106 protein-coding genes, 1 pseudogene and 1 riboswitch (2 of these 108 running past the window's edge) are annotated in these 112173 nt (G+C 67.1%); of the genes and pseudogenes, 26 read left to right on the top strand and 81 right to left on the bottom strand.

Annotated features, from left to right (window positions below; genetic code table 11):
* The 5 genes from QTH91_RS00810 to ahcY all read right to left on the bottom strand — a co-directional run.
* A protein-coding gene (locus QTH91_RS00810; RefSeq protein ID WP_286658136.1) for a porin crosses the window boundary here: on the bottom strand, nt 1–1043 show its 5' portion. The gene continues 19 nt to the left of window position 1, outside the view; only the first 1043 of its 1062 coding nucleotides appear in the window; the start codon lies at nt 1041–1043; the stop codon falls past the left edge of the window.
* A 243-nt stretch (nt 1044–1286) separates the two neighbouring features.
* Nucleotides 1287–1970: a septal ring lytic transglycosylase RlpA family protein gene (locus tag QTH91_RS00805; RefSeq protein WP_286658135.1), complete on the bottom strand. Its 684-nt coding sequence runs from the start codon at nt 1968–1970 to the stop codon at nt 1287–1289.
* Nucleotides 1967–2803 carry a methylenetetrahydrofolate reductase [NAD(P)H] gene (gene metF, locus QTH91_RS00800; protein ID WP_286658134.1) on the bottom strand — a complete coding sequence of 279 codons (837 nt, stop codon included), beginning with the start codon at nt 2801–2803 and terminating at the stop codon, nt 1967–1969. The genes QTH91_RS00805 and metF overlap by 4 nt, the downstream gene beginning before the upstream one ends.
* A 15-nt stretch (nt 2804–2818) precedes the next feature.
* Nucleotides 2819–3586: a TlyA family RNA methyltransferase gene (locus tag QTH91_RS00795; protein ID WP_286658133.1), complete on the bottom strand. Its 768-nt coding sequence runs from the start codon at nt 3584–3586 to the stop codon at nt 2819–2821.
* An 87-nt stretch (nt 3587–3673) separates the two neighbouring features.
* Entirely contained in the window at nt 3674–5107 is a 1434-nt protein-coding gene (gene ahcY, locus QTH91_RS00790; RefSeq protein WP_286658132.1) for an adenosylhomocysteinase, read from the bottom strand.
* 73 nt (nt 5108–5180) lie between these two features.
* A riboswitch (S-adenosyl-L-homocysteine riboswitch) is annotated at nt 5181–5250 on the bottom strand.
* Between the two features lie 196 nt (nt 5251–5446).
* Between ahcY and QTH91_RS00785 the strand changes: the two genes are divergently transcribed.
* Both QTH91_RS00785 and QTH91_RS00780 read left to right on the top strand, forming a co-directional pair.
* The gene (locus QTH91_RS00785; RefSeq protein WP_286658131.1) at nt 5447–7075 is read left to right on the top strand and encodes a peptide chain release factor 3; all 1629 of its coding nucleotides are present in this window, start codon (nt 5447–5449) and stop codon (nt 7073–7075) included.
* Nucleotides 7076–7098: 23 nt separating this feature from the next.
* The gene (locus QTH91_RS00780; protein WP_286658130.1) at nt 7099–7905 is read left to right on the top strand and encodes an HAD family hydrolase; all 807 of its coding nucleotides are present in this window, start codon (nt 7099–7101) and stop codon (nt 7903–7905) included.
* A gap of 22 nt (nt 7906–7927) precedes the next feature.
* Here the strand turns inward: QTH91_RS00780 and QTH91_RS00775 are convergent, their stop codons facing one another.
* The 5 genes from QTH91_RS00775 to uvrA all read right to left on the bottom strand — a co-directional run bounded on the left by QTH91_RS00775 (nt 7928) and on the right by uvrA (nt 18488).
* Nucleotides 7928–9412, bottom strand: coding sequence for an alanine/glycine:cation symporter family protein (locus tag QTH91_RS00775; protein WP_286658129.1), 1485 nt, complete (start codon nt 9410–9412; stop codon nt 7928–7930).
* Nucleotides 9413–9545: 133 nt separating this feature from the next.
* Complete coding sequence (locus QTH91_RS00770; RefSeq protein ID WP_286658128.1) at nt 9546–10451, bottom strand: DUF4399 domain-containing protein; 906 nt, start codon at nt 10449–10451, stop codon at nt 9546–9548.
* 85 nt (nt 10452–10536) lie between these two features.
* Nucleotides 10537–11502, bottom strand: a complete 966-nt coding sequence (locus QTH91_RS00765; protein ID WP_286658127.1) for a tripartite tricarboxylate transporter substrate binding protein — start codon at nt 11500–11502, stop codon at nt 10537–10539.
* Between the two features lie 145 nt (nt 11503–11647).
* Nucleotides 11648–12697, bottom strand: a complete 1050-nt coding sequence (locus tag QTH91_RS00760) for a histone deacetylase family protein (protein ID WP_286658126.1) — start codon at nt 12695–12697, stop codon at nt 11648–11650.
* A 13-nt stretch (nt 12698–12710) separates the two neighbouring features.
* Nucleotides 12711–18488, bottom strand: a complete 5778-nt coding sequence (uvrA, locus tag QTH91_RS00755) for an excinuclease ABC subunit UvrA (RefSeq protein WP_286658125.1) — start codon at nt 18486–18488, stop codon at nt 12711–12713.
* A 163-nt stretch (nt 18489–18651) separates the two neighbouring features.
* Between uvrA and QTH91_RS00750 the strand changes: the two genes are divergently transcribed.
* The gene (locus QTH91_RS00750; protein WP_286658124.1) at nt 18652–19764 is read left to right on the top strand and encodes an ABC transporter substrate-binding protein; all 1113 of its coding nucleotides are present in this window, start codon (nt 18652–18654) and stop codon (nt 19762–19764) included.
* A 97-nt stretch (nt 19765–19861) separates the two neighbouring features.
* Here the strand turns inward: QTH91_RS00750 and QTH91_RS00745 are convergent, their stop codons facing one another.
* The 5 genes from QTH91_RS00745 to QTH91_RS00725 form a co-directional block, all read right to left on the bottom strand.
* A complete protein-coding gene (locus QTH91_RS00745) occupies nt 19862–20002 on the bottom strand; it encodes a hypothetical protein (RefSeq protein WP_286658123.1) in 141 nt (46 codons plus the stop codon).
* 245 nt (nt 20003–20247) lie between these two features.
* Complete coding sequence (locus QTH91_RS00740) at nt 20248–21939, bottom strand: MFS transporter (RefSeq protein WP_286658122.1); 1692 nt, start codon at nt 21937–21939, stop codon at nt 20248–20250.
* Between the two features lie 167 nt (nt 21940–22106).
* The gene (locus QTH91_RS00735) at nt 22107–22754 is read right to left on the bottom strand and encodes a 2-hydroxychromene-2-carboxylate isomerase (RefSeq protein ID WP_286658121.1); all 648 of its coding nucleotides are present in this window, start codon (nt 22752–22754) and stop codon (nt 22107–22109) included.
* Entirely contained in the window at nt 22751–23020 is a 270-nt protein-coding gene (locus QTH91_RS00730) for a DUF1289 domain-containing protein (protein ID WP_286658120.1), read from the bottom strand. Before QTH91_RS00730 ends, QTH91_RS00735 begins: the two co-directional genes overlap by 4 nt.
* Nucleotides 23017–23517: a YbaK/EbsC family protein gene (locus QTH91_RS00725; RefSeq protein ID WP_286658119.1), complete on the bottom strand. Its 501-nt coding sequence runs from the start codon at nt 23515–23517 to the stop codon at nt 23017–23019. The genes QTH91_RS00730 and QTH91_RS00725 overlap by 4 nt, the downstream gene beginning before the upstream one ends.
* 101 nt (nt 23518–23618) lie before the next feature.
* Between QTH91_RS00725 and QTH91_RS23135 the strand changes: the two are divergent.
* A pseudogene (locus QTH91_RS23135) lies at nt 23619–24107 on the top strand (ArsR/SmtB family transcription factor); the annotation flags it as partial.
* Nucleotides 24108–24218: 111 nt separating this feature from the next.
* On the top strand, nt 24219–24692 hold the full coding sequence (locus QTH91_RS00715) for an SRPBCC family protein (RefSeq protein WP_286659575.1): 474 nt from the start codon (nt 24219–24221) through the stop codon (nt 24690–24692).
* A 4-nt stretch (nt 24693–24696) separates the two neighbouring features.
* Here QTH91_RS00715 and QTH91_RS00710 read toward each other — a convergent pair whose 3' ends face one another.
* From QTH91_RS00710 to fliE, 24 genes are all read right to left on the bottom strand, one after another.
* Nucleotides 24697–25428, bottom strand: a complete 732-nt coding sequence (locus QTH91_RS00710) for an RNA polymerase sigma factor FliA (RefSeq protein WP_286658118.1) — start codon at nt 25426–25428, stop codon at nt 24697–24699.
* Between the two features lie 43 nt (nt 25429–25471).
* On the bottom strand, nt 25472–26203 hold the full coding sequence (locus QTH91_RS00705; RefSeq protein WP_286658117.1) for a MinD/ParA family ATP-binding protein: 732 nt from the start codon (nt 26201–26203) through the stop codon (nt 25472–25474).
* A gap of 16 nt (nt 26204–26219) precedes the next feature.
* The gene (gene flhF / locus QTH91_RS00700) at nt 26220–28724 is read right to left on the bottom strand and encodes a flagellar biosynthesis GTPase FlhF (RefSeq protein WP_286658116.1); all 2505 of its coding nucleotides are present in this window, start codon (nt 28722–28724) and stop codon (nt 26220–26222) included.
* 2 nt (nt 28725–28726) lie between these two features.
* Nucleotides 28727–30826, bottom strand: a complete 2100-nt coding sequence (flhA, locus tag QTH91_RS00695) for a flagellar biosynthesis protein FlhA (protein WP_286658115.1) — start codon at nt 30824–30826, stop codon at nt 28727–28729.
* The gene (gene flhB, locus QTH91_RS00690) at nt 30823–31968 is read right to left on the bottom strand and encodes a flagellar biosynthesis protein FlhB (RefSeq protein WP_286658114.1); all 1146 of its coding nucleotides are present in this window, start codon (nt 31966–31968) and stop codon (nt 30823–30825) included. The genes flhA and flhB overlap by 4 nt, the downstream gene beginning before the upstream one ends.
* Nucleotides 31969–32078: 110 nt before the next feature.
* Entirely contained in the window at nt 32079–32726 is a 648-nt protein-coding gene (gene cheZ / locus QTH91_RS00685; RefSeq protein WP_286658113.1) for a protein phosphatase CheZ, read from the bottom strand.
* Nucleotide 32727: 1 nt separating this feature from the next.
* Nucleotides 32728–33126 carry a chemotaxis response regulator CheY gene (cheY, locus tag QTH91_RS00680; protein ID WP_286658112.1) on the bottom strand — a complete coding sequence of 133 codons (399 nt, stop codon included), beginning with the start codon at nt 33124–33126 and terminating at the stop codon, nt 32728–32730.
* A gap of 36 nt (nt 33127–33162) precedes the next feature.
* Nucleotides 33163–34242 carry a protein-glutamate methylesterase/protein-glutamine glutaminase gene (locus QTH91_RS00675; protein WP_286659574.1) on the bottom strand — a complete coding sequence of 360 codons (1080 nt, stop codon included), beginning with the start codon at nt 34240–34242 and terminating at the stop codon, nt 33163–33165.
* A gap of 2 nt (nt 34243–34244) precedes the next feature.
* Nucleotides 34245–34874: a chemoreceptor glutamine deamidase CheD gene (cheD, locus tag QTH91_RS00670; protein ID WP_286658111.1), complete on the bottom strand. Its 630-nt coding sequence runs from the start codon at nt 34872–34874 to the stop codon at nt 34245–34247.
* Complete coding sequence (locus QTH91_RS00665; RefSeq protein WP_286658110.1) at nt 34871–35701, bottom strand: CheR family methyltransferase; 831 nt, start codon at nt 35699–35701, stop codon at nt 34871–34873. The genes cheD and QTH91_RS00665 overlap by 4 nt, the downstream gene beginning before the upstream one ends.
* A 92-nt stretch (nt 35702–35793) precedes the next feature.
* Nucleotides 35794–37131, bottom strand: a complete 1338-nt coding sequence (locus QTH91_RS00660) for an EAL and HDOD domain-containing protein (protein WP_286658109.1) — start codon at nt 37129–37131, stop codon at nt 35794–35796.
* Between the two features lie 8 nt (nt 37132–37139).
* On the bottom strand, nt 37140–39197 hold the full coding sequence (gene cheA / locus QTH91_RS00655; RefSeq protein WP_286658108.1) for a chemotaxis protein CheA: 2058 nt from the start codon (nt 39195–39197) through the stop codon (nt 37140–37142).
* 14 nt (nt 39198–39211) lie between these two features.
* Nucleotides 39212–40135 carry a flagellar motor protein MotB gene (gene motB / locus QTH91_RS00650; RefSeq protein ID WP_286658107.1) on the bottom strand — a complete coding sequence of 308 codons (924 nt, stop codon included), beginning with the start codon at nt 40133–40135 and terminating at the stop codon, nt 39212–39214.
* A 24-nt stretch (nt 40136–40159) separates the two neighbouring features.
* The gene (gene motA / locus QTH91_RS00645; protein WP_286658106.1) at nt 40160–41020 is read right to left on the bottom strand and encodes a flagellar motor stator protein MotA; all 861 of its coding nucleotides are present in this window, start codon (nt 41018–41020) and stop codon (nt 40160–40162) included.
* 44 nt (nt 41021–41064) lie between these two features.
* Nucleotides 41065–41619 carry a flagellar transcriptional regulator FlhC gene (gene flhC, locus QTH91_RS00640; RefSeq protein ID WP_286658105.1) on the bottom strand — a complete coding sequence of 185 codons (555 nt, stop codon included), beginning with the start codon at nt 41617–41619 and terminating at the stop codon, nt 41065–41067.
* Nucleotides 41616–41969, bottom strand: a complete 354-nt coding sequence (flhD, locus tag QTH91_RS00635; protein ID WP_286658104.1) for a flagellar transcriptional regulator FlhD — start codon at nt 41967–41969, stop codon at nt 41616–41618. Before flhD ends, flhC begins: the two co-directional genes overlap by 4 nt.
* A gap of 251 nt (nt 41970–42220) precedes the next feature.
* Nucleotides 42221–42508, bottom strand: a complete 288-nt coding sequence (locus QTH91_RS00630) for an EscU/YscU/HrcU family type III secretion system export apparatus switch protein (RefSeq protein ID WP_286658103.1) — start codon at nt 42506–42508, stop codon at nt 42221–42223.
* Nucleotides 42505–43794: a flagellar hook-length control protein FliK gene (gene fliK / locus QTH91_RS00625; protein ID WP_286658102.1), complete on the bottom strand. Its 1290-nt coding sequence runs from the start codon at nt 43792–43794 to the stop codon at nt 42505–42507. Before fliK ends, QTH91_RS00630 begins: the two co-directional genes overlap by 4 nt.
* 22 nt (nt 43795–43816) lie before the next feature.
* Nucleotides 43817–44149 carry a flagellar protein FliT gene (locus QTH91_RS00620; protein WP_286658101.1) on the bottom strand — a complete coding sequence of 111 codons (333 nt, stop codon included), beginning with the start codon at nt 44147–44149 and terminating at the stop codon, nt 43817–43819.
* Between the two features lie 36 nt (nt 44150–44185).
* Entirely contained in the window at nt 44186–44608 is a 423-nt protein-coding gene (gene fliS / locus QTH91_RS00615; RefSeq protein WP_286658100.1) for a flagellar export chaperone FliS, read from the bottom strand.
* A gap of 32 nt (nt 44609–44640) precedes the next feature.
* Nucleotides 44641–46095: a flagellar filament capping protein FliD gene (gene fliD / locus QTH91_RS00610; protein WP_286658099.1), complete on the bottom strand. Its 1455-nt coding sequence runs from the start codon at nt 46093–46095 to the stop codon at nt 44641–44643.
* 41 nt (nt 46096–46136) lie between these two features.
* The gene (locus QTH91_RS00605) at nt 46137–46508 is read right to left on the bottom strand and encodes a flagellar protein FlaG (protein ID WP_286658098.1); all 372 of its coding nucleotides are present in this window, start codon (nt 46506–46508) and stop codon (nt 46137–46139) included.
* 161 nt (nt 46509–46669) lie between these two features.
* Nucleotides 46670–48217: a flagellin N-terminal helical domain-containing protein gene (locus QTH91_RS00600; protein ID WP_286658097.1), complete on the bottom strand. Its 1548-nt coding sequence runs from the start codon at nt 48215–48217 to the stop codon at nt 46670–46672.
* Nucleotides 48218–48369: 152 nt separating this feature from the next.
* Nucleotides 48370–48690, bottom strand: a complete 321-nt coding sequence (fliE, locus tag QTH91_RS00595) for a flagellar hook-basal body complex protein FliE (RefSeq protein ID WP_286658096.1) — start codon at nt 48688–48690, stop codon at nt 48370–48372.
* Nucleotides 48691–48936: 246 nt separating this feature from the next.
* Here fliE and fliF point away from each other — a divergent pair, with 246 nt between their 5' ends.
* The 13 genes from fliF (at nt 48937) to fliR (ending at nt 60417) form a co-directional block, all read left to right on the top strand.
* Nucleotides 48937–50709, top strand: coding sequence for a flagellar basal-body MS-ring/collar protein FliF (gene fliF / locus QTH91_RS00590; protein ID WP_286658095.1), 1773 nt, complete (start codon nt 48937–48939; stop codon nt 50707–50709).
* Complete coding sequence (gene fliG, locus QTH91_RS00585) at nt 50699–51697, top strand: flagellar motor switch protein FliG (RefSeq protein WP_286658094.1); 999 nt, start codon at nt 50699–50701, stop codon at nt 51695–51697. The genes fliF and fliG overlap by 11 nt, the downstream gene beginning before the upstream one ends.
* The gene (gene fliH, locus QTH91_RS00580) at nt 51690–52499 is read left to right on the top strand and encodes a flagellar assembly protein FliH (protein WP_286658093.1); all 810 of its coding nucleotides are present in this window, start codon (nt 51690–51692) and stop codon (nt 52497–52499) included. Before fliG ends, fliH begins: the two co-directional genes overlap by 8 nt.
* Nucleotides 52496–53905 (top strand): flagellar protein export ATPase FliI, encoded by a 1410-nt coding sequence (gene fliI, locus QTH91_RS00575; RefSeq protein WP_286658092.1) that lies wholly within the window; start codon nt 52496–52498, stop codon nt 53903–53905. Before fliH ends, fliI begins: the two co-directional genes overlap by 4 nt.
* Nucleotides 53906–53946: 41 nt before the next feature.
* The gene (fliJ, locus tag QTH91_RS00570; RefSeq protein ID WP_286658091.1) at nt 53947–54402 is read left to right on the top strand and encodes a flagellar export protein FliJ; all 456 of its coding nucleotides are present in this window, start codon (nt 53947–53949) and stop codon (nt 54400–54402) included.
* A 25-nt stretch (nt 54403–54427) separates the two neighbouring features.
* Nucleotides 54428–55858: a flagellar hook-length control protein FliK gene (locus QTH91_RS00565; protein ID WP_286658090.1), complete on the top strand. Its 1431-nt coding sequence runs from the start codon at nt 54428–54430 to the stop codon at nt 55856–55858.
* Between the two features lie 106 nt (nt 55859–55964).
* Nucleotides 55965–56459, top strand: coding sequence for a flagellar basal body-associated protein FliL (gene fliL, locus QTH91_RS00560; protein WP_286658089.1), 495 nt, complete (start codon nt 55965–55967; stop codon nt 56457–56459).
* Nucleotides 56460–56479: 20 nt separating this feature from the next.
* Nucleotides 56480–57481 carry a flagellar motor switch protein FliM gene (gene fliM, locus QTH91_RS00555; protein ID WP_286658088.1) on the top strand — a complete coding sequence of 334 codons (1002 nt, stop codon included), beginning with the start codon at nt 56480–56482 and terminating at the stop codon, nt 57479–57481.
* Nucleotides 57474–57920, top strand: coding sequence for a flagellar motor switch protein FliN (gene fliN, locus QTH91_RS00550; RefSeq protein ID WP_286658087.1), 447 nt, complete (start codon nt 57474–57476; stop codon nt 57918–57920). The genes fliM and fliN overlap by 8 nt, the downstream gene beginning before the upstream one ends.
* Nucleotides 57917–58561, top strand: a complete 645-nt coding sequence (gene fliO / locus QTH91_RS00545) for a flagellar biosynthetic protein FliO (RefSeq protein ID WP_286658086.1) — start codon at nt 57917–57919, stop codon at nt 58559–58561. Before fliN ends, fliO begins: the two co-directional genes overlap by 4 nt.
* Nucleotides 58558–59328: a flagellar type III secretion system pore protein FliP gene (fliP, locus tag QTH91_RS00540; RefSeq protein ID WP_286658085.1), complete on the top strand. Its 771-nt coding sequence runs from the start codon at nt 58558–58560 to the stop codon at nt 59326–59328. The genes fliO and fliP overlap by 4 nt, the downstream gene beginning before the upstream one ends.
* Nucleotides 59329–59353: 25 nt before the next feature.
* Nucleotides 59354–59623, top strand: a complete 270-nt coding sequence (gene fliQ, locus QTH91_RS00535; RefSeq protein WP_286658084.1) for a flagellar biosynthesis protein FliQ — start codon at nt 59354–59356, stop codon at nt 59621–59623.
* Complete coding sequence (gene fliR, locus QTH91_RS00530; protein ID WP_286658083.1) at nt 59623–60417, top strand: flagellar biosynthetic protein FliR; 795 nt, start codon at nt 59623–59625, stop codon at nt 60415–60417. Before fliQ ends, fliR begins: the two co-directional genes overlap by 1 nt.
* A 40-nt stretch (nt 60418–60457) precedes the next feature.
* Here fliR and QTH91_RS00525 read toward each other — a convergent pair whose 3' ends face one another.
* A complete protein-coding gene (locus QTH91_RS00525) occupies nt 60458–60652 on the bottom strand; it encodes a hypothetical protein (protein WP_286658082.1) in 195 nt (64 codons plus the stop codon).
* On the bottom strand, nt 60649–60996 hold the full coding sequence (locus tag QTH91_RS00520; RefSeq protein WP_286658081.1) for a hypothetical protein: 348 nt from the start codon (nt 60994–60996) through the stop codon (nt 60649–60651). Before QTH91_RS00520 ends, QTH91_RS00525 begins: the two co-directional genes overlap by 4 nt.
* Between QTH91_RS00520 and QTH91_RS00515 the strand changes: the two genes are divergently transcribed.
* Complete coding sequence (locus tag QTH91_RS00515; protein WP_286658080.1) at nt 60977–61768, top strand: hypothetical protein; 792 nt, start codon at nt 60977–60979, stop codon at nt 61766–61768. The genes QTH91_RS00520 and QTH91_RS00515 overlap by 20 nt on opposite strands.
* 45 nt (nt 61769–61813) lie before the next feature.
* Here QTH91_RS00515 and flgL read toward each other — a convergent pair whose 3' ends face one another.
* From flgL to flgB, 19 genes are all read right to left on the bottom strand, one after another.
* Complete coding sequence (gene flgL / locus QTH91_RS00510) at nt 61814–63025, bottom strand: flagellar hook-associated protein FlgL (protein ID WP_286658079.1); 1212 nt, start codon at nt 63023–63025, stop codon at nt 61814–61816.
* Nucleotides 63026–63068: 43 nt separating this feature from the next.
* Nucleotides 63069–65030: a flagellar hook-associated protein FlgK gene (gene flgK, locus QTH91_RS00505; protein ID WP_286658078.1), complete on the bottom strand. Its 1962-nt coding sequence runs from the start codon at nt 65028–65030 to the stop codon at nt 63069–63071.
* A gap of 133 nt (nt 65031–65163) precedes the next feature.
* On the bottom strand, nt 65164–66930 hold the full coding sequence (locus tag QTH91_RS00500; RefSeq protein ID WP_286658077.1) for a methyl-accepting chemotaxis protein: 1767 nt from the start codon (nt 66928–66930) through the stop codon (nt 65164–65166).
* A gap of 73 nt (nt 66931–67003) precedes the next feature.
* Nucleotides 67004–68569 (bottom strand): methyl-accepting chemotaxis protein, encoded by a 1566-nt coding sequence (locus QTH91_RS00495; protein ID WP_286658076.1) that lies wholly within the window; start codon nt 68567–68569, stop codon nt 67004–67006.
* A 38-nt stretch (nt 68570–68607) separates the two neighbouring features.
* Nucleotides 68608–69087 carry a chemotaxis protein CheW gene (locus tag QTH91_RS00490; RefSeq protein WP_286659573.1) on the bottom strand — a complete coding sequence of 160 codons (480 nt, stop codon included), beginning with the start codon at nt 69085–69087 and terminating at the stop codon, nt 68608–68610.
* A gap of 74 nt (nt 69088–69161) precedes the next feature.
* Entirely contained in the window at nt 69162–70745 is a 1584-nt protein-coding gene (locus QTH91_RS00485; protein ID WP_286658075.1) for a methyl-accepting chemotaxis protein, read from the bottom strand.
* Nucleotides 70746–70778: 33 nt separating this feature from the next.
* On the bottom strand, nt 70779–72764 hold the full coding sequence (locus tag QTH91_RS00480) for a methyl-accepting chemotaxis protein (RefSeq protein ID WP_286658074.1): 1986 nt from the start codon (nt 72762–72764) through the stop codon (nt 70779–70781).
* A 24-nt stretch (nt 72765–72788) separates the two neighbouring features.
* The gene (locus QTH91_RS00475; RefSeq protein WP_286658073.1) at nt 72789–74528 is read right to left on the bottom strand and encodes a methyl-accepting chemotaxis protein; all 1740 of its coding nucleotides are present in this window, start codon (nt 74526–74528) and stop codon (nt 72789–72791) included.
* 79 nt (nt 74529–74607) lie between these two features.
* The gene (locus tag QTH91_RS00470; protein WP_286658072.1) at nt 74608–76203 is read right to left on the bottom strand and encodes a methyl-accepting chemotaxis protein; all 1596 of its coding nucleotides are present in this window, start codon (nt 76201–76203) and stop codon (nt 74608–74610) included.
* Between the two features lie 47 nt (nt 76204–76250).
* Complete coding sequence (locus QTH91_RS00465) at nt 76251–76769, bottom strand: chemotaxis protein CheW (RefSeq protein ID WP_286658071.1); 519 nt, start codon at nt 76767–76769, stop codon at nt 76251–76253.
* A gap of 33 nt (nt 76770–76802) precedes the next feature.
* Entirely contained in the window at nt 76803–77798 is a 996-nt protein-coding gene (gene flgJ / locus QTH91_RS00460; protein WP_286658070.1) for a flagellar assembly peptidoglycan hydrolase FlgJ, read from the bottom strand.
* A 7-nt stretch (nt 77799–77805) separates the two neighbouring features.
* Nucleotides 77806–79086, bottom strand: coding sequence for a flagellar basal body P-ring protein FlgI (locus QTH91_RS00455; protein WP_286658069.1), 1281 nt, complete (start codon nt 79084–79086; stop codon nt 77806–77808).
* A gap of 174 nt (nt 79087–79260) precedes the next feature.
* Entirely contained in the window at nt 79261–79953 is a 693-nt protein-coding gene (locus QTH91_RS00450) for a flagellar basal body L-ring protein FlgH (protein WP_286658068.1), read from the bottom strand.
* Nucleotides 79950–80732 carry a flagellar basal-body rod protein FlgG gene (gene flgG / locus QTH91_RS00445; RefSeq protein WP_286658067.1) on the bottom strand — a complete coding sequence of 261 codons (783 nt, stop codon included), beginning with the start codon at nt 80730–80732 and terminating at the stop codon, nt 79950–79952. Before flgG ends, QTH91_RS00450 begins: the two co-directional genes overlap by 4 nt.
* Nucleotides 80733–80770: 38 nt before the next feature.
* Nucleotides 80771–81514, bottom strand: a complete 744-nt coding sequence (flgF, locus tag QTH91_RS00440; RefSeq protein ID WP_286658066.1) for a flagellar basal-body rod protein FlgF — start codon at nt 81512–81514, stop codon at nt 80771–80773.
* A gap of 46 nt (nt 81515–81560) precedes the next feature.
* Nucleotides 81561–82775: a flagellar hook protein FlgE gene (gene flgE, locus QTH91_RS00435; RefSeq protein ID WP_286658065.1), complete on the bottom strand. Its 1215-nt coding sequence runs from the start codon at nt 82773–82775 to the stop codon at nt 81561–81563.
* Nucleotides 82776–82830: 55 nt separating this feature from the next.
* Nucleotides 82831–83520: a flagellar hook assembly protein FlgD gene (locus QTH91_RS00430; protein ID WP_286658064.1), complete on the bottom strand. Its 690-nt coding sequence runs from the start codon at nt 83518–83520 to the stop codon at nt 82831–82833.
* Nucleotides 83521–83546: 26 nt separating this feature from the next.
* Nucleotides 83547–83942 carry a flagellar basal body rod protein FlgC gene (flgC, locus tag QTH91_RS00425; protein WP_286659572.1) on the bottom strand — a complete coding sequence of 132 codons (396 nt, stop codon included), beginning with the start codon at nt 83940–83942 and terminating at the stop codon, nt 83547–83549.
* Between the two features lie 39 nt (nt 83943–83981).
* Nucleotides 83982–84389: a flagellar basal body rod protein FlgB gene (gene flgB, locus QTH91_RS00420; protein ID WP_286658063.1), complete on the bottom strand. Its 408-nt coding sequence runs from the start codon at nt 84387–84389 to the stop codon at nt 83982–83984.
* 193 nt (nt 84390–84582) lie between these two features.
* Here flgB and flgA point away from each other — a divergent pair, with 193 nt between their 5' ends.
* The 4 genes from flgA (at nt 84583) to QTH91_RS00400 (ending at nt 86780) form a co-directional block, all read left to right on the top strand.
* On the top strand, nt 84583–85329 hold the full coding sequence (gene flgA, locus QTH91_RS00415) for a flagellar basal body P-ring formation chaperone FlgA (RefSeq protein WP_286658062.1): 747 nt from the start codon (nt 84583–84585) through the stop codon (nt 85327–85329).
* Between the two features lie 119 nt (nt 85330–85448).
* Nucleotides 85449–85754, top strand: a complete 306-nt coding sequence (gene flgM / locus QTH91_RS00410; protein WP_286658061.1) for a flagellar biosynthesis anti-sigma factor FlgM — start codon at nt 85449–85451, stop codon at nt 85752–85754.
* A complete protein-coding gene (locus tag QTH91_RS00405) occupies nt 85751–86215 on the top strand; it encodes a flagella synthesis protein FlgN (RefSeq protein ID WP_286658060.1) in 465 nt (154 codons plus the stop codon). The genes flgM and QTH91_RS00405 overlap by 4 nt, the downstream gene beginning before the upstream one ends.
* 31 nt (nt 86216–86246) lie before the next feature.
* Nucleotides 86247–86780: a hypothetical protein gene (locus tag QTH91_RS00400; protein ID WP_286658059.1), complete on the top strand. Its 534-nt coding sequence runs from the start codon at nt 86247–86249 to the stop codon at nt 86778–86780.
* 13 nt (nt 86781–86793) lie between these two features.
* Here QTH91_RS00400 and QTH91_RS00395 read toward each other — a convergent pair whose 3' ends face one another.
* The 8 genes from QTH91_RS00395 to QTH91_RS00360 form a co-directional block, all read right to left on the bottom strand.
* On the bottom strand, nt 86794–86958 hold the full coding sequence (locus QTH91_RS00395) for a hypothetical protein (RefSeq protein WP_286658058.1): 165 nt from the start codon (nt 86956–86958) through the stop codon (nt 86794–86796).
* An 18-nt stretch (nt 86959–86976) separates the two neighbouring features.
* Nucleotides 86977–87552, bottom strand: coding sequence for a cold shock domain-containing protein (locus tag QTH91_RS00390; RefSeq protein ID WP_286658057.1), 576 nt, complete (start codon nt 87550–87552; stop codon nt 86977–86979).
* 14 nt (nt 87553–87566) lie between these two features.
* Nucleotides 87567–88487 carry a hydroxymethylglutaryl-CoA lyase gene (locus QTH91_RS00385; protein ID WP_286658056.1) on the bottom strand — a complete coding sequence of 307 codons (921 nt, stop codon included), beginning with the start codon at nt 88485–88487 and terminating at the stop codon, nt 87567–87569.
* A gap of 56 nt (nt 88488–88543) precedes the next feature.
* Complete coding sequence (locus QTH91_RS00380) at nt 88544–89464, bottom strand: 2-hydroxyacid dehydrogenase (protein ID WP_286658055.1); 921 nt, start codon at nt 89462–89464, stop codon at nt 88544–88546.
* 73 nt (nt 89465–89537) lie between these two features.
* Nucleotides 89538–90500 carry a Bug family tripartite tricarboxylate transporter substrate binding protein gene (locus QTH91_RS00375; protein ID WP_286658054.1) on the bottom strand — a complete coding sequence of 321 codons (963 nt, stop codon included), beginning with the start codon at nt 90498–90500 and terminating at the stop codon, nt 89538–89540.
* Nucleotides 90501–90541: 41 nt separating this feature from the next.
* Complete coding sequence (locus tag QTH91_RS00370; protein ID WP_286658053.1) at nt 90542–91768, bottom strand: CaiB/BaiF CoA transferase family protein; 1227 nt, start codon at nt 91766–91768, stop codon at nt 90542–90544.
* A gap of 91 nt (nt 91769–91859) precedes the next feature.
* A complete protein-coding gene (locus QTH91_RS00365; protein WP_286658052.1) occupies nt 91860–92999 on the bottom strand; it encodes an FAS1-like dehydratase domain-containing protein in 1140 nt (379 codons plus the stop codon).
* A gap of 42 nt (nt 93000–93041) precedes the next feature.
* On the bottom strand, nt 93042–94601 hold the full coding sequence (locus QTH91_RS00360; protein ID WP_286658051.1) for an acetate--CoA ligase: 1560 nt from the start codon (nt 94599–94601) through the stop codon (nt 93042–93044).
* A gap of 187 nt (nt 94602–94788) precedes the next feature.
* Here QTH91_RS00360 and QTH91_RS00355 point away from each other — a divergent pair, with 187 nt between their 5' ends.
* Together QTH91_RS00355 and QTH91_RS00350 are read left to right on the top strand one after the other, a co-directional pair.
* Nucleotides 94789–95571, top strand: coding sequence for an IclR family transcriptional regulator (locus tag QTH91_RS00355; RefSeq protein WP_286658050.1), 783 nt, complete (start codon nt 94789–94791; stop codon nt 95569–95571).
* Between the two features lie 30 nt (nt 95572–95601).
* Nucleotides 95602–96036 (top strand): PaaI family thioesterase, encoded by a 435-nt coding sequence (locus QTH91_RS00350; RefSeq protein WP_286658049.1) that lies wholly within the window; start codon nt 95602–95604, stop codon nt 96034–96036.
* An 18-nt stretch (nt 96037–96054) separates the two neighbouring features.
* Here QTH91_RS00350 and QTH91_RS00345 read toward each other — a convergent pair whose 3' ends face one another.
* The 7 genes from QTH91_RS00345 to QTH91_RS00315 form a co-directional block, all read right to left on the bottom strand.
* Nucleotides 96055–98070, bottom strand: coding sequence for an acetyl/propionyl/methylcrotonyl-CoA carboxylase subunit alpha (locus QTH91_RS00345; protein ID WP_286658048.1), 2016 nt, complete (start codon nt 98068–98070; stop codon nt 96055–96057).
* A 5-nt stretch (nt 98071–98075) separates the two neighbouring features.
* Complete coding sequence (locus tag QTH91_RS00340; protein WP_286658047.1) at nt 98076–98747, bottom strand: DUF4126 domain-containing protein; 672 nt, start codon at nt 98745–98747, stop codon at nt 98076–98078.
* Nucleotides 98748–98766: 19 nt separating this feature from the next.
* A complete protein-coding gene (locus QTH91_RS00335) occupies nt 98767–99558 on the bottom strand; it encodes an enoyl-CoA hydratase/isomerase family protein (RefSeq protein ID WP_286658046.1) in 792 nt (263 codons plus the stop codon).
* Entirely contained in the window at nt 99555–100079 is a 525-nt protein-coding gene (locus QTH91_RS00330; RefSeq protein ID WP_286658045.1) for a DinB family protein, read from the bottom strand. The genes QTH91_RS00335 and QTH91_RS00330 overlap by 4 nt, the downstream gene beginning before the upstream one ends.
* Before the next feature lie 127 nt (nt 100080–100206).
* The gene (locus QTH91_RS00325) at nt 100207–101817 is read right to left on the bottom strand and encodes a carboxyl transferase domain-containing protein (RefSeq protein WP_286658044.1); all 1611 of its coding nucleotides are present in this window, start codon (nt 101815–101817) and stop codon (nt 100207–100209) included.
* A gap of 70 nt (nt 101818–101887) precedes the next feature.
* A complete protein-coding gene (locus QTH91_RS00320) occupies nt 101888–103594 on the bottom strand; it encodes an AMP-binding protein (protein ID WP_286658043.1) in 1707 nt (568 codons plus the stop codon).
* Nucleotides 103595–103769: 175 nt separating this feature from the next.
* Nucleotides 103770–104942, bottom strand: coding sequence for an isovaleryl-CoA dehydrogenase (locus tag QTH91_RS00315; protein WP_286658042.1), 1173 nt, complete (start codon nt 104940–104942; stop codon nt 103770–103772).
* A gap of 114 nt (nt 104943–105056) precedes the next feature.
* Between QTH91_RS00315 and QTH91_RS00310 the strand changes: the two genes are divergently transcribed.
* A complete protein-coding gene (locus QTH91_RS00310; RefSeq protein ID WP_286658041.1) occupies nt 105057–106088 on the top strand; it encodes an AraC family transcriptional regulator in 1032 nt (343 codons plus the stop codon).
* 24 nt (nt 106089–106112) lie between these two features.
* Here the strand turns inward: QTH91_RS00310 and QTH91_RS00305 are convergent, their stop codons facing one another.
* The 6 genes from QTH91_RS00305 to QTH91_RS00280 form a co-directional block, all read right to left on the bottom strand.
* The gene (locus QTH91_RS00305) at nt 106113–107024 is read right to left on the bottom strand and encodes an amino acid ABC transporter substrate-binding protein (protein ID WP_286658040.1); all 912 of its coding nucleotides are present in this window, start codon (nt 107022–107024) and stop codon (nt 106113–106115) included.
* Between the two features lie 106 nt (nt 107025–107130).
* On the bottom strand, nt 107131–108678 hold the full coding sequence (locus QTH91_RS00300; RefSeq protein ID WP_286658039.1) for a PepSY-associated TM helix domain-containing protein: 1548 nt from the start codon (nt 108676–108678) through the stop codon (nt 107131–107133).
* Between the two features lie 4 nt (nt 108679–108682).
* Nucleotides 108683–110845, bottom strand: coding sequence for a TonB-dependent receptor (locus QTH91_RS00295; RefSeq protein WP_390367227.1), 2163 nt, complete (start codon nt 110843–110845; stop codon nt 108683–108685).
* Between the two features lie 165 nt (nt 110846–111010).
* On the bottom strand, nt 111011–111367 hold the full coding sequence (locus QTH91_RS00290; RefSeq protein ID WP_286658038.1) for a DUF2946 domain-containing protein: 357 nt from the start codon (nt 111365–111367) through the stop codon (nt 111011–111013).
* Between the two features lie 94 nt (nt 111368–111461).
* A complete protein-coding gene (locus QTH91_RS00285; protein ID WP_286658037.1) occupies nt 111462–111911 on the bottom strand; it encodes a hypothetical protein in 450 nt (149 codons plus the stop codon).
* A gap of 107 nt (nt 111912–112018) precedes the next feature.
* A protein-coding gene (locus tag QTH91_RS00280) for an HAD family hydrolase (protein WP_286658036.1) crosses the window boundary here: on the bottom strand, nt 112019–112173 show its final stretch. Its footprint extends 538 nt past the window's final position; 155 of the gene's 693 nt are visible here — the last part of the coding sequence; its start codon lies beyond the right edge, outside the window — the gene reads right to left on this strand; it ends in the stop codon at nt 112019–112021.

Here is a 112173-nt window from a genome sequence, read left to right as displayed (position 1 = left end):
CCGACGCCGTAGCTGCTACCGTCGGTCGTGGCGGTGACCTTGTCGAACATGAACATCGCGTAGACGTCGGTACGCTTTGACAGGTTGTAGTCGTAGCCCACCGTTGCGGTCGTGCGCTTGCCGTTGTAGCTGCCCTCGACCTTGGTCTGCGCCACTGCGCCGCTGAGCGTGCCGGCGCCGATCGGGACGCCCACGCCGAGCGAGCCGGTTGTCGCGTCGTAATCGGCCACGTCGGCCTTAGATCCGCCGTAGGTGCCGTAGAGCTTCATCCACTTGAAATCCCAGCTGCCGCCGACCATCCAGTCGGACCGTGTCTCAGGCACCGAAACACCACCGGCAGTGGCGGTCAGAAGGCCGGCAAACGGGTTGCCGACCTCATCGCGCTCGTAGAAGCCGACCAGCGTCAACGGGCCGCCGAAATACAGCACGTTCACGCCGATGTTGCCGGCGCCCGAATTGCCCGTGGCGCTGTTCTGCTCGCCGAACTGGTATTGCACGTTCGCGCTCAAGCCGCCGAAACTGGGCGTCGAATAGATGACCTGGTTGGACCAGCCCGTGTCCGCAGGCGTGGTGCGACGCGGCCAACCAGCGGTGTTGACGTTGGCATGCAGCACCAATGGCGAGAAGGTGAACGAGTCGCCCAGGGGGTTGGCCAGGATGGTGGGCAGGAAGTTCGGCGCAGCCGCGCGGCCGAGCGTCACCTTGCCAAGCCCGCCTTTCAGATAGACGTTGGCGTCGCGCGAATAGATCGGATCGCCGTCGAACCGGCCGTACGCGCCGCTGTCGACGCGCAGAAAGGACGTGAGCGCGAAGCCAGCCTGCAAGCCACCGCCCAGGTCCTCGGTGCCCTTGAAGCCGATCCACGAAGTGGTCAAGCCGCCGCTGCCCAGCACGGAGGTGCGGCCGGGGTCGCCAGCGTTCTTCATCGAGCCGACATAGGCATCGATGGTGCCGGAGACCGTCACAGAAGACTGCGCGAAGGCGCCAAAGGAAAGGCCCGCTAGGGCAACGCTGGCCGCCAAGGCCTTGAATCTGAAAGTCATGTGCGAGTGAGTTCGGTCAAAAGGTTTCGATCACCCGCGGTCGCGCTCTGATTGTTGTGCTTCGCGCGGGCAACTGCTTCTCGCAATGGACGTGCCAAGTGTTAATCGGTCGTTACAAGCCGACAAGCCCGGATTCATGCGCAATCCGCTCCTTCGTTGCGCACAAGACTGTATGCAATCGGGTGCGCGCACCAAAAGAGGGCGGCTGCGGCAGTGCTTCAGCCTGCGCGAAGAAAGAGCCCACTAACGCTTCGGGCGCCGCTTGACAGTTGCCTTCCCGGAACTGCTGTTGCGCTTGGGCGCTGCCTTAGCGTTCGGCGTTGCACCGGCATCGTCGTCGGAACTCAGGTCCGAATCGGTCGCGGTCTTGGGGCCGACGGTCTTGCCGTCGCAACGCATGCCATCCTGGTCGATGACCATGAGCGCCACATGCTTGATGCCCAGGCCGATCATGTTCAACTCCTCCGCGGCGGCGCGGCTCAAGTCGATGATGCGGCCCGGCGCGAAAGGCCCACGGTCGTTCACCCGCACCAGCACCTCGCGCCCATTGACCAGGCTGCGGACACACACGCGCGTGTTGAATGGCAGTGTGCGATGGGCGGCCGTCATGCCGTACATGTTGAAGCGCTCGCCATTGGCCGTCTTGCGCTGGTGGAAGTCGATGCCGTACCAGGATGCGCCTCCGCGCTGGAACACCTCGCCGGGCACGCCGTCCTGGGGCCCTTCGTCGCCGCCCGGCGATGTCAGCCCGTAGTCCACAGGCGGCACGCGCGAACGAGGCGCCCCGGCAGGGGTCGGCGGCTGCGGCGAAAGCGGCCGCAGGCCTTCTGAGCCCTCCTGCACCCCAGGCAGGCCGCACGCCGCTAGGACACCGGCGACGATCAACGTCGCTGCGGCGCGAAAGGCGCGGCAGCAACCAGCCTTCATGCGCCTTTCCAGCCCAGGCGCTGCAGGATGCTCAGGGTCGCGGTCGCCTGGTTCATCGTATAGAAATGAAGTGCCGGCGCACCGCCGCTGACGAGGCGCTCGCACATCGCCGCCACCACATCCAGCCCAAAGGCCCGGATCGAGGCCGCGTCGTCGCCGAAGCTGGCCAGGCGCAAGCGGATCCACCGCGGGATCTCCGCGCCACAAGCATCGGAAAAGCGCATCAACTGCGTCGAATTGGTGATCGGCATGATGCCCGGAACGATCGGCAACGCGATGCCGGCCGCACGCGACTCGTCGACGAAGCGGAAGTACGCATCGGGACTGAAGAAGTACTGCGTGATGGCCGAATCGGCGCCGGCCTGCGCCTTGGCGGCAAGCGCCTGCAGGTCGGCCTGGGGCGATCGCGCCTGCGGATGGACCTCGGGATAGCAAGCCACCTCGACGTGAAAGTGCCGCCCGGTCTCTTCGCGGATGAAGCGCACCAGGTCGCTGGCGTAGACGAACTCCCCGCCAGCCCCATAGCCGCTGGGAAGATCGCCGCGTAAAGCAACCAGGCGCTTGACGCCCATCACCATGAGTTCTGCCAACTGCTTGCGCACGGTTTCGCGCGTGGCGCCGATGCACGAGAAGTGGCAGGCCGCATTGACGCCTTCTTCCAGAATCTCGCGCACCGCGCCGAAGGTGCCGTCATGCGTCGAGCCACCGGCGCCATAGGTGACGGAACAGAACTCCGGCGACATCACATACAACTGCTGCCGAACTCCCCGCAGCTTGACTGTGCCCTCGGCTGTCTTGGGCGGAAAGAATTCGAAGCTCAATGGAACTTGCACAAAAAACCTTTCGTCTCAGCGCCCGTCTTGGCGGGCGGCATGGATGAAGAACTCGCGATTGCCATCGCCACCCGCGATCGGGCTGTCATGCCAGCCGGCCACGCGCAGGCTAAGTGCTTCGCAGGCGGCGCGCAGCCTTGACTCGACATCGGCATACAGCGCCGGGTCGCGCACGATACCGCCTTTGCCGATCTGACCGGGTTGCAATTCGAACTGCGGCTTGACCAGCATGAGCAATTCGCCTTGCGGCGCCAGCAGCAATGCGAGCGCAGGAAGTACCAGGGTGAGCGAGATGAACGACAGGTCGCCCACGATCAGCTCGAAGGGCTCCCCGCTGTCGCCAGCGGCCCGCAAATCGGGCGCGCACAGCGCCCGCGCATTGACCTTCTCGACCGCCCTCACCCGCGCATCGGCGCGCAACCTGGCATGCAGCTGGCCGTGGCCGACGTCGATCCCGACCACCTCAGCCGCGCCGTGCTGCAACAGACAGTCTGTAAACCCACCGGTGGATTGACCGACGTCCAGGCAACGGCGGCCGGAAGCCTCGATGCCGCTGGCGCCGAGCGCACCTTCCAGCTTGAGGCCACCGCGCGAAACGAATCGCGCCTCGGCCGCATCGAGCACTTCCAAGTCGGCGTGCGCGGGAATGGCTTCGCCGCTCTTGCCGACGCGCCGCCAATCGGCGCCAGCGACCCGCCAGCGCACACCGGCCGCGACGAGCCTCGTCGCCTGCGAGCGCGAGACGGCCAGGCCGCGTTCGACGAGCAGTTGATCAGCGCGCATGGGCAATCGGACAGTCGACGACCCCGAGCAGGCTGGCAATTGCGCGCGAAGTCGCGATGCACCCGCGCTGCCCAGGGCCGGGCCCGATCAGTAGCGGTAGGTATCCGGCTTGTACGGGCCGCTCTTGTCCACACCGATGTAGGCAGCCTGTTCGTCCGTCAGCACGGTGAGCTGGGCGCCCAGCTTCGACAGTTGCAGGCGGGCCACCTTCTCGTCGAGGTGCTTGGGCAGCACGTACACCTTGCCGGCCTGGTAGGCGTCGGGCTTGGTGAACAGTTCGATCTGCGCGATGGTCTGGTTGGCGAAGGACGAGCTCATCACGTAGCTGGGGTGGCCCGTGCCGCAGCCCAGGTTCACCAGGCGGCCCTTGGCCAGCAGGATGATGCGCTTGCCGTCCGGGAAGATGACGTGGTCGACCTGCGGCTTGATCTCTTCCCACTCGTACTTCTCGAGCGACGCGACATCGATCTCGTTGTCGAAGTGGCCGATGTTGCAGACGATGGCCTGGCCCTTCATGGCGGCCATGTGCTCGTGGCGGATCACGTCCTTGTTGCCGGTGGTCGTCACGAAGATGTCGGCCTTGTCGGCGGCATATTCCATGGTCACCACGCGGTAGCCTTCCATGCACGCCTGCAGGGCGTTGATCGGATCGATCTCGGTCACCCACACCTGGGCCGACAGGGCTCGCAGCGCCTGCGCCGAACCCTTGCCCACGTCGCCATAGCCGGCCACGCAAGCCACCTTGCCGGCGATCATCACATCGGTCGCGCGCTTGATGCCGTCGACCAGCGATTCGCGGCAACCATACAGGTTGTCGAACTTGCTCTTGGTCACCGAGTCATTCACGTTGATGGCACGGAACTGCAGCGTGCCCTTGGCCGACATCTCGTTCAGGCGGTGCACGCCGGTGGTCGTTTCTTCTGTCACGCCGATGATGTGCGCGCTCTTGCGGGTGTACCAGGTGCCGTCTTCGGCGATCTTGGCCTTGATGGCGGCGAACAGCACGCGCTCTTCTTCACTGCCGGGATTGGCCAGGACGGATGCATCCTTCTCGGCGCGCTGGCCCAGATGCATCAGCAGCGTGGCGTCGCCGCCGTCGTCCAGGATCATGTTCGGGCCTTCGCCTTCGCTGCCCTTGGGTCCGAAGTCGAAGATGCGATGGGTGTAGTCCCAGTAGTCGGCCAGCGATTCGCCCTTGATGGCGAACACCGGCGTGCCGGCGGCGGCAATGGCGGCGGCCGCGTGGTCCTGCGTCGAGAAGATGTTGCACGAGGCCCAGCGCACCTGGGCGCCAAGGGCCTGCAGCGTTTCGATCAGCACGGCCGTCTGGATCGTCATGTGCAGCGAGCCGGTGATGCGCGCACCCTTCAGCGGCTGCGTCTTGGCGAACTCCTCGCGGATGGCCATGAGGCCGGGCATCTCGGTCTCGGCGATCTTGATCTCCTTGCGGCCCCACGCGGCCAGCGAGATGTCGGCGATCGCCTGATCGGCGGAAGAATTGGTCTTGAGTACAGCGCTCATGTCGGCTCCGGAACAGGTTGAACGGTCCGCTGCGCCATGGAGGGATGAAGACTCACCGCGACCACAGGAGAACAGCGGGTGAGCGTGGTTGCAATTGGGGTCCGAGCCTCACGCCTGATGGCGCTGCAACGCTCCTCGGAAGCCGGGCATTTTACCGGCAGCCGGGCCGGCTGGCGGAGCATGGCCCTTTTTCCCGGCCCGCCAGTAAAATTGCGGGCTTTGCTCTCGCGACCGAGCGCGCCCGCGAGCGCACACCAGATTCAGCGCGAGATGCCGCTCCGTTCGAGCGCCAAGCAGCATTCCCGCGCAATCCACCGAGTCAGCCTCCGCGTCCCCGACATGTCCTACGCCTCCGAAACCCGCCGCCGTCGCACCTTCGCGATCATCTCCCACCCTGACGCGGGCAAGACCACGCTGACCGAGAAGCTGCTGCTGTTCTCGGGCGCGATCCAGATCGCCGGCTCGGTCAAGGCGCGAAAGGCCTCGCGCCACGCCACGTCGGACTGGATGGAGATCGAGAAGCAGCGCGGCATCTCGGTGGCTTCCTCGGTGATGCAGATGGCGTACCGCGATCACGTCATCAACCTGCTCGACACCCCCGGCCACAAGGACTTCTCGGAAGACACCTACCGTGTTCTGACCGCCGTCGACTCGGCGCTGATGGTGATCGATGCCGCCAACGGCGTGGAAGCGCAGACGCGCCGCCTGATCGAGGTTTGCCGCCAGCGCGACACGCCCATCATCACCTTCGTGAACAAGATGGACCGCGAGGTGCGTGAGCCGCTGGAACTGCTCGACGAGATCGAGCGCGAGCTGGGCATGCCCTGCGTGCCCATGACGTGGCCGGTGGGTCAGGGCAAGCGTTTCGGCGGCATCATCAACCTGCGCACCCAAGCCATGACCGTTTTCGAGTCCGGCAGCGAGCGCCGCCCGCAGGACTTCGAGGCCATGCCGCTTTCGGACGAGGCCGCCCTTCGACAGCGCTTCGGCGCCGAGTTCGACACCGCGCTCGAAAGCATGGAACTGGCCGAGGGCGCCTCGCCCGCCTGGGACCATGCAGCCTTCCTCGCCGGCAAGCAGACGCCGGTGTTCTTTGGTTCCGGCGTCAACAACTTCGGGGTGATGGAAGTGCTCGACGCGCTGGTCGACCTGGCGCCCTCGCCGCAACCGCGCACGAGCACGACGACGGTCAACCGCCAGCCGGTCACGCAGGAGATCCTGCCCGAGGACAAGGCCTTTGCCGGCGTCGTCTTCAAGGTGCAGGCCAACATGGACCAGAACCACCGCGACCGCATCGCGTTCGTGCGCATGGCCTCGGGCAAGTATTCGCCGGGCATGAAGCTCAAGGTGCAGCGCACGGGCAAGGAGCTTCGCCCGACCAGTGTCGTCACCTTCATGAGCCAGCGCCGCGAGGCCGTGGAAGAAGCCTATGCCGGCGACATCGTGGGCTTTACCACCCACGGCGGCGTTCAGCTGGGCGACACCATCACCGACGGGGCCAATCTGCAGTTCACCGGCCTGCCCTTCTTCGCGCCCGAACTGTTCATGACGGTGGTGCTCAAGAACCCGCTGCGCACCAAGCAGCTTCAGCAGGGACTGGCCCAGTTGGGCGAGGAAGGGGCCATCCAGGTCTTCCGCCCCGAGGTCGGCGGCCCCATGTTGCTGGGTGCCGTGGGCCAGCTGCAGTTCGAAGTGGTTCAGCATCGCCTGAAGGCCGAATACGACTGCGACGTCCGCCTCGAAAGCTGCCAGTACACCGGCGCGCGCTGGATCACCGCCGACACGCCGGCCGAACTGCGCGAGTTCGTCAACGCCTATCCGCAGCGCATGTCGCTCGATGCCGCCGACACCCTGGCCTACCTGTGCACCTCGCCGTACGACGTGCGCCTCGCGCAGGAACGCTTTCCGAAGATCCACTTCCACCCCCTGCGCGAGCATGCGGGATTGAGCCTGCAGGCTTCTGCATGAGGCCGGGCGACGACGCACGGCCCATGGCCCCTTTGGCCGAATGGCCGGTCGACGATCGACGGGGTCTGCTCGGCGTCTTCACCGACATCGATGACACGCTCAGCACCGATGGCGAAGTGCCGGCGCCGGTGGTCGAGGCGCTGGGCGCCCTGAAGGCTGCCGGCTTGCATGTGGTGGCCATCACCGGGCGACCGGTGGGCTGGAGCGAGCCCTTTGCCGCGCGTTGGCCGATCGATGCCATCGTGCCCGAGAACGGTGCCATGGCCCTGGTGCCCGACGGCCCGCCCGATGCGCAGGGCCTGCGCCCGTTGCGCCGGCTCTACCAGCAGGACGCCACGACGCGCGCCGCCAACCATGCGCGCATGCAGCAGGTCCTGCAGGCCATCGAGCGCGACATTGCCGGCGCGCGCCGCGCCGAGGATTCGGCGGGCCGCGAATGCGACATCGCGGTAGATCACAGCGAATTCACCCGCCTGCCGGATGCGCAGATCGATCAGGTGGTGCTCGCCATGCGTCAGGCCGGTATGCATGCGACGGTGAGCAGCATCCACGTCAACGGCTGGTTCGGCGATCACAACAAGCTCGAAGGCGCCCGCTGGATCGTGCACCAGCTTTGGCAGCGCGACCTCGCCCTCGAGATGGACCGCTGGGCCTACGTGGGCGACTCGACCAACGACGCGCTGATGTTCCAGGCGTTTGCGCACAGCATCGGCGTGGCCAACATCGAGCGCTTCGTGCCGCTGCTGAGCCAGCTACCGCGCTACGTCACGCGCGGCGAACGCGGCGCCGGCTTCGTCGAGGTCGCCCAAGCGATCCTCGACGCGCGCTGAGAATCCGCGGCACAGCGGGCGATCAGGCCGTTCTGCCCGCTGGCGAACGCCGCGGCGGTGGAACCTGGCTACCGCTGCGCTTCACGCCGCCAGCGCCCGGCCACACATCCAGCGGCAGCTTCGCACCGCCGTCAGGCAGCACGTTGCAGTCGAACGTGGGCGTCTCCACCCCACGCTTCATCTGGCCGTGGAAATCGTGCCAGGCGGCCACCGCATGCCTGCGCAGCAGGAAGATCGCGCCCAGGTTGATCAACGCCATGAAGCCCATGCTGACGTCCGCCATGTCCCACACCAAGGGCACGCTGGCGACGCTGCCGAACATCACCATGCACAGCACCAGCACGCGAAACGCGTTGACCAGCGTCTTGTTCCGCTTGATGAATTCGACGTTGCCTTCGGCGTAAGCGTAGTTGCCGATGATCGACGTGAAGGCAAAGAAGAACACCGCGAACGACATGAAGGTGGTGCCCGCCCGCCCGATGTGCGCAGTGACGGCCGCTTGCGTCAGCGCTGCGCCCTTCAACTCACCGCCGGGCGTGAACACGCCCGACAGCAGGATGATGAACGCGGTGCAAGAACAGATGATGATGGTGTCGACGAACACGCCCAGCATCTGCAGCAGGCCTTGCGATACCGGGTGCGGCGTGGTCGCGGTGGCCGCCGCGTTGGGCGCGCTGCCCATGCCGGCTTCGTTGGAGAAGAGGCCACGCTTGACGCCGTATTGCAGCGCCTGCATCACGCCGTAGCCCACCACGCCACCCACGGCCGGCTCCAGGCCGAAGGCACTGCGGAAGATCAGCGAGATCACGCGCGGCACTTCGCCGATGTGCGACACGATGGCGTAGACGGCCACGCACAGATAGCCCAGCGCCATCAGCGGCACCATCCATTCAGCCACTGTGCCGATGCGCCTCAGCCCGCCGAAAATCACGCCGCCGGCCAGCACCACCAACACGGCGCCGATGGCCATCCTGTTCCAGCCGTAGGCCACGTTCAGCGTGTCGCTGATCGAGTTGGCCTGCACTGCGTTGAAGACTAGGCCAAAGGCCAGGATGAGCGACAGCGAAAAGGCGATGCCCCATCCGCGCGATCCCAGGCCGCGCTGGATGTAGTAGGCCGGCCCGCCGCGAAAGGATCCGTCCGGGTGGCGTTCCTTGTAGATCTGCGCGAGCGTCGATTCGGTGAACGCCGAGGCCATGCCCACCAGCGCAGTGACCCACATCCAGAAGATGGCGCCCGGCCCGCCCAGCGCGATGGCTGTGGCCACGCCAGCAATGTTGCCAGTGCCCACGCGACTGGCCAGGCCCGTGGCGAAAGCCTGCGTCGGAGAGATGCCGGAATCGTCGATCCGTTTGAATGACCGCAGACTGTATGGCAGCCCGCGCAACTGCACGAGGCCTGTGGCCAGCGTCAGGATGATGCCGACGCCGATCAGCACATAAATGAGGACGTGGCTCCACAACAAATTGTTGAGTGGATCGACCACCACGCGAATCAAGGCCTCCATGCTTACCCCTTCCTTTTGTTTGTTCAATGTTGGGCGCGTTGCGCGCCTGAGGCATTGTCGATCAGCGATCGAAGGAAACGAAGTAAGCGATTGTTCTCGGTGAAGGCGCGATGCCCTCACCGTGCGCGCCGCTTCAGGGCACGGTGAACTGCACCGGCTTGAGTCCGCGGGCCGTCGGCTTGCCGCTGACGTTGTCCACCAGTTCCACACGGGCGCTGTAGTCGCCGCGCGGCGGGTTCAGCCAGAACTCGGTCTGGCCTCCGGTCAGGTCGACGACTTCGGGCTTCTGGTTGGGCCGCTCCAGCGTCACGCGGAAGTGCCCGGTGCCGGCCAGCTTGGGCGCGGCATGGGAGATGTTGTAGCCGCTCGCGTGCAATTGCATGCGCATCGGCAACTGCACCGTGCTGCGGTCCGCCGGGCCGAGTATCTCCAGGCGTGGCGGTCCGAGGACGGTGGCGGCACTGGCGTCCTTGTTCTGCCCGGTCACGGTCACGCGCAAGGGCTTGCTATAGACGAAGTAGGGAATGTGGCCCTGGTCCGCGAGCACCAGACGCAGTGTGTACGTGCCGGGCGGAAGATCGATCAGCGCCTCCATCTGGCCCTTGCCGAAGTGGACGTACTGAGGAGTGAATGGCAGCGGCTTCTTGAAATCCAGCGGCAGGGGCTGGTCGATCAACAGGTGATGGTGGCCCGCATGGCCGGCCGTCTGTCCTGCCGGCACGATGCCGCGCATCGACAGGCCGAAACGCGCCACGAACGGCGACTGGCGGGCGGCGCCGTCTTCGAGGTTGGTGAAATAGGCTTCGGGCGACCAGCGCGGCGGCGCCGTCACCCAAGCATGATCCGGCAGTTCGAGACCGCTTTCACGGCCATCCTGATGCAGGTGCGCGGAGGCATCTGCAGCGACCTTGGGCGCATGGCCCGCATGCGCTGCGTCAGGCGCCTGGGCATGGACGGCAGAGCCGCCCAGCGCCAGGGCCAGCGACAACACGGCGGCTGCAACCGTCCCCGGCTGGGGCGCATACGAAAAAGCAAGCATCGATGACCTCGTTGGACACTACGGATGCCGGCTATTGTCACAAAAGATTACATGGGCACCCACCGGGTGGTACCCATGTGCCGCCTCAGTTGCCCTTGGCCAGGCCGAGCTTCTCGATCACCGCCTTTTCGCTCGACATCGTCTTCTGTGCGAAAGCGGTGTAGTCGGCGCTGCTCATGTAGATCGGCACCATGTCGTAGCGGCCCAGCGCGGCCACGTAGCTGGGCTCTTCCATCGCCTTCTTGAAGGCGTCGTGCAGTTTCTTCACCACCTCGGGCGACGTGCCCTTGGGCGCGCCGATGCCGAAGGGCGAGTTCTGCACGATGTCGTAGCCCAGTTCCTTGAGCGTGGGCGCGTCGGGGAATTTCTCAAGGCGCTTGTCGCCCCACGTGTTGAGCACGCGCAACTTGCCTGAATCGACGTACGGCGCCCACCCCGTGCTGTCGGAGGCGGCCATGATGTGTCCGCCGAGCAGTGCCTGCATCAGGTCGGCACTGCCCTTGAAGGGAACGTGCTGCAGCTGGATGTCGGCCTTCTGCGCCAGCACTTCGGTGGTCAGGTGGGGGCTGGTGAGGTTGCCGGTCGAACCGTAGTTCAGCTTGCCCGGATTGGCCTTGGCGTAGCTGACGAAGTCCTTCCAGGTCTTGAACGGGCTGTCGGCCGGCACCACCATGCCGAACGCATAGCCAGTGACGTTGATGACGTAGCTGATGTCTTTGATCGGATCCCAGTTGATCTTGGTGGTGTAGCCGATCCGAAAGACGCCCAGCGGAATCTGCGCGATGGTGTAGCCGTCGGACTGCGAGGTCTGCAGTGCCTGCGCGGGCAAGGTGCCGCCGGCACCGGGCTTGTTCTCGACGATGACGGGCTGACCCAGGATCTTGCCGGCGTTGTCGGCCAGCTGGCGCATGGTCACGTCGGTCGGGCCGCCAGCGGGAAAGGCAATGATCAGCTTGATCGGCTTGTCGGGAAAACTCTGCGCCGATGCGACGGCGGGAAGCGCGAAGACGGCGGCAAGGGCGGCAGCGCCGATGAGGGTGCGACGAAACATCTGGATGGATCTCCTGGCAATGGCGATTGAAAGCCTTTCAGTTGGCTTTCGAACAAAGTCGCCCATTGGGCAGGCATCTTCGGCTCGGGGCAATCGGGGTGTGCCCCGAGCGTGTCGCCTTGGTGGCAGCCCGCCCAGACAGCGCTCAGGCCGCCGCGCCGGCGAACCCGTCCAGCACGTTCGCCACATTGATCCCCAGCGCGTCGACCGCATAGCCGCCTTCGAAGACGAAGACGGTGGGCAGTCCGGCGCGTGCAATGTCTTCGCCGATGCGAAGGTAATCGTCGCTCACCAGCGTGAGGCCAGCCACCGGGTCGCCCTCGAAGGTGTCGGCGCCCAGCGAGACGACCAGCGCTTCGGCATTGGATGCCGCGATGCCGCCGAGGGCCTGCGCCAGCGCCTCGCGCCAGGTGTCGAAGTCCGTGCCCCGCGCCAGCGGCAGGTTGTGGTTGAAGCCCAGGCCTGCGCCGCTCCCGCGCTCGTCGGCGTGGCCGAGGTAGTAGGGGTAGTCGGTCAGCGGGTCGCCATGCAGGCTGGCCACATGCACGTCGGCTCGCTCGTAGAAGATGGCCTGCGTACCGTTGCCGTGGTGATAGTCCACATCGAGCACCGCCACACGCGCCGCGCCGGCATCGCGCAGCGCCTGGGCCGCCACGGCGGCGTTGTTCAGGAAGCAGTAGCCGCCGTAGAAATCGGCGCCGGCATGATGGCCGGGCGGGCGCGTGAGCGCGAAGGCCGCGCACTCGCCACCGGCCACGCGAAGGGCCGCCGTCCATGCGCACGCCGCGCCCTGGCGGGCCGCCTGCCACGTGCCGCCCATGAGCGGCGTTCCGGCATCGAAGGCGTAGTAGCCAACGCGCGCGGGAAAGCTGTGCGGCACCACGTCCCGGCGCATGCCCGGCGCCGGCCAGTACGAAGGCAGAACGTCGCGCTGCGCGTTGCCCGGATCGAGCGCCACCCACTCGTCCCAGGCGCCGGCCAGGAACTCGAGGTAGCGCGGCGCATGCACGGCATGCAGCATGGCCTCGTCGAACGATCCATCGGCCTCGCCGATGGCGTGGCCGCCGCGCCGCTGCAACTCCGCCAAAACGATGTCCACCCGATCGGGTCGTTCGAAGCATGGCACCAGTTCACCGCGGAACATCTCCATGCGGCCCTGGTGCAGCGCGTGTCGATGGTTGTGAATCACCTGCATGGCTCGGCTCCGGTCATGGCGCGACGGCTTCCACCCCCACGCTGCGCGCGAGCACGGGCGCCAGGGCGACGCCAGTGTGCGTGCCCAGGCGGACCACTTCTTCCGGCGGCGCGCTCGCCACCACCTGCCCGCCGCCATCGCCGCCTTCGGGCCCGAGGTCGACGATCCAGTCGGCTTCGGCGATGAGATCGAGGTCGTGCTCGATCACCAGCACGCTGTGGCCGCCCGCCACAAGCCGATGCAGCACGTGGATGAGTTTTTCGACATCGGCCATGTGCAGGCCGACCGTCGGCTCGTCCAGCACGTACAACGTGTGCGGTGCCTTGTTGCCTCGCCGCGTGACGTCGTCGCGCACCTTCGACAGCTCGGTCACCAGCTTGATGCGCTGCGCCTCGCCGCCCGACAGGGTGGGCGATGGCTGCCCCAGGGTCAGATATCCCAGGCCCACGTCCTGCAGCAGCTTCAGCGGGTGGCTGATGTTGGGCATGCTGGCGAAGAAGGCGACGGCCTCGTCCACCTCCATCTGCAGCACGTCGCCGATGCTCTTGCCGCGCCAGCTCACCGCCAGCGTCTCGGGGTTGAAGCGCGCGCCGTGGCAGCTTTCGCAGGGCACCTTCACATCCGGAAGGAAGTTCATCTCGATGGTGCGCACGCCGGCACCTTCGCACGCCGGGCAACGGCCCTCGCCGGTGTTGAACGAGAAGCGCCCCGGGCCATAGCCGCGCGCCTTGGCTTCGAGCGTGTCGGCAAAGAGCTTGCGAATGGTGTCCCAGAAGCCGATGTAGGTGGCCGGGCAGCTGCGCGGTGTCTTGCCGATGGGCGTCTGGTCCACTTCGAGCACGCGGTCGATGCCTTCGTAGCCTTGCACCTCGTCGCAGCCGGCCCAGGCCGGTCGCTTGCCGGCGGCGTCGGCATCGCGGCCCGCCTTGGTGCTGCGCTGCTGCACGATGGCCGCCACGTTGGCCAGCAGCACGTCGCGCGCCAGCGTCGACTTGCCGGAACCGCTGACGCCGGTGACGGCCACCAGCCTGCGCAGCGGCACGCTCGCGTCCACGGACTTGAGGTTGTGCAGCTTGGCACCGCGCACGGTGAGCCATGCGGCGGGCAAGGCCGCGTCTTCGCCGGCATCGCCCTCGGGTGCCGCGACTGCGCGCCTGGGATGCAGCGGATGCCGGATCGCATCGCGCAGGTAGCGCCCGGTGAGCGAGTCGCTGGACGCCTGGATGTCGGCCACCGTGCCCTCGGCCACAACGCGACCGCCACGCTTGCCCGCGCTGGGGCCGATGTCGATCACGTGATCGGCGCGGCGAATGGTGTCCTCGTCGTGCTCCACCACGACCAGCGTATTGCCCTTGTCGCCCAGCTTGTGGAGCGCGCCCAGCAGGATGCGGTTGTCGCGCGCGTGCAGGCCGATGGTCGGCTCGTCGAGCACATAGCACACGCCCTGCAGGTTGCTGCCGAGCTGCGCCGCGAGGCGGATGCGCTGCGCCTCGCCGCCCGACAGCGTCGGCGCGCCGCGATCCAGCGTGAGATAGCCCAGCCCCACCTCTTGCAGGAACTCCAGCCGGCTCTTGATCTCGGGCACCAAGTCGCGCGCGATCTCGGCTTCGCGGCCCACCAGGTTGAGCCCTTCGAACCAGGCACGCACCTCGGCCACGCTCATGCGCGCAATCTCGGTGATGGCAATGCCACCGGAGCCGTCCGGCAGCGAGCCCAGCCGCACGGCACGCGCCGTGGCATTCAGGCGCGTGCCCTCGCAGGTGGGGCAGACCGCATCGACCACGTCTTCCAGTTCCGGTTCGGCGAAGGTCTGCTCGCGGCCGCGGTTGTCGTCGCCGCGCTGCGAATCGTCGTACACCTTGCGTTGCTCGCGCGTGAGCTTGACGCCGGTGCCCACGCAATCGGGACACCAGCCGTGCTTGCTGTTGTAGCTGAACAGGCGCGGATCGAGCTCCGCATAGCTGGTGGCGCACACCGGGCAGGCGCGCAGCGTGGAATACACCTGCACCTTGCCGATGCCCGACGTGGGTGCGCCGGCGAGCATGGCACCGCGCAAGCCGTCGAGCTCGCTCAGCACATGCACGACGCCCTTGCCGTGTTCGAGCGCCGTGGTCAGCGCCTCGCGCAGCTTCGTCTCGTTGGCAGGCAGCACATCGACGCTCGCCACCGGCAGCTCGATGCTGTGTTCCTTGAAGCGGTCCAGGCGCGGAAAGCCGGTGGTCGGCAGAAAGGCTCCGTCCACACGCAGATGCGTATAGCCGCGCGGGCGCGCCCAGTCCGCCAGTTCGGTGTAGACACCCTTGCGGTTGCTGACCAACGGCGCCAGCAGGCCCACGTGCTGCCCCCTGAAGTTGCGCATCAACTGCGCGGCGATGCTGTCGGGCGTCTGCGGCTGCACGGGTGTGCCGTCGAACACGCAATGCTGCGTGCCCAGCTTGACGTACAGCAGGCGCAGGAAGTGCCAGACCTCTGTGGTGGTGCCCACCGTGCTCTTGCGTCCGCCGCGCGAAAGGCGCTGCTCGATCGCCACCGTGGGTGGGATGCCATACACCGCATCGACTTCGGGCCGACCGGCCGGCTGGACGATGGAGCGCGCGTAGGCATTGAGCGATTCGAGGTAGCGCCGCTGCCCTTCGTTGAACAGGATGTCGAAGGCCAGCGTCGACTTGCCCGAGCCGCTGACGCCGGTCACCACGCTGAACTTGCCACGCGGAATGCTCACCGACAGGTTCTTCAGGTTGTGCTCGCGCGCATGCACGATCTCGATCGCATCGGTGCCCGGTGCCGCGACGGCATGCGCGGCATATTGGCGAAGCGTCTTTTCGGCCGCCTTGTAGGCACCCGGTCCGATGGCCGATTCGTAGTCGGCCAGCGCGGCCCCGGTGAGCGACCCGGCGTGCTCGCGCACATGCTCGGGCGTGCCCTCGGCCACAATGCGCCCCCCGGCGTCTCCGCCTTCGGGGCCGAGGTCGATCAGCCAGTCGCTGGCCCGGATGACGTCGAGGTTGTGTTCGATCACCACCAGCGAATGCCCCGCATCGAGCAGCTTGCGCAGCGCGCGCATCAGCCGCGCGATGTCGTCGAAATGCAGCCCGGTGGTGGGCTCGTCGAACAGGAACAACGTGCCCTTGCGCGCCAGCGGCTGGCGTGAGGCACTGCTGGACTTGGCCGATTCCGCCAGGAAGCCCGCGAGCTTCAGGCGTTGCGCCTCGCCGCCGCTGAGCGTGGGCACGGGCTGGCCCAGCTTGACGTAGTCCAGGCCGACATCGACGATGGGCTGCAGCACGCGCTGCACCTCGCGGTCCGTCGAGAACGCGGCCAGCGCCTCGGCCACGGTGAGCTCCAGCACGTTCGACACATTGAGCACGCGGCCGCCGCGCTCCACCGTCACTTCGAGGATCTCGGCGCGGTAGCGCTTGCCGTCGCAGTCCGGGCAGCGCAGGTACACGTCCGACAGGAACTGCATCTCCACATGCTCGAAGCCGGAGCCGCCACAAGTGGGGCAGCGCCCATCGCCGCTGTTGAAGCTGAACTTGGCGGCGGTGTAGCCGCGTTGCTTGGCCAGCGGTGCCGTGGCGAAGATCTCGCGGATCGCATCCCACGCGCCCACATAGCTGGCCGGATTGGAACGCGCTGTCTTGCCGATGGGCGACTGGTCCACGAACACCACGTCGCTCAAATGATCGGCGCCCAGCAGGCGGTCGTGCGCGCCGGGCGTCTCGGTGGCCTTGCCAAAGTGGCGCATCAGCGCCGGCGCCAGCACGTCCTGGATGAGCGTGGACTTGCCCGAGCCGCTGACGCCGGTGACGCACACCATCCGCTGCAGCGGAATCTCGACCGAGATGTTCTTCAGGTTGTGTTCCCGCGCGCCTTCGAGCACCAGACGCGGCGTGGCATCGCCCACCGGCCGCTTGAAGCCCATGCCGATGGTCTTGCGGCCGCCCAGGTACGCGCCGGTAAGCGTGTCGGCCGAGCGCAGCGAGTGGGTGTCGCCGTCGAACACGATCTCGCCGCCACGCGCTCCCGGACCAGGCCCCATGTCGATGATGCGGTCCGCCGCCAGCATGACGGCCGGGTCGTGCTCCACCACGACCAGCGTGTTGCCGGCATCGCGCAGGCGCAGCATGGCCTGCGTGATGCGGTTCATGTCGCGCGGATGCAGGCCGATGCTCGGCTCGTCCAGCACGAACAGCGTGTTCACCAGCGACGTGCCGAGCGCGGTGGTGAGGTTGATGCGCTGAACCTCGCCCCCGCTGAGCGTGCGGCTCTGGCGGTCGAGCGTCAGGTAGCCGATGCCCACGTCGTGCAGGTAGCGCAGGCGCGTGGTGATCTCTTCATGCAGCAGCTTGAGCGCCTGGGCCTCTCCGCCAGCGGCGGCTGCCGGCGAAGCCAGCCGGTCGAAGAAGCGGCGCAACCGCTCGATGGGCAGCAACATCAGGTCGTGCAGGTTCAGGCCGGGCAGCGCCTCCAGTTGTTCGCGCGACCACTTGGCGCCCACCGGCATGAAGCGCTCGGCCGGCGCCATCACGGCATCGGCGTCGTCCTTGGTGCCGATGCGCCACAACAGGCTGTCGAGCTTCAGGCGCGCGCCGGCGCACGTCGGGCATGGCGTGTAGCTGCGGTATTTGGACAAGAGCACGCGGATGTGCATCTTGTAGGCCTTGCTCTCCAGATAGCCGAAGAAGCGGCGCACGCCATACCACTGCTGGTTCCACTTGCCCTTCCAGTTCGGAGATCCTTCGATCACCCAGTCCTTCTGCTCGGGGGTGAGCTTGAACCAGGGCGTGTCGCGCGGAATGCCCGCCGATTCGGCATGGCGCATGAGATCGTCCTGGCATTCCTTCCACGCCGGCGTCTGGATCGGGCGGATGGCGCCCGCACGCAGCGTGAGCTTGTCGTTGGGAATGACCAGGCCCATGTCCACGCCGATCACCCGCCCGAAGCCGCGGCACGTCTCGCAGGCGCCGACCGCCGAATTGAACGAGAACATGGAAGGCAGCGGCTCGGCGTACCGGATGTCGCTCTCGGGGCAATGCAGGCCGGTGGAGAACTTCCACAAGGCCGGGGTTTCCTCCTCCTGCGCCGGCAGCACGTAGACGGTCATGCGGCCGCTGCCGCGCTTGAGCGCGACCTCGATCGCCTCCACCGCACGCGCACGCTCGACGCCGCCCATGCGAAAGCGGTCCGCCACCACGTCCAGCACCTTGCGGGGGCCGGTGGGCGTGGCCACCTCGCGCTCGGCCTGAACCCGGGTGAAGCCGCTGGCGGAAAGCCACTGCGCCACCTCTTCCGCACTGGTCGTCGCCGGCAACTCGACCGGAAAGGTCAACGCCAGCCGCGGGTCGCCGGCGGCCGCCGCGCGGGCCTCCAACTGGGCATGGATGCTGTCTGGCGAATCGTGGCGCACCGGCAGCGCCGTCTCGCGGTCGAACAACTGGCCAGCCCGCGCAAACAGCAGCTTGAGGTGGTCGTTGAGCTCCGTCATCGTGCCCACGGTCGACCGGGACGAGCGGACCGGGTTGGTCTGGTCGATGGCGATGGCCGGCGGCACGCCTTCCACCTTGTCCACCGCCGGCTTGTCCATCCGGTCGAGAAACTGGCGGGCATAGGCCGAGAAGGTTTCGACGTAGCGCCGCTGCCCTTCGGCGAACAGGGTGTCGAACACCAGGCTGGATTTGCCGGAACCGCTGGGCCCCGTGACGACCGTCAGTTCGCCGGTGCGAATGTCCAGGTCGAGATTGCGAAGGTTGTGTTGGCGTGCGCCGCGAATCCGGATGAAGCCCTGTGTCATGCGTGCCTTGTGGGTAGGGCAAGCATTCTAGGGACGGCCCGCACGATGCGCCGACGGTGCTGTCGGCTTGGCACAGAAGTTCGCAGGGCTTTCCCCGATGGGCAACGCGTTGCGATTAGTAACAAATGCTGATCGGCTCAACAACACTTTTTCCGAGACAGCCATGATCGCTTTGCGCCCCATTTGCCTCGCGGCCGCCCTGGCCGTGTCCTCCTTTGGCGCGAGCGCGCAATTGCTGATCGGACAGACCGCCGGCATCAGCGGCCCCGTGGCTGCCAGCGTCAACGAGACCATCGGCGGGGCCAAGCTGGTGATCGACGCCGTCAACGCGCAGGGGGGCATCAACGGCGAGCAGATCGAGGTGATCCGCATGGACGACGGCTTCGACGTGAAGCGCGCCGGCGAGAACGCCCGTGTGCTGATCGAGGACCGCAAGGTGCTGGCCTTCTTCATGAGCCGCGGCACGCCGCACACGCAGGCGATCATTCCGCTGCTGGACAAGTACGGCGTGGCACTGGTCGGCCCCTCGACCGGCGCGATGGTGCTGCACAAGCCCCTGCAGAAGTACGTCTTCAATGTGCGCCCGACCTACCAGCGCGAGGCCGAAAAGGCCGTGCAGCATCTGACCACCGTGGGCATGACCCGCATCGCCGTGGTCCATGTGACGGATTCCTTCGGCGCCGACGCGCTCGAAGGCGCCATGACCGGATTCGAGAAGGCCAAGTCCAAGCCCGCCGTGGTGGTGCCCGCCGACCGCGCCAAGCCCGACTATGCGCAGATCATTCCGAAGATCACCGCGGCCGATGCGCAGGCCGTCGTCTGGATCGGCTCCGGCACGGCGGTGATCGAAGGCGTGCGCGCGCTGCGAAAGGCCGGCTCGGCCGCGCAGGTGGTGACCCTGTCGAACAATGCGTCGGGCGGCTTCATCAAGGACCTCGGCAAGGACGGGCGCGGCGTGATCGTGACCCAGGTGTTCCCCAGCGCGCGTTCGATCGCGCAGCCGATGGTGGCCGAGGCCATCGGCCTGGCCAAGGCCAAGGGCATGACCGAGCTGTCGCCGGCGGCGCTGGAAGGCTTTGCGTCTGCCAAGGTGCTCGTCGAGGCGCTCAAGCGCGCGGGGCCCAAGCCCACGCGGGCGCGCGTCGTCGCGGCGCTGGAAAGCATCAGCAACTTCGACCTGGGCGGCGGCATGGACGTCAGCTATTCGCCCCAGGACCACTCGGGACTGGACTTCGCGGATCTGTCCATCATCAGCGACGGCAAGTTCAGGCGCTAAGGACGCCCGGCCCGGCCTGAACCGGCGGGGCCTTCCGTACGCCACTGCAGCGGCGCACGCACGCTGGCGGCGCCCTGCCCCACCTGCCCCACCTGCCCTACTTGGCCGGCGCAGGCTCAGTGGCGTGCATGTCCCCGCTGTGCTTCTCCCCGCCCATGTCGATCTTGTCGCCCGCCTTCATGATCACGAACAGGCACAGCGCGACGAACGCCACGAAGCCAATACCAATCTTCCACATCGCTGGATTCCTCTCTGAGGTCACTTGAAAAAAGAAAAGGCCCCGCGCACCCGCACGGGGCCTTGTTGATGGACGCCGCTGCCTAGAACAGGGCGCCAGCCTTCAAACCCATCCGCTACGCCACCGTCATCCGGCAAGCGAAGCGAAGCCCCTTCGAGGCCATCGCGGAACTGGCTATGCCAGGCCGCAGATGGCGCCCCTCAAGGGGTAGGCCGACCTGCGAAGCAGGGCAGCCTGGGGTGGGCTCAGTCGTTGGCGTAGATGTTGACGTCCTTCGTCTCGCGGATGAACAGCGTGCCCACCACCAGCGTGATGCCGGCGATGATGATCGGATACCACAGGCCGTTGTACATGTTGCCGGTGCTGGCCACGATGGCGAAGGCGGTGGTGGGCAGCAGGCCGCCGAACCAGCCGTTGCCGATGTGATACGGCAGGCTCATCGAGGTGTAGCGGATGCGGGTCGGGAACAGTTCGACCAGCATGGCGGCGATCGGGCCGTAGACCATTGTCACCAGCAGAACCAGGTAGCTCAGGATGATGACCATCAGCACCTTGTTCATCTTGGCCGGGTCGGCCTTGGCGGGGTAGCCTGCAGCCTTCAGGTCATCGCCCACTTCCTTCTTGAACGCCGCGATCGACTTGACCGAAGCCTCGTCGAACTTGCTGCGTGCCACCACGCCTTCGGGCGCCGTGACCTGCTTGTCGCCGATCTTCACGATGGCCTTGCTGCCCGGTGCGCCGACGACGTTGTCGTAGCTCACCGAGTTCTGGACCAGGTAGCGCTTGGCGATGTCGCACGAGCTCTTGAAGTCGATTTCGCGAGCGACCGGGTTGCCCTGGAACGAGCAGGTGGCCGGATCGGCGGTCACGGTGACGGCGGCGGTCGCCTGGGCATGGGCCAGGTCGGGGTTGGCCGCGGCGGTCAGCATCTTGAAGACCGGGAAGTAGGTCAGCACGGCCAGCAGGCAACCGACCATGATGATGGGCTTGCGGCCGATCTTGTCCGACAGGGTGCCGAAGATGACGAAGAACGGCGTGCCGATGGCCAGTGCCGCCGCGATCAGCAGGTTGGCGGTGATCGGATCGACCTTGAGCTGGGCCGTCAGGAAGAACAGCGCATAGAACTGGCCCGTGTACCAGACCACGGCCTGGCCGGCGGTCAGGCCGACCAGCGCCAGGATCACGATCTTCAGGTTCTTCCACTGGCCGAACGACTCGGACAGCGGCGCCTTCGAGGTCTTGCCCTCGGCCTTCATCTTCTGGAAAGCGGGCGATTCGTTCAGGCTCAGGCGGATCCACACGGAGATGCCCAGCAGGGCGATGGACACCAGGAAGGGAATACGCCAGGCCCAGTCGGCGAAGGCTTCTTCACCGGTGATCGTGCGCACGCCCAGGATGACCAGCAGGCTCAGGAACAGGCCCAGCGTGGCGGTCGTCTGGATCCACGAGGTGTAGGCGCCGCGCTTGCCGTGCGGCGCATGCTCGGCCACGTAGGTGGCGGCACCGCCGTACTCGCCGCCCAGGGCGAGGCCCTGCAGCATGCGAAGCGCGATCAGGATGACCGGAGCGGCCACGCCGATGGTGGCGTAGGTGGGCAGCAGGCCGACGATGAAGGTCGACAGGCCCATGATCAGGATGGTGACCAGGAAGGTGTATTTGCGCCCGATCATGTCGCCCAGGCGGCCGAACACGATGGCGCCGAACGGACGAACCAGGAAGCCCGCCGCAAAGGCCAGCAGCGCGAAGATGAATGCGGCGCCTGCGTCCAGCCCGCTGAAGAACTGCTTGGCGATGATGGCTGCCAACGAGCCATACAGATAAAAGTCGTACCACTCGAAGACCGTGCCGAGCGACGAGGCGAAGATGACCTTCTTCTCTTCGTTCGTCATCGGTCGGGGCGTGGACGGAATCCCTCGGTGATCCAGTGCGGCTGTCATGCGTCGTCTCCAGTTGAAATGCTTGGCCCCAATGGGGGTGAAAGCCATTCTTCACTGGCAACTGACCGCGACCTTGCGCGAAACTGAACGGAATCTGACGAAATCAGGTCAAACCCAACACTGTCGTTTCGGAATGTAAAAACAAGGCCGAAAGCGACGGGACAGCCTTACTGGGACTTTCCCGGGGGCGTCCATGCCGGCCTGTTTCCGGCCGACTTCCAGGCGTCCTGCTCGAACCATGGATCGCCTTCCAGCCACGCGCGCAGAACGGGCAGGCTGTCGAGCCCCCAAAAGTGCTGGCCGTCCACTTCCATCGTCGGCGTGCCGAAGATCCCGGCGCGGACCGCCGCGTCGGTGTTGGCGCGCAACTGGGCCTTGACGGCATCGCCGTCGGGCTCACGCACCCGCGGCAAGCGGGCCGCCAGTGCGGCAACGCGTGCCGGATCGGATGGGTCGCCGCCGCCGCGCCAGATGTCGCGAAAGATGGTCTCGGTGACATACCGGTTGGTGTCGGCGCCGTCTGCCGATGCCAGCGCGAGCCGCAAGTACGGCAGCGGATTGAAGGGATGCTGCGCGGGCATGTCGATCGGAACGTCGTGCATGCGCCCTTGCCACAGCACCTGGCGGTAGGTCCAGTCGCGCTTGTGCGCCACTTCCGCCGGACCGAGCAATCCGTGCGCGCGCAGCAGCGCGCCCAGCAAGACCGGCCGGTAACGCACATGAACGCTCAGGCCCGCCAGCGCCTGCGGCAGATGCTCGAAGGCCAGGTACGCAAAGGGCGAGAGGAAGTCGTAGTGGAAGGTGATGGTCTTCATGGCAACTCCGATGGGCCGGTGGCTTCTTCGGTGGCCGGGGCCGTCGCGTTCGATGCGGCGCGCTCGGCGATGCACGTCCACACCGCCCGGCGCTCCCGGTCGTCCATCGCGCTCCATGCGGCGATCTCGTCCAGGCTGCGCAGACAGCCGATGCACAGGCCGCTGCCGGGATCCATGCGGCAGACCGAAACGCAGGGCGAGATCACCGGCTGGCCATCGGGCTGGGCCAGCACCGCATCGGCACGCGCGGCCAGCTTGGCATTCATGCGACGGTCTGCACCACGTCGGCCACCGGCGCGCCGGTCAGGCGCTCCAGGTCTTGCGGGCGCAGTTGCACCACCGCATGCGGGTGGCCGGCCGCGGCCCACACGGTGTCGAAGCGAAACAGTTCGCGATCGATCAGGACGACTGGTTTCGTCGCATGCGCGAAGGGCGACACGCCACCGATCGAGAAGCCCGTCCGGCTCTTGACGAATTCGGCATCGGCGCGACCGGTCTTGCCCACCAGCGCATCGACCTTCTTCTCGTCCACGCGCCGGTCGCCCGAGGTGACGACCAGCACGGCCACCTCATCCGACTTGCGCCTGAAGATGATGCTCTTGGCAATCTGCCCCACCTCGATGCCCAGGGCGTCGGCCGCCTGCTGGGCGGTTCGCGCGGCGTCGTCGAGCATGACGGGCGCATTCGGATGGCCGGCGTCCTGCAGCAGCCTCGCGACGCGCTGCACGGTTTCGGGAAGGGCGGTGAGTTCGGCGCCGCACATGGCTGCAGACCTTTCAGGAGGAAGGGGATGGAAGGTGCGCAGTTTAGGCGCGGAACAAACACTTCCCGGCACCGTTGGCGTCGGCCAAGCGCCCCGCTGCGATGGACATGAGATTGGTGCAATGGACGCCAGGACCGCTGGCCGGAGACCTCAACCAATTAACCAGGCATCAACTAGGCCTCGGCGATTGCGGCAATGGACACCTTCAGCCCCGGAACTCGTACCGGCAACTTCGCTCCTTGCCGCGCTGGAGGGTCCTCCCGAGGCCAAAGGCAAGGCCGCGCAGGAAAGCGCCACAGCGTGGCGGTATTGGCCACAGGGGCTTGCGCCAGCCCAGCACATCCCCTAAAGTTAGCCAAATGGCTAACCATCAACCCCAGCTCAACCAGATGTTCCTGGCCCTGGGCGACCCGACACGGCTTGCGATCGTCGATCAGTTGGCGAGTGGCGCCGCTTCGGTGAAGGCGTTGGCGGCGCCATTTCGCATGGCCCTGCCCTCCTTCATGAAGCACCTGGGCGTGCTGGAGCGGTGTGGCCTGGTGCGCTCGCGCAAGGAAGGCCGGGTGCGCATGTGCGAGCTTCAGCCCGCCGCGATGGAGCGGGCGCAGGACTGGCTGGAACAGCAGCGCCAGACCTGGGAAGCGCGCACCGATCGTTTGACCCAGTTCGTCGAAACCCTCTACGCAAAGGAACTGCTTGCCATGTCGTCGACACTCAATCCCGCGCTCGACCTCGAGATCGTCCGTGTGCTGCGCGCGCCGCGCGCCCTGGTCTGGAAGGCCTGGAGCGACCCCGACCACCTGAAGCAATGGTGGTGCCCCAAGCCCTGGACCACCGAGGTGCGCGCCTTCGACTTCCGCACCGGCGGCGCTTTTCACACCTTCATGCGGGGGCCGGACGGGGGCGAGAGCGACAACCCCGGCGTGTTTCTCGAAGTGACGCCCATGTCGCGCATCGTGACCACCAGTTCGCTGGGCGCGGGCTGGCGTCCGCAGGAATCCTGGCTGCCCATGACGGCCTTCATCACGATGGAAGACGAAGGCGGCAGCACCCGCTACACGGCACGCGTGCTGCACCGGGACGAAGCCTCGCGCAAGCGGCACGAGGAGATGGGCTTCTACGAAGGCTGGGGCACTTGCATGAGCCAGCTCGAGGCCTACGCCGCCGCGCTCTGAGCCCTCAGAGCAGATCGGCCAGCTTCGCCCGCAAGCGGCTGATGGCCTGGCTGTGCAGCTGGCAAACGCGGCTCTGGCTCACTTCCAGAATGGCGCCGATCTCGCGCAGGTTCAGTTCCTCGTCGTAGTAGAGGTTCAGCAGGAGCTGGTCGCGCTCCGGAAGCTCGGAGATGGCCTGAACCAGCTGCTCCCGAAAGCCGCTTTCCATCAGCTGTGCGAGCGGATCGTCGACCAGACGATCGCCGCGCGCGGCCCGGGCATGCTGGTCGATGAAGGGATTCTCGGAATCGCCCTGCGCGAAGTCCTCGACGTACAGCAACTGGCAGCCCTGGATCTCTTGCAGCAGCGACTGGTAGTCGTCCAGATCCATCTTCAGTTCGCGGGCGATCTCGCCTTCGCTGGGCGCGCGGCCCAGTCGATGCTCCAGCGCCTGGATGGCTTTCTCCACGCCACGGCCCGATTGCCGCAAGCCGCGCGAGCCCCAGTCGCTGGCCCGCAGCTCGTCGAGCATCGCGCCGCGGATGCGCTGGCTGGCGAAGGTCTCGAACTGGGCGCCCTTGTTGTCCTGGTAGCGGGTGGATGCATCCAGCAGGCCGATCATGCCGACCTGGATCAGATCGTCCAGCTCCACGCTGGCCGGCAGCTTGGCGAGCATCTGCAATGCAATTCGGCGCACCAATGGATAGTGCTGCTCCAGCAGATGCGATTTCTCGATGGTTCCCTGTGCGGTGTACACGTGTGCGGTTCTCGGTTGAGGAACGATGGTTTCCAGACGACCCTCAGGCGGCAGCCACGGCCCGAGGGGCCGGCGACTGACGGGGCCAGTGCAGCAGTGCGGATGCCACGCGCCGCAGGTCCAGCGCGGCCGGGCTGGCCGGGAAGGCCTCGACCACGGTTCGGCCCAGGCGGCGCGCATCCTCGAGGCGCGGGTCCGCATGCAGCCAGCCGGCCGGCGAAAGCGAAACCGCCAGATAGCGGCTGCCGGCGGCCGACAGGTTGGCCATGATCTGCAACGCGCCCCGCTCATCGGGCGCGGCGTTGACCAGGAAGCGCGCCTGTTGCAGCCCGTGCGCGTAATGCAGCCGCTTGACGCCGGCATAGGCGGCGGTGATGGATGCAGCGCGCGGCTGCAGCACCAGCAAAAGATCGTCGGCCGCTTCGGCGGTGGCCGACAGGCGGCCCTCGTCATCGAGTGCGGCGTCGATCACCACCACGCCGCCGGGACTCCAGCTGCGCGGATCGAAGTCGTGCGAGAGCAATTCGCCTTTGGCTGGCTTCACGTCGACGGCGCCATCGCCGCGCGCAAGAACAGCGGCGGAGCCGGCGCGTGGCGCATGTTCATCGAGCACCAGCACCTCCCTACCCTGCACGGCCAGCGCAGCGGCCAGGCCCATCGCCACCGTCGTGGTGCCCTCGCCACGGCTCATGCCGGCCACGGCCACCACGTGCGTCGATGGCGGCGCCAGAAGACGGCGCAGACCTTCGGCTTGATCGACAACCCGTTTGCTCATGCGCGAACACCTTTCCTCACGCCTCGTTCGCGACGGCCACCAACTGCCGGGTCGGCGCGGTCGATTCGGTGCCCAGGGCATCAAGCAGCAGGAACAGCTTGGTCACGCCCAGGTACAGCTGATTGCCGCTGGGCGCCTGGCCGCCGCGCAAGGTGCGTCCGGTGAGTTGGCCGAGCAGAGTGCGCGCGCGCGCCGCCCACTCGCCCTGCGCATGCATCAGGCGCCAGACGGTCGTGCCCACCTGGCCCGCGACCAGCAGGCGTTTGACCATGGCGGGATCGCCGGGCTCGCCCAGGCCGCCGGCGAGTTGCACGCCCTGGCGCATCAGGCGCAGGCAGGCTTCGGCGTCGGTGGCCCATCCGTGCCATTGCGCCAGTTGCGCCGCATCGACCTCGTGCTCCAAGTTCGAAAGCAGGTAGTGCTGCGCGAGGATCTTGTGAGTGCGCGCGTCCATGACGCGCACGGCCACGCAGCGCAGCGGCTTGAGTTCGGCGGCCTCTGGACCTGCGCGCAGCAGCACCTGCAGGTGGGCCTCGCGGCGCACGGCCGGCTTGCCGCGATGGGTGATGGCGACCGCGTCGCCGTAGTCGAACGGCAGGCGCGCCAGCGCGTACGACTGGCCGCCTTGCGCGTCGATCACGCCGGTGACGGCCGAAGCGCGCGCCAGCCAGCGCAGCCCCTGGGCCTGCCACTCCTGCAGCGCCTCCAGCGAGGGCAGGCGGCCCAGCAGATGAACCACCGGCTTGCCGTTGGCCTGCGCATCCAGCCACTGCACCTGGCGCGCCTCGGCGCGGCGGCGCTTGTCCATGCTGCCGCGCGTGCCGGCGGTGGACAGCCATTGATTCGGCGCGGCGATCGCCAGGCCACTGCGGTCGGACAGCAGCAGGCTGCTGTGGCAGGCATACGCATCGCCGCCCTCGCTGGTGCGAAGGCTGACGCGGCCGTACACCGCCAGCACATGCCGGCTGCAACCCGACGCGATCTCGCTCTGAGCCTGCGCGGCCAGCACCTGCAGCAGTGCCTGCTGCGTGATGTGCTCGTCGCCGGCGCGGCGCCACAAACGACGCGCGGTGTCGAATCCGATGCCCGCGCCGCTCAGCGATGCCGCCGTGCCGGCCAGCTCCTGCGCGTCGTGCGCCATCGCGCGGATCAGGTTCTGGTACTGATGGCGAAGCCGGTCCGCCTCGGCCTGCGCCTGCAGTTCGCCGGCGCTCGGGCCGGTGCCTTCGGGCGCCTCGCGCATCTCGGTCTCGGGCGGCACGAACAGCGGTTGGTGGCGGCGCGGCTGGAACACGCTATCCACCAGTTGCGCGGGGTCGGCCACCATGAGGTTCTCGGGCACCTTCTGGCCGCTGGACACGTAGTGCACCGGCAGGCGGTGGCGGATGGCCGTGTCGATCAGGGCACCGGGGTGCGTCGATTCGTCCACCTTGGTGAAGATGCAGCCCGCGAGATCGCTGCCCTGGCGGTACGCGTGCACCACCTCGTTGAGGGTGTCGCCGTGGCTGGTGGCATTGAGCAGCAACATGCGCTTGACCGGCCGACGGGCGTTGCACAGCATGGCGATCTGCTCCGACAGGGCACGGTCGCGCTGGCTCATGCCCACGGTATCGATGAGCACCATGTGCTTGCCCTGCAGGTCCTGCAAAACCAGATGCAGGTCGGCCGCATCTTTCACGGCGTAGACGGGCACGCCCAGGATCTGGCCATAGATGCGCAGCTGCTCGTAGGCGCCGATCCGGAAGCTGTCGGTCGTCACCAGCGCGAGCTTGTCGGCGCCGAAACGCATCACGCAGCGAGCCGCAAGCTTGGCGGTGGTGGTGGTCTTGCCGACGCCGGTCGGCCCCATCAGCGCATAGACGCCGCCCTGGCGCATCAGGGCTTCTTCGTCCTGCATGACCGGCATGGCGCGGATCAGTTCGGAGCGCGCAAAGGCCAGGCCTTGCGCATAAGTCTGTCCGGTGGGCAGCTTTTCGAGCATGGCGCGCGACAGCCGCGCGCTGAAGCCTGCGCCGAGCAAGGTGCGCAGCAGGCGGCCACGGGCAGGGTCCTGCCGCTGCTGGTCGTTCCACAGCGCGCCGGCCAGTTGCTCTTCGAGCATGCCGCGCATGGAGTGAAGCTCGTTCAGCACGGCGTCGGACGACGCAGTCGGGGCGACGGCCGGCACGGCAGCGCTTGGCGACTCGGCGACGGGCGCCGCAGGCCGCGCGGCGGGCTGAAGCGCGATGGGCGCAGCCGGTGCGGCTTGCGGCGCGGCTTGCATGGCCGGCGCAACCGGCGCACTCGCCGCTGGTGCGATCGGGGCGACAGACGCGGCCGGCTCCGCGGCGCGCTCGGCAACCGCCACGGCCTGCGCAACCTCGCCCTCGACCATCGCGACGATCTCCACGCCTTGCGCGCTCGCACGGTTGCTCAACACGATGGCCTCGTCGCCCAGCGCCTCGCGCACCAGGCGAAGGGCTTCGCGGCTGGTCGCCGCGAAGAATCGACGGGCCGATGCCCGCACGTCAGTGTTCGTCATGTTCAAACTCGTCCTCCAAGGGTGGCGGTGATCTTGATGTGGCGCGAATCAGGGATCTCGGCGTGCGAGAGCACCTTGAGCCGCGGAATGCTCCGGCGCAGGAATCGGGCAAGCAGCACGCGCAGCCCGTGCTGAACGACCAGCACCGGTGCGATGCCCAGTTGCTCCTGCCGCTCGACGGCAGCCTGCGCTTCGCGAAGAAGGTTGTCGGCCAGCCCCGGCTCGATGCCGCTGTTGCTGGTCAGCGCCTGCTGCAGCACGCGGTCGAGTGAGGCATCCAGGCCCATCACCTGCAGCTCGGAATCGCCAGGGAACAGCTGCTGCACGATGGCTCGGCTGAGCGCCAGGCGGGTGAGCGAAGTAAGCTCGGTCGCGTCCTTCACCGTCGGCGCGTGCTCGGCCATCACGTCGAGGATGGTGCGCATGTCGCGGATCGAGACTTCTTCTTCGAGCAGGTTCTGCAGCACCTTGTGCAGCGTGCTGAGCGACAGCACCTTGGGCACCAGCTCCTCGGTGAGCTTGGGCGCCGTCTTGGCGATCTGGTCGAGCAGTTGCTGCACTTCCTGGCGGCCGAGCAGTTCGGCGGCATGCGTCTGGATCAGGTGATTCAGGTGCGTGGCCATCACGGTGCAGGCATCGACCACGGTGTAGCCCTGGATCTGCGCCTGCTGGCGCAGGTTCGACTCGATCCACACGGCAGGCAGGCCGAAGGCCGGGTCCTGCGTGGGCGTGCCGGGCACTGTGCCGGTGACCTGTCCGGGGTTGATGGCCATCCACATGTTCGGGAAGGCTTCGCCCCGGCCGATCTCCACGCCCTTGAGGCTGATCACGTAGGTGTTGGGCCCGCGCTCCAGGTTGTCGCGGATGTGCACGACCGGCACCAGAAAGCCGATCTCCTGCGCGATGCGCTTGCGGATGCTCTTGATGCGGCCCAGCAGCTCGCCCTGCTGCGACTGATCGACCAGCGGGATCAGGCGATAGCCCACTTCCATGGCCAGCGGATCGATGAGCGCGACGTCGTCCCAGGTGGCCTCGGCGGCATCCACCGACGGCGCCGCCGTGGCCTGCGCCGCGGCCGCCGCTTCGGCCGCGCGCTGCTGCTGCGGCTTGCGCTGCGCCAGCCGATAGCCGTAGTAGCCCAGGCCGCCGGCAATGAGCAGGAACGCCAGGTTCGGCATGCCCGGGATCAGGCCCATCAGGCCGATGATGCCGGCCGTAAGGAACAGCACCTGCGGATTGGAGAAAAGCTGCCCGGTGAGCTGCCGGCCCACATCCTCGTCGGTTGTCACGCGCGAGACGATCACGCCGGCCGCGGTGGAGATCACCAGCGCCGGGATCTGCGCCACCAGGCCGTCGCCGATGGCCAGCAGCGTGTAGGTCTTGCCGGCAGCGGAAAAGTCCAGCCCGTGCTGCAGCATGCCCACCACCAGGCCGCCGATGATGTTGATGAACAGGATCAGGATGCCGGCGATCGCGTCGCCGCGCACGAACTTGCTGGCGCCATCCATCGAGCCGTAGAAGTCAGCCTCTTGAGCCACCTCGGTGCGGCGCTTGCGGGCCACATCCTCGCCGATCAGGCCGGCGTTGAGGTCCGCGTCGATGGCCATCTGCTTGCCGGGCATGGCGTCGAGCATGAAGCGCGCCCCCACCTCGGCGATGCGGCCCGCACCCTTGGTGATCACCATGAAGTTGATGATCACGAGGATGATGAACACCATCACGCCGACGGCAAAGTTGCCGCCCACGAGGAAGTGGCCGAAGGCCTCGATCACCTTGCCGGCCGCGTCCGGACCGGTGTGGCCGTGCATCAGCACCACGCGGGTCGATGCCACGTTGAGCGACAGGCGCAGCAGCGTTGAAAAGAGCAACACCGCCGGAAAGGCCGCAAAGTCCAGCGCCTTCATCGTGTACATGGCCACCAGCAGCACCATGACCGACATCGCGATGTTGAAGGTGAACAGCAGATCCAGCAGGAAGGCCGGCAACGGCAGCACCATCATGCTCAGAATCAGGATGATGAGCACCGGGCCGGCCAGGCCCTTGAACTGCTTGCCGCCCATGAACTGCTGCGGCAGGCGAATCAGGTTGGCCATCGCGCTCATGCAGCCTCCGCCGGGTTGTAGGCCAGCTCGTCGGGCACGGGCAGCGCCGTCGGCGTGCGCGGCGACTGGCCGCCTTCCTCATGCCAGCGCTTGAGCTGATAGACCCAGGCCAGCACTTCGGCCACGGCCGTGTACAGGCCGGCAGGAATCTCGTCGCCGAGGCGCGTGTGCTTGTACAGCGCCCGCGTGAGCGGTGGCGCCTCGAGCGTCGGCACCTTGTTCTCGGCGGCGATCTCGCGGATGCGCTGGGCGATCAGGTCGGTGCCCTTGGCCACGACGCGCGGCGCGCGCATGGCGCCATCCTCGTACTTCAGCGCCACGGCGAAGTGGGTCGGGTTGGTGACGACGATGTCCGCCTTGGGCACCTCGGACATCATCCGGCGCCGCGCGATGGCCTGCTGCTGGCGGCGGATCTGCGCCTTGATCTGCGGATCGCCTTCGCTTTCCTTGTGCTCCTGGCGCAGGTCTTCGCGCGACATGCGCAGCTTGCGGTGGTAGCTCCAGAGTTGCCACGGTGCGTCGATGGCGGCCACGAGCACCAGCGCGGCGGCGATGAGTGCGCAGTCGCGCGCCACCAGCATCACCGCCTGCGGCAGCGCCGCACTGGGCGCGAGCGCCATGAGCTGCATCATCTCCTCGATGTTTCGCGAGATGACCCACCACGCCACGCCGCCGATCAGCAGCGACTTGGCCAGGGCCTTGAGCAATTCCGCCAGTGACTGCGAGGAAAACATGCGGGCAATGCCCGACAGCGGATTGAGCTTGTTGAACTTGGGCGCGATGGCCTGGCCCGAGAACAGCCAGCCACCCAGCAGCATCGGAGCCACCAAGGCCGCGGCGGCCATGGCGAAGAAGAGCGGCGCCACCGCGATCAGCACCTGCATGATGCTGGCGCCAACCTGCGCGATCATCTGCATCGGATCGAGCGCGCTGTTGCGCTCGAAGGCCAGGCCCTTGCGCATGGCCCGCTCCAGCGTGCCGCCAACGGAGCCGGCCATGAACCACAGGCCGCCGATGGCCGTGCCCAGCATCACCAGCGTGCTCAGCTCCCGCGAGCGGGCAACGTTGCCTTCCTCACGCGCCTTCTCCAGGCGCCTTTCGGATGCTGGTTCGGTTTTTTCGAGATCGCTTTCCTCAGCCATTCGTGCTCCATCGAGCACGGTGGGGAAACGCCTGCTCGTGACTGATTATTCGATCCGAGGGGCCCGGGCAATCGGCCGATCAAGCAGCACTTCGCCCCTCATTTCCACGCTCAGAAGCCCAGGCTTTCGAGCAGGTCGTCGACCTGCGACTGATCGGTCACCGCATCGGGGTTGTTCGCCGAGATCTGCGGGCCGTTGAGCAGGCCGGCATTGGCCGCCTCGGGCCGGCGTTCGGCCGGCGAGTTGTCGATCAGCACCTGCAGCAGCTGCGTCTCGACCTCGTTGACGACTTCCATCATCTTCTTGATGACCTGGCCCGTGAGGTCCTGGAAGTCCTGCGCCATCAGGATCTCCATCAACTGCGCATTGATGGCGCCGGCGCGCTCCGGCACGTCCTTCAGATAGCCCCGGGTGTCCAGCACCAGCTCGCGCGCGTTGTTCAGCTCGATCGGGTTGGCGAACCATTCGTCCCAGCGCTTGTTCAGCGCCTTGGCGTCGGTGGCCAGCGCCTCCTGCAGCGGCTGCGCCACGTCGATGGCGTTGAGCGTGCGGTGGGCCGCGCGCTCGGTCGTCTCGGCCACGTAGTTGAGTCGCTCGCGCGTCGACGGAATCGCCTGCGCGGCGCGCTCGACCTGCTTGTCCAGCCCCAGTTCGCGCATGCCATCGCGCAACTGGCGCATGACCTGCGCGATGCGGCCCAGGAGGGCTTCGGCGCTGTCGCCCGCTTCGGGGCTTTGCGCGTGGGGTTGGGCGCTCATGTCATGCCACCTCTTTGGCCAGTCGCTCGAAGATCTTGCCGAGCTTTTCCTCGAGCGTGGCCGCCGTGAAGGGCTTGACCACATAGCCATTGGCGCCGGCCTGTGCAGCGGCGACGATGTTCTCCTTCTTCGCCTCGGCCGTGACCATCAGCACCGGCAGCTTGGCCAGCGCCGGATCGGCACGGATGTTCTGCAACATCGTCAGGCCGTCCATGTTGGGCATGTTCCAGTCGGAGACCACGAAGCCGAAGCTGCCGCCGCGCAGCTTCTCGAGCGCCGCCGCGCCGTCCTCGGCCTCGTCGACGTTCAGGAAGTCCAGTTCCTTCAGCAGGTTGCGCACGATGCGGCGCATGGTCGGGAAATCGTCCACGACCAGGATCTTGATGCTCTTGTCGATCACTTCTTCACTCTCTCTCGTTTCTGGGTGGGTGGATGGTTAGACGCGGTTGGTCCGTGCGCCGAAGGTGCGCAGGTGGGCCAGCACGCGGCGGCTCATTTCCGACAGAGGGGCGACCTCCTCGGCCGCGCCCAGCGCGATGGCTTCCTTGGGCATGCCGAAGACGACGCAGCTGGCCTCGTCCTGCGCCAGCGTGTAGGCGCCGGCGCGCTTCATGCGCAGCAGGCCCTCGGCGCCGTCGCGGCCCATGCCGGTCAGGATCACGCCGATGGCATTGCGCCCCGCATGCCGCGCGGCCGAGTCGAACAGCACGTCGATCGACGGGCGGTGCCGGTTGACCGGCGCCTCCTGGTCCAGGTGCGCCACGTAGTTGGCGCCATTGCGCGCCACGGACATGTGGAACGCGCCCGGCGCGATGTAGGCATGCCCGGGCAAGACGCGCTCGCCGTGCTGCGCTTCCTTGACGGTGATGCGGCAAAGGCCGTCCAGCCTCTGCGCGAAGGACTTGGTAAAGCCGGCCGGCATGTGCTGCGCGATCAGCACCGCCGGGCAGTCCGGGGGCAGCGGCTGGAGCACCTCGCGGATGGCCTCGGTGCCGCCGGTGGAGGCGCCGATGATGATCAGCTTCTCGGTGGAAAGCAGCGGACTGCGCAAGAGCGGCTCGCCCGCGGGGTCGGCCGCCGTCCGGTTGGCGGCCTGGCGCAACGCCGAGATGCGCGCACCGAATGCGGCGCGGATCTTGCCGGCGATCAGCTCGGTGTAGTTGAGCAGTCCGTCGCGAACGCCCAGCTTGGGCTTGGTGACGAAGTCGACGGCCCCCAGCTCCAGCGCACGCAGCGCGATCTCCGACCCACGCTCGGTGAGGGACGACACCATCACCACGGGCATGGGCCGCAGGCGCATCAGTCGCTCCAGGAACTCCAGCCCGTCCATGCGCGGCATCTCGACATCGAGCGTCAGCACGTCCGGGTTGGTGGCCTTGATGAGGTCGCGCGCCACCAGCGGGTCGGCCGCGGTGCCGACGACGGTCATGTCGGGCTGGCTGTTGATGATCTCGCTCATCACACTGCGGATGAGCGCCGAATCGTCGACGCAGAGCACCTTGATCTTGGGATTCACGCTCACGGGATTCCTCTGCTGGCGACCAGCGTTGGGGTGGACAGCCGGCTCAGCAATTCGCCCTCGTCGCGCTGCACGCGCTGCACCTCGGCCTGCCCACGCAACCGGCGCACGATGGCCTTGCCGCTGTCGGGCATGAAGCACACGCGCCGCGCATGCGGGCCGCGCAGGTCCTGGGCGGCCACCGGAATGCGCTGCGCAGCCAGGTAGCGCAGCACGAAGTCGGCATTGCGATCGCCGATGTTCAAGGTCGTCATGTTGGGCAGCACCGCGCCGCCGCCGAAGACCTTGGCGCGAAGGCGCTCGCGACGCGCACCGGCGCGCAGCATCTCGCGCAGCAGCACCTCCATCGCATAGGCGCCGTAGCGCATCGACTCGGCCGATTCACGCACCTGGCCTTCGCCTTCCTCGGCGAGCATGAAGTGGTTCATGCCGGCGATGCCGTTGTCCACGTCGATCAGGCAGGCGGCCACGCAGGAGCCCAACACGGTGGTCAGCACCGTGTCGGCGGTCGTCACGTAGTACTGCGAGGGCAGCAGCTTGACCGCCATGCGGCCCAGCTCGCGGTCCATGTAGTGCAGCGTGGCCAATGCGCCGGGCTCGGCCAGCGAGACGGGCGGCCTGACGCTCACCGCGCGGCTCCCGGGCTGCGCGCCAGTTCGTAGACGGTGTGGCCCAGCGGCTTGAAGACCGGATTGACCAGCGACGCATTTTCCGAATGGCCGGCGAACAGCAGGCCATCGGGCTGCAGCACCGGCACGAAGCGATCGAGCACACGCTTTTGCGTGGGCTTGTCGAAATAGATCATCACGTTGCGGCAGAAGATGGCGTCCACCGGCTCCTTGATCGGCCAGCCCGCGTCGAGCAGGTTGAGCCGCGAGAACTTGACCATGGCCGCCACCTCGGGCCGTATGCGCACCTTGCCGGCGTTGGCGCCCGTGCCCTTGCTGAAGAAGCGGCGCAGGCGATCGGCGGACAGGCGTGCCACCTGCTCGCTGGTGAAGACGCCGGCGGAGGCCTTCGACAAGACCGCCGTGTCGATGTCGGTGGCGATGACCTTTGCATTGCCCGCGCGCTCGCCCAGCGCCTCGATCAGCGTGATGGCGATGGAGTACGGCTCCTCGCCCGTCGACGCCGCCGCGCACCACACGGTGACGGGGTGCCGCGCCTTGCGCACATGTTCGGCCAGCACCGGGAAGTGGTGCGCCTCGCGGAAGAACGAGGTCAGGTTGGTCGTCAGCGAGTTGATGAAGTCCTGCCACTCGTCGCCGTCGGGGCGCGCTTCGAGCATGTCCAGGTAGTCGCAGAACTGGGACAGCCGCAGTTCGCGCAGTCGGCGCGAGAGGCGGCTGTAGACCATCTGGCGCTTCTGCTCGCCCAGGGCGATGCCGGCGCGGCGATGGATGAGCGAGCGCACGCGGGCGAAGTCGCTGTCGGTCAGGAGGTATTCGGTGTTCACGGCGTGCGGATGTTGGCTTGCCGGTCAATGTAGGGGCGAAGCGCGCGGGCCAATGCCTCGATCAAGGGGCGATTGGCCGCGCTGATCAGACCCTAGGCATTGCCCGCCTGGCTGATCTCGCGCGCCCAGGCAAGTGCCTGGAGATGCGCGGCATTGACCTGGTCCGCGCTGGCGAACAGCGCCTCGGCCCGCTTGGCCAATTGGCCCTCGTCGGCGACGCTCGCTTCGACCAGTTCGAGAAACGGTGCGTAGACACCCTGGCGCGACAGGATCGCCTGCTGCACCGCGTCGGTCAGCTGCACGTGCGCCAGCACCTCGCGCATGGGCATGCCCAGAAGCTGGTCCATGAGCGAGAACATGCCCACCACGAACAGGTTGTCGGCCTCGCCCGCCGCCAGCATGCCGCGACCCATCAGCTCGACGAAGCGTCCGCGCATGATGGCCCGCTTCATCATGAAGGGCGAGCTCACGCCGCTGGTGGTGGCCAGCAGCACCGACAGCCACCGGAACAACGGCGAGTAGCCCAGCATGGCCACCGCGTGCCGCATGGACGTGATCTCGACGCCGGCACCGATGGCCGGCGAATTGATGTGGCGCAGCAGCCGGTAGGTGAGCGCGGCGTCGCGCTTGAGCGCGGTCTCGATGACGGCGATTTTCTCGTTGCGCTGGAGCATCTGCATGAGCTGCACCAGTTGCATCGCGTCGGGGTGGAGCTCGTCGCTCTCCACCTTCACCTGCGGACCCGGATGGTGTTCGTCGACGAAGACCTCGACCTGCATCGCGGTGCAGCGGTCGAAATGCTCCCAGCCGAGCATTCGGGTGGCCACCAGCGGGCGCAACAGTTGCCCGGCCGGGGCGCTGGCACGCAAGGCATCGATCAACGCCTCGTCGCCATCGTCCACGTCCAGGTGCGTTGCCAGCATGAGCAGTTCCGGATCGGCCGCGATCGCCGACGGCAGTTTGTCGCCGCCCGAGAGCAGAAGGCCGAAGCCCTGCTCGCGCATGAAGGCGACCATCGTGCGGATGTCGGGGTCGAGCACTTCGTCCAGCGACATGCGCAGCACCACGTTTTCCGGCGGGAGCTCTTGCAGCTCGGGCAGGAACAGCGCATCGGCGTCGATGTCGACATGAACCGGCCGGTTGCCCAGGCGCCAGCCTTCTTCTTCGGGATTGAGGTGGCGCGCCAGGCAGGACAGCATCGCGCGCGTGCTTTCGACCGGGTCGACCTGGCCGCCCGGCACGCGCCAGCTCATCCGATAGCCCTGCACGCGCATCTGCGCGTCCAGCAGCAGCGCGCAGCCGAGGTAGCCATTGGCCGCATCGCCCTGCGTGCCTTGAAGCAGACCATCTGGCGCCGAACCGGGTGCTGCGGCGCTTCCGGACGCCGCATTGCCGGCAGCCGACCGCTTGAGGAATTCGAAATCGAACATGCCGTTCCTCAGGCGTTCAGGGGTGTCTTGCGGGCCGCGTCGGCAAGCGCCGCCGCACTGACCGCCTGCGCACGCTGGATCTTGGGCATGGCGCCCACGTCGATGATGAAGGCCACGCTGCCGTCGCCCAGGATGGTGGCCGCGGAGATGCCGGGCACCTTGCGGTAGTTGGTCTCCAGGTTCTTGACCACCACCTGGTGCTGCCCCAGAAGCTCGTCGACCAGCAACGCGAAGCGCGCGTCGTCGGCCTGCACGATCACCAGGATGCCTTGCGCCGGATCGGTCTGCGCACCGGCCACGTCGAACACGCGATGCAGCTCGATCAGCGGCAGGTATTCGCCGCGCACCTTGATCACCTGCCCGTCGCCGGTGACGGAATGCAGGTGCTCGGCCAGCGGCTGCTGCGACTCGATCACGTACGACAGCGGCAGGATGTAGGCCTCCTGCCCCACCTTGACCGACATGCCGTTGAGGATCGCCAGCGTCAAGGGCAGCACGATGCGGGTGGTCGTGCCATGTCCCTGGCGCGAGTGGATCTCCACATGGCCACCCATCTCCTGGATGTTGCGCTTGACCACGTCCATGCCGACACCGCGTCCGGAGATGTCGGTGACCTGCTCGGCGGTCGAGAAGCCGGGCGCGAAGATCAGTTGCCAGACCTCTTCGTCCGGCATCGTGTCGCTCACCGCCAGGCCCTGCTGCATGGCCTTGGCGAGGATCTTGTCGCGGTTCAGCCCGGCGCCGTCGTCGCTCACCTCGATGACGATGTTGCCGCCGTGGTGCTGCGCCGACAGCAGCAACTGGCCAGTCGCGTCCTTGCCCTTGGCGCGGCGCACGTCCGGCGTTTCAAGGCCGTGGTCCAGGCTGTTGCGCACCAGGTGCGTGAGCGGGTCGATGATGCGTTCGATCAGGCCCTTGTCGAGTTCGGTCTCCTTGCCGAAGGTGTCCAGGCGCACCTGCTTGCCCAGCTTGGCGCTCACATCGCGAATGACGCGCGGGAAGCGGCTGAAGACATAGTCCATCGGCATCATGCGGATGGACATGACCGATTCCTGCAGGTCGCGCGCATTGCGCTCCAGGTGGCCGAGTCCGCTCAGGAAGCGCTCGTAGGCCACGGGGTCGAGTCGGGTCGCCGCCTGCGTCAGCATCGATTGCGTGATGACCAGTTCTCCCACCAGGTTGATGAGCTGGTCGACCTTCTCCACGTCCACGCGGATCGAGCTGGACTCCTTGCCGCCCTGCGCGGCGGCTGCCGGCGCTGCAGCCTGGGCGCGTGCCGAGGCAGGCGCCGCCGAAGGCACGGCCGGTGCGCTTGGCGTCACGGGCGCGGCGGCAGGAGCGGCGGCTGCCACCGGTGCAGCCGCACCGGCCGGCGTGATCGTGATCTGCGATTCGTCGATCACGAAGCAGCACACGGCAATGATGTCGTCGCTGGTGCAGGTGGTCTCCAGCGTGACCGACAAGGTTTCGCCGCTGCCCGTGCGCTCGACGATGCGGCCGAGGTTGGCCAGCTCATCGGCCAGCAGGTCGCACTCGCCGGCGCCCAGGCCGCTGAGCCGCACCTGCAGCGCCCCTGCGGCGCCCGCAGGCGCGGCGGGCGTCGCAGCAGGCACCGGTGCCTTGGCGGGCGCCGGTGCCGCAGCCGCGACCGGTGCCGCTGCCGCACCGGCTGCGCCGGGCGCGGTCTCGAGCGCGAGTTGTTGCAACACGGCGCAGATGTGCGCCACCCGTTCAGGCTCGGGCTCCTGGCCCGCCTGGTATGCGGAGACTTGTTCTTGCAAGGCGTCCTTCGTTTCCAGGAATGCATCGATCATCGACGCGGACAAGTGAAGTTGTGCGTGCCGTGCCCGATCCAGAAGCGTTTCGAGCAGGTGGGTGGTTTCGGTCAACGCGCCAAAGCCGAAAGTGGCCGCGCCGCCCTTGATGGAATGGGCTGCGCGAAAGATCGCGTTGAGCTGTTCGGAGTCGGGCGCGTCGACGTCGAGCGTGAGGAGCAACTGCTCCATCTGCTCCAGCAACTCAACGGCTTCGACGAAGAATGCCTGGGAAAACTGACTGAGGTCCATCGGGAGTCTCGAAGCTAGGGATGAGGGGCGGGCGGTTGGAATGAAGCGGGCGACAGCACCTGCGTGGATGCCTTCGCCGCGACGACGGCTGGCCCCGGCTGGAAGGCCACCTCGGCGCTGTTCTCGTGTTCGATCTGCTGCTGCGTCTTGCGGTTGAGCAAGATGATGCTGATGCGGCGGTTGATGGGGTTGCGCGGGTCGGCCTTGTCCAGGTGCATGCTGTCGGCCAGGCCCACCACGCGCATCACCTTCTTCTCGTCCATGCCGCCGATCACCAGTTCGCGGCGCGAGGCGTTGGCACGGTCGGCCGACAGCTCCCAGTTGCCGTAGGAACGGTCGCCGTTGGTGTAGACGATGGCGTCGGTGTGGCCCGACAGCGTGATCTTGTTGGGCAGCTCGTTGAGCGCCGGCGCCAGGGCCCGCAGGATGGCCCGTGTGTAGGGCGCAAGGCGCGCGCTGGCCAGCTCGAACATCGGGCGCTTCTCGCTGTCCACGATCTGCAGGCGCAGGCCTTCGGTGGTCAGGTCGATCAGGATCTGCGACTGGAACTGGCGGAACACCGGGTGCTTCTCGATCAGCTCCTCGATCTGGCGCTTCACCTCGGCCAAGCGCGCGGCTTCCTCGTCGGCCTGGCGGTCTTCCTCGGTGACCTGCCGCTCGCCCTCGGACTTCATCGAGTCGGGGCCACCGCCGGGAATCACGCTGGAGCTCAGGCTGGCCTTGTCGCCTCCGGACAGCGCCACCTTCAGCGGCATCCGAAAGCGCTCGGCAATGCCCTCGCGCTGTTTGTCGGTGGAGATCGACAGCAGCCACATGACCAGGAAGAACGCCATCATGGCGGTCATGAAGTCGGCGTAGGCGATCTTCCAGCCGCCGCCGTGGTGACCATCGCGGCCCGCGGTGATCCGCTTGACGACGATGCGTTTTTCTTCGCTCATGCCATGTCCCCTGGGTTTCGGCCGTCAGCGCGCCTTGACTTCGCGCACGTGGCTGTCGAGCTCGGTGAACGTGGGCCGTTCGGTCGAGAACAGCACCTTGCGGCCGAACTCCACCGCCAGTTGCGGCGCGTAGCCGTTCAGGCTGGCAAGCAGCGTGACCTTGGCGCACTGGTAGACCTTCATGCCCTCTTCCACCTTCTGGTCGATCAGCGTGGCCAAGGGGGTGACGAAGCCGTAGGCCAGCAGCACGCCCAGGAAGGTGCCGACCATCGCGTGCGCGATGAGGGCGCCCATCTCGGAAGGCGGCAGGTCGGCCGATGCCAGCGCATGCACCACGCCCAGCACCGCAGCCACGATGCCCAGCGCCGGCAGCGCATCGGCCACGCGGGCCAGGCAATGCGAGGGCACTTCGGCCTCATGGCGGATGGTCTCGATCTCGTGATCCATGAGCGCCTCGATCTCGAAGGCATCGGTATTGCCGCTGATCACCAGGCGCAGGTAGTCGCACAGGAATTCCATGATCCCTGCGTCGCCCAGGATGCTGGGGTAGCGGTTGAAGATCTCGCTTTGCTGCGGGTTCTCGACGTCGCTTTCGAGCTTCATCATCCCGTCGCGACGCGCCTTGGCCAGCAGTTCGTACAGCAGCGCCAGCAGGTCCATGTAGAGCTGCCGGTTGTGCTTGGAAGAGCGCAGCAGGTGCGGCAGTTCCTTGAACGTGGCCTTGATGGCCTTGCCCTTGTTGCCGGCAATGAAAGCGCCGAGCGCCGAGCCGCCGATCATCAGCAACTCGATCGGCTGGAACAGAACGCCGAAGTGCCCGCCCATGAGTCCGTAGCCGCCGAAGACGGCGCCCAGGACGACCAGATAACCCACCATTACGAGCACGCTTGTTCCCCTTTTCGCCCGCAGGCGTTGAATGTCAAAGTCGCCTAGGCCGCGACCGGCTCCGGTTCCGGCTCGCTCGCGCGGGCGGTTCGTACTTTTCCGGCCCGTGAAGGCGGCTTGCACAGCACGCAGACGTAGCCGCGCTTGTTGTCGTGCGCATGCGCCACGAAGTGCCCGCCGCAGCGGCAGCAAGGGCTCAGCTGGAGCATGTCGCTGTCGAAGAAGCGGACCATCGTGTGGGCGCGGGTGAAGTCGAGCACCACCTCGCTGTCCGTCGCCAGCACCTGCTCGCGGTAGAGCCGATAGCTCTTGATCAGCGCCTGCAACGGATGCTCGTCCGCCTGCTCGCGCATGAATTGATAGATGTTGTAGAACATGGACGAATGGATATTCGCCCGCCAGGTGATGTACCAATCGGTGGAAAAAGGCAAAAGGCCTTTTGGTGGCGAAACGCCCTTCAATTCCTTGTAAAGCGAAATAAGCCGTTCCCGGCTCAATCCGACTTCGGATTCGAGAAATTGGAGGCGAGCGCCCAAGTCAATCAGCTCAATGGCCAATTGAATGCTTTTGACCTCGCCGAGGACGCTTTTCTTGGTCATGCCGCTTCACCGACTTTTTCGGAATTGATGCGGCGTGCCGCCATCAATATCGACATGTGCGCCTGTTGCATCAGCGATTCCTTTTCGTCGCCCATGGCTGAAAAGACCGGATGGTCGTGCAGGCGGAAGCTGCAAAGCAGGAATGTCGACGCGGCCAATTTCATGATCTGCGACAGGGACATGTTGGCCAGGAGGTCGGCCAGTTCGCGGCTGATGCCAAGACGGAACATGGCTTCGGCGCGGTCCTGCTTTACGAGTTTCTGCGCGAGCAACATATATGCAAGATTGATGTCCCCAATTTCCCGAGTAATTTGGGTGTCAATTTCGGCGACTTCTCTATCCAATTCCACTTCTGATCTCCACGACTTGTAGTCTCGGAATTTAGTGTACGGTAACGAACGTTACCAAGTGCAACATGTTCGGCAAGAAACGATTTCAAGCGGAACTAGTTGGCACTTCGCATGTTGTGTAAAAAAACACGTTTTGGAAGAAAGTACTACTCCAATCCCCTTGCCATCCAATGCGTTTTCATAGAAATGGATACTTAACGTTCCACTTTGGAATACGCCGTGATTTATTTCACGAATTGAATTCATGCAATTCACGGCGCCTTTGCCTCCAGTTCGTGAAGCCAGGCCATGACCTCGGCCACGGCCCGATAGAGTTGGGGCGGGATCTCCCGGTCGAGGTCGACCTGCATCAGCAGCGACACCAGTTCGGGCGAGCTGTGCACGAACAGGCCATTGGCCTTGGCTTCGCGCACGATCGACTCGGCCACCACGCCGTAACCCTTGGCCACCACCACGGGTGCCTTGCCGGCGTCGGCATGCGACAGCGCCACGGCACCGCCGCGCGGCTCGTCGTTGCGGGGGCTTGCGATCGGGGTCATGCCGCCTGCTCCGGGGTTTGCGCCTCGGCGGCGCGCACCTGGAATTCACGCAGGCGCAAGCCCGCCGCTTCCATGCGGCCGGCCAGCGACTCGCCACTGCTCGCGGCAAGCCGCACCGATGCGTCCTGCTCCGCGGTCAGGTTGGCCTGCACGGCATCGCCCGCAACGCCGAGCCGCACGTCGACCGTGCCCATGTGAGGCAGTTGCATCGACAAGGTGGTCAACCACACGCGTTCGGCGACGGGCGCTTGTTCATGGGCGCTGGCGGCGTCTTCATGCTCGCGCTCCTGCGACGGCGCCTGGATCGACCAGGCCATCGGCACGCCCGGCCACGCGAAACCGTTCCAGCGAAACACCGAGGTGGCGAGCAGGTCCAGTTGCTGATGGACCAGCGTGACCGCCTGCGGCGGCTGAAGGCCATCGCCGGACACGCGTGTCGATCTGTCGATCGCAGCAGCGCCTGAATCGTCCAGTTCCAACGTCGACGGCGCGCCACCTTCCGCTGCCGCGTGCGCCGCCGTCCAGCGATAGGCGGCCTGCATGCGGCTGGCCTCCTGCGTAAGCGCAGCGGGCGACGTGGCCGGCGCACCGGCTGCGGGGTCAGCGTCTGGCGAAGACGATGCGTGGTCCTGCTCGGACTGGCCCGCTGAACCTGGTGAATGAGGCGCCGGATGTTCAGCAGCGGCAGGCAACGGCACGGCGGCCATCACGCCCGCTTGCAGTGATCCGGCCGAAGGGATATCGGCGGGCTGCGGCGCAGCCTGCGCGGCAGATGCATCCGCCATCTTCGCGCCCAGCCAGCGCGCCTGCGGCTCGGCTTGCATCTGGGCAAGCGTGCGGGCACCTACGGCGAATTGCGCCAGGTGCGCTTCATAGAACAGGCCGCTGTGCTCGACGGCGCCAGCCAGCGATCCGGCCAGAGAAGAAGCAGCTGCGGAGGCGGTCCACAAGGCCGTCGTGCCACGCACCGGCCCCGCGTCGCCACGCTCCTGCGCAAGCACGGAACGAATGATGCGCGCGGCGGCCGACCATTCGAATTCGACCGAGGACTCCGGCGCGCCTGCGCCGTCCTTGCCGGATGGGTGCGGCGCATCCGCCACCGTGGACGGCAGCAGGCGTTCCATGGCCGCGCGAGAAGGCAGGCGCACTTCGTTCTCGGCACGCTGCACCAGCGGCACCTCGCCGGTCGCGCCGATCTCGGCCTCGGGCTTGATGGCGGCCACATCCACGCGCCGGCCAGCATTGGCCGCGAGCAGAGAGTCGATCAAGGTGGAGAGGCCGATCATGGTCATCACGCTGGTGGACGTCCTAGTGCCGAGGCCCGTAGGCTTTGTCCAGGCTGCGCTGCGCGCTGAGGCTGCCCATCCGCGTGAGCAGGTCGTTCAACTGCGGCTGCACCAGCCGGGCCACCGTCTCCTGATCGGCGCGGATGCGCTCGATCAACTGGCATGCCTGTTCGCGCAGCGAGGGCTCGAGCGACTCGGCCGAAGGCAGGTCCTTCAACCGTGCGATGAGGGCGGCGCACTCTGTCTCCAGCGCCGGCAATTGCGCCCACTCTCTGGCCGCAGCCAGTTGGGCCATGTGCTGGGCATGCTCGGCCAGGCGGCTGTAGCAATGCAGCACTTCGTTCGCGTGTGCCATGTTGTTCTCGTTGTCTTGCATCGGGTCTCGCCAGGCTCAGCCTTGCGCCGCTGCGGGATCGATCTCGCGCCAGGCCGAAGCGATGTTCTCGAGCAGGCTGTCGGCCTCGTCCAGCGCCGCAGCGTCGTTGCGCAGGTTGGCCAGCAACAGCCGTTGCACGATGTAGTCGTACAGGCCGGCGAGGTTGGCGACCAGTTGCGCGCCCGCCGGCCCCGCCGCGTCCGCATCCAGGCTGGCCTTCAGGCCGTTGTCCACGATGTTCACGGCCTTGGAGATCGACAGCCCCTTGGCCACCACGTCGCCGCTCGCGATGTGATGACGCGCCATGCCGATGGCGGTCTTGGCGCCATCGAACAGCATGCAGATGAGCTGGTGCGGCGACGCGCTCATCGCGCCGGACTCGACGCCGACACGCGCATAGGCGCCGGCGCCGGTCCTCAGATGGTGGGAGGTGTACATGTCTGCTCCAGGCTTGCTTGTTGGTTGGTGCGTCAGCTGCTGCTGGCGCCGCTCATGGCCTCGAACTGCTGCTTCAGGTAGGTCATGGTGTTGTTCATGCTGTTGACCAGCACGTCGAGTTGCGTGAACTGCGTGCGGTAGCGCTCCATCGTCGCGTCGATGCGGTCCTGCATCGCGTTGTACTGGTCGGTCAGGTCGTCCAGCGTGGCGTTGACGCCGTCGGTGGCCACGGCCAGTGCGCCGCCGCTGCCCGACAGCTCTGTGACCAGCGCGCTCATCTGCTTGCCATAGCCGGCGCTGCTGCCCGTGGCGCTGGAGAACAGCGCGGCCACGCCCGTCATGTCCTTGTCCACCACCGACTTGAGCTTGTCCGAATCGAGCGACAGCGTGCCGTCCTTCTGCAGGCTGACGCCGATCTCGGAGAGCACCTTCATCGAGTTGGCATCGCCGCCCTGCGGCGTTGCCAGCACCTGGCGCACGCGCGAGAGCACGCTGCGCAGCGTCTGGTCACCGGTCAGCGCGGCACCGGTGTTGGTGTCCGTGTCGTAGGCGCTCAGCGTCGTGGCGGTGCTCTGCAGCGTGTTGTAGGCGTTCACGAAAGCGGTGACCGCGGTGCTGACCACCGATGCGTCGGTCGTCAGCTTCAGGCTCGTGGCACCGGTGGAAAGCAGGTTCAGCGTCGTGCCCTGGATCGCCTCGGACACGGTGTTGCTCGCGCTCACCACGTCGATGCCGTTGACCTTGAGCTTGGCATCCTGCGCGACGGAGGTCTGGCGCATCGACTGCGTGCCGGCGGGATTGTTGGCCAGCAGGTTCTGCAGCGCGCTGTCGCCGCTCACGTCGATCTGCATGCTCGACGCTTCGCCGGTCTTGGTCGACGTGAGCACCAGGCGGTAGGGCGTGCCGCTGCCGTCGTTGATCACGCTGGCCGTCACGCCGGCGTTGGCCTTGTTGATCGAGTCGCGGATGCCTTCGAGCGTGTTGGTGCCTTCGCCGATGGTGATCGACAGTTCGCTGCGCTCGGTGTCGGGCGCGAAGCTGGCGCCGCTGTACTGGCCGGTGGCGGCATCGAGCGTGCCGCCCGAGATCGTGCCGAAGCGGATCGTGACCGTGCCGTTGCCGATGGCCGACTTGGCGCTGGCCTGCCCCACCGACACCAGCGACTGCGACTGGGCCAGCTGACTCACGTCGAGCGCATAGTTGCCGGCCACCGCAGTCGACGACGTGGTGGTCGAAAGAATGCTCGTGTCGCCCACGCCCGCCTTGACGGTGTTGAACAGCCCGGGGTCGGAAAGCTTCTCGCTGGTGGTCTTGAGCGTGTTGAGCGCGCTCTGGATCTGCGAGTAGGCGGACAGCTTGCTGGTGTAGCTGGTCGCCTGCGTCTGGATGCGCGTCAGCGGTGCGCTTTCGGCGGTCTCCAGCTGCGTCAGGAGCGTGGAAAGATCCAGGCCCGAACCGACGCCGAGGCTGCTGATGGAAGTGCTCATCGAAATATTCCTATGTGTTGGGTGTGCGCCTTGCCTTCGGCTCAGGCGCTTTCGCTCACCAGCACGCCGGCCGATTGACCCAGCACCTTGGCCAGGCGCAGCACCTCTTCGGTGGGGATCTGGCGGATCAGCTCGCCGCTGTTGCGGTCGACCACCTTGACCACCATCCGGTCGGCATCGGCGTCGAGCTCGAATCGCACGCCCACCGAACGCTCGGCCAGCGATGCATTGAGGTTGCGCACCGCTTCTTCCAGCGCGCTGGGCGCCGCCGCCTTGGCCGCGTCCGACGCGCGCCGCGCTTCGGCCTGGCCCGGGGCATGGGCTGCCTGGGCATTCACTTCGTCGGCACGCGCCGACGGAAGGTGAACCACCCGGGCGTCGCCACCTGCATTCGTGGCTGCTGGAATCGACATGCGATGCACTCCTTGTCGTTGTCTTCGCTTTTCCCTGCGTCCTGCGCGGCTTGCGCTCAAGCCGCAGGGAAAAGCGCAGGCACGCGCCGTTGGCCCATGCCTGCACCGCGCCGCACCCGCCTCGCGGCGGATGCATGGGGCGCTTTCTCTTACTCGACCGATCAGCGCAGCAGCGAGAGCACGCCTTGGGTCGTCTGGTTGGCCTGCGCCAGCACGGAGGTACCGGCTTGTTGCAGGATCTGGGCGCGGGTCATGTTCGACACTTCCACCGCGTAGTCGGCGTCCTCGATGCGCGAACGTGCAGCCGACAGGTTGTTGACGGTGTTGTTCAGGTTCGTGATCGTGGATTCGAAGCGGTTCTGCACGGCACCCAGTTGGCTGCGCATTTCGTCGACACCGGCCAGGGCTGCGTCGATCGAAGCCAGCGGATCGGGGTTGAGCTGTTCGCCCAGCGACACCGTGCCGTCCGTGGCCACTTCGGCCTTGTAGTACACGTCGCTGCCGTCCTTGCTGCCCTTGACCACGTAGCCGCCGTCGCTGCCGTCGGCATTGGTGACCTTGTGCAGGGTGGGCGATGCGCCCACGGAGTCGGCAGCCAGACCCGACAGGTCGGCGGTGACGGCGGGCGAAGCAACCGGCGGCACTTCGTAGGTCGTGATGGCGCTGGAGATGGCGGTCGTCGGTGCGGCGGCCGATGCGAAGTCGTCGCTGTCGTAGGTGACTTGGCCGGTGGCAGAGTCGAAGGAGGCCGAGATCACGGTCGCGCCGCTGTCGTCGGACACGAACCAGTCGCCGTTCTCGTCGACGAACATTTCGATGCTGGCAGAGGCGCTGGTGTCGACGGCCTTGACGTTGTCGACGTTCACCGTTCCGCCGGCGCCGGTGGAGATTTCCTGGCCGGCAGTGGTGGCGGTAGCGCCGGTGGGCGGCGTTGCGGCGCTCGAGCTGTCGAAGCTCAGCACGCCGGTGGCGCTGTCGTACGACGCGGCATAGAAAGTCGTGCCAGAGTCGTTCGACACGTACAGAACGTCGGCGTCGTCCTGGTCGACATAGACGTCGTAGGCACCGGCAACGTTGCTGTCCACGGCCGTCAGGTTCACGCTGACGGTCGCACCGGTGGAGGCCGGGGTGACAGTCGTCGTGGCGCTGGTGGAAACGGTCGACAGGTCGATCGACTTCTTGGTGACGTCCAGGTTGCCCAGGCCGAGCGTGCCGGAGGTGATCTTCTTCAGATCGATGTCGATGGTCTCGCCGTCGTTGGCACCGACCTGGATGGTCAGCTTGCTGTCGCCGGCCAGCACCTTCACGCCGTTGAATTGCGTCTGGGCCGACACGCGGTCGATTTCGTCCAGGCGCTGCTTGATTTCAGCCTGGATCGATTCCAGGTCGCTGGCGCTGTTGGTGCCGTTGGCAGCCTGCACCGACAGTTCGCGAACGCGCTGCAGGTTGTTGTTGATTTCGTTCAGCGAGCCTTCGGTCGTCTGAGCGATGGAGATGCCGTCGTTGGCGTTGCGGGCCGCTTGCGTCAGACCCTTCACGTTGGCCGTGAAGCGGTTGGCGATGGCCTGGCCGGCGGCATCGTCCTTGGCGCTGTTGATGCGCATGCCGGACGACAGGCGCTCGATCGCCGAGTTCAGCGAGCTCTGCGACTTGTTCAGGTTGTTTTGAGCAACCAGCGAGAGGTAGTTGGTGTTGATGACTTGCGCCATTCTCGACTCCTAGTTAAGGAAGGGTTGAAGCACTTGGACCGTAACGCTGGACCCGGTCAAAAATGGGTTTCGAATCCACCGTTGCTTGGGTTATCGACCGGTGCCGTCAAACCTTTAGGGCGCGAGTACAAAAATGTTCAGGAAGCCGAAACTCAGGCGGGCAGCGCCATCACTTCCTGGTAGGCGGCCACCAGGCGATTGCGCACCTGCAGGCCGGTCTGGAAGGCGACGTTGGCCTTCTGCAGGTCGACCATCACGTCGTTGAGCGCGACGCCGGGCTTGCCCATTTCAAACGCCTCTGCCTGCCCATAGGCGCGCGTCTGCGAATCGCTGATGCCGTCGAGCGAGCGGCGCAGCTCGGCGGCAAAGCCGCCCGATCCTGCGGCCGGCTGGGCAACGTCGGCCTGGAATCCCGCGCGCACGGCGGTCGTTCGCATCTGCTGCAGGACGGATTCGATGGCGGCAATGGACATGGGCGAAAGCTCCTTCGGATGTGGACTTTGGTGTTGCTGCGAAATGCGCGAATGCATTCCGTCGTCTTTTCAGCGTATCAAGGGAAGACCCCCATTCAAGATGCCAACAGACGGCAAAAGCCCCCGCTGTTCAACGCATCGATGCGCGCCACGCTGCCGAACAATCGATCGCGACACGACAAGCCCGTCGACCTCTGTTTGTCGGCGGACCTTTGGCATGAACACTCTTCAACATCCACACGGCTCATGAGCGCTGCAGCATCAGCGGGCGTCGCACCCAACGCGACACCCGCGCTTCCTCCCCTGCTCGAGCGTCTGCGTGCCCAGCCACGCCTGCCGCTGATCGTCGGCTCGGCCGCGCTGGTCGCCGCGCTGGCGGCTTTCGCGCTGTGGGGCCACGGCCCCGACTACAAGGTGCTCTACACCAATGTGTCGGACCGCGACGGCGGCGCGATCATCGCGTCGCTCCAGCAGATGAACGTGCCCTACAAGTTCGCCGAGGGCGGCGGCGCGATCCTGGTCGCATCCGACAAGGTGCCCGAGGTGCGCATGCAGCTCGCCGCGCAAGGTCTGCCCAAGGCCGGCGGCGTGGGCTTCGAACTGATGGACAACCAGAAGTTCGGCACCAGCCAGTTCGCCGAGCAGGTGAACTACCAGCGCGCCTTGGAAGGCGAGTTGGCCCGCTCGATCGAATCGGTGGGCACGGTGGAATCGGCACGCGTGCATCTGGCGCTGCCCAAGCCGTCGCTGTTCGTGCGCGAGCAGAAGAAGCCTTCGGCCTCGGTGGTGCTGACACTGCATCGCGGCCGCAGCATCGACGAAGGCCAGGTGAGCGCCATCGTCCACATGATCTCCAGCAGCGTGCCCGAGCTGGACGCCAAGAGCGTCACGGTGGTGGACCAGCGCGGCAACCTGCTTTCCGCGGCCAACAGCAACGGTCGCGGTCTGGATGTCAGTCAATTGCGCTACACACAGGAGATCGAGCAGGGCTACATCCGCCGCATCGAGGCGATCCTGCAGCCGATCCTGGGCGCGAGCAACGTGCGTGCGCAGGTGGCGGCCGACATCGACTTCTCGGTCAGCGAGCACACCGACGAAAGCTACAAGCCCAACCAGCAGCCCGGCACCGCCGCCGTGCGCAGCCAGCAAAGCAGCGAATCGAGCCAGCATGGCGCGGTGCCGCCAGGCGGCGTGCCCGGCGCGCTGTCGAACCAGCCGCCGGTCAACCCCAATGCACCGATCGTCAATGCGCCGGCCGGTGCGCAGGCCAACACGCCGGCGGGAGCGCCGGGCGGGGCCAACAACAACGCACGCGGCCAGCAACCCGCGGCGGCGGCCAATGCCGCATCGACCACCACCACCAGCGCGCCCGCCGGTCCCGGCAGTGCACGCAAGGACGTCACCACCAACTACGAGCTCGACCGCTCGATCCGCCACGTGCAGCAAAGCGCCGGCGCGGTGCGCCGCCTGTCGGTGGCGGTGGTCGTCAACTACCGCGACGACGCGCAAGGCGGCAAGTCCGCCGCCCGCGCGCTGACGCCGGCCGAGCTGGATCAGGTGCGCAACCTGGTGAAGGAAGCGATGGGCTTCAGCCAGGACCGCGGCGATTCGCTCAACGTGGTCAACAGCCCCTTCGCCGGAGATGGCCGCGATGCCGCCGAGCCCGACCTGCCGTTCTGGAAGGACCCGGCCAACCTGCCGCTGGCGATGCAGCTCGGACGCTACCTGCTCATCGGTCTGGGCCTGATGTTCCTGTGGTTCGCGGTGCTGCGTCCGCTGCTGCGCAAGCACCTGGGCCCGCCCCCGGCACCCGCCGTGGCCGAGCCCCTGGAAAGCGAGGCCGACGCCGCACCCGCGCCGGTGGACGAAGAGCCGCAGATCTCGCCCTCCGAGGCGCTGCGGGCCCGCGAAGCCGAGCGCCAGCGCGCCGACATGGACTACGCCCGCGAGCTGGCCAACAAGGACCCCAAGCTGGTCGCCACCCTGATCCAACACTGGATGAACGCCAATGACGAGTGAAGCCGGAACCCGCAAGAGCGCCATCCTGCTGATGGCTTTGGGCGAAGACCATGCCGCCGCCGCCCTCAAGCATCTGTCGACCAACGACGTGCAAGCCCTGGGATCGGCCATGGCCAAGGTCAACTCCGTGTCGCGCGACGAACTGGCGGCGGTGCTGTCGGAGTTCCGCCAGGAGACCGAACAGCTCTCGGCCTTGAACCTGGGTTCGAGCAGCTACATCCGCGCCGTGATGCGAAAGGCGCTGGGCGAGGATCGCGCCAGCAACCTGCTCGAAGACATCCTGCAGGCCGAGGAACCGCACAGCGGCATCGAGCGGCTCAACCAGCTCGACGCCGTCGAGGTGGCCGAGCTCATCCGCGACGAGCATCCGCAGATCCTTGCCACCGTGCTCATCCACCTCGATCGCCTCAAGGCTTCCGAGGTGCTGGAGAAGCTGCCCGCACGCCTGCGCCACGACGTGATCATGCGCATTGCCACTTTCGGTGGCATCCAGCCGTCGGCGCTCAACGAGCTGACCGAAGTGCTCACCGAGATGCTGTCGGGCCAGGGCCTCAAGCGCAGCCGCCTGGGCGGCGTGCGCACCGCGGCCGAGATCGTCAACCTCATGGCCAGCGCGCAGGAGGAAGAAGCCATTGCGCACGTGCGCACGGTGGACGACGCACTGGCCCAGCGCATCGTCGACGAGATGTTCGTCTTCGAGAACCTGCTGGGTCTGGAAGACCGCAGCATCCAGCGCCTGCTCAAGGACATCGAGGCCGAGTCGCTCATCATCGCGCTCAAGGGCTCGCCGCAGGAGCTGCGCGACAAGTTCCTCACCAACATGTCGCAGCGTGCCGCCGAGGCGCTGCGCGAGGACATGGACCTGCGCCCGCCGGTTCGGGTGTCGCAGGTGGAGGCCGAGCAGAAGGCGATCCTGCAGATCGCGCGTCGCCTGTCCGAGACCGGCGAGATCGTCATCACCGCGCCGGGCACCGACGACTATGTCTGACGCCCTGTTCGCACCCGACGCCCGCTCGCGCCTCGCTGCCGCTTACGCGCGGCCTCCGTCGCCGGTCGCGGCCGCAACGGCGCAAGACGATGCGGCGCGCCCTGGCCTGTCGGCTTGGGAGCGCTGGGAGATGGATTCGCTCAACGCGCCGGCCAGGAGCAAGACGCAAGCCGCGTCGCAGCGGACGCCGGAGCCCGCACCTTCGCCCGCGCTGCTGCATGCGGCGGAGCTGTCGAAGCTGCGCCGCGAGGCCAAGGCCGCCGGTGAAGCCGAAGGCCGCCGCGAAGGGCATGCCAAGGGCATGGAGCAAGGCCGCAAGGAAGGCCATGCGGAAGGCCTGGCCGTCGGCCTGATGGCCGCCAGCGCGCATGCCGAACAACTGCGCGCGCTGTGCGCCAGCCTGCCGGCGGCGCTGCGGCGTGCCGACGCCGACCTGGCCGACGCCATGCTGGCCCTGGCCATGGACATCGCCCGCCAAGTGGTGCATCGCACCTTGCAGGCCGAGCCGCAATGGGTGCTGACGCTGGTCCAGGAGCTGATGCAGTCCGAGCCCGCCTTGCAGGGCGAACCACGGCTGCTGCTGCATCCGGACGATGCCGCGCTGGTGCGCGGCAGCCTGGGCCGCGAACTCGAAGCCGCCGGCTGGCAGGTGCGCGCCGACGAAAGCCAGAGCCGTGGCGGATGCCGCGTGCTGACCGCTACTGGCGAGGTGGATGCCACGATCGACTCGCGCTGGCAGCGCGTGGGCGCCGCCCTGCGCCAACGCACCGACGCCGAAGCCGGCGACACCGCGCAGGCATGACGAACATGCAAGCCGCCACACCCAACCCGCACAGCGCCGCCTGGCTGGCCGCGCTCGCCAATGCGCGTGCCGATGTGCAGCGCTGTGCACCGTTCGCGCAATCGGGCCGGCTGACCCGTGCCGTCGGCCTGGTGCTCGAAGCCGTCGGCCTCCAGTTGCCGGTCGGCAGCGATTGCCTGGTGGAGTTGCCGCCCGGTCAGTCGCAACGCCATGCCGAAGCCGAAGTGGTCGGCTTTGCCGGCGACCGGCTCTTCCTCATGCCGCAAAGCGAAGTGGCGGGGCTGCTGCCCGGCGCACGCGTGATACCGCGCGAAGCCGCATCCAGCGGCGACGGCTCGCAGGCCAAGCGCCTGCCGGTCGGCGAAGGCATGCTCGGCCGCGTGGTCGATGCGGTCGGCCGCCCGCTCGACGGACTCGGCCCGCTCGACTTTTCACGCAAGGTGCCGTTGTCGTCGCCGCCGATCAATCCGCTCAACCGCGCGCCCATCGACTCGGTGCTCGACGTGGGCGTGCGCGCCATCAACGCCATGCTCACGGTCGGGCGAGGCCAGCGCCTGGGCCTGTTCGCCGGCTCGGGCGTGGGCAAGAGCGTGCTGCTGGGCATGATGGCCCGCTACACCAGTGCTGAAGTGATCGTGGTCGGCCTGATCGGCGAACGCGGCCGCGAGGTGAAGGACTTCATCGAGAACACGCTGGGCGAAGAAGGCCTGGCGCGCTCGGTGGTGGTGGCGGCGCCGGCCGACAACTCGCCCCTCCTGCGACTGCAGGGCGCGGCCTATGCGACCTGCCTGGCCGAGTACTTCCGCGACCAGGGCAAGGACGTGCTGCTCATCATGGATTCGCTCACCCGCTACGCCATGGCGCAGCGCGAGATCGCGCTGGCCGTGGGCGAGCCGCCGGCCACCAAGGGCTATCCGCCTTCGGTGTTCGCCAAGCTGCCCGCCCTGGTGGAGCGTGCCGGCAACGGCGCGCGCGATGCCAACGGGCGCGGCGGATCGATCACCGCCTTCTACACCGTGCTCTCGGAAGGCGACGACCAGCAGGACCCGATCGCCGATTCGGCCCGCGCCATCCTCGACGGGCACGTGGTGCTGTCGCGCACGCTGGCCGAGTCGGGGCATTACCCGGCGATCGACATCGAGGCGTCCATCAGCCGCGCAATGACCGCGCTGATTCCGCCCGCCCAGTTCGAGCATGTGCGCCGCTTCAAGCAGATGCTGTCGCGCTACCAGCGCAACCGCGACCTGATCAGCGTGGGCGCCTATGCGCCCGGCCACGACGCGCAACTCGACCAGGCGATCGCCATGCATCCGCGCCTGGAGGCCTTCCTGCAGCAGGCGATGGAAGAGCGCACCGGCTACGGCGAATCCATCGCCCGCATGCGTGCCCTGTTCGAACCGGCCTGACCGACGCACCGCCCCATCCAACTCCGAAGGAAAAGCCACCCATGGCCAAGCAGCTGCCCCTCGACACCCTGAGCGAACTGGCCCGAACCAAGACCGACGACGCGGCGCGCCGCCTCGGCGCCTTGCAGAACGCGCAACTGAGTGCCGCGCAGAAGCTCGAGATGCTGATCGACTACCGGCAGGACTACTTCGGCCAGTTGCAGGCGCAGATGGCCCACGGGCTTTCGAGCGCCAAGTACCACAACTACCAGGCCTTCCTGGCGACGCTCGACGGCGCGATCGACCAGCAGCGCGCCATCGTCGCGCAGGCCGAGACCCGGCTCGACCGGGGCCGCGACGACTGGCGCCAGAACAAGCGCCGGCTCAACTCGTTCGACACGTTGATCGAGCGCGCCCGGCGCCAGGAACAAGCCGTGCAGGCCAAGCGCGAACAGCGCGACAGTGACGAACGCGCGGCGCGCGGCTTTCTCGACCGCGCCGTCAACCCCACGTTCTGAAGAAACCGACAAGAAGGTACACGCCATGTCCATGCCCAACCTCGCGCTGCCCTCCGTGGTTGCTTCCGGTGCGCCGCGCACGCAGGCTTCGCCCGGCGCTCGCCAAACCGAGTCATCCGATGCGCGCGGCTTCGAGCAGGCGCTCGAGGCATCACGCGGTTCGCGCAAGGCGGCCGCGACCGAATCGACCGGTGCGGCAGACGCAAGCGCCACCAACGAAACCGGCGGCGTGTCTTCCCGCAAGGGTTCGCGCGGCGACGACCGCAAGGGCAGCACGCTGACCCCGGCCGAAGTGATGGCCATGCTGGCGCCCTTCCAGCCGCTGGCCCAGGCGCGCTCCGACAGCGCCGCGCTGGCGAACGGCCATGCCGCCGAAGCGCGTGGCGCCGCAGGCGCAGCGGTCGCAGGCGCTGCGGCGCCGGATCTGGCCGCGCAGGCCACACCAACCGCAGGCACCGACATCGCCGCCGACGCGGACAACGCAGCCACCGCGACCGATTCCTCCGGGCAAACGGCCGACAAGGCCGCAGGCGCCGACAAGGCTGCGCTGGCCGCAGCCGCTGACGCCGCCTCGACCAAAGCGAACGCCACGCCCGCCGACGATGCGACCACGCTCGCCGACGCTGCCGTCGCGCTGGCGGCTGCGAAGGCGGTGCCCGGCGTCGTGGCCGACGCGGCGCCCGGCTCGGCGCGCCCGACGGCCAAGGCGCGCGTCGGCGATGCCACCTCGGCCACGGCTTCGGCAGCACGCTCCGACGACGCCGACGGCACGTCCGCCGCATCCGGCGCGGGCAACGGGGCGGCCATCGAATTCGAAGCCGCTCTGGCCGCTGTCAATGCCGGTGCATCCAGCGCCGGAGACGGCGATGCCAGTGCCCGCGAGGGCGAAGATCCGCGGGCCGCGCAGCCGCTGCCGTTCCAGGCAGGCGTTGCGTCCACGAGCGGCGCCGCCGATCGCGCCGCAGCCATTGCGGCCGCGACGAGCACGCACACCGTCGCCCCCGAAGTCGGCCACGAAGCCTGGGCCGCCGCGCTCGCCCAGCAGATGCTGCGCATGAGCACCAGCGGCCAGCATGTCGCCCGGCTCAATCTCAATCCCGCCGAACTCGGTCCGCTGCAGGTCACGCTGTCGATGAACGATCAGCAGACGCAAGCCATGTTCATGTCGTCGCACGAGGGCGTTCGCAAGGCGCTCGAAGCCGCCTTGCCGCAGTTGCGCAGCACGCTGGCCGCGCAGGGCATCGAGCTGGGTCAGGCGTCGGTCCAGTCGGGGTCGTCGCAGCAGTTCGGCGGCCAGGGAGGCCAGGGCGGCTACTTTGCCGGCCAGGATTCGCCGCGCCCCCGCGCGCAAGCCGACTACCCCGGTGCCGCACCGCGCGCCGAAGCGCAGGCGGTGCAGACCACCGCACCGGCGCAGCGAAGCCGCGCCCAGACCGGGCTCGACACCTTTGCGTGAACTCCTTCCACCCATTCGCGGAGTTGAGCCGCTTTTCCGTTCCTGATCGGTCCATCGGCAAAGCCCCCCTTCGCCAAGAATCCATTGCAACGTTAACCAACGACCTATGGCCACTTCCAAAACTGCTGCCGCCGCCGATGCCGCTCCCGCGGGCGGCTCGTCCGCTTCCAAAATGCTCATTGGCGTGCTCCTCGGCGTCGTGCTGGTGGGCGCCGGTGGCGCCGGCGCCTGGTTCATGCTGGGCCGCCAGAGCGCGCCGGCACAGGCTGCCGCGCCGGTGCTCGAAAAGCCCATCTTCGTGACGGTGGAGCCCTTCACCGTCAATCTTCAGGATGAGGGCCGCCCCAAGTTCCTGCACCTGGGCATGACGCTGCGCGTGCGTGACGAGAAGTCGCGCGCCCAGGTGGCCGAGTTCATGCCCGAGCTGCGCAGCCGCGCGATGCTGATCCTGTCCAACCGCAAGCCCGACACGCTGGTGTCGACCGAGGACAAGAGCCGCGTGGCCGAGGAGATCCGCACCGAGATGAATCGCCCGCTGGCCGAGGACATGCCTTCGCAAGGCATTGCCGGCGTTTCTTTCAACACCTTCGTGGTGCAGTAGGCCAAGGGCAGAACGCACACATGGCCTACGAACAGGTCCTATCGCAAGACGAAGTCGATGCGCTGCTCAGCGGCGTCACCGGCGGCAGCGTCGACCAGTCCACTTCGGCGGCATCGCCCGCCGATGGCCTGCCGGCCTATGACCTCGGCGCGCCCGACCGCGTGGTGCGCAGCCGGATGCACACGCTGGAGGTCATCAACGACCGCTTCGCCCGTGCGCTGCGCGGCTCGCTGCTGAACTTCATGCGGCGCAGTCCCGACATCTCCGTGGGCCCGATGCAGATCCAGAAGTACGGCGAGTTCGTGCGCCATCTGCCGGTGCCCGCCAACATCAACATGCTGCACATGAAGCCGCTGCGCGGCACGGCCATCTTCGTGTTCGATCCGAAGCTGGTCTTCCTCGTGGTGGACAACCTCTTCGGCAGCGACGGCCGCTACCACGTGCGGGTGGAAGGACGCGACTTCACGCGCACCGAGCAGCGCATCATCCGCCGTCTGCTGGACCTGGCCCTGCAGTGCTACGGCGATGCATGGAAGCCGGTCTATCCGCTGGAGTTCGACTATGTGCGCGCCGAGATGCACGGCAAGCTGGCCAACATCGTCGCGCCCAACGAGGTGGTGGTGAACACCACGCTGCAGATCGAGTTCGGCCCCATTGGCGGCTTCCTGCACGTGTGCCTGCCCTATTCGATGATCGAGCCGATCCGCGACCTGCTGTCCAACCCGATCCAGGACGAAGTCGAGGTGGACAAGCGCTGGGTGCGCCAGATGTCCAGCCAGATGCAGGAGGCCGACGTCGAGCTGGTGGCCGACTTCGTGACCATTCCTTCCACCATCGGCGAGGTGTTGCGCCTGCGCGAGGGCGACGTGCTGCCGATCGAGCTGCCGACCACGGCCCTGGCCAAGGTCGATGGCGTGCCGGTGATGGAGTGCGGCTTCGGAACCTCCAACGGCCGCTACGCCCTGCGCGTGAACAAGATGATCAACCAAGACAACAGCGATTCGAAGTACGAGCATGACTGACGAAAGCAACCCATCCGGCGACGCCGCGGACGACTGGGCCGCGGCGCTGGCCGAACAGACCGCCTCCAGCGCGCCAGCAACCGCTGCCGCACCGGCGCCCGTGGCCGCACCGGCGACTTCGCAGGTGTTCCAGCAGATCCAGGAAACGGCTTCGGCCGCGGCCGGCGTCACGCCGTCCGACCTGGCCCGCGTGATGGACGTGCCGGTGCAGCTGACGGCCGAGATCGGCCGCACGCGCATCACCATCAAGAGCCTGCTTCAGCTGTCGCAAGGCTCGGTGGTCGAGCTCGACGGCCTGGCCGGCCAGCCGCTGGACGTGCTGATCAACGGCTACCTCATCGCACAGGGTGAAGTCGTGGTTGTCAACGACAAGTACGGCATCCGCCTGACCGACATCATCACTCCCTCCGAGCGCATGCAAAAGCTCGCAAGATCATGAAGAAGACCCTCCTCGAGCGCCTGCGTTCGGCGCGTGTTCCTGTCCTCATCGGCGCCCTGGGCGCAGTGCCCGTGCATGCCACCTTGCAGACCGTGGCGCCCGGTTCGACCGAAGTCGCCTCCAGCGGCATCGGCCAGGCCTTCCTGGGCATGGCGGCGGTACTGGCATCGATCTTCGCGCTGTCATGGCTGGCCAAGCGCTTCGGCCTGCAACGCCTCACCGGCAGCGGGCACCTCGTCAAGGTGGTGTCGAGCACCGCCGTCGGCCAGCGCGAGCGCGTGGTGGTCGTCGAAGTTGCCGACACCTGGGTGGTGCTGGGCGTCACGCCCACGCAGGTCCAGGCGCTCTACACGCTGCCTGCACAAGGCAGCGGCCAACTCGGCGGCGAAGGCGGCAGCGCCGTGACCGTCGCCGCGACCGCCGCGGCCCTGGCACCGAACGTCGCTTCGCAAGAAGCCAAGGCCTCTGTGGAGCCCGCACCGTCCGGCTCGGACAAGGCCCCACCGCTGCCTCCGCTGACCTACCCGCCGGTGATGGCGCATGCCGCCAGCCCGGCCTCCGATGGCATGGACCCGGTGATGGTCTTCGCCCGCAAGCTGCACGAATCGCTGGTTCGCAACACGCACCTCAGCACCCCATGATCCGCACGGGCCTGCGCCGCGGCCTGTGCGGCGCGTTGCTCCTGCTGACGGCGTCGCTGCCTGCGGCCGCAGCCACCGCCGCGGCGGCGACGGGACTGCCCGGCATCGTCGCCACGCCAGGGCCGGGCGGCAGCCAGACCTGGTCGCTCAGCGTGCAGACGCTGGTGCTGCTGACCTCGCTGTCGTTCCTGCCGGCGCTGCTGCTGTGCATGACGAGCTTCACCCGGATCCTGATCGTGCTCGGGCTTCTGCGCACGGCGCTGGGCACGATGTCGGCGCCACCCAACCAGATCCTGGTGGGGCTGTCGCTGTTTCTCACCTTCTTCGTCATGTCGCCGGTGTTCGACAAGGCCTACGACGAGGCCTACAAGCCCTTCTCAGAAAACAAGATCAGCGCCGACCAGGCGATGGCGCGCGGCATCGCGCCGTTCAAGACCTTCATGCTGCGCCAGACGCGCGAGAGCGACCTGGCCCTGTTCGCCAAGCTTGCCAACGAACCGCAGATGCAGGGACCCGAAGACGTCTCGCTGCGCATCCTGTTGCCGGCTTTCGTCATCAGCGAGCTGAAGACGGCCTTCCAGATCGGCTTCACCATCTTCATTCCGTTCCTGCTCATCGACCTGGTGGTGGCGAGCGTGCTGATGTCGATGGGGATGATGATGGTGCCGCCCGCCGGCATCGCCCTGCCCTTCAAGCTGATGCTGTTCGTGCTGGCCGATGGCTGGCAACTGCTGATCGGCGCGCTGGCGCAGAGCTTCTACAACTAGCAACACGCCGCAAAGGCGAAACGCCATGACTCCCGAAACCATCATGACGATGGGCAGCCGCGCGATGGAAGTGTCCCTCGTGCTGGGCGCGCCGCTGCTGCTCGTGGCCCTGGTCGTCGGCCTCATCGTCAGCATCTTCCAGGCTGCCACGCAGATCAACGAAGCCACGCTGTCCTTCATTCCCAAGCTGCTGGCCGTGTTCATCACGCTGGTGGTGGCCGGGCCCTGGATGCTGAGCACCACGGTCGACTACATCCGCACGCTGTTCTCGAGCATCCCGCAACTGGTGGGTTGATGACGCCGGTCTTCTCCGTCACGTCGGAGCAGCTCACGGCCTGGCTGGTTACCTTCCTCTGGCCCTTCGTGCGCATCCTGGCGCTGCTGAGCACCGCGCCCATCACCAGCGAAGCGACCGTGCCGCGCCAGGTACGCGTGGCGCTGGCCGCTGTGCTGACGCTGGTGATCGCTCCAACGCTGGGCGCCATGCCGCAGGTGCCGGTGGTGTCCGCCGCCGGTGCGTGGCTGGTCATCAAGCAGGTGCTGATCGGCATCGCGATGGGCTTCGCCATGCGCCTGGTGTTTGCTGCGGTGCTGGCAGCGGGCGAATACATCTCGCTGCAGATGGGCTTGTCGTTCGCGGCCTTCTTCGATGCGACGAGCGGCGGCCAGACCATGGTGGTGGGCCGCTTCCTGAACATGCTGGCGATGCTGCTTTTTCTGGCGGTGGATGGCCACCTGCTCGTGCTGGCGGCGCTGGGCGAGAGCTTTCACACGCTGCCGATCTCCGATGCGCCCTTTGCCGCGGGCGGCTGGATGCTGCTGGCCACGCAAGGCGGCCACGTCTTCGAAAGCGGGCTGATGCTGGCGCTGCCGCTCGTCACCGCGCTGCTCACGCTGAACCTGGCCATGGGCATTCTCAATCGCGCGTCGCCGCAGTTCAGCATCTTTGCCGTCGGCTTTCCGCTCACCTTGCTGGCCGGCATCGCGCTGCTGTCGGTGATGGTGCCGCACTTTCTGCAGATGCTGCAGCCACGCTTCGATGCGGCGCTGGAGGCGATGATGAGCGTGGTGCGGGCACTGGGCGGTTAGCCGCGCCTGCATCGCGAGCAGCCGGCCGCTGCACCAGCGCTCACGGATCGGCGCGGCTGGTGCTGGGCAGGTCTTGCTCGGGTTCTGGCTCGCGCGCGTGCGGTTCGCGCCGCGTCGACAGCAGCAGCGTCGCCAGGACGGCAGCCAGCAAGCCGAAGAGCACCCAGACCCCGAAGAAGTAACCCAGCGCGATGGCCACCAGCGCGCTGAGGAGGAACAGCAAGGCGCGGATCATGGCGTTCCGATGACTGGCTTGCGCAGGGGCATGCGGGCATTGTGGTGCGATTGCCCGCTGCCGACCATTCGGGCTTTCGCGTGCTTGCGGCCGGCGCACTGGACATCGACCGCACGGGCACTAGACTCGACACTTGTCGCCCGCGCGTGACAGTCCTCGCCGGCTTCAGGGTGGACACCGCGTCGGCCGGCCTGGGATTCGTCGACCATGGTGGTCGCTTTCGTGACGTTTTTTGTTTTCTCGATGGCCGCCCTGGCCGATTTCGCACCCAGCCCGGCCGAGTCTAGTAACAATGTGTTAATCATTCGAAACCACCACAGGACCATGGCCGTCAGACGCATCACGCCGCTTCTCGTTGCTGGGTACGCCGCCCTTGTGGCCGCGATGGTGTGCTTCGGCATGGGTCTGGTGCTCGAAGGCACGTGGGCCGCCGGCGCCGCGGTGGTCGGGCTGATGCTGGTCTGGTTCGCGCACCGGGTGGTCGACGCGCCGGCACGCGCCGCCAAGGCAGCGGAAAAGGCGGCCGCCAAGGCCGCGGCGGCCGCGGCACGCGGTCCTTCCCCCTTCAACTTCTCGACCCTGGCCGCCAATGGCGAAGTGGTGCAGGAGCGCGAGGAAGACCACCACGCGCTGGATGACGACGAGGAACAGGCGCGTCCGGCCAAGGTGGTCGCATCGCGACCCGCCGAGGTCCAAGCCCAACTCGTCGCACAGGCCGAGCCGGCGGCAGCGCCTGACGCGCAAGCCTTGCCGGCCGAGCACGCCGAAGAACAATCGCCCGCCCGCATCCTCAGCCTCGAAGAAGTGAAGGCCGACATGGCGCTGCTGCGTCAGGCCATGCTGGCATCCCGCCCGGCCACGACGCCATCCGCATCGCCAGCCGTCCCGGAGGCCGCAGGCCATCAGCCGTCCAGTGCAACAGGCACGCGACCGCCGGCTGCTGTGGCGGACCTTTTCGCGCGCACCGAAGTGGCGGGCCTGGAAGTGAGCTTCGACGAGCACGCACCGGGCTCCGACGAAGCCGCGGCCTTCCCGAAGACGGAGCTGTCCGGCATCGACGAGCGACGCGCCCGCGAAGACGACTTTCCCAAGACGCAATTCGAACGCCCCAACTGATGGCGTCCGATGCGGCCGGGGCGCGCAGCGTCCGTGCCGCATGGATCAAAGGTAGTTGAACAGCGCGATCGAGTTGAGCTTGGCGAAGGTCATCTGCGTGGCCTGCAGCGACGTCTGCCGCTGGTAGAACTCCGCGATCGCCGCGACCGGGTCCAGGTCGACCACATCCGACAGATAGCCCTGGTCCATCAGGTCGCGGGCCTCGCCGGCACTGTCGAGCGAGTCGAGCTCGTTCATGCGCGAACCCACCGACGACAGCACCGTCAGCACGTTGTCGTGCGCATTGGTGACCTTGACGTTGGCGGTGCTGAGCGCGTTCTGCAGCTTGGCCTGTGCCGCCGCGCCGCCGCCCGTGAGCGGCGTGCGCAGCGCGCTCACCAGTTCGCTGACCGCCGCGAAGACGTCGGTGCCGGCGTTCTTGGCGGTGGTGACGGCGAAGGTGTCGCCATCCGCCGGCGTGCCGGTGATGCTGATCTGCAGGCCGCCAAAGCTGATCGGCGAGCCGGCCGTGTAGGCGCCGGTGGCCGCCACCACGGGCGGCGTGTCGTTGGTCGTGACCGTGTAGTTGCCGGCCGCGAAGCTGATCTGGAAGTCCTTGCCGTAGTTGGGGTCGGTGGCGTCGGTCACGCCCACCGAGCCGAACACGCCGCTGCCGGTGTTGGCCGCCGGGCCGCTGGTGACGTAGCCGGCACCACCTTGCACCGACATGAACACGCTGCGTCCATCGTCGGAGGTGGACATCTGGCGCGCCACGTCGATCTGCATCATGCGTTGGCCCTGGTCGCCCAGGTACTGCACGCTGCCGTCGGCCTGCATGGCGAAGGGCGCGTTGGCGCTCTTGTAGCCGGCAAAGAGGAACTGGCCGTTGCCGTCGTCCGAGTTGGCCAGGCCCACCAGCTGCTCCAGGTTGCTCTGGATGGTGGTGGCCAGCGAAGCGCGATCGGCATCCGACAAGGCGCCGTTGCCGGCCTGCACCGTCAGCGTCTTGATGTTCTGGAGGATGGAGGTCGCGCTGTCCAACGCGGTTTCCTCCCGCGACAGGGCCAGCTTGGCGCGGTCGCGGCTGGTGGCGTATTGCGCCGACAGGGCCAGCGTCTCGCTGGTGCCCAGTGCGCGCGCCGCCGCCACCGGATCGTCGCCCGCCGTCAGGAACTTGGTGCCCGCGGCCAGTTGCTGCTGCACGCGAAACAGCTTCTGCTGCTGCAGGCCCATGGCGCTGACGTTCTGCTCGTAAAAGGAACTGGTGCTGATCCGCATCTCAAACTCTCCAATGACGCTTCATGCTTTGTTGGGGGATGGGCTACCGCAACCCGAGGATCGTGTCGAAGATCGTCGATGCCGTCTGGATCACCTTCGCGTTGGCCTGGTACATCTGCTGGAACATCAGCAGGTTCGCCGTTTCCTCGTCCTGGTTCACGCCCGAGATCGATTGCTGGCTGGCCTTGATCTGGCCCGTGACGCTGTCCTGCGCGACGCTGGCCACCTGGATTTCCATTGCGCGGTTGCCCACTTCGCTGACCAACTGGGTATAGGCACCGTTGAAGGTGGTGGCGCCGCCACCGACCAGCGACTGCCGCTGCAGGGCGCCGAGCAGCAGCGCATTGCTGCCGTCGGAAACACCGGCCACGTTGCGGCCGACCGTGAAGGTGTCGCCTTGCGCCGGTGCGCCGCTCATGCCGAAGCTGATGCCGTCGAAGCTGACCTTGGCGCCGGCCGTGAACGGCACCGGCGTACCGGCGGCGTAGGTGCTCGTGCTGCCATCGGCCAGCGTCACCGTCACGTCGGAGGTGGCCGGAAAGCCCGACAGCGTGCCGGTGGCCGCATCGAAGCTCAGCGTCACGTTGGCCGCCAGCGGCGTGCCCAGGTAGGCGGCGTCGACGCTGGCCGCGCCGATGGCGCCGGAGCCCTGGTTGCCCGCGGTGTTGCCGGTGATGATGGGCGATGCCGCCGCCACCTTGGCGGGGTCGGTGACCAGCACCTCCATGTCGCGGGCGCCGTTGCGCGTGGGTTGCACCAGGAAGGTGTCGCCATCCTGCGCGGTGCCGCTCGCCGCATCGATCGTCACGCCGTCGAAGCTGATCGGCATGCCGCTGTAGGTGCCCAGGCTCGTGTTGTCCGACAGGCGGGTGACCGAGTAGCTCAGCACGCCGGCCACGTCCTTCACCTGCACCGCGTAGTCGCTGGTGGTGAGCTGGCTGGCGTCGTCGATGCTGCCCGAAAGCACCAGGTCGCCCGAGTTCTTCGCGTTGGAAAAGATGGCGGGCGCCGCGTTGCCGAAGAAGTCGCCGCCCAGTGCGCCATTGAGGTCCACGCCCAGGTTGTGCTGGTTGTTGAAGGCGTCGGCCACGGCCAGCGACAGGCGGCCGATGGCGTTCTGCGTGGGGATCAGCGTGTCGCGCCGGAAGTTCATCAGCCCGCCCAGCGAGCCGCCGGTGATGGCCGAATCCTTCAGTTCGGAAACGTTGCCGGCAACGCCCGTCAACGCCACCGACATTCGGGTCGGGTCGGCGGCCGACGGCACGGCCTGCATCTTGGCGGCTTGGTCGCCCACCACCAGCGACTGGCCGGTGCCGATGAAGACGTTGTACTTGCCGTTGTCCTGCTGGAGCACCTTGACGTCGACGATCTGCGACAGCTCGCTCACGAGCTGGTCGCGCTGGTCCATCAGGTCGTTGGGCGGCTGGCCGCCGGCCATCGCCGTCAACATGCTGATCTTCTGGTTGAGGCCGGCGATCTGGCTCGAGTAGGTGTTGATCTGCTCGACGCTGCCGCTGATCTGGTCGTTCACCGAGTCGTTGAGGTCCGACAGGTACTGGTCGGTGGCGCGGAACTTGGTGGCCAGCGACTGGGCCGAGCTGATGAGCTGCTGCCGCGCGGCCGAGTCGGCCGGCGTGTTGGCCACGCCCTGCACGGCGGTGAAGAAGTTCTGCATCAACACGCTGATGCCCGAAGTGCGGTCGGCCAGCAGCGAATCGATGCGATCGACCTGCGCGCCGTTGGCCGTCAGCGCAGCCGAGTTCGATTGCGCCGTGGCGAGCTGGGCCGTGAGGTAGCGGTCGTAGCTGCGCGAGATGGTGGTCACGCCGGCGCCAGTGCCGATGTAGCCCGCGCCGGTAGCGATGGCACCGTTGGTGGCGACCTCGGCCACCTGGCGGGTATAGCCTGCGGTGTAAACGTTGGCCGTGTTGTGGGCCGTCGTCACGAGCGCCGTGCGCGCTACCGAGAGGCCGCTGAGACCGGTGAAGAACAAGTTTCCAGACATCGGGTGTGGACCTGTGGTTTCTTAATGTGTGTTGAATGAGTTATCGGCGCGGCAACCGGAAAGTTGAGCGCGCCGATGTTGTTTTTCTCAGTTCAATGCGTCACCGGTCTCGCGCCGGTCGTTGGGGAGACACTCAGAACTCCGTCCAGTCGCCCAAGGCCTCGGCCGGGGCCGCTGCGACCGCGCGCGGCCTGGGTGCGGTGGCGGTGCGCTTCGCGGCGGGTGCGGCCTGCGCATCGCGGCCGGGCGTCGAGGCACCGGACTTGGCCGCCGCCTTCGCCTTCCCGCCGCCCGGCGCCGCTGCCTTGCTCGCGCTGCGCGCATGGGCGATGGCCTGCGCCGCGGCGTCGTCGCTGCCGATCTTGAACACGCCCACCGACTGCACCAGCGAACCGGCCTGCTCCTGCAGCGAAGCTGCTGCCGCTGCCGCTTCTTCCACCAGCGCCGCGTTCTGCTGCGTCACCTGGTCCATCTGCGTGATCGCCTGGTTGATCTGCTCGATGCCCGAGGTCTGCTCCTGGCTCGCCGCCGTGATCTCGCCCATGATGTCCGTCACCCGCTTGACGCTCTCGACGATCTCTTCCATCGTGCGTCCCGCTTCGGCCACCTGCCGGCTGCCTTCTTCGACCTTGCCCACCGAGTCGTCGATGAGCTGCTTGATCTCCTTGGCTGCCGAGGCCGAGCGTTGCGCGAGGTTGCGCACTTCGCTGGCGACGACCGCAAAGCCTCGGCCTTGTTCGCCGGCCCGTGCCGCTTCCACGGCCGCATTGAGCGCCAGGATGTTGGTCTGGAAGGCGATGCCGTCGATCACGCCGATGATGTCCACGATCTTTCGGCTGCTGGCGTTGATCGAGCCCATGGTGTCCACCACCTGGCCGACCACGCCGCCGCCACGAACGGCCACTTCCGAGGCAGACACGGCCAGCTGATTGGCTTGGCGTGCGTTGTCCGCGTTCTGCTTGACGGTGCTGGTGAGCTCTTCCATGGAGGCGGCCGTCTGCTGCAGCGAGCTGGCTTGCTCCTCGGTGCGTGACGACAGGTCCTGGTTGCCCGAGGCGATCTGGCTCGATGCGGTGGCGATGGTGTCGGTGCCCGAGCGAACTTCGCCCACCACCTTGGCCAGGCTGTCGTTCATCTCGCGCAGCGCGCTCATCAACTGGCCCGTCTCGTCCCGCGAGTGCGCTTCGATGCGCGAGCTCAGGTCACCGGCAGCCACCTTCTGGGCCACGGAGACGGCGTTGCGGATCGGCCGCGTCACCGAACGCGTGATGAGGAAGGCCACCAGCGCCGCGAGCAGCACCGACACGCCCGCCAGCACATTCACCAACAGGCGCGAGCGCTGATAGGTCTGATCGGATTCGACGCGCACCTTCTCGGCGAGTCGGCTTTCATGATCGATGAATTCCTGCACCGCGTTGATGGTGGTCCGCACCGCCGGCTGGAAGCGGTCGAGCGAATAGTCGCGTGCCTCGTCGTTGCGATTGGCCAGCGCGAGCTTGATCAGCTCCTGGTTCATCGGCGTGCCCACCGCCAACGCTTTGTCGACGGCGGCAAGCAGATTCTTGCCTTCGCCGCTGACCACCAGCCCGTTCAGGCGTTCGCGGGCCTCGCGAAAGCGCACGCTGTGGTTCTCGACCAGCCGGACTTGCCCTTGCATGTCGGTCGGTTCGGTCAGCAGGATCAGGTTGCTGTCCAGCAGCGCAATGTCGCGAATGGCCGCCGACATGATGTTGGCGTTGGCCAGCTTGGCGTTGGTCTTGCTGACGACGGTCTCGAGGCTGGCCTGCGTCTGGCGCATCGCATGCAACGAGACGCCGGCAATCAGCATCAACAGCAGGAGCACCAGGCCGAAAGCCACGGACAGGCGGGTGCCGATACGGAAGTTGGAAAAGGATTTCATCTGGAATCTCGGACGAGTGAACCGTTGATGGGGCTGTGCATTCAATAAGTTGGACTGAAGGTTGGCGGATGGGTCAGGCAAAAGCCACGTCGTCGCCGCGTACCTTGAACACGCCCACCGACTGCACCAGCGATCCGGCCTGCTCCTGCAGCGAGGCCGCTGCCGCTGCCGCTTCTTCCACCAGCGCCGCGTTCTGCTGCGTCACCTGGTCCATCTGCGTGATCGCCTGGTTGATCTGCTCGATCCCAGAGGTCTGCTCCTGGCTCGCCGCGGTGATCTCACCCATGATGTCCGTCACCCGCTTGACGCTCTCGACGATCTCTTCCATCGTGCGTCCCGCTTCGGCCACCTGCCGGCTGCCTTCTTCGACCTTGCCCACCGAGTCGTCGATGAGTTGCTTGATCTCCTTGGCTGCCGAGGCCGAGCGTTGCGCGAGGTTGCGCACTTCGCTGGCGACGACCGCAAAGCCTCGGCCTTGTTCGCCGGCCCGTGCCGCTTCCACGGCCGCATTGAGCGCCAGGATGTTGGTCTGGAAGGCGATGCCGTCGATCACGCCGATGATGTCCACGATCTTTCGGCTGCTGGCGTTGATCGAGCCCATGGTGTCCACCACCTGGCCGACCACGCCGCCGCCGCGAACGGCCACTTCCGATGCCGACACGGCCAGCTGATTGGCCTGGCGGGCGTTGTCCGCGTTCTGCTTGACGGTGCTGGTGAGCTCTTCCATCGAAGCGGCCGTCTGCTGCAGCGAGCTGGCTTGCTCCTCGGTGCGCGAGGACAGGTCCTGGTTGCCCGAGGCGATCTGGCTCGATGCGGTGGCGATGGTGTCGGTGCCCGAGCGAACTTCGCCCACCACCTTGGCCAGGCTGTCGTTCATCTCGCGCAGCGCGCTCATCAACTGGCCCGTCTCGTCCCGCGAGTGCGCTTCGATGCGCGAGCTCAGGTCACCGGCAGCCACCTTCTGGGCCACCGAGACGGCCCCCGCGAGCGGTCGAACGATGCTGCGCGAGATCAGGAAAGCCAGCACGGCACCCAGCGCGACGGTCAGTGCGGTCAGCAACATGCGCAGGAAAGTCGCGTGCTCGTTGGCCGCGTCGATCGCCCGGCTCATGTCGTCGATGGCCTTGCGCTCCATCTGCAACAGGTCCAGAACGCGGCTCTCGTAGGCCTTGGCCGCCGGCAGGAAGACCTCGTTGAAGGTCTTCTCGGCCTGGCCCTCTCCGGACTCCTTGGCCTTGCTGACCGCCGTCTTGGCCGCCTGGTACTTGGCCCGAAGTTCGCCGATCTGCTTGAACATCTCCTTTTCCTCGTCGACCACCAGCAGCGCCTCCACCTTGGCCATGGTCTCGCTGCCGCGCTTGACGCTGTCGGCAATGATGTCGGCGAAGGTCACGGGCAGCGTGGTGTCGGTGGTCTTGGCGATCATCTGGGTGCGGGCGATGGCCGAGTAGGTCAGCACGTACCAGTCTGAGATGAGCCGCTCCTTGGCGAGCGGGCTTTGCATCATGTGCCGTGTGGCTTCGGCATTGCGCTTGGCCACGACGATGGCGTAGCCGGCAGACACGAGCGACAGTGCGAGCACGAGGCCGAAGCCGATCGCCAGGCGCGTGCCGATGCGGACGTTGGACAGGAGTTTCATGAGAGTTCCAGCAAGGGTGAGGAAGGGTTGGCCGCGCGTCAGGCCGTGGCCTCGACCAGGCCCATCTCGTCGCTGGACATCAGCTTCTCGATGTCCACCAGGATGAGCATGCGGTCGTTCACCGTGCCCAGGCCGACGAGGTAGTCGGTGTCGAGGGCGGCGCCCATCTCTGGTGCCGGGCGGATCTGCTCGGGCGCCAGCGTGATCACGTCCGAGACGCTGTCGACCACCATGCCCACCACGCGGCCGCCGATGTTGAGCACGATCACCACGGTGAACTGGTCGTAGCTCGGCGTGCCCAGCGAGAACTTCAACCGCATGTCGATGATCGGCACGATGATCCCGCGCAGGTTCACCACGCCCTTGATGAAGTCCGGCGCGTTGGCGATGCGGGTGACGGCCTCGTAGCCGCGCAGCTCCTGCACCTTCTGGATGTCGATGCCGTATTCCTCCTCGCCGAGCGTGAAGGAAAGGAATTCCTGGCGGCCGTCGGCGCCGGCGGTCATGCCGGGCGGCATGCCTGCGGCATGCGCCGCATCCTGGGTCATGAGGTCTTGCATGTGCTGGTCCTTGGTTGTGTGTCTTTGTTCTGTCAGGCAGGCGACGGCCGGAAGACGCTGACCGCGTCGGCCAGGCTGGCCGCCTGCTCCTGCAGCGCCATGGCGGAGGCCGTGGCCTGTTCCACCAGCGCGGCGTTCTGTTGCGTGATCTGGTCCATCTGCGAGACCGCCTGGTTGATCTGCTCGATGCCCGTGCTCTGTTCCAGGCTGGCGGTGGTGATCTCGCCCATGATGTCGGCCACACGGCGCACGCTGCCCACGATCTCGTCCATGGTGCGTCCCGCCTGCCCCACCAGCGCGGTGCCGGCGCCGACCTTGCCGACCGAGTCGTCGATCAGCCCCTTGATCTCCTTGGCGGCGGCGGCCGATCGCTGCGCCAGTGCGCGCACTTCGGCCGCGACCACGGCGAACCCTTTGCCCTGCTCGCCCGCCCTTGCGGCTTCCACCGCCGCGTTGAGCGCCAGGATGTTGGTCTGGAAGGCGATGCCGTCGATCACGCCGATGATGTCGGCGATGCGGCGCGACGACGCCTCGATGGCCGCCATCGTGTCGACCACCTGGCCGACCACGCTGCCGCCGCGCAGCGCCACGTCGGACGCGGTGCCGGCCAGGCCGTCGGCCTGGCGCGCGCTCTCGGCGTTCTGCTTGACGGTGCTGGTGAGCTCTTCCATCGACGCGGCCGTCTGCTGCAGCGAGCTGGCCTGCGATTCGGTCCGTGCCGCGAGGTCGCGGTTGCCGCTGGCGATCTGGCCGGAGGCACTGTTCACGCCGCTGACGTTCGCGCCCACGTCGGCCACCACGCCGCAGAGATTGGCGCTCATCTGGTTGAGGGCGCGCAGCAGGTCGCGCGTCTCGTCGCTGGCACGCACTTCGAAACGGGCGAGCCGGCCGCTGGCGATGTCGCGCGCCACGCCCAGTGCGCCGTCGAGCGGACGGAAGACGGTGCGGTCCAGGAACAGGCCCATGCCCAGCCAACCCACGGCGCTCGACAGCGTGCCGGCGATCAGCCAGAACGGCAGGGCCGGGGCGCCGGACGAAGCGGCACCGGGCCACCAGGACAGCGCCGCCATGCCCAGCGTCAGCAGCGCCGCGCCAGATGTGGCCGCCATGACGCGTCGGCGCACCGGAATCCGTCGCAGCGCGGCCAGCGGGTCGATCCAGGCCGGCCGGACCACGAGGCCCTGGCGAAGACGGATGCCGGGCGCCTGGCCCTCGCGCATCCGGCGATACAGGTCTTCGGCGTAGGCCGTCTCGGCGCGTTCGGGCCGCGTGCGCACCGACATGTAGCCGATGCTGGCGCCGGCGCGACGGATGGGCGTGACGTTGGCCTGCACCCAATAGAAATCGCCGTTCTTGCGCCGGTTCTTCACCAGGCCGGTCCAGGGCAGGCCCTGGCCCAGCGTTTGCCACATGTCCTCGAAGGCCTGTGGCGGCATGTCGGGATGGCGCACGATGTTGTGGGCCTTGCCCACGAGCTCTTCGCGCTCGAAGCCGCTGGCCTCGACGAATGCGGGATTGACATAGGTGATCCGACCCTTGAGGTCGGTGCGGGAGACCAGCGCCGTGTCTGGCGCCAGCGTGTATTCGATATGAGTGACGGGATGGTTGACGCGCATGATGAATCCGACTTCTTGTTGTTCTGCTTCCCTTCAGGACGGCCGGGCTTCGAGGGCCGGCTCGGCCGCGCCGATCCGAAACACGCCCACCGACTGCACCAGCGATCCGGCCTGCTCCTGCAGCGAGGCCGCTGCCGCTGCCGCTTCTTCCACCAGCGCCGCGTTCTGCTGCGTCACCTGGTCCATCTGCGTGATCGCCTGGTTGATCTGCTCGATCCCAGAGGTCTGCTCCTGGCTCGCCGCCGTGATCTCGCCCATGATGTCCGTCACCCGCTTGACGCTCTCGACGATCTCTTCCATCGTGCGTCCCGCTTCGGCCACCTGCCGGCTGCCCTCTTCGACCTTGCCCACCGAGTCGTCGATGAGTTGCTTGATTTCCTTGGCTGCCGAGGCCGAGCGTTGCGCGAGGTTGCGCACTTCGCTGGCGACGACCGCAAAGCCTCGGCCTTGTTCGCCGGCCCGTGCCGCTTCCACGGCCGCATTGAGCGCCAGGATGTTGGTCTGGAAGGCGATGCCGTCGATCACGCCGATGATGTCCACGATCTTTCGGCTGCTGGCGTTGATCGAGCCCATGGTGTCCACCACCTGGCCGACCACGCCGCCGCCGCGAACGGCCACTTCAGAGGCCGACACGGCCAGCTGATTGGCCTGGCGTGCGTTGTCCGCGTTCTGCTTGACGGTGCTGGTGAGCTCTTCCATCGAGGCGGCCGTCTGCTGCAGCGAGCTGGCTTGTTCCTCGGTACGAGACGAAAGATCCTGGTTGCCCGAGGCGATCTGGCTCGATGCGGTGGCGATGGTGTCGGTGCCCGAGCGAACTTCGCCCACCACCTTGGCCAGGTTCTGGCGCATGGCCTCCACGGCGCGAGTGATCACGCCCACTTCATCGCGCCGGCTGGACGACAGCGAACGCGAAAGGTCACCCTGCCCCAGCAAGGCCACATGTTGGCCGAGCTGGCCCAGTGGACGGACCGTGCGGCGGATGTACAGCATCAATGCAGCGCTCATCAGCAAGGCCACGACGATCACGCCGACGGCCAGCCAGCCGAGTTGACGAATGAGCCCGGCGAGCACCTCGCGCGTCGGCACTTCGGCCACCACCAGCCAGCCGGTGCCTGCGCTGCGCGCCACCGACGCATGGCGCTCCCCGGCCTGGCCGGGCGACAGCACGGTGGTTGCGTGGTCGATCCACAAGGCATCGTCGGCCGATGCGCGAGCGAGCCAGGCGCCTGCCGCCTCGGGCGACAACACCTGCGCCAGCTTCTTGCCGGCCGCGGCGGGATGGAACACCAGCGTGGCGGCTTCAGCACCACCGGCCGGGTTCACGACGTACAGGCCACCCGTCTCGAACAGCCGCGTCTTGCCCACCGCTTCGCCGAAGGCGGCCTGCTGCTGCGAGATGTCCAGGCCGATGTAGAGCGCGCCGACCACCTTGCCGGCGCCGTCGCGCACCGGGTCGTACACCGTCATGAAGGGGCGGCCGAACAAGGTCACGCGGCCGACGAAGCGCTGGCCCGCGCGCAGCGCCGGCCAGGCGGCACTCTTGCGGTCCAGCAGCGTCCCCACGGCACGTTCGCCGTTTTCCTTCTTGACCGAGGTGGTCACGCGCCGGAAGTCTTCGCCCTGCGCCATGAACACCGTGGCCGTGGCGCCCTGGAAGTTGCGTGCAAAGTTGTCGACCTCGGTCGTGCGGCTGCTGTCGACGGCATTGCCGCCGCTGCGCAAGACTTCGCCGTCGAGCGCAAAGCCCGAATCGAACTGCCGCTGGAACACGCCGAAGGCGTTCTCGGCATTCAGGCGCATGGTGTCGTCGAAAACGTCGAGCGAATCAGCCACGCCCTGCGCCTTGGCATGCGCATAGCGGGCGGCGCTGCTTTCCTGCAGGGACGATGCCAATGCATAGAAGGTCACGAGCACCAGGGCCGTCGCGGCGGCCATGGCCAGCCCGGCACCGATCGCGGTGGTGCGGGCCAGGGACACGAAGGTGCGCTCGCGACGCTGGCGTTCTGCAGTGGTTGACATGATTTCGACTCGAAGATCAGGCGTTCAGAATTCGGTCCAGTCGCCGCTCGTGTCGGCCATCGCGGCGCTCTGGCGCGGCGCGGGCTTGACGGCGTCCGCACCTGCCTTGTCACCCTTGGTGCCTGCGATGCCGGCGATACCTGACTTGGGTTCGACGCGTGCGGGCGATGCGGCCCCATGCAAGCGTGCCTTGGCGATGACGCTGGAACCTGCATGCGCGCCGCCGAGCGTGAACACGCCCACCGACTGCACCAGCGATCCGGCCTGCTCCTGCAGCGAGGCCGCTGCCGCTGCCGCTTCTTCCACCAGCGCCGCGTTCTGCTGCGTCACCTGGTCCATCTGCGTGATCGCCTGGTTGATCTGCTCGATCCCAGAGGTCTGCTCCTGGCTCGCCGCGGTGATCTCACCCATGATGTCCGTCACCCGCTTGACGCTCTCGACGATCTCTTCCATCGTGCGTCCCGCTTCGGCCACCTGCCGGCTGCCCTCTTCGACCTTGCCCACCGAGTCGTCGATGAGTTGCTTGATTTCCTTGGCTGCCGAGGCCGAGCGTTGCGCGAGGTTGCGCACTTCGCTGGCGACGACCGCAAAGCCTCGGCCTTGTTCGCCGGCCCGTGCCGCTTCCACGGCCGCATTGAGCGCCAGGATGTTGGTCTGGAAGGCGATGCCGTCGATCACGCCGATGATGTCCACGATCTTTCGGCTGCTGGCATTGATCGAGCCCATGGTGTCCACCACCTGGCCGACCACGCCGCCGCCGCGAACGGCCACTTCCGATGCCGACACGGCCAGCTGATTGGCCTGGCGGGCGTTGTCCGCGTTCTGCTTGACGGTGCTGGTGAGCTCTTCCATCGAAGCGGCCGTCTGCTGCAGCGAGCTGGCTTGCTCCTCGGTGCGCGAGGACAGGTCCTGGTTGCCCGAGGCGATCTGGCTCGATGCGGTGGCGATGGTGTCGGTGCCCGAGCGAACTTCGCCCACCACCTTGGCCAGGCTGTCGTTCATCTCGCGCAGCGCGCTCATCAACTGGCCCGTCTCGTCCCGCGAGTGCGCTTCGATGCGCGAGCTCAGGTCACCGGCAGCCACCTTCTGGGCCACGGAGACGGCGTTGCCCAACGGCCGCACGATGCCCAGCGCCAGGCGCCAGGCCGACAAGGCACCGATCAGCAGTGCGATCGCGCCCCACAGCATGAGCATGCGCGTGCCGGTGACGTTGTCCTGCGCAACACCCGCGGCCGCCACGTCGATCTGGGAGCGCTCGTAGTCGGACAGCGCATCGATCGCCTTCTCGTAGTTCTTGAGGGCGGCGGTGAACTCGTTGTCGGCCAGCTTGTTCATGCCGTCGTAGTCCATCGCCTCCTTGCGCTCGCTGAGCTGGGGCAGCAGGCTCAGCACCACGCGGCGAGCCTCGGCGATGTTGCCGTAGAGGCGCTTCTCCTCGTCGGTGCTCATCAGCGTCTCGAGGCGCTTCTGGAGCGGGCCGATGAGGGCCTGGCCGCCCTCCAGTTCGCGCTTGAAATGCGCCTCGGTGTCCACGTCGAGCGCCTTGACCATCGCGAAAGTACGCACGATGTTGGCGGACAACAGCCGCGCCCATTGGGCCACCATGCGCTCCTTGGCGAGCGGGCCTTCGAGCATCTCCTGCGTGGCATCGCCCACCTTGCCCAGCCGATAGATGCCGGTGGTGGCCATCAGCGCCATCAGCAGCAGCATGGCCGCAAAGGCGACGCCCAGGCGCGTGCCGATCTTCCAGTCCTTCAAACTCATTGCAATACTTCCTTGGCCGAATGTCTGATCACGCGGGCCGGAAACCTTCACCGGCCCTTCAGAACGGATATCGGCGTTGCTAGGCAAAAGTTGAGGCCTGAACGGGTGCGGGCAGCATGGCCGGGCCGTCGCTCTCGGATTCGAGCCGGAAGGAGCCCACCACCTGCGAGAGTCCGCCCGCCTGCTCCTGCAGCGAAGCCGCTGCTGCCGCCGCTTCTTCCACCAGCGCCGCGTTCTGCTGCGTCACCTGGTCCATCTGCGTGATCGCCTGGTTGATCTGCTCGATGCCCGAGGTCTGCTCCTGGCTCGCCGCGGTGATCTCGCCGATGATGTCGGTCACCCGTCGCACGCTGCTCACGATCTCGTTCATGGTCTGCCCGGCGACATTCACCAGCGCGCTGCCGGCGTCCACCTTGCCCACCGAGTCGTCGATGAGCTGCTTGATCTCCTTGGCTGCTGAGGCCGAGCGCTGCGCAAGGCTGCGAACCTCGCTGGCCACGACCGCAAAGCCTCGGCCCTGCTCTCCGGCACGGGCCGCTTCCACGGCAGCGTTGAGCGCCAGGATGTTGGTCTGGAAGGCGATGCCGTCGATCACGCCGATGATGTCCACGATCTTTCTGGACGAAGCGTTGATCGAGGCCATGGTGTCCACCACTTCGCTGACCACATCGCCGCCCCGCGTCGCCACTTCCGAAGCCGACACGGCCAGTTGATTGGCCTGGCGGGCGTTGTCCGCGTTCTGCTTGACGGTGCTGGTGAGCTCTTCCATCGAAGCGGCCGTCTGCTGCAGCGAGCTGGCTTGCTCCTCGGTGCGCGACGACAGGTCCTGGTTGCCGGTGGCGATCTCGCGGGAGGCGACGACGATCGAATCGGTGGCATTGCGGATGCGGCCCACCAGATCGGTGAGCGTGGTTTCCATCTCGCCCATGCCGCGCAGCAGACGACCGAAGTCACCGCCGCGGTTGGTCGAGAACTCCTGGCTCAGGTCGCCGGCCGCCACGGTCTCGGCGATCACCAGGGCCTCGTTGATCGGCTGCACGATGCTGCGCGTCAACATGAAGGCCAGCACGGCGCCGATCGCCAGCGCCAGTGCCGCCAGCACCAGCACCTGCACGCGGCCGGAATGGTATTGCGCATCGATGGCGGCGGCGCTGGCGTCGATCTGCTCGCGCTGGTGCGTGGCCATGGCCCGGATGCTGCCGTCGTAGCTGTCGAGCATGCCGATCAGCTTGTCGTTGGTCATGCGGGCAGCCTCTTCCGCCTTGCCCTCTTTCTTGAGCTTGAGGATCTCGTTGCGCGTCGAGATGTACTGGCCGCGGCGGTTCTTGATGTCCTCGGCCAGCGCCAGTTCCTCGGGCGACGCCAGCTTGGCTTCGAGCTGCTTCTGCGTTTCGTTGATCGCCGCGCTGGTCTTGGTCATTGCGGACTGCAGGAAGTTCTGCACCTGCTCGTCATCGCTCTTGACGAGGGAGAAGGTGCGGATGCTGTTGGTGCTGGTCAGCAGCAGCCAGTTGGCGGCCAGCCGCTCTTTCTGCAGCGCATGCTGCGTCATTTCCTTCGTGGCCTCGCCCACATGCTGCAGGCGCAGCACGCCGATGGCCGCGATCGCGGCCACCAGGGCCAGCACCAGCGCGAACCCGACGCCCAGGCGGGTGCCGATCTTCCAGTCTTTCATGTCTTCTCTCCAGCTTGTGTTGGTGTAGTCGTCGCCATGCCGGCGTGTCAGGCCGCCAGCTTTTCGATCTGGACCAGCTCCTCGCTGGTCATCAGTCGTTCGATGTCGACCAGGATCAGCATCCGGTCGTCCAGAGTGCCCAGGCCGATGAGGTAGTCGGTGTCGATGGCCGAGCCCATGGCGGGAGGCGGCTTGATCTGCTCGTCCGAAAGCGTGATGACGTCCGACACGCTGTCGACCACCATGCCCAGGATGCGATCGGCGATGTTGAGCACCAGCACCACCGTGAACTGGTCGTAGGTGGGATCGCCCAGGCCCAGCTTGATGCGCATGTCGATGATCGGCACGATGGTGCCGCGCAGGTTCACCACGCCCTTGATGTAGTCGGGCGTGTTGGCGATGCGGGTCACGGTGTCGTAGCCGCGCAGCTCCTGCACCTTCTGGATATCGATGCCGTATTCCTCGGTGCCGAGGGTGAAGCTGACCACTTCCAGGCGGCTCGTGCTCGCCACGTTGGCGGGCGCCGCGGCGCCGATGCGTGGGCGGAGGGTGGCGATGTCTGACATGGTGTTCCTTGCGTATGGGGTGGGTGTTGGCGATCAGCCGAGCTGCTGCATGATTCGCACGAGCTTGTGGCCGTAGTTCGGGTCGGTGGCATAGCCAGCGCGCTGCAGGCCGTGCGCAGCTTCTGCCGCGTCGTCGGTGTTGAGCACGTTGGCATAGCGCGGATTGCGCGTGAGAAAGCGCGCGTAGTCGGTAAAGGCTTCCTCGTAGGAGCCGTAAGCACGGAACTTGGCGCGCACGCGCTGCGGCTCGCCGTCGACGTACTCGGTCGTCCACACCTCCACCGACGGGCCGCGCCAGCTCTTGTCGGCCTTGATGCCGAAGAGGTTGAAGCTCTGCGTGCCGTCGTCGCCACGGATCTCGCGCTTGCCCCAGCCCGATTCGAGCGCAGCCTGCGCCAGGATCAGCGGTGCCGGCACGCCCGTGGCGTCGGCGGCGGACTCGGCCGACGCGCCCATGCGCTGCACGAAGCTGTCGACGTGGCTTTGCAGCGATGCGCGGGCGGAAGATTGGGCCTCGCCGTCGGCATTGGCCGCATAGACGCTCAGGTCAGCGCGTGCCATGCGCGATGCCGACGCCGTGCGCGGCACGCCATTCGACGTCGAAGACTGCAACGAAGAAGCGGCGGAAGACGGCGCCGCGCCGTCGCGCCCCAGGGGCGCGTAGGCGGTCGGCGTGGGGGCGTCCAGGTCCATGTCGGTGGAGCCCGACGCCACCTGGCGCTGCAGCTGCGCCATCATTGCCTCGGCCAGGCCCACGCCTCGGCCGGACAGGTTCTGCGCCAGCTGCTGGTCGAGCATGGAGGTGTACAGGCGCTGGCTCTGGCTGTCGAACAGGCCGCTTTGCGGCACCGATTCGCGCATGCTCTTGATGACCATGTTCATGAACATCGCCTCGAACTGGCGCGATGCCTGGCGCAGCCCTTCTTCGGGCGATGCGTGGACGGTGCGACGCAGGGCGTCCACACCCTGCATGTCGAGCGCAAAGCGCTGATCGAGGGCGCCGGCTCTGGAAGACTGCAGGGCTGTCATGCCGGCCTCAGATGATCTCGAGCTCGGCGCGCAAGGCGCCGGCGGTCTTCATGGCCTGCAGGATGGACACCAGGTCCTGCGGGTTGGCGCCCAGCGTGTTCAGCCCCTTGACCACGTCGGCCAGCGAGGCACCGCCGCGCACCATCTGCAGGGCGCCGCCGCCCTGGTTGACGGAGATCTGCGAGACCTGCGACTCGACCGTGCGGCCGCGCGAGAACGCCTCGGGCTGGCTCACCACCGGCTGGGTGTCGATCACCACCGACAGGTTGCCGTGGGCCACGGCGCAGTTGTCCACCCGCACCGCCTGGTTCATCACCACCGAGCCGGTGCGCGCGTTGATGACGACCTTGGCCACCTCCTGCGTGGGCGTGATGTCCAAGGCCTCCAGGCGCGCCAGGAAGCCGACGCGCTCCTGCGGCGCGGCGGGCGCGAACACGCGCAGCGCGCGGGCATCGACCGCCACCGCGGCGCCGGGGCCGAACTGGCGGTTGATGGCGTCCACCGCGCGCTGCACGGTGCCGAAGTCGGAACGCTGCATCTCGACCATCACCGCGCCGTCGGCGCCGAAGTCGGACTCCACCGCGCGCTCCACGCGTGCACCGGCGGGGATGCGGCCCGAGCTGAGCTGGTTGATCTGCACCTTGCTGCCGTTGGCCGATGCGCCGGCGCCGCCGACCACCATGTTGCCCTGCGCGATGGCATAGACCATGCCGTCCGCGCCCTTGAGCGGCGTCATCAGCAGCGTGCCGCCGCGCAGGCTCTTGGCATTGCCCATCGACGAGACGGTCACGTCGATGGTCTGGCCCGGGCGCGCGAAGGCGGGCAGCGTGCCCGTCACCATCACCGCCGCCACGTTCTTGAGCTGCATGTTCACGCCCTGGGGAATCGTCACGCCCAGTTGCTGCAGCATGTTGCTCAAGCTCTGCGTGGTGAAAGGCGTCTGCATGGTCTGGTCGCCGGTGCCGTCCAGGCCCACCATCAGGCCGTAGCCGATCAGCGCGTTCTCGCGCACGCCCTGGATGTTGGCCAGCGCCTTCAGCGGCTCGGCCCGTGCCGGACCGATGCCCAGCACGAACAGGCAGACCACCAGCAGGAAAAGCTGCACCGCCCAGAGCCACAGCTCACGCTGCGTGCGACCCAGCCGCTTGCGCTGCCGCGTGCGTGCGGGCGTTCCGCCCACCGGCCCATTCACCTGCCAGCCCCAAGGCTTGTCGGCATTCGCCTCCCGCCGTTGCTCCAGCGATGCCGCCAACTGCGCCGACACCCGAAAAGAAGAAAACTGCTTCATCTCAAATTCCCTTGTTGAACCGCGCAATCCCCTGTCCCTCCCGCACCGCTCCCGGCGAGCGAAGCGAAGCCAGTTCGAGGTGGTCGCGGAACCGGCTTTGCCGGGCCGCAGACCACGCCCCCTCGAGGGGGTTGGCGAAGCGACACGAAGTGCGCGAAGACTGGGGGGGAGCCATCAATACGGCATGACACTGAGGAAGATCCGCTGCAACCAACCCATCTGCTGCGCTTCGTCGATGTAGCCCTTGGCCGTGTATTCGATGCGCGCGTCGGCCACCTGGGTCGACAGCACGGTGTTGTTGCCCGTCACGGTGCGTGGATTGACCACGCCCGAGAAGCGGATGAACTCCGTGCCCTGGTTGATCCCCATCTGCTTCTCGCCGCTGACCAGCAGGTTGCCGTTGGGCAGCACGTCGGTCACGGTGACGGTGATCACGCCATTGAAGGTGTTCGCGGCGCTCGCACCGCCCTTGGCGTTGATGCCGGTCTTGCCCGACAGCTGCGCGTCCTGATCCTTGAGCAGCCCGCCGAGCAGCTTGGGGACCACCGAGAAGGCGGCCGCGGTGCTGGAATCGCGACTGGCGTTGGCGCCCGAGTTCTTGGTGGCGTTGATCTTCTCGCTGACCACGATCGTCAGGATGTCGCCCACGTTGCGCGGACGACGGTCCTCGAACAGCGCGATGCCGTGCCCGCCGCCCACATACAGCGAGCCGCCCGGATTGCGCACCCGCCCTTCGTTGAAAGGCTCCGCGCGCGCCGTCATCGGCTGATGCACCAGCGGCTCCTTCGGCACGAGCGCGCACCCGGAAAGCACCAGCGCGAGCGCCATGCCAGCCATGGCGCGTGGGGTGGGCAGCAGCCAGGTCATAGCTGTGCCAGGCGCTGCAGCATCTGGTCGGACGTCTGCACGGCCTTGCTGTTGATCTCGTAGGCGCGCTGCGTGGTGATCATGTTCACCAGCTCCTCGACCACGTTCACGTTCGACGCCTCGGTATAGCCCTGGCTCAGGATGCCGGCGCCGTCCAGCCCGGGGTTGACCAGGTTGGGCGGGCCGGAGGAGTCGGTCTCGGTGTAGAGGTTCTCGCCCTGGCTCTGCAGGCCGGCCGGGTTGAGGAAGGTGGCCAGCTGCAACTGACCGACCTGCACCGTCGCCGTGCTGCCCGCCTGCGTGACCGAGACGATGCCGTCGCGGCCGATGGTCAGGCTCGTGCTGTTCTGCGGAATGGTGATGGCCGGCTGGATCAGAAAGCCGCTGGCCGTGACCAATTGGCCTTCGCTGTCGGTCTGGAACGAGCCGTCGCGCGTGTACGAAGTGGTGCCGTCGGGCATCTGCACCTGGAAGAACCCGGCGCCGTTGATGGCCACGTCCTTCGGGTTGTCGGTCTTGGTCATGTTGCCCTGCGCATGCATGCGCTCGGTGGCAACGACGCGAACGCCGGTGCCCACCTGCAGGCCCGAGGGCAGACGCGTCTGGTCGGAGGTCTGCCCGCCGACCTGGCGCAGGTTCTGGTACATGAGGTCTTCGAACACCGCGCGGCTTTTCTTGAAGCCGGTGGTGCCGACGTTGGCGAGGTTGTTGGACACCACGTCCAGTTGCGTCTGCTGCGCTTCGAGGCCGGTCTTGGCCACGTAGAGGGAACGGATCATTGCTTAGGCTCCTGTTCGGAAATGAAAGTCGCCCGGCATCAGCCGTAGGCGAGCAGGCGGTTGGCCGATTGCGCGCCTTCGTCGGCGGTCTGGATCGACTTCATCTGCATCTCGAAGCTGCGGCCGCTGGCGATCATGGCGACCATGGCTTCGACGGAATTGACGTTGCTGCCCTCGACCACGCCCGACTTCACGGTCACGGTCGGATCGGCTTCGGCTGGCGGCACGCCCGCACGCATGCGGAACAGGCCGTCGTCGCCGCGCACCAGGTCGGCGTTGTCGGGGTTGACCAGCTTGAGCCTGCCGACCTGGGCGACGCCGGTCGTCGGATCGCCGGGGCCGCGCGCGGCGATGCCGCCATCGGCCGCCACGGTGACGGTGGAGCCCGGCGGAATGACCAGCGCGCCGCCATCGCCCACCACCGGGCGTCCGCCCATGGTGGTGACCTGGCCGTCGGGTCCGACCTGCAGGTTGCCCACGCGGGTATAGGCTTCGCCGCCGTCGGGCGTCTGCACGACGAGCCAGCCGTCACCGTCGACCGCGACGTCGAGCGCACGGCCGGTGTCGGTCAGCGGCCCGTGGCTGAAATCGGCGCCGGGCGTGGTGGCGACCACGAAGGCGCGCGTGGTCGGCTCCTCGCCCACCACGGGCACGGCGCGGAACGCATCGATCTGCGCGCGAAAGCCCGGTGTCGACGCGTTCGCCATGTTGTTGGCCACGGTGGCCTGCTGCTCCATGGCCTGCTTGGCGCCGCTCATGGCGACATACAGCATGCGGTCCATTGCTTGCTCCTTCGTGCGAAGTTGGAAATGCGCTCGGCAGGCCGCGTCAGCGGATGTTCATCAGGGTCTGCATGACCTGGTCCTGCGTCTTCACCGTCTGCGCATTGGCCTGGTAGTTGCGCTGCGCGACGATGAGGTTGACCAGCTCGGAGGTCAGGTCGACGTTGGAGGCTTCCAGCGCGCCGGAGGCGAGCGAACCCAGTCGCGTGCCTTCTCCGGGCGTGCCGGTCAGGGCCTGGCCCGAGGCCTGGGTCTCGGCCCACATGTTTTCGCCCTTGGGTTCCAGACCGTTGGGGTTGGCAAAGGATGACAGCACCACCTGGCCCAGCAGGCGCGTCTGTTCGTTCGAGAACTTGCCGGTGATGGTGCCGTCGGGGTTGATCGAGAAGGAGGTCAGCTCGCCCGAGGTGAAGCCGTCCTGGCTGAGCGCGCTCATGGTGTTGGCGCTGCCGAACTGCGTGGTGCCGCTCAGGTCCACCGTCACGTTCATGGCGGCCGATCCGTTCGGGAAGGTCATGGTCGGCAGCGTGATGGCGCCGCCGGCCGGTGCGGTGAGGTTGCCGTTGGCGTCGAAGGTCAGGCCCGACAGGGCGGCGCCGCCATTGAGCGCAGTGCCGTCGGCCGTGCCATAGGCGTCCCAGGTGCCGGCGCCGGTCTTGACGAAATACACCGCCACGTCGTGCGGGTTGCCCAGCGAGTCGTACACCGGGCCGATGGCGTTGGCGTAGTTGAAGGTGTCGGAGTCGGTCGCGTCGAACGGCGTCTTGGTGGGCGTCGTGCTGCGCGAGTCGAGGTTGAATTCAGCGTCGATCGACGTGGTGGCGTTGGGCGCCATGCCCGCGGTCGGGATCTGGATGGCGCTGGGCGTGCCGCCGCTGATGCCGCCGTTGGCGTTCACGCCGTAGCCGGTCAGGCGCAGGCCCGAGGAATTGACGAGGTAGCCGTCCTTGTCCTTGGTGAACTGGCCGTTGCGCGAGTACATGACCTCGCCCGTGCTGCTGGCCAGGCGGAAGAAGCCTTCGCCGTTGAGGATGGCCACGTCCAGCGGACGGCTGCTGGTCTGCGTCACGCCCTGGGTGAAGTTCTGCACCACGCCCGAGACCGAGGCGCCAAGGCCGATGCGCGAGCCGGCGTAAACGTCCTGGAAGGTGGCCGCCGCGGACTTAAAGCCCACGGTGCCCGAGTTGGCGATGTTGTTGCCGATGACGTCGAGGTTGGCGGCAGCGACGCTGAGCCCGCTGATGCCTTGGGAGAAGGCCATGTGTTTTTCCTTGGCTTGTTTGCGAGGGGTTGGATGGAATGCGCCGTCGAATCGGCTACAGGTACATGCGGACGTCCGACAGGCCGATGCTCTTGCCCGAGACCAGCTCCAGCGTCACGCCGCCGTCGGTTCCCTGCTTGACCGCCGCCACCTGGGCGAAGGTGAGCGCGGTGGCGCTGACGGCGCTGCTGCCGTTGGTGGCCGCGACGTTGAAGCTGTACTGGCCGGCCGGCACCGCCTGGCCCAGGTCGTCCTTGCCGTCCCAGGTGATGGCGTTGACGCCTTCGTTGAGCGTGCCGGCGTCGATGGTGCGGACGGTCTTGCCGCTGGCATCGACGATCTTGATCTGCACGTCCGACGCGGTCCCGGGCAACTGCACGGCAAAGGCCTGGGCCGCCGGCTCTTCGCCATCGGCGGTGGCCTGCGTGGTCAGCGTGCTGCCGGGCGATAGCACGTGGTAGCCGATGAGCGAGGCCGCCTGCAGCACCTGGTTGGAGCCCGTCTGGTTGACCAGCCCGGACAGCGTCTCGTTGAGCTTCTCGATGCCGCTCACGGTGCTCATCTGCGCCAGCTGCGAGGTGAGTTCCGCGTTTTCCATCGGATTGAGCGGGTCCTGGTTGTTCAGCTGCGTGACCAGCAGCTTGAGAAAGCGCTGCTCGTTGTCGCTGCTCGACACGCTGGTCGCGCTGGCAGCGGCGGACGCGGCATTGGCGCCGCTGATGGAAGAGGTGTCGGCGATGGCCATGACGTGTTCTTTTTGATTCGGGGGGGTTACTGGCCGACGGTGAGCGTCTTGAGCATCAGCGTCTTGGCGGTGTTGAGCACCTCGACGTTGGCCTGGTAGCTGCGCGAGGCGGAGATCATGTTGGTCATCTCCTCGACCACGTTCACGTTGGGCATGGCCACGTAGCCTTCGGCATTGGCCAGCGGGTTCTTCGGGTCGTAGAGCATCTTGGGTGGCGACGGGTCGTCCACCACGCGCGAGACCTGCACGCCGCCGATGTCCTGCTGCGCGCCGGGCGCGAGCTCGAAGACCACCTGCTTGGCGCGATAGGGCTGGCCGTCCGGGCCGGCCACGCTGTCGGCGTTGGCCAGGTTGCTGGCCGTGACGTTCATGCGCTGCGACTGCGCGGTCATGGCCGAGCCGGCCACGTTGAAGATGTTCATGGCGGGGCTGGAGATGGGCATGGCGTTGTGTTCCTCGCCTTACTGCTGAACCGCCGACAGGAGCGTCTTGATCTTGGCGCCGATGACGGTGAGGTTGGATTCGTAGCGCAGCGCGTTGTCCGCGAAGTTCACGCGCTCCACGTTCATGTCGACGGTGTTGCCGTCGATGCTCGACTGGGTCGGCACGCGGTAGAGCAGTTCCTCGTCGGACATCGCCGATGCCGCGCCGCCGAGATGGCGCGACGAGGTGGTCGCCATGTCCAGCGACTGGGCACTGCGCCCTTCTTCCACCACGCGGCCGAGCGTGCTGGCGAAATCGAAGTCGCGCGCCTTGTAGTTGGGGGTATCGGCGTTGGCAATGTTGGCTGCCAGCACCTCCTGTCGCCGGGCCCGCAGGTTCAGGGCCTCGCTGTTGAAGCGCAGCGCCGCATCCAGCTTGTCGATCATCGGTTCCATCCTTCATGCAGTGCCGGCGCCATGCAGTTGCAGGAGGCGCAGGCCGGTCAAGATGGAAAGCAAGTCTATGCACGAGTGCCGCGGGCAATGGGCCGAACAACAGCGGTTTTCGGCTGCAGTTCCAGGCTTCGGCGCGAGGGTTGGCTTCCTAGAATTTCCGGCAGACGCAAACCGGATGAACAAGATGCAACGAGATGACTTCGACGGCGACTGGGTTCGCCGCGACTGGTGCTGGATGCGCGCCCTGCGCGATTCGCTGCCGGTGTGGATCGTCAGCCTGGGCGTGCTGGCCTGGGCCCTGCCGGGCCGCGCCACGGCCTTGCCCGAGGCGGCCCGCGCCGCCGTCGAGCGGCTGGTGCAGGCGCAGACCGCCGGCCTGCCGGGCAAGGCGAGCGTCAGCTACCGCACCGGCGCCAACCTGCCCGACTGCGCGAGCGACTTCGAAGCCTTCATGCCCACCGGCCAGACGCCGTGGGGGCGGGTGTCGATCGGCCTGCGCTGCCGCGACGCCCAGCCATGGACGCGCTACGTGGCCGCCAACGTGGTCATCCAGGGCACCTATTACGTCGCCGCCCGCGCCATGTCGGCCGGCGAGGCCCTGCTGCCGGGTGACTATGTCAAGCGCACCGGCGACCTGAGCGCCCTGCCCCGCTCGATCGTCACCGATACGGCCGACCTGGAGGGCGTGACGGTTTCCCAGCGCATTGCCGCCGGCGCACCGCTGCGCAAGGATCTGATGCGCGGCGTGGTCGTGATCCAGCAGGGCCAGACGGTCCAGGTGGTGGCCCAGGGCGCCGGCTTTGCCATCAGCACCGAAGGCAAGGCCATGACCCAGGCCGAGGCGGGCGAAGCCGTGCGCGCCCGTACCCGCGACGGCCGCCTGGTGACCGGCGTGGCCGACGCCGATGGCCGGATCCATCTGGCACAGTGAATGCATCGCGCAGGGGCCAAAACCCGCCATGCCGGCTCCGGCTGGCCCCTTGTGCAGATGTGGCCTAAAGTTTTGACCTGGTGTGCCGATAAAGAGGGCAGCCCATTTGAGGAACCATCGTGAAGATCGACCCAACCGCGCCCTCGGCCTCGTCGGCCACCCGCCCTGCCAAGCAGGGCTCTGCCGCTGCCGCGGCAGCCGCCGATGCCGCGGGCCGCACCAAGGACAGCACCGTGCAGATCTCGGCCCAGGTCCATGCCATGCCCGCCGGCGCCACGGGCGGTGAATTCGACGCCGCCCGCGTCGCCGCGATCCGCGAGGACATCCGCGCCGGTCGCTATCAGGTCAACCCCGAACGCATCGCCAGCGGCCTGCTCGACAGCGTTCGCAGCCTGCTCGGCCCCGATCAGGAGAAGAAGGAATGAACGCGAACGCTTTCCTGGCCTGCCTGCAGGCCCAGCAAGCCTGTGTCGCCGCGCTGCGCGACCTGCTGGCGCAGGAGCAGGACGCGATGGCCGGCCGGCGCTTCACGGAGCTGCAGGCCATCGGCCTGCGCAAGGAAGCCCTGCTGGAGCAGCTTGGCGGCCTGGAGCGCGAGCGCGAGACCACCCAGAGAGCCGCCGGATTTTCCCCGGGACGTGCGGGCGCGGACGCCGTTGCCATCTTCTTCGGCCAGGCGACCCACCAGGCGTGGTGCGAACTGCTGGCCGCCGCCGCGCTGGCCCGCTCGGAAAACCTGCAGGCCGGCAGCGCCGTGTGGGCGCACCTCGATTTCACCCAGCGCGCGCTGAACTTCCTGCAGGCCAGCGCCCAACTCTTCTACGGACCCGACGGCGCAAGGCGCTCCACGGCCACCGGCATGGGCACGAGGCTGGCCGCGGGCTAGCCGGGCCCGAACCGCCGCACGTTCTTCTTCAATGGAACTCACTGCACACCTCGCCGCGCGCGGCGCCCCCCCTGGCGCCAGTGGCGCTGCCGCCACCGCGGCGGCCGACAAGCCCGGACTGCTGGACGGCCTGATCGCGCGCCGAACCGAACTGGCCGACGAAGTGAACCGGGCCGAGGCCCAGCTGCGCCGCCACTACGAAATGCTGCGCAACCTGGACCAGTTGATCCGCTTCGAGGATCCGGAAATCAAGCTGCCGCCCGTGCGCGGCGGCCTGGCGGTCGCGGCCAAGTCCAAGATCGCCTCGACCCTGGTGCGCGGCGACGTGAGCCAACTGGCGCTGGACGCGCTGTACGAGGCCGCCGGGCAGGTGCTGACCTCGCGCCAGGTCACCGACTACATCATGAATCGCCGCGACCTGACCTTTGCCTCCAAGCACGACCAGCACAACTTCGCCTCCAGCGTCACGATGGCCCTGACGCGCCACGCCCGCCGCGGCCTGATCGAGCAGGTCGAAACCGGCTCGCCGCGCGAACGCCACTGGCGCTGCCTGCCGGCCAGCTGAAGCAGCCGCTCGGTCAGGCGGCGTGGTCGGTCGAAGCGCAGACCGCGATGCCTTCGTGCTGCCTCAGGTAGCGCTTGGCCACGACAGCGCCATCGAAGGTGGCGAATGCGCGGCAGAAGTCGTCGAAGAAGCGTGCCACTTCTTCATGAGCCAGTGCGTGCAATCCAGGTGGGCTCATGGATGGCTCGGGAGTGATTCACTGCGCGAAGAAGCTCGTGCACCACTGCTGCTCGCAAGGCACGCCGTCGTGATTCCCGTCCATCTTGGTATCCGGGCAGTTCTTCAGAAAGTATTTGGCTTCGGCGCACGAAGTCATCTGCGAGCAATACGTTCGGCCATCGCATCGGAACGACGACGTGGTTGGAAGTGCTGATGCTTGGATCGAGTCGCCAGCCAGCGCCTCCGCCACTGCGCGGGGATGGTTGACTTCCCACATCCGCCATCCCACGAACCCCGCGACGCAGACCAGCGCCAGGACGATCAGCGCCAGGAGAGGAGCCCGGCTGCTGCCCGGCGCCTCATGAACGGGTCGGCCCGCTGACGAGCGTGAAGCGGGCGCCCCGATGGCTTGTCGATAGACGCGGACCGCCTGAGGCTTTCCGTCGCGGCCCACGCCCAACTCGTAAATGAGCGTTTCGCCTTCCGTCGGTCTGGAACCGTCGCGCGGAAACGCGCTGATGTGAACGAACAGTTCGCGCCCGCCGTCGCGCGGGGCAATGAAGCCGAATCCGCGGTCGTCGTGCCAGGTCCGCAGCTTGCCGCTGTGCGCCATGCTCGCCCGGCGCGTCAGCCCGCCCGCTTGGTGCGGATCGCCTTCGACGCGCGCGAGTTCGGCTCGCGGCCCAGTGCGTCGCTGATGTAGACGCCGGCGTCGATCAGCTTGTCGAGGTCGATGCCGGTCTCGATGCCCATGCCGTGGAGCATGTAGACGACGTCTTCGGTGGCGACATTGCCGGTCGCGCCCTTGGCATAGGGGCAGCCACCCAAGCCGGCGGCGGAGGTGTCGAACTGCCACACGCCCATCTCCAGGCTGGCCAGCGTGTTGCCCAGCGCCTGGCCGTAGGTGTCGTGGAAGTGGCCGGAAACATCGTCGATGGCGTAGTGCGCCAGCGTGGCTTCCATGGCGCGCTGCACCTTGACCGGCGTGCCCACGCCGATGGTGTCGGCCACGCCGATGTGCTGCACGCCGATGTCCTTCATCAGCCGGGCCAGGCGGCCCACCGCCTCGGGCGCGATCTCGCCTTCGTACGGACAGCCCACGGTGCAGGACATGGCGCCGCGCACATGGATGCCCTTGTCACGCGCCGCCGCCACCACCGGCGCGAAGCGCTCGATGCTCTCGGCGATGGAGCAGTTGATGTTCTTCTGGCTGAAAGCCTCGCTGGCGGCGCCGAAGACCACGATCTCGTCGGGCCACTCTTCGCGCGGCGCCGAGATGGCCGCCTCGAAACCCTTCATGTTCGGGATGAGCACCGAGTAGCGCACGCCCGGCTTGCGCTGGATGCCGTGCATCACCTGCGCGTTGTCGCCCATCTGCGGCACCCACTTGGGGCTGACGAAGCTGGTGACCTCGATCTCGGTCAGGCCGGCATCCTGCAGGCGGTGCACCAGGCCGATCTTGGTTTCGGCCGAGACGGGCAGCTTTTCGTTCTGGAGGCCGTCGCGCGGACCGACGTCGACGAGCTTGACCTTGGCGGGGAGTTTCATGGTGGTGTCTCTGGATGGATGTCGGATTGTCCTGCGATGGCGCTGCCGGCGGGCACTCAGTAGCCCTTGTCCCTGTCGACGACGCCGCTGATCGGCTGGCCCTGGGCCAGCGCGCGGATCTTGCCGGCGATCTGCGCCACCGATTCATCGCGCAGGGTGCGGGCCGAGGCGTGCGGCGTGACGGTGATTTTCGGATGGCGCCAGAAGGGATGGTCGGCGGGCAGCGGCTCGGTCTGGAACACGTCCAGTGTCGCGCCGGCCAGTTTGCCGGCGTCCAGCAGCGGGACGAGGTGTTCCTCGACCAGATGCCCGCCGCGCGCGATGCTGATGAGGTAGCCGCCGGGCAGCAGCCGGCCGAGCGTGTCGCGGTTGAGGATGCCGCGCGTCTCGTGCGTCAGCGGAAGCAGGTTGACGAGCACTCGTGTGGAAGCCAGGAACTCGTCGAACTGCGACTCGCCCGCGAAGGTGCGCACGCCGTCGAGTTGCCTGGGCGAGCGGCTCCAGCCCAGCACGGGGAACTCGAAGTGGGCCACGGCCCGGGCCACGCGTTCACCGAGCACGCCCAGCCCCATCACGCCCACCGGAAAGTCGCGCCGCTGCCGCGGCTTGCGAAAGCTCCAGCGGCCTTCGCGCGCCTCGGCCTCGTAGACGTCGAATTCACGGAAGTGGCGGATCAGCGTGTGGCAGACGTACTCGGCCATCTGGACCGACATGCCCGCGTCGTCCAGCCGCACGATCTTGGTCGTGGGCGGCACCCGCAGCTTGAGCAGCGCATCGACACCGGCGCCGATGTTGAACAAGCCCTTGAGCTGCGGCTGCTCGTCCAGCAGTTGCTGCGGCGGCACCCACACCACGGCATGGTCGGCCGGTGCGGCGCCGCTTTGCCAGACTTCGATCTCGGCGTCGGGCAGTTCGGCCTGGAGGCCCGCGATCCAGGCGTCGGGACGGTTGTCGGTCAGGGAGACGATGATGCGCATCGGGCGATCTTAGAACGACGCCGGCCCGGGCGAGGCGCAAGCTGGGCGGCACCGTCGCATGGTGCCGCTGGCCTCACTGGGCGCGCATGCCCGCAGCCTCGATGATCGGCTCCCACTTCTTGCGTTCGTCGCGAGCAAAGGCGGCCAGGTCTTCCGGCGTACCGCCGGCCACTTCGTGGCCCAGTTCGAGCAGCCGCTTCTGGGCTTCCGGACGCGCCAGGATCTTCGCGACCTCCGCATTGAGCTTGCGGACGATGGCCTGCGGCGTGCCATGCGGTGCGTAGAGGCCGTTGTAGGCAACCACCTGGAAGCCCTTCATGCCGGTCGCGGAGACCGGATCGACGCCGGGCAGCAATGCCGAGGCGCCTTCCGAAGTGACGGCCAGCGCCTTCATCTTGCCGCTGGCGATGAAGGGCCGCGCCGCGCTCGCGGTGTCCACCCCGACCGTGACCTGTCCGCCCATGAGGTCGGTCGTGAAGGTGCCGGAGCCCTTGTACGGAACCTCCTGGAACTTGGTGCCGGACTGCTTCTGCAACAGTTCCACGACCAGCCGGGCGGTCGTGCTCGGCAAGCCGACGCTCACGGCACCCGGCTTGGCCTTGGCCTCGGCCAGCAGGTCGGCGAGCGACTTGTAGCTGGTGCTGGTGTTGGCCACCACCACCATCGGGAAGGTGCTGACCAGCGCCACCGGCTCGAAGTCCTTGACCGGGTCGAACGGGATCGATGGGTAGAGGAATTGGTTGAGCACATGGGTGCCGTTGGTGCCCATGAGCAGCGTGTAGCCGTCGGGCGCTGCGCGCGCCACATCGGCCGCGCCGATGCTGCCGCCGGCGCCTGCCTTGTTGTCCACCACGATCGCCTGCCCGAGCGCCCTGCCGAGCTGCTCGGCCAGGAAGCGCGTCGCCACGTCGGTGCCCTGCCCCGCCTGATAGGGCACCACGATGCGTATGGGCTTGTGGGGATAGTCCTGCTGCGCCTGGGCGGGCAGGCCGGCGAAGAGTGCAAGAGAAAGGAAGAACCCGAGTACCGATTTCATGACTTGTCTCCTAGTTGTAGATGCAGATGACCTGCACTGATTCAATCTGTCGCACAGCCCAATGGCGCTGCCTTTTCCGTCGCGCATGCCGGCCCCGTGGGAGGATCAAGTCCCGCCTCTTGCAGGATGCGCTGCGCGTGCTGTCCGAACCGTGGCGGGTGTGCCCCGGGCCGGCCAGGCGTTCTCGAAAGCCGCACCGGAATACCGATGCCGCGATAGGCGCCGCTTTCCACCGTCATGCCGCGGTGCGTGGCGTGCGGCTGCGAGAACGCCTCGGGCACCGAATGCACCGGCCCCGCCGGCACGCCGCCCTGCATCAGCCGCGCACAGACATCGGCGCGGCTCCAGTCGGACAGGGCCGCCTCGATCTCCTGGCGCAGCGCATCGCGATGGCGCAGGCGCTGCGCGTTGTTGGCGAAGCGTGCGTCGGTCGCGAGCGCGGGCAGGCTCATCAAGCCGCAGAACTTCTCGAACTGCCGGTCGTTGACGATGCCCAGGAAGACCAGGCCGTCGCGGCACTGGAATTTGTCGTAGGGCGCGATGTTCGGATGCGCACTGCCGAGCAACTGAGGCGCCTGCCCCGAATACATCCAGTTGGCCGCATGAGGCACCAGCAGGCTCAACGCGGTGTCGAACAGCGTGGCCTCCACGCGCTGCCCCAGCCCCGATCGTTGCCGCTCGTGCAGCGCAAGCAGGATGCCGGTCAGTGCGGTATAGCCAGTCACGTGATCGACGATCGGCACGCCGATGCGCGTCGGGCCCGAATCATCGTCACCGTTGACGCTCATCAGGCCGCACATGGCCTGCAGAACGGCGTCGTAGCCAGGCAGGCCACCCAGCGGTCCGTCGCCCCCGAAGCCCGACACGGCGCAGTAGATCAGCCGCGGAAAGCGGGGACGCAGTTCGTCCTCGTAGTCCAGGCCCCAGCGCTGCATCGTTCCGGGAATGAAGTTCTCGATCAGGATGTCGGCATCGCCGAGCAGCGCCAGCAAGGTCTCTCGGCCTTCCGGCTGCGACAGGTCCAGGCTCATGGCCTGCTTGCCGCGGTTGACCGCGGTGAAGTAGGCCGCATCTCCGTCATCGTTGAACGGCGGCCCGAGGGTTCGCGTTTCGTCGCCGCGCGGCGGCTCGATCTTCACCACCTGCGCGCCGTGGTCCGACAGCATCTGCGTGCACAGAGGGCCGGCCAGGACGCGCGAGAGGTCGAGCACGCGCAGTCCGGCCAATGCCCCGTGGCCCGAGGCACTTCGCTTCGAGGTGTCTGCCATAGCCTTCTCGAGAGAGCACACGGCGAGCTTCGCTTGCAGGCCCGACCGTGCGTACTGACATCCGGAGCCGGGCCCCGAAGGGCCAGGCCGCTCAGCCGCGCGAAGGCAGCTCGACCACGCCCGAGCCGATCACCGACAGCTCGTCGTCCTGGTTGTGGGCTTCCTGCGAGATCTCCACCAGATGCCTGCCGTCCTCGACGAACTTGCGCGTGACGTGGCCCTTGATGAAGAGCATGTCCCCCTCGGGGTTGTGGCGGCGGATCTTGCAATGCGCCTTGCGCAGGAAGCCATCGTCGCCCATCCAGTTGGTCAGGTGGTGCGTGAGCCACGAGGTGCGCTCCGGACCGTAGTCGTACGCGCCGGGCGCGCCCACTTCGAGCGCGAAGTCTTCCTCCCAGTGCACGCGCTCGGGCACGTCCGGAATGCCGAAGCGGTTGGTGATGCCCACGCCGGGATGCGCGTCGATCAGCTTCCAGGCCAGCTTGTTGGCGCGGATGTACAGGCCGCCCCAGCCCTGTGCGTAGGCGATGAAGCCGGTGACCGTCATCGGCCCCTTGAACATGACGGGCAGCGATTCGCCTTCCTTCACGTCTTCCCAGTAGCGGGTGTTGCTGCCGCGGATCTCTTCCTGGGCATACAGCTTGTAGGCGGCCTGGATTTCCTCGGTCGAATACTTGCGCGGCTCGCGCTCGCGCACTTCCTTGTACTTGCTGCCCTGTTCGCGCGCATGGTCCCGCTCGGTGCGGAAGCACCAGCTGTCGCACTCGGCCACCTTGTCGCCGCTCTGGTTGAAGAAGTCGACGTGGTAGATCTGCTGGACTGCGCGGCCCGCGAACCGGGTCTGGTGCTCGATCAGGTCCTTGAGGTGGGCTTCGGTGCGGATGGTGTCGTTGCGCTGCACCGGCTTGTGCCAGGTCCAGTCCGCGCCCGACCACATGGCATGCACGCCCGGCAGGCCGCCGACGTAGCCCGACACGATGCGGCTGGTCGAGAAGAGAAAGCTCGGCAGCGCAATGATGCCGCCGTACTTGGTCTTGGCGGCGTAGTCGGGGTCGCACCACAGAGGGTTGTCGTCGCCGATGCCGTGCGCGTAGTGGCGGATGTTGTCGCGCGTCGCCTCGTAGCACCAGGGTTCGGCGGTGGCGCCGATCTTCAGGCCGATGCGTTGGCGAAGCTCATCCAGCCCTTCGTCGGTGATCTTGGGAAAGCTTCTTTCGATTTTGGTGGACATGCTGTCTCCTGGTGGTGGTCGATGCAGATGGAGGGGGGTGGATCAGGCGGCGACGGCCAGCGCGGCGGCTTCCTGCTCGCGCAGCTTCTTGCGATGGATCTTTCCGGCAGGCGTCTTGGGCAGTTCGGCAACGAAGGCCACCTGGCGCGGGTATTCGTGCTGGCTGAGGCGCGAACGAACGGCGTCCTGGATTTCCTGCGCGAACTGATCGCCGCCCGGGCGGTCGGAGACGACGAAGGCCTTGACGACGAGCCCGCGCAGCGCGTCGGGCACGCCGATGGCGGCGGCTTCCTTGACGTCCGGATGCTTGAGGATGGCGTCTTCCACCTCGACCGCGCCGATGGTCCAGCCGGCCGAGATGATCACGTCGTCGGCTCGCCCGCCGTGCCAGAAATAGCCGTCGGCATCGATGCGGCCCAGGTCCTTGGTGGCGACCCATTCGCCGCGCCGCCACAGCTTCAGCTCGCCGGTGACGCCCGGTGCGCAAGGCGCGCCATTCGCGTCCTGGACCTCGACGCGCAGGCCGGGAACCGGCTTGCCCAGCGAACCTGACTTGACCGGGAAGTCCGGTGCGCCGGGATAGGAAACCAGGCACACGCCGATCTCGGTCGTGCCGTACATGCTGCAGGCCTTGTGCCCGAAGGTCGCTTCGATGAAGCCAGCCGTCTCGCTGTCGATCGGCTCGCCGGTGAAGGACAGCTTGTCGAGGCCATAGCGGTGCTTCTGCGCCGCACCGGAGTTGCGCATCATCCGGTAGTGGGTGGCGGCCGCCGACAGGTTGTTGAAGCGATGCGCCTCCAGCGCCTGCAGCAGGCGTTCGCCGCTGAACTTGCCGGCATAGGCGCCGACCGTGACGCCCATGGCCAAAGGCGCCAGCGTGCCGTGCCAGAGGCCGTGTCCCCATGCGGGCGACGACGGGCACATGAACCGATCGCCCGGCCGCACACCGGTGCCGTACAGCGCCGCCAGCATCAACGTGACGATGGCGCGGTGCGTGTGCTTGACGGCGTCGGGCAGCTCCCGGGTGGTGCCCGAGGTGTATTGGAAGATGGCCAGGTCGTCGGCCTTGGTGTCCACTTCGAAGGTCGACGGGTACTTTTGGAGCCCGGCCAGGAAGGCTTCGTTGGCGACGACGAGCTTCAGGTCTTCCGAAGCCGGCACCACGCCCGCCTTTTCCTCGTTGGTCACCATCATGCGGGGCTTGCAGTCCTGAACGCGAAGGCGAATTCCGTCTGGCCCGAACAGTGTGAACAAAGGCACCGCGATCGCGCCCATCTTGATCGCGCCGAAGATCGCGACGTAGAAGGCCAGCGACGGCTCGAGCATCACGGCCACGCGATCGCCCGGGCGGATGCCTTCGTCCTTGAGAAAGTTGGCAAACCTGGCCGAGCCTTCGGAGATCTGGCGGAAGGTCAGCGATTCGTCCTGCCCGTTGGCGCGCACCAGGACGACGGCTTCGCGCTCGCCATCCACATGCCGGTCGATGCATTCATGCGCGATGTTCATCTTGCGTGCATCGCCGTCGAAGAGCTCCCAGAGCTTCTCGGAACTGCAGTACGCCTGCGCATCGGCGTAGCGGGTGTATTCGGTCAACCGGGTCATCGCCTTGTCTCTCATGTCGTTGCTCGATGAAACGTACTTTGCGCGCCGCGGCCACAATTGTCAATAGCGTCTATGAATTGTATATAGACAATTATGACAAGGGATGAAGTGAAGGCAGATGGCTCTGGGCATCGGTTCGTGGAATGGCTCAAAGCTCGTATGCTTGGCGCGTTACATGGAGTCCGCGTTGCCTGCTTCTTCCTCGACCAAGACTGCTGCCCAGCCGCCCGCGCGCCGTATTCGAGAGGTGCCCGCCGTTTCGCGCGCGCTGGCCATCCTGCGACTGCTCGCCGCACGCGGCGAACCGCTGACGCTCAAGGCCATCGCCGACGAACTCGAACTGGTGACCAGCACCTGCCTGCACATCCTGCGTGTGCTGGTCGACGAAGGCATGGTCAAGGTGGAGCCCTCCACCAAGCGCTACAGCCTCGATGTGGGCGTGTTGGCACTGGCGCGCAGCGTGGTCGAGGCCAACCCCTTCCCGGCTCGCGTGCAAGCCGCGCTCGACAGGCTGTCCGAGGCATGGAACGTGACGACCATCGGGGTCAAGGCCTCCGGCCTCGACGACCTGGTGGTGCTGGCTCTGGCGCGCTCACGCGGGCCGTTCCAGCTGTATGTGGAAGTGGGCAGCCGCGTGCCTCCGCTGACCAGCGCCACCGGACGATTGGTCGCGGCCTATGCGGCGCTTTCCGACGCCGAACTGGCCCGGCGCTTCAAGGGCCTGGTCTGGGAAAACGCACCCGACTTCGAAGCATGGAAGAAGGAGGTGCGTGCGGTCGAGCGCAAGGGCTACGCGATCGATCGCGGCAACTACATCAGCGGCGTCACGGTCATCGCGGCGCCGATCGTCGATGCACAGCGGCGCCTGACGCACGCGCTGGTCGCGCTCGCGGTAACGGACCAGCTCAGCGGCTCGCGCGCGCAAGCTGTGGCAGCCGACCTGATCCGCGAAGCCCAGGCCCTGAGCTGAACACCTCGCAACCAAGCACTGCAACCCAAGATGCAACCAGGACATCAAACGCGCGAATCGCTGAGCGAAGCGGGATGGCGCGAACGAACGCTTTCAGGCTTTGCCGACCGCATGGGTCCGCTTTGGACGCGAAAGGAAGAGGACGGTTGGGCCTACGGCATCCTGGCGGGCGCCGAACATCTCAATCCGGCGGGCTTCGTTCACGGCGGCGTGCTGTGCGCCCTGTTCGATCACATGATCAGCGCCGTGGCCTGGGAGGCCGCAGGCCGTCAACCGTGCGTGACGGTACAACTCGGCACGCAGTTTCTTGCCGCTGCGCGCGAAGGCCAGTTTCTGGAAGCCCGTGGGCGCGTGACACGCCTCGCGTCGACGCTGGTCTTTGCCGAGGGTGCGATCGCGACCGGCGAGGTCGAAGTCCTGCGCGGCACCAGCGTGCAGAAGATCATGCCCCGGCCCGCCGCCTAGACGACCGGGGCCAGAGCGTCAGGCAGCCACCGCCAGCCGCAGCAACTCCGCCCCTTCCGTCACCTGGTCTCCAGGGACGAACAACAGCTCTTCCACCTTGCCGTCCGCCGGCGCGGCAATGGTGTGCTCCATCTTCATCGCTTCCATGACGGCCAGCGGCTGGCCGCGCTTGACGCTGTCGCCCGCCTTCACCGCGAAGGACACCACCTTGCCCGGCATCGGCGCTGTCAGGCGTCCGCCTTCGGCCTGGGTATCGCCGGCGTGGGCCAGTTGGTCGACGGTGGCGATGCGCGTCGCGCCCTGCGGACCGAACACGTGCGCGACATCGCCGTGGCGGTAGACACGCAGCGTGTGCCGGCGGCCGTTGAACGCGACCTCGGCCTCGCCGTCGGGCAACCGGCCGATGACCAGCGGGCCGGCCACGTCGCCCACCTTGAGTTCCAGCGCGCTCCCGTTCAGATAGCGCAGTTCGGCACCGTGCGTCTCGCCGCGGAATTCAAAGCTGAAGGGGCGCACCGAGGTGCCCAGCGCACGCCAGCCATCGCGCCGGTCGAACGGATCGGCGCTTGCGGCCTGGGCCTCGTCGAGCAGCGTGTCGGCCACGGATGCAGCGGCCGCCAAGGGCAAGCCCAGCGGCTCCTGGTCGAACAGCACGGCGCGCTCGCGCTCGATGAGCGCCGTGTCGAGCCGCGCCTTGGCGAACGATTCGCTCGCCAGCACTCGGCGCAGGAACTGCACGTTGGTCGAAAGGCCCACGATGTGCGTCTGCGCCAGCGCCGCGTCGAGTCGCGCCAGCGCTTCGGCACGATTGGCGCCGTGCACGATCAGCTTGGCGATCATCGAGTCGTAGAAGGGCGAGATCTCGCCGCCCTCACGCACGCCGTCGTCGATGCGGACCCGGCTGCGTTGAAAGCTCGTGTGCTGCGCAGGCTTGCGATAGACATGCAGCGTGCCGGTGGCGGGCAGGAAGCCGTTGTCCGGGTTCTCGGCGCAGATGCGCGCCTCGATCGCATGGCCGTGGATCTGCAGGTCTTCCTGGCGCGCGGGCAGCGGCTCGCCAGCGGCCACGCGCAATTGCCACTCCACCAGGTCGAGCCCGGTGATGGCTTCGGTGACGGGATGCTCCACCTGCAGACGGGTGTTCATCTCCATGAAATAGAACTTCATGGCCTCGGGCTCGTCGTAGCCGCCGGTCTGCTCGACGATGAACTCCACAGTGCCTGCGCCGACGTAGTTCACGGCGCGTGCGGCGTTCACGGCCGCTTCGCCCATCTGCTTGCGCATGGCCTCGGTCATGCCGGGCGCGGGCGCTTCTTCCAGAACCTTCTGGTGGCGTCGCTGCACCGAGCAGTCGCGCTCGAACAGGTAGACGCATTGACCGTGCATGTCTCCGAACACCTGGATCTCGATGTGACGCGGACGCTGCACGTACTTCTCGATCAGCACCGCATCGCTGCCGAAGCTGTTGATGGCCTCGCGCTGGCACGAGGCGAGCGCCGCGGCAAAGTCCTCGGCTTTCTCGACGATGCGCATGCCCTTGCCGCCGCCGCCCGCGCTGGCCTTGATGAGCACCGGATAGCCGATGCGGTCGGCCTCGCGCTGCAGCAGTTCGCCGCCCTGCTCGGCGCCGTGGTAGCCGGGCACCAGCGGCACGCCGGCCTTTTCCATCAGGCGCTTCGATTCCGCCTTGAGGCCCATCGCCAGGATGGCCTCGGCCGGCGGGCCGATGAAGACCAGGCCGGCAGCCGCGCAGGCCTTGGCGAAATCCTCGTTCTCGGAAAGGAAGCCGTAGCCGGGGTGAATGGCCTGGGCCCCGGTGGCCTTCGCGGCCTCGATGATCTTCTCCCAGCGCAGGTAGCTGTCCTTGGGGGCGCTGCCGCCGAGGTAGACGGCCTCGTCGCAGGCGCGCACGTGGTTGGCATGCGCGTCGGCGTCCGAATACACGGCCACCGTCTGGATGGCCATGCGGCGCGCCGTGGCGGCCACGCGGCAGGCGATCTCGCCCCGGTTCGCAATGAGGATCTTCTTGAACATATGAGTCAATCTCCGTCGGGAGTCGTTCTTCGAGAGGTGAAAGCGGGCGTCACGCCCGGGTCGGGGCGGCCGCTGAAGATGCGCGCCATGCGTGTGAACAGCGCACGCAGAAAGCGCCAGCTCTTGCGGATGAGCCAAATGCTGAGCACCAGCAGCGCCAGCAGCACCACGCCGAAGAGCAGCGGGTGCGCCACCGCCAGCCAGAGCCCGGCGGGCACGGCCGTGTCCTCGACCAGCGAGGCACCGATGTTGCTGAAGGGCTCGGGCGATGTGTTGATGGCCGCACGCGTGGTGGCCTTGGCCGCGTGCGATGTGGCCGCCAGCCCGCCGCCGATGATGGCCGCCGCGACCGCAGTGGCCGCATGGTCGGCGCCGAACACGCCGGCCGCCAGTGCCGCACCGGCAGGCACGCGAATGACCGTGTGCACCACGTCCCACAGCGAATCCAGGCCGGGGATCTTGTCGGCGAAGAACTCGACGAACAGCATGAAGCCGCTGGCCGCCAGCACCACCGGGTTGGCCAGCAGGTGCAGGCCCTGCGGCAGCGCAATCCAGCCCAGGTAGCCGGCCAGCCCGGTGAGGAACACCACCAGGTACAGGCGCACGCCGCTGGCCCAGCCCAGCGCGGCGGCCAGGGCCAGAAGCTGGGGCGTGTCGAGTGCGGCGAGCGTGTCCATGCCGATCAGTCGGGCTTGCTCAGAGCAGCCAGCTCGGCTTGCGCTTTTCGAGGAAGGAGCGCACGCCTTCGCGGCCTTCTTCGCTGGCGCGGATGTCGGCAATGCCCTTGACGGTGCGGGCCACCAGCGCATCGTCGATGTCGCGACCGGCCACGTCTTCGATCAATTGCTTGCAGGCACGCACGGCGGCGGGACCGGCATTGCACAGCGACTTGACGATCTCTTCGAGCTTGGCGTCCAGCGCGTCGGCTGCGACGACCTCATGCACGAGGCCGATGCGCATCGCCTCGGCCGCCGAAAAACGCTCGGCGGTGAGGAAGTAGCGCTGCGCCGCCCGCGCGCCCATGGCACGGATCACGTACGGGCTGATGGTGGCGGGAATGAGGCCGATGCGCACCTCGCTCAGGCAGAAGTTGGCGTTGTCCGACGCGATGGCGATGTCGCAGGCGGCCACCAGGCCCATGCCGCCGGCATACACGTCGCCCTGGATGCGGGCGACCACCGGCATGGGCAGTTCGTGGATGGTCTGCAGCATGGCTGCGAGGCGCGCCGCGTCCTGCGTGTTCTGCTCGTGCGTGAAGTCGGCGGCACGGCGCATCCAGTTGAGATTGGCGCCGGCGCAGAAGGCCGGGCCACGTGCGCCCAGCACCACCGCACGAACATCGTCGCGGGCGCCGACCTGGGCAAAGGCCTGGCCCAGCTCGCCGATCACCTCGTCGTCGAAGGCATTGCGAAGATCGGGCCGGTTGAGCCAGATGCGGGCGACCGGGCCGTCGGCCTCGACCTGAAGGGCGTTGAAGTTCGTGCTCATGAGTTGCTGCGTGCCTCCTGCTGTAGCTGGTAGACCCAGTCCAGCTCGGGCCCCGGAAGGCCCATGGACGTGAGCGCGGCCGAGATCTGGCCGCGATGGTGGGTCGCGTGGTTGAACACATGGCCGAGCGCCGGCGCGAATGGAATGCGCACCGTCTCGCCGTTGTTGCGGGTGTAGCTCAGGTCGCCGTCGAGCCGGCCGGCGTCGGATTCGGACAGACCCTCCAGCCATGCCGGCCAGCGCTGCACCGCCTTGCGCAGCGCCGCCACCAGCGGATCGCGCTCGTGAAAGAGCTCGGTGTCGAGCGCCATGCGCGGCGAAACGCCCTGCGCGAAGCGCGCATGCCAGATGTTGTCGGTCACCAGCAGGTGGTTGACCGTGCGATGTACCGATCCGAAGAACAGCCCGCAGTCGCGATGCCATTGCTCATCGCCCAGGTGCTGCAGGCTCTTGTCGAGCAGCACCTGCGTCGCCCACACGTGGTAGCGGGCAAGACGGAGAAAGTAGGCGGTGAGCGTCATGTCGATGGCCTGCTTGCGATTTTCCGAGAACACCGCGGAACCGGCTCGGCCGGGCCGCAGGTGTTGCCCCCTCGAAGGGGGTTGGCGTAGCGACACGAAGTGCGCGAAGACTGGGGGTGAACCATGGCTACATGCGGAACACGCCGAACCTGGCGTCCGGCACCGGCGCATGACGCGTGGCCGCCAGGCCCAATGCCAGCACGCGGCGCGTGTCTGCCGGATCGATGATGCCGTCGTCCCACAAGCGCGCGCTGGCGTAGTAAGGATGACCCTGCACCTCGTATTGGTCGCGAATGGGCTTCTTGAAGGCTTCTTCCTCGTCGGCGCTCCATTGGCCGCCCTTGGCCTCGATGCCGTCGCGCTTGACGGTCGCCAGGACGCTGGCGGCCTGCTCTCCACCCATCACGCTGATGCGCGCGTTGGGCCACATCCACAGGAAGCGTGGCGAATAGGCACGGCCGCACATGCCGTAGTTGCCGGCGCCGAAGCTGCCGCCAATGATGATGGTGAACTTGGGCACGTTGGCCGTGGCCACCGCCGTCACCATCTTGGCGCCGTGGCGCGCGATGCCTTCGTTCTCGTACTTGCGCCCCACCATGAAGCCGGTGATGTTCTGCAGGAACACCAGCGGGATCTTGCGCTGGCAGCACAGCTCGATGAAGTGCGCGCCCTTCTGTGCCGATTCGCTGAACAGGATGCCGTTGTTGGCCACGATGCCGACCGGCATGCCTTCGATGGCGGCGAAGCCGCACACCAGCGTGGTGCCGAAGCGCGCCTTGAATTCGTGGAACTCGCTGCCATCCACCACGCGGGCGATGATCTCGCGCACGTCGAAGGGCTTGCGCGTGTCGGTGGGGATCACGCCGTAGAGCTCGGACGCGTCATAGGCCGGGGCACGAGGCGGCGTGTCGCCGGCTTCGGCCTGGGCACGCGTCACGTTGAGGTTGGCCACGGCCTCGCGCGCCAGCGCCAGGGCATGCAGGTCGTTGTGCGCCAGATGATCGGCCACGCCGGACAGCCGCGTGTGCACGTCGCCACCGCCCAGGTCTTCGGCCGAGACCACCTCGCCGGTGGCCGCCTTCACCAGGGGCGGACCGCCCAGGAAGATGGTGCCCTGGTTCTTCACGATGATGGATTCGTCGCTCATCGCCGGCACGTAGGCGCCGCCCGCCGTGCACGAGCCCATGACCACGGCGATCTGCGCGATGCCCTGCGCGCTCATGTTGGCCTGGTTGAAGAAGATTCGGCCGAAATGATCGCGGTCGGGGAACACGTCGTCCTGGTTGGGCAGGTTGGCCCCGCCGGAATCGACCAGGTAGACGCAGGGCAGCCGGTTCTGCTGCGCGATTTCCTGCGCCCGCAGGTGCTTCTTGACCGTCATCGGGTAGTAGGTGCCACCCTTCACGGTCGCGTCGTTGCACACGATCATGCAGTCGACGCCCTTGATGCGACCGATGCCGGCGATGATGCCCGCGCCCGGCGCGTCGCCGTTGTACATGCCGTGCGCCGCCAGCGGCGAAAGCTCCAGGAAGGGCGTGCCCGCATCGAGCAGTTGCGCCACGCGATCGCGCGGCAGCAACTTGCCGCGCGCCGTGTGCTTGGCACGAGCGGCTTCTCCCCCGCCGGCTTCCACGGCGGCGAACTGCGTGCGCAGGTCGTCGACCAGCGCGCGCATGGCCGCGGCATTGGCCTGGAAAGCCTCGGAACGGGAATTGAGTTGGGAGACGAGTTTGCTCATGAATGCTCTCTGTTCTGGGTAAGGCGCCGCATTCGGACTGCGCGCCCTGCTCGCTTTGCGTGGTGTGGGGTCAGGCGGTCTTGTCCGCGGTCAGGCCGAGGTCGGCCACCATCTGCTCGCGGATGCGGAACTTCTGGATCTTGCCGGTCACGGTCATGGGGAAGGCGTCGACGAAGCGGATGTAGCGCGGCACCTTGTAGTGCGCGATCTGGCCTTTGCAGAACGCGCGCACTTCGTCTTCGGTGAGCGACTGGCCTGGCTTGACGATGACCCAGGCGCACAGCTCTTCGCCGTACTTGCTGTCGGGCAGGCCAACCACTTGCACGTCCTGCACCTTGGGGTGGCGATACAAGAACTCCTCGATCTCGCGCGGATAGATGTTCTCGCCGCCGCGGATCACCATGTCCTTGATGCGCCCGACGATGTTCACGTAGCCCTCGTCGTCCATCGTGGCGAGGTCGCCGGTGTGCATCCAGCGGTCGGCGTCGATGGCCTCGGCGGTCTTTTCAGGGTCGTCCCAGTAGCCGTGCATCACCGAATAGCCGCGCGTGCAGAACTCGCCGCGCTGCCCGCGCGCAACCACGGCGCCCGTCTCCGGGTCGACGATCTTGATCTCCAGATGCGGCTGCACGGTGCCGACCGTGGCCACGCGCTTGTCCAGCGGCGTGTCGGTGCTGCTCTGGCAGCTCACCGGACTGGTTTCGGTCATGCCGTAAGCGATGGTGATCTGCGACAGGTGCATCTTGTCGACCACGCGCTTCATCACCTCGATCGGGCAAGGCGAGCCGGCCATGATGCCGGTGCGCAGCGTCGACAGATCGAACTCGGCAAAGCGGGGATGGTCGAGCTGCGCGATGAACATGGTGGGCACGCCATGCAGTCCGGTGCACTTCTCGGCCTGCACGGTCTCGAGCACCGTGAGCGGGTCGAAGCCGTCGTTGGGATAGACGATGGTCGAGCCGTGCGTCAGGCAGGCCAGGTTGCCCAGCACCATGCCGAAGCAGTGGTACAGCGGCACGGGAATGCACAGGCGGTCGTCGCTCGTGAGCTTCATGCACTCGCCGATGAACAGCCCGTTGTTGAGGATGTTGCGATGCGTGAGCGTGGCGCCTTTCGGGAAGCCGGTGGTGCCGCTGGTGAACTGGATGTTGATGGGATCGCCGGCAGCGAGCGTCTTCTGCACTTGCGCCACGCGCGCATCGTTGGCGTCGCCGCTGGCCAGCAGGTCGGAAAAGCGCTGCACGCCGGGCTCTTCGCCGCCCTGCCCCGCCACGTCGATCCATGCAATGCGCCGCAGGTGCGGCAGGCGTGCGGCGCGCAGTTCGCCCGGCTTCGAATCGGCCAGCTCCGGCGCCAGTTCGCGCAGCATGCCCAGGTAGTCGCTGGTCTTGAAGCTGCGCATGGTGACCAGCGCCTTGCAGCCCACCTTGTTGAGCGCGTATTCGACTTCCGCCGTGCGATAGGCGGGGTTGACGTTGACCAGGATCAGGCCCGCCTTGGCGGTGGCGATCTGCATCAGCACCCAGGCCACGTTGTTGTGCGACCAGATCCCCACCCGATCGCCGGGCTCCAGCCCCGAGCGAAGCAGCGCGCTGGCCAACTGGTTGGAAGCCGCCTGCAGCTCGCGATACGTGAAGCGCCGCCCCTCGTGCCGGCTGACCAGCGCCTCCCGGTCCGGCTGCCTGGCAACCATGTCGTCGAAGAAGTCGCCAATCGTCTGCTCGATCAGCGGCAGATCCGTCGCACCCTTGGCATAGCTGGCATTGGATTCGGCCATCGACTTGTCTCCGTAAATACGCTAGCACGCAAACGCAAACGCTAGCTCTTCAACCAGAAGGCCCGCGAAGCGTGGCCTATGTTCGGGGGCACAGCGGAACCGGCTTTGCCGGGCCGCCAGTGCCGCCCCTCAAAGGGGGTAGGCGAAGCGACACGAAGTGCGCGCAGCCTGGGGGTCAGCTCGTCTCCGCGAAGAGCTCGCGCCCAATCAGCATGCGCCGCACTTCGCTGGTGCCCGCTCCGATCTCGTAGAGCTTGGCGTCGCGCCACAGGCGCTCCACCGGAAATTCCTTCGTGTAGCCCACGCCGCCCAGCGCCTGGATCGCCTCGCCGGCCATCCAGGTGGCCTTTTCGGCCGAATAGAGGATGGCGCCGGCCGCGTCCTTGCGGAAGGTGCGCGCATGGTCCTGGCGGTCGCAGGCTTTGCCCACAGCGTACACATAGGCGCGGGTGGCCTGCCAGGTGCTGTACATGTCGGCGATCTTGCCCTGCATGAGCTGGAATTCGCCGATGCTCTGGCCGAACTGCTTGCGCTCGTGCACATAGGGCAGCACCGAATCCATGCAGGCGGCCATGATGCCCAGCGGCCCGCCGGACAGCACTGCGCGTTCGTAGTCCAGGCCGCTCATCAGCACCTTGGCGCCCATGCCTTCGCCGCCCAGCACGTTCTCCTCGGGCACCTCGCAGTTGTCGAAGAACAGCGGGAAGGTGTTCGATCCGCGCATGCCCAGCTTGTCGAGCTTGCTGCCCGCCGAGAAGCCCTTGAAGTCCTTCTGCACGATGAAGGCCGTCATGCCGCGCGCGCCCATCTCGGGCTCGGTCTTGGCGTAGATGACCAGCGTGTCGGCGTCGCCGCCGTTGGTGATCCACATCTTGGAGCCGTTGAGCACGTAGTAGCCGTCCTTCTTCTCGGCCTTGAGCTTCATGCTCACGACGTCGGAGCCGGCATTGGGCTCGCTCATGGCCAATGCACCCACGTGCTCGCCCGAAACCAGCTTGGGCAGGTATTTCTTCTTCTGCGCCTCGGTGCCGTTGCGGTGGATCTGGTTGACGCACAGGTTGGAGTGGGCGCCGTACGAAAGGCCCACCGAGGCGGAGGCGCGAGACACCTCTTCCATCGCGACGATGTGGGCCAGGTAGCCCAGCTCGGTGCCGCCGAATTCCTCCTTGACCGTCATGCCGTGCAGGCCCAGCTCGCCGAGCTTGCGCCACAGGTCGTGCGGGAAGAGGTTTTCCGAATCGATAGCGGCTGCGCGCGGGGCGATCTCGCTGGCGGCGAAGTCGCGGACCGCGTCGCGCAGGGCGTCGATGGTCTCGCCCAGGTCGAAGTTCAGGCCGGGATCGTGCATGGGTTTCGTCTCCTTCGGGGGCGCGTCGTGCGCGCAAAAGCGCAGCTTACGCCGCATGCTGGCGCAAATGGCGCCACAATGGTTGCAAATTGCGCCACTGTCTTCTCGTATTCAATGCCTGCCGCCACCCCCCGCCCGCCCCAGCGCGCCGCCACGCCGATGGCGTTCGTGCAGGCGATCGTGCGGGGTTACGAGCGGCACGGCCGCGATCCGTCCAAGGCGCTGGCGGCGGCACAGATTGCGCCGCAGGACCTGAAAAAAGCAGCCGCCCGCGTCACCGCCGCGCAGTTCGAATCACTCAACGAAGCGGCGATGCAGGAGCTGGACGATGAGGCGCTGGGCTGGTTCGATCGCCGCTTGCCATGGGGCAGCTACGGCATGCTGTGCCGCGCCTCGCTTTCATCGCCCAACCTGGGCGTGGCCATCAAGCGCTGGTGCCGGCACCACCTGCTGCTGACGGACAACGTGGTGCTGTCGCTGCGCGCGCACGGAGGCATCGCCACCGTCACGGTGCAGGAGCGGCGGCCGCTGCAGCCGCAGTTCCGCGAATTCGCGCTCGTCTCGCTGCTGCGCTTCCTGCATGGGTACGCAAGCTGGGCCATCGACTCGCGCGTGTCGCTGCGCGAGGCGCATTTTCCGTTTGCACAGCCCTCGCATGCGGACGCCTATCCGCTGATGTTCTGCGACACCGTGACCTTCGGGGCCGCGCATGCCGGCTACAGCTTCGACGAGCGTTACCTGCAACTGCCGCTGCAGCGCGACGAACGCGCCCTGCGCACGATGCTGCGGCGCGCGCTGCCGCTCACCGTGCTGCAGTACCGACGCGACCGGCTGCTGGGCCAGCGCATCCGCGAGCTGCTGCGTACCCGCGCCGGCGAGGTCGGCAACGCGAACGCCCTGGCCGGCCTGCTCAACATCTCCACCCGCACCCTGCATCGGCAATTGCGCGACGAAGGCGTCACGCTGCAGGCGCTGAAGGACGAAGTGCGGCGCGAGCGCGCCATGGAAGAACTGCGTCGCGACAAGAAGCCCATCAAGCAGGTCGCCCTGATGGTGGGCTTTCGCAACGAGAAGAGCTTTGCCCGCGCGTTCCGGCAATGGACCGGCAGCACGCCCGGCGAATTCCGCCGCGGACCGGGCGGCTGAAGACGCCGCTGTTGGTGCGCTGCCTCAGCGCGTCGACTCGAACGAGGCCTTGAGTTCGGACGACATCGGGATGCCCAGCGCTTTCTTGTTGCTGTAGAGCGGGATCGGCATGACAAACCATTTGTCGTACCAGGCGTTGGCCTTGCCGGAACTCACCGAGGCCGCGATCGCCTTGTTCACGACGGCCTCCATCCCCGCGTCGCCCTTGCGGAATGCGATGGCCACCGCTTCCTTCGAAAGCTCGCCGGGCAGGATGGCGTACTGGTCGCCATCCTTCAGGCTTGCCAGTTGCATCGCCAGCAGCACGCGGTCGCGGGCATAGCCTTGCACCCAGCCCAGTTGCAACTGGCTGAGCGCCGCATCGGCATTGAGTGCGGATTCCACCAGCACCCCCGTGGCGTGCTTCTTCTGATAGGCCTCGACGGCCTCGGCTGCGGTGGTCGTCTTGATCACCACCACCGCCTTGCCCTTGAAATCGTCGATGCTCGAAATGCCGTCCTTCTTGCGCACCATGACGGCCACGCCGTCGATGTAGATCGGCTTGGAGAAAGACACCTCTTCGCGGCGCTCAGGCGTGTCCGAGGTGCTCGAGCACAGGATGTCCACCACGCCGTCCTTGACGAATCGCATGACGCGGTCGACGGCGATCGGCGTCATCTTGACCCTCAGTTCGCTCAGGCCAAGCTGCTGCTTGATCTGCTCGACCACGGCGCCGCAGATGTCGATGCTGTAGCCCATCGGCTGCTTGCGGTCGTCCAGGTAGCTGAACGGCGCCGCGTCGCTGCGGTAGCCCACGTTGATCTGGCCGCTCGACTTGATCTTGTCGAGCACGGACTGAGCCTGGGCTGGCATGGCAGCCGCCAGAGCGGCAAGGCAGAGCGCCGTCGCAAGCGCGGCGTGGGGGCGGCGGCGCGGCGCTGCATTGAAGAACGACATCGATTCCCTCCAGTCAGGCGATCCTGCCTGTCGGGTCCGATTTAACGGTTTTTTACAAGTCAGCGCAATTCAGTCGTTGCGTTTCCAATGACTCTCCCCCGCTCGCTCAATGGCGCTGCGGGCGCAGCCGAGCCGTCTTGCGCTTGTGCCCGAGCTTGACGCCGACGCGCCGCCAGGCAATGACGATGCCGGTCAGGCTCAAGGCAACCCCGCCGATGCTCGCCACGAGGAGCACGAGATCCCATGCCGGGCGGCGGCTGAGCAGCGGCAGCCAGTCCCAGCTGTGCATCAGCGCAAAAAGCCAGCGCCCCGCACGCTCGTGGCGGTCGCTCTGGGTCACGACCGTCCCGGTGTGGGGGTCGATGTAGACCCGGTTCGCATTCGAGTCCGCGAAGTCCACCCGCAGCACGGGCAGGGGCCGGTCGTTGCCGCCGGTCATGGTGTGCGGCTCACGCGCGTAGTAGTAGAAGTCGTAGGCCGTCTGGCGCTCGATGTGCAGCACGTCCGCCGCCATCATCGAAGCCGCCGCCCGCCTGAGGGCCTGCTCGTCCACCGTCAGCGGCCCGCCGGTGCGGCTGTCCAGGATGCGCGGCCGACCCGCGGCGCCCCAGGCCTGCACCGTCAGGCGACCCAGCACCGGCACCCAACGCAGCTCGCGCACGTCGCCGCCGGACCCCAGGAGTTCGCGCGGCGCGGCGTCGTCGGCGGTCGGCAGCAAGGGTTGCGCCTGCTGCAGCGCGGACCGGCTCGGCTTGGGGCCGCCCGCGTCGAACACGCCCCACGGATTCATGGACATCAATCCACTGAAAATCCAGGTCAGCGTCACGCCGGCGAACAGCAAGCCGCTGATGTGATGCCAGCGCATCATGCGGCCCGGATACGGCGAGCGCGAGCCGCTGCGATAGGGCCGCGCAAAGCGCCAGCGCAGGATGCCCACCACCGTGCCGGTGGCGCACAGCACCACGCCAGCCAGCGAGAGCCAGATCACGATGTCCGACCAATGCCGGTCGAACACGTTGCCCCGGAAGGGGTAGAGCCAGTGGATCCATGCGCCCACGTAGTTCCAGTGCCGCTCGGTGGCGGATGCGTCGAGCACCACCTCGCCCGTCAGGCTGGACACGTAGACGATGGTGTCGTCGCGATCGGCCAGCCTGAGTTCGTGCAGCGGCCGATGTGCTCGCAGCGCACGCGAATGGGTGAAGGCATCTTCCTGCACCGCGCCGAGGTGCTGCACCCTGGCGGGATCGGCCAACGCGCCCTCGAAGGCCGCGGCACTGGCGATGGCGACCTTAGCGTCCGCGCGGCCCAGCGGGCTGCCGCTGCGCGCGTCAATCACGAAAGCGCGGTCAGGCACACCGCCGGTGCCGGCCAACATCGCCAGGTAGACAGGCTGGCCCGCACGCGCCGACGACAGCCGAAGCGACTTGAGCGCCCCGCGCACGCCGGCCAGATCCAGCGCCTGCCGGGCCCCCAGCAGGCCCGCCCCATCGCCCAGGCCCGGCAGATGGGCGAGCCGCTCCGATTCGGTGAGCTTGGGATAGCCCACGTACATCATCACCATGCCCGATAGGAACCACATGGCGAGAAAGGCACACAGCCCCACGCCCATCCAGCGATGGACGAGATAGAGCCAGCGCTTGAGGCGCATCCGCATGCGGTCAGAAGCGGTGGTTCAACACCACTTCGACCTTGCGTCCCTGACCGACGAACCACTGGGTGGGCGTGTAGTAGGCCGTGGTGTAGTAGAGCTTGTCGAAGATGTTGTAGCCGCGCACGGCGATGCTGGTGGCCGCCGTTGCGCGCCATTGCAGCGCCAGGTCGGCGGTGGTGTAGGCCGGCAGCTCCAGCGTGTTGGCGGCGTCCGCGTACCGCTTGCCGACGTAGCGAAGGCCGCCCGATAGCGTCCACTGCGGCTGGAAGCGCCAGCTCATCCACAGGTTGGCCGTCTGCTCGGGCACGTTGGTGGGCACGTTGCCGTTTCGCGAGACCAGGCCGGCGCTCGTGGGTTCGCTGAAGTCGTCATAGCGCGCCTGCAGCAGCGCCACGTTGGCGTCCAGCTGCACGGTCTGGGCCAGTTGCATCGACAACGTGCTCTCGATGCCCTTGGAAGAGCGCTGGCCCACCTGGATCTGTTGCGACGGGTTGGTGGGGTCGCGGGTGAGCAGGTTGTCCTTCTCGATGCTGTAGAGCGCCAGCGTCCACTCGCCGCGCTGATTCCAGAAGGTGTTCTTGGTGCCGATCTCCACCTGTCGGCCCGTGGCCATGCTGAAGGTGCTGTTGGCCGGCGAGAGCATCAGCAGCGCCGAGACCGGATCGGCCGCCTTCGAGTACTGCGCATAGAGCGACCAGTCCGGCCGCACCTGGTACACGGTGCCCAGGCGCCAGCCCGTCTCGGCGTAGGTGGTGTCGAACTGGCGCACGTTGTTCAACAGGTTGGTGCGATTGACCTTGGCGTGGTCATAGCGCAGGCCGCCGATCACCGACCACTGCGAGGTGAGCTCCAGCCGGTCTTCCGCAAACAGGGCGTACTGGTCGGCCTTGTTGCGGTAGCGCGCAATGAAGGGCACCGAACTCTGATACGTGCCCGCGACCGGGTTGTACAGGTCGACCGATGCGGGGTCGGGCACGCCGGTGTAGGTGTTGTTGGTGTGCTGGAACGACGCCGAATTCACGTCGAAGCCCACCGAGATCTGGTTGCCCAGCCCGAACAGGCGCCCCTTGAAGGTCGCGTCCGTGGTGTTCCCCGTTTGCGACTGGTCATGGCGGATCTGCGTGTCGTCGCCGCGGTCCACCAGGCCGGTGGCCGGGTTGTAGACATACGCTTCCGCATTGCGCCAGTCGCGCTGGCTGTCCACATGGTAGAGGCGGCTGCGCACCCGCACGCTGTCGTTGGGCGTCCATTGGGCATACAGCTCGGTCCAGCGATCGTCGAACTTGATCTGCGCGTCGTCGACGTTGTAGTTGTTGCCGCTGATGGCGCGCAGAGGCTGGTTGTTCACCAGCGGCGTGCCGAAGTACTGCATGGGCTTTTGCACGCCCTGCGCGTAGCTCAGGCGCAGGCTCAGGTCGGGCGTGGGGTCGAGCTGCAGCGCGCCGGAGAACGTGAAGTCGCTGGAATCACCGCGCGCCACCCAGCCGTCGGAGCGATTGCCGCTCACATCCAGCCGATACGACAGCATGTCGTTGATGGCGCCCGCGCTGTCGAACCCGAAGTTCAGAAGGCCGTCGGTGCCGGCGCCCAGCTGAATCTCCGACGCGATGGGACCGCGCACCGGCTTGCGCGGAACGACGTTGACCACGCCGCCGATCGCGCCGTCGCCATGGATGACGGACGAGGGCCCGCGCAGCACTTCGATGCGCTCGACCGACCAGGTGTCGAACGGGAAGCTCACCGCCACGCCGCCGTACTGGCGCATGCCGTCGTACAGGCGCATGACCGAAGTCGAGTCCGTGAAGCCCCGGGCCGACAGCGCGCTGAAACTGTTGCCCGGATGCGCCAGGCTGGTGATGCCGGTGGCACGTGTGATGGCGTCGTTGATCGAGGTGTCGCCGCGCTCGTCGAGCTGCTCGCGTGAGATCGCCTCCACGCTCGCGGGGGTCTGCATCGGCGTGAGGCCGAGGTTCGAGCCGGTGGTGGCGGGCACGCGCAGTTGCGCGGGCACATCCTGCTCCGTGACGGTGACCGTGGGCAGGGTGCCTGTGCCGGACTGCGCCAGGGCAGGATGAGCGACAGCCAGGATCGCCGCGCAGGGCAAGGCGGCGAAGGCTCGCCGGGCGCCGGCTGCAGCGGGCGTTGGAGATGCGGAATGGGTTCTTTTCATGGGAGCACGCGGTAGCGGTTTCGACTCGGCACGCCCGACGCAAGCGCCCGGGCGTACAGAACTTCTGATCTTGGAAAGAGGATGCGCGGGTGTTGCCGCGCAGCGCGTCGTACCGGCCCGAAGTCCGGCGGACGCGCCCTGGACCAGCCGAGGCTGGCGACAAGTTCAGATCGAAACGGGAGGACCGCGCGCCGGCAGCGGCGCACCCACCAAGCTGGCCAGTCTGGCGGACTCGATGGGGTGAAGTGCGTAGCCCAGCGGTTGGGCCTGGGGTAGCGAGAACGGTTCAGGCGAAGGCGCTGGACCTATGGCCGCCAGACAGGCCGGGCAATCCAGCGCGGTATGGAACGGGCTGGTCTTTTCCTGGCCGTCTTCGCCCATGAGCACGACCTTCGCTCCCGCACAAACCCACTGCAACTTCTGCGGGTGAATCAGGGGCGATGCCACCGCCACGCCCAATGTCAGGAAGAACCACGCCAGGACGAGGCGGGCCATCAACTGAAAGGAGCGAAGCTTGGACATGAGGCGCGATTATCACCAAGTCGCATGCAGGCTGCCGCGATCAAGTGACCGCGCTGCAAGCATCGAGCCCCGCGCGCGCCTGGGGCGCTCCCGGTCAGCGCTGACGCAGCGCCTCGTCCTGCTGCTTGCGCAGCAACTGCTGGCGCCGTTCCGCGTCCTGCCGCTCTCGTTGCTGCTGCTGCAGTTGCAACTGGCGATAGACCTGCTCTTCGTGCGCGGTCCGCGCGCGGCCGGCAGCGTCGTTCATCGCGCCTTGCCGGCGGTATTGCTCGCGGCGATATTCCTGCTGCCACAGCTGCTGGTTCTGCTGTTCGCGCTCCTGCGCCTGACGCCGCGAACGGTCCTGGATGTCCTGCTGGCGGCGGCGTTGCTCCAACTCCTGCTGCTGCGCCCGCTGAAGCTGCTGGGCTTCGAGCTGGCGTTGCTGCCTGAGCACTTCCTGCTGCTGTTGCGCGGTCGCGCCCTGCCCTGCCGTCGAGGCCAGCAGAAGACCCACCGCGCACAACGCGGACGCAAGGGGGCGCAAAGTGTTCCGATTCGCCATGCAACCAGCCTACTGCGTCCCGCAAGACCACGCTGCAAGCGCAGCTTGCAGTCGCTTGTCAGCGCAGACGCCGCCATGGCAGGCGCTCGGCCTGCCATGGCCCGGCGTCAGGCGCCTTGAGTGCGATGCGCCGCCAGCATCTGCGGCAACTGCGCCATGTCCACGAAGATGTTCGCCACGCCCAGTGCGCGCAGCGCATCCGCGCTGCTGTGGCCGAGGCCACCCGGGCTGTAGCCGAACACGGTGGCGCCAGCCGCGAGTC

Source organism: Variovorax dokdonensis, assembly GCF_030316895.1.
GTDB classification, from domain to species: Bacteria; Pseudomonadota; Gammaproteobacteria; order Burkholderiales; family Burkholderiaceae_C; genus Variovorax; species Variovorax dokdonensis.
The sequence above is the reverse complement of the archived record's forward strand: the minus strand, read 5'-3'. Positions and strand labels throughout refer to the sequence as shown.

Coding starts and splice junctions, on each gene's coding strand:
- QTH91_RS00765 (WP_286658127.1), bottom strand. CDS start 11,502: ATGTTTCGTCGCACCCTCATCGGCGCTGCCGCCCTTGCCGCCGTCTTC.
- fliN (WP_286658087.1), top strand. CDS start 57,474: ATGACTGACGAAAGCAACCCATCCGGCGACGCCGCGGACGACTGGGCC.
- fliI (WP_286658092.1), top strand. CDS start 52,496: ATGACGAACATGCAAGCCGCCACACCCAACCCGCACAGCGCCGCCTGG.
- QTH91_RS00775 (WP_286658129.1), bottom strand. CDS start 9,412: ATGGAGGCCTTGATTCGCGTGGTGGTCGATCCACTCAACAATTTGTTG.
- QTH91_RS00485 (WP_286658075.1), bottom strand. CDS start 70,745: ATGCGCGTCAACCATCCCGTCACTCATATCGAATACACGCTGGCGCCA.
- fliH (WP_286658093.1), top strand. CDS start 51,690: ATGTCTGACGCCCTGTTCGCACCCGACGCCCGCTCGCGCCTCGCTGCC.
- QTH91_RS00565 (WP_286658090.1), top strand. CDS start 54,428: ATGTCCATGCCCAACCTCGCGCTGCCCTCCGTGGTTGCTTCCGGTGCG.
- fliG (WP_286658094.1), top strand. CDS start 50,699: ATGACGAGTGAAGCCGGAACCCGCAAGAGCGCCATCCTGCTGATGGCT.
- QTH91_RS00430 (WP_286658064.1), bottom strand. CDS start 83,520: ATGGCCATCGCCGACACCTCTTCCATCAGCGGCGCCAATGCCGCGTCC.
- QTH91_RS00795 (WP_286658133.1), bottom strand. CDS start 3,586: ATGCGCGCTGATCAACTGCTCGTCGAACGCGGCCTGGCCGTCTCGCGC.
- QTH91_RS00735 (WP_286658121.1), bottom strand. CDS start 22,754: ATGAAGACCATCACCTTCCACTACGACTTCCTCTCGCCCTTTGCGTAC.
- QTH91_RS00620 (WP_286658101.1), bottom strand. CDS start 44,149: ATGGCACACGCGAACGAAGTGCTGCATTGCTACAGCCGCCTGGCCGAG.
- flgG (WP_286658067.1), bottom strand. CDS start 80,732: ATGATCCGTTCCCTCTACGTGGCCAAGACCGGCCTCGAAGCGCAGCAG.
- QTH91_RS00490 (WP_286659573.1), bottom strand. CDS start 69,087: ATGCCGCCCGGCATGACCGCCGGCGCCGACGGCCGCCAGGAATTCCTT.
- QTH91_RS00300 (WP_286658039.1), bottom strand. CDS start 108,678: ATGCGGATGCGCCTCAAGCGCTGGCTCTATCTCGTCCATCGCTGGATG.
- QTH91_RS00400 (WP_286658059.1), top strand. CDS start 86,247: ATGGAACTCACTGCACACCTCGCCGCGCGCGGCGCCCCCCCTGGCGCC.
- QTH91_RS00745 (WP_286658123.1), bottom strand. CDS start 20,002: ATGTGGAAGATTGGTATTGGCTTCGTGGCGTTCGTCGCGCTGTGCCTG.
- QTH91_RS00330 (WP_286658045.1), bottom strand. CDS start 100,079: ATGACGCTCACCGCCTACTTTCTCCGTCTTGCCCGCTACCACGTGTGG.
- QTH91_RS00320 (WP_286658043.1), bottom strand. CDS start 103,594: ATGGCCGAATCCAATGCCAGCTATGCCAAGGGTGCGACGGATCTGCCG.
- QTH91_RS00365 (WP_286658052.1), bottom strand. CDS start 92,999: ATGTCCACCAAAATCGAAAGAAGCTTTCCCAAGATCACCGACGAAGGG.
- flgL (WP_286658079.1), bottom strand. CDS start 63,025: ATGCGGATCAGCACCAGTTCCTTTTACGAGCAGAACGTCAGCGCCATG.
- QTH91_RS00470 (WP_286658072.1), bottom strand. CDS start 76,203: ATGAAAGACTGGAAGATCGGCACCCGCCTGGGCGTCGGGTTCGCGCTG.
- fliE (WP_286658096.1), bottom strand. CDS start 48,690: ATGTCCATTGCCGCCATCGAATCCGTCCTGCAGCAGATGCGAACGACC.
- QTH91_RS00630 (WP_286658103.1), bottom strand. CDS start 42,508: ATGACCCCGATCGCAAGCCCCCGCAACGACGAGCCGCGCGGCGGTGCC.
- fliO (WP_286658086.1), top strand. CDS start 57,917: ATGAAGAAGACCCTCCTCGAGCGCCTGCGTTCGGCGCGTGTTCCTGTC.
- QTH91_RS00360 (WP_286658051.1), bottom strand. CDS start 94,601: ATGACCCGGTTGACCGAATACACCCGCTACGCCGATGCGCAGGCGTAC.
- QTH91_RS00480 (WP_286658074.1), bottom strand. CDS start 72,764: ATGTCAACCACTGCAGAACGCCAGCGTCGCGAGCGCACCTTCGTGTCC.
- QTH91_RS00295 (WP_390367227.1), bottom strand. CDS start 110,845: ATGAAAAGAACCCATTCCGCATCTCCAACGCCCGCTGCAGCCGGCGCC.
- fliQ (WP_286658084.1), top strand. CDS start 59,354: ATGACTCCCGAAACCATCATGACGATGGGCAGCCGCGCGATGGAAGTG.
- fliL (WP_286658089.1), top strand. CDS start 55,965: ATGGCCACTTCCAAAACTGCTGCCGCCGCCGATGCCGCTCCCGCGGGC.
- flhC (WP_286658105.1), bottom strand. CDS start 41,619: ATGACCAAGAAAAGCGTCCTCGGCGAGGTCAAAAGCATTCAATTGGCC.
- QTH91_RS00725 (WP_286658119.1), bottom strand. CDS start 23,517: ATGTGCGGCGCCGAACTCACCGCCCTTCCCGAAACCGTGCAGCGCGTC.
- QTH91_RS00380 (WP_286658055.1), bottom strand. CDS start 89,464: ATGCGCATCATCGTCTCCCTGACCGACAACCGTCCCGACGCCTGGATC.
- QTH91_RS00290 (WP_286658038.1), bottom strand. CDS start 111,367: ATGTCCAAGCTTCGCTCCTTTCAGTTGATGGCCCGCCTCGTCCTGGCG.
- QTH91_RS00395 (WP_286658058.1), bottom strand. CDS start 86,958: ATGAGCCCACCTGGATTGCACGCACTGGCTCATGAAGAAGTGGCACGC.
- ahcY (WP_286658132.1), bottom strand. CDS start 5,107: ATGAGCGCTGTACTCAAGACCAATTCTTCCGCCGATCAGGCGATCGCC.
- QTH91_RS00310 (WP_286658041.1), top strand. CDS start 105,057: ATGCCTGCCGCCACCCCCCGCCCGCCCCAGCGCGCCGCCACGCCGATG.
- fliR (WP_286658083.1), top strand. CDS start 59,623: ATGACGCCGGTCTTCTCCGTCACGTCGGAGCAGCTCACGGCCTGGCTG.
- QTH91_RS00335 (WP_286658046.1), bottom strand. CDS start 99,558: ATGAGCACGAACTTCAACGCCCTTCAGGTCGAGGCCGACGGCCCGGTC.
- QTH91_RS00405 (WP_286658060.1), top strand. CDS start 85,751: ATGAACGCGAACGCTTTCCTGGCCTGCCTGCAGGCCCAGCAAGCCTGT.
- QTH91_RS00760 (WP_286658126.1), bottom strand. CDS start 12,697: ATGCAGGTGATTCACAACCATCGACACGCGCTGCACCAGGGCCGCATG.
- QTH91_RS00475 (WP_286658073.1), bottom strand. CDS start 74,528: ATGAGTTTGAAGGACTGGAAGATCGGCACGCGCCTGGGCGTCGCCTTT.
- QTH91_RS00495 (WP_286658076.1), bottom strand. CDS start 68,569: ATGAAACTCCTGTCCAACGTCCGCATCGGCACGCGCCTGGCGATCGGC.
- QTH91_RS00350 (WP_286658049.1), top strand. CDS start 95,602: ATGCAACCAGGACATCAAACGCGCGAATCGCTGAGCGAAGCGGGATGG.
- QTH91_RS00315 (WP_286658042.1), bottom strand. CDS start 104,942: ATGCACGATCCCGGCCTGAACTTCGACCTGGGCGAGACCATCGACGCC.
- QTH91_RS00370 (WP_286658053.1), bottom strand. CDS start 91,768: ATGGCAGACACCTCGAAGCGAAGTGCCTCGGGCCACGGGGCATTGGCC.
- QTH91_RS00780 (WP_286658130.1), top strand. CDS start 7,099: ATGGCCCCTTTGGCCGAATGGCCGGTCGACGATCGACGGGGTCTGCTC.
- QTH91_RS00455 (WP_286658069.1), bottom strand. CDS start 79,086: ATGAAGCAGTTTTCTTCTTTTCGGGTGTCGGCGCAGTTGGCGGCATCG.
- flgA (WP_286658062.1), top strand. CDS start 84,583: ATGCAACGAGATGACTTCGACGGCGACTGGGTTCGCCGCGACTGGTGC.
- QTH91_RS00730 (WP_286658120.1), bottom strand. CDS start 23,020: ATGAATGCCAAGCTGGCCGCGCGTGCCGATGCGGTGCTGGCCCAGCCC.
- flgJ (WP_286658070.1), bottom strand. CDS start 77,798: ATGACAGCCCTGCAGTCTTCCAGAGCCGGCGCCCTCGATCAGCGCTTT.
- QTH91_RS00605 (WP_286658098.1), bottom strand. CDS start 46,508: ATGTCGATTCCAGCAGCCACGAATGCAGGTGGCGACGCCCGGGTGGTT.
- QTH91_RS00660 (WP_286658109.1), bottom strand. CDS start 37,131: ATGTTCGATTTCGAATTCCTCAAGCGGTCGGCTGCCGGCAATGCGGCG.
- fliF (WP_286658095.1), top strand. CDS start 48,937: ATGAGCGCTGCAGCATCAGCGGGCGTCGCACCCAACGCGACACCCGCG.
- QTH91_RS00390 (WP_286658057.1), bottom strand. CDS start 87,552: ATGGCGCACAGCGGCAAGCTGCGGACCTGGCACGACGACCGCGGATTC.
- QTH91_RS00705 (WP_286658117.1), bottom strand. CDS start 26,203: ATGAGCAAACGGGTTGTCGATCAAGCCGAAGGTCTGCGCCGTCTTCTG.
- flgK (WP_286658078.1), bottom strand. CDS start 65,030: ATGTCTGGAAACTTGTTCTTCACCGGTCTCAGCGGCCTCTCGGTAGCG.
- QTH91_RS00465 (WP_286658071.1), bottom strand. CDS start 76,769: ATGTCAGACATCGCCACCCTCCGCCCACGCATCGGCGCCGCGGCGCCC.
- cheA (WP_286658108.1), bottom strand. CDS start 39,197: ATGGACCTCAGTCAGTTTTCCCAGGCATTCTTCGTCGAAGCCGTTGAG.
- fliP (WP_286658085.1), top strand. CDS start 58,558: ATGATCCGCACGGGCCTGCGCCGCGGCCTGTGCGGCGCGTTGCTCCTG.
- QTH91_RS00450 (WP_286658068.1), bottom strand. CDS start 79,953: ATGACCTGGCTGCTGCCCACCCCACGCGCCATGGCTGGCATGGCGCTC.
- QTH91_RS00740 (WP_286658122.1), bottom strand. CDS start 21,939: ATGACAGCCGCACTGGATCACCGAGGGATTCCGTCCACGCCCCGACCG.
- QTH91_RS00500 (WP_286658077.1), bottom strand. CDS start 66,930: ATGAAATCCTTTTCCAACTTCCGTATCGGCACCCGCCTGTCCGTGGCT.
- QTH91_RS00375 (WP_286658054.1), bottom strand. CDS start 90,500: ATGAAATCGGTACTCGGGTTCTTCCTTTCTCTTGCACTCTTCGCCGGC.
- fliM (WP_286658088.1), top strand. CDS start 56,480: ATGGCCTACGAACAGGTCCTATCGCAAGACGAAGTCGATGCGCTGCTC.
- QTH91_RS00340 (WP_286658047.1), bottom strand. CDS start 98,747: ATGGACACGCTCGCCGCACTCGACACGCCCCAGCTTCTGGCCCTGGCC.
- QTH91_RS00770 (WP_286658128.1), bottom strand. CDS start 10,451: ATGCTTGCTTTTTCGTATGCGCCCCAGCCGGGGACGGTTGCAGCCGCC.
- QTH91_RS00785 (WP_286658131.1), top strand. CDS start 5,447: ATGTCCTACGCCTCCGAAACCCGCCGCCGTCGCACCTTCGCGATCATC.
- motB (WP_286658107.1), bottom strand. CDS start 40,135: ATGAGCGAAGAAAAACGCATCGTCGTCAAGCGGATCACCGCGGGCCGC.
- flgC (WP_286659572.1), bottom strand. CDS start 83,942: ATGAACATCTTCAACGTGGCCGGCTCGGCCATGACCGCGCAGTCGCAG.
- QTH91_RS00305 (WP_286658040.1), bottom strand. CDS start 107,024: ATGTCGTTCTTCAATGCAGCGCCGCGCCGCCGCCCCCACGCCGCGCTT.
- flgB (WP_286658063.1), bottom strand. CDS start 84,389: ATGATCGACAAGCTGGATGCGGCGCTGCGCTTCAACAGCGAGGCCCTG.
- flhB (WP_286658114.1), bottom strand. CDS start 31,968: ATGGCTGAGGAAAGCGATCTCGAAAAAACCGAACCAGCATCCGAAAGG.
- QTH91_RS00525 (WP_286658082.1), bottom strand. CDS start 60,652: ATGATCCGCGCCTTGCTGTTCCTCCTCAGCGCGCTGGTGGCCATCGCG.
- QTH91_RS00750 (WP_286658124.1), top strand. CDS start 18,652: ATGATCGCTTTGCGCCCCATTTGCCTCGCGGCCGCCCTGGCCGTGTCC.
- fliJ (WP_286658091.1), top strand. CDS start 53,947: ATGGCCAAGCAGCTGCCCCTCGACACCCTGAGCGAACTGGCCCGAACC.
- QTH91_RS00385 (WP_286658056.1), bottom strand. CDS start 88,487: ATGAAACTCCCCGCCAAGGTCAAGCTCGTCGACGTCGGTCCGCGCGAC.
- QTH91_RS00325 (WP_286658044.1), bottom strand. CDS start 101,817: ATGAGCAAACTCGTCTCCCAACTCAATTCCCGTTCCGAGGCTTTCCAG.
- flgE (WP_286658065.1), bottom strand. CDS start 82,775: ATGGCCTTCTCCCAAGGCATCAGCGGGCTCAGCGTCGCTGCCGCCAAC.
- QTH91_RS00285 (WP_286658037.1), bottom strand. CDS start 111,911: ATGGCGAATCGGAACACTTTGCGCCCCCTTGCGTCCGCGTTGTGCGCG.
- QTH91_RS00600 (WP_286658097.1), bottom strand. CDS start 48,217: ATGGCGCAAGTCATCAACACCAACTACCTCTCGCTGGTTGCTCAAAAC.
- uvrA (WP_286658125.1), bottom strand. CDS start 18,488: ATGACACAGGGCTTCATCCGGATTCGCGGCGCACGCCAACACAACCTT.
- flhA (WP_286658115.1), bottom strand. CDS start 30,826: ATGAGCGCGATGGCCAACCTGATTCGCCTGCCGCAGCAGTTCATGGGC.
- fliK (WP_286658102.1), bottom strand. CDS start 43,794: ATGATCGGCCTCTCCACCTTGATCGACTCTCTGCTCGCGGCCAATGCT.
- QTH91_RS00515 (WP_286658080.1), top strand. CDS start 60,977: ATGGCCGTCAGACGCATCACGCCGCTTCTCGTTGCTGGGTACGCCGCC.
- QTH91_RS00715 (WP_286659575.1), top strand. CDS start 24,219: ATGTCGTCGACACTCAATCCCGCGCTCGACCTCGAGATCGTCCGTGTG.
- fliS (WP_286658100.1), bottom strand. CDS start 44,608: ATGTACACCTCCCACCATCTGAGGACCGGCGCCGGCGCCTATGCGCGT.
- QTH91_RS00805 (WP_286658135.1), bottom strand. CDS start 1,970: ATGAAGGCTGGTTGCTGCCGCGCCTTTCGCGCCGCAGCGACGTTGATC.
- flgF (WP_286658066.1), bottom strand. CDS start 81,514: ATGGACCGCATGCTGTATGTCGCCATGAGCGGCGCCAAGCAGGCCATG.
- fliD (WP_286658099.1), bottom strand. CDS start 46,095: ATGAGCACTTCCATCAGCAGCCTCGGCGTCGGTTCGGGCCTGGATCTT.
- cheZ (WP_286658113.1), bottom strand. CDS start 32,726: ATGAGCGCCCAACCCCACGCGCAAAGCCCCGAAGCGGGCGACAGCGCC.
- QTH91_RS00345 (WP_286658048.1), bottom strand. CDS start 98,070: ATGTTCAAGAAGATCCTCATTGCGAACCGGGGCGAGATCGCCTGCCGC.
- flhF (WP_286658116.1), bottom strand. CDS start 28,724: ATGACGAACACTGACGTGCGGGCATCGGCCCGTCGATTCTTCGCGGCG.